The sequence below is a fragment of the Streptomyces gobiensis genome (assembly GCF_021216675.1).
Taxonomy (GTDB): Bacteria; Actinomycetota; Actinomycetes; order Streptomycetales; family Streptomycetaceae; genus Streptomyces; species Streptomyces gobiensis.
Map to the genome: position 1 here is coordinate 1,659,623 of NZ_CP086120.1, position 113,459 is coordinate 1,773,081.

General features: G+C 68.0%; 108 protein-coding genes, 1 tRNA gene and 1 riboswitch (2 of these 110 running past the window's edge). Of the genes, 38 read left to right on the top strand and 71 right to left on the bottom strand.

The window, feature by feature from the left end:
* Window positions 1-232 carry the 3' end of a transglycosylase domain-containing protein gene (locus test1122_RS07670; protein ID WP_232268411.1) on the top strand. The gene continues 2,147 nt to the left of window position 1, outside the view, so 232 of the gene's 2,379 nt are visible here — the last part of the coding sequence; its start codon lies beyond the left edge, outside the window; the stop codon is at window positions 230-232.
* A gap of 19 nt (window positions 233-251) precedes the next feature.
* Here the strand turns inward: test1122_RS07670 and test1122_RS07675 are convergent, their stop codons facing one another.
* From test1122_RS07675 to test1122_RS07685, 3 genes are all read right to left on the bottom strand, one after another.
* On the bottom strand, window positions 252-572 hold the full coding sequence (locus test1122_RS07675) for a DMT family transporter (protein WP_232268412.1): 321 nt from the start codon (window positions 570-572) through the stop codon (window positions 252-254).
* Between the two features lie 30 nt (window positions 573-602).
* Window positions 603-664: riboswitch (guanidine-III (ykkC-III) riboswitch) on the bottom strand.
* Window positions 665-714: 50 nt separating this feature from the next.
* Window positions 715-1,017, bottom strand: coding sequence for a GroES family chaperonin (locus test1122_RS07680; RefSeq protein ID WP_232271809.1), 303 nt, complete (start codon window positions 1,015-1,017; stop codon window positions 715-717).
* A gap of 61 nt (window positions 1,018-1,078) precedes the next feature.
* Window positions 1,079-1,399: a DUF3618 domain-containing protein gene (locus test1122_RS07685; RefSeq protein ID WP_232268413.1), complete on the bottom strand. Its 321-nt coding sequence runs from the start codon at window positions 1,397-1,399 to the stop codon at window positions 1,079-1,081.
* 96 nt (window positions 1,400-1,495) lie between these two features.
* Here test1122_RS07685 and bcp point away from each other — a divergent pair, with 96 nt between their 5' ends.
* Together bcp and test1122_RS07695 are read left to right on the top strand one after the other, a co-directional pair.
* On the top strand, window positions 1,496-1,972 hold the full coding sequence (bcp, locus tag test1122_RS07690) for a thioredoxin-dependent thiol peroxidase (protein WP_232268414.1): 477 nt from the start codon (window positions 1,496-1,498) through the stop codon (window positions 1,970-1,972).
* Window positions 1,973-2,019: 47 nt separating this feature from the next.
* A tRNA-Leu gene (locus test1122_RS07695) sits at window positions 2,020-2,101 on the top strand.
* Window positions 2,102-2,300: 199 nt separating this feature from the next.
* On the opposite strand, the gene test1122_RS07700 is transcribed toward test1122_RS07695, so the two are convergent.
* The 4 genes from test1122_RS07700 to test1122_RS07715 all read right to left on the bottom strand — a co-directional run bounded on the left by test1122_RS07700 (window position 2,301) and on the right by test1122_RS07715 (window position 6,024).
* Complete coding sequence (locus test1122_RS07700) at window positions 2,301-2,990, bottom strand: phosphate ABC transporter ATP-binding protein (RefSeq protein WP_232268415.1); 690 nt, start codon at window positions 2,988-2,990, stop codon at window positions 2,301-2,303.
* The gene (gene pstC, locus test1122_RS07705; RefSeq protein WP_232268416.1) at window positions 2,978-4,789 is read right to left on the bottom strand and encodes a phosphate ABC transporter permease subunit PstC; all 1,812 of its coding nucleotides are present in this window, start codon (window positions 4,787-4,789) and stop codon (window positions 2,978-2,980) included. Before pstC ends, test1122_RS07700 begins: the two co-directional genes overlap by 13 nt.
* A gap of 3 nt (window positions 4,790-4,792) precedes the next feature.
* Entirely contained in the window at window positions 4,793-5,620 is an 828-nt protein-coding gene (locus test1122_RS07710; RefSeq protein WP_232268417.1) for a phosphate ABC transporter substrate-binding protein, read from the bottom strand.
* 230 nt (window positions 5,621-5,850) lie between these two features.
* The gene (locus test1122_RS07715) at window positions 5,851-6,024 is read right to left on the bottom strand and encodes a hypothetical protein (RefSeq protein WP_232268418.1); all 174 of its coding nucleotides are present in this window, start codon (window positions 6,022-6,024) and stop codon (window positions 5,851-5,853) included.
* A 278-nt stretch (window positions 6,025-6,302) separates the two neighbouring features.
* Here test1122_RS07715 and test1122_RS07720 point away from each other — a divergent pair, with 278 nt between their 5' ends.
* Window positions 6,303-7,538 (top strand): MFS transporter, encoded by a 1,236-nt coding sequence (locus tag test1122_RS07720; RefSeq protein ID WP_232268419.1) that lies wholly within the window; start codon window positions 6,303-6,305, stop codon window positions 7,536-7,538.
* A gap of 31 nt (window positions 7,539-7,569) precedes the next feature.
* On the opposite strand, the gene test1122_RS07725 is transcribed toward test1122_RS07720, so the two are convergent.
* The 14 genes from test1122_RS07725 to test1122_RS07790 form a co-directional block, all read right to left on the bottom strand.
* On the bottom strand, window positions 7,570-7,929 hold the full coding sequence (locus tag test1122_RS07725; RefSeq protein ID WP_232268420.1) for an ArsR/SmtB family transcription factor: 360 nt from the start codon (window positions 7,927-7,929) through the stop codon (window positions 7,570-7,572).
* A 163-nt stretch (window positions 7,930-8,092) separates the two neighbouring features.
* A complete protein-coding gene (gene phnE / locus test1122_RS07730) occupies window positions 8,093-9,838 on the bottom strand; it encodes a phosphonate ABC transporter, permease protein PhnE (RefSeq protein WP_232268421.1) in 1,746 nt (581 codons plus the stop codon).
* Complete coding sequence (gene phnC / locus test1122_RS07735; RefSeq protein ID WP_232268422.1) at window positions 9,835-10,641, bottom strand: phosphonate ABC transporter ATP-binding protein; 807 nt, start codon at window positions 10,639-10,641, stop codon at window positions 9,835-9,837. The genes phnE and phnC overlap by 4 nt, the downstream gene beginning before the upstream one ends.
* Window positions 10,638-11,582 (bottom strand): phosphate/phosphite/phosphonate ABC transporter substrate-binding protein, encoded by a 945-nt coding sequence (locus tag test1122_RS07740; protein WP_277879803.1) that lies wholly within the window; start codon window positions 11,580-11,582, stop codon window positions 10,638-10,640. The genes phnC and test1122_RS07740 overlap by 4 nt, the downstream gene beginning before the upstream one ends.
* A gap of 103 nt (window positions 11,583-11,685) precedes the next feature.
* On the bottom strand, window positions 11,686-12,804 hold the full coding sequence (gene aepY / locus test1122_RS07745; RefSeq protein WP_232268424.1) for a phosphonopyruvate decarboxylase: 1,119 nt from the start codon (window positions 12,802-12,804) through the stop codon (window positions 11,686-11,688).
* On the bottom strand, window positions 12,801-13,952 hold the full coding sequence (locus test1122_RS07750) for a ketoacyl-ACP synthase III family protein (protein ID WP_232268425.1): 1,152 nt from the start codon (window positions 13,950-13,952) through the stop codon (window positions 12,801-12,803). The genes aepY and test1122_RS07750 overlap by 4 nt, the downstream gene beginning before the upstream one ends.
* A 28-nt stretch (window positions 13,953-13,980) precedes the next feature.
* A complete protein-coding gene (locus test1122_RS07755) occupies window positions 13,981-20,820 on the bottom strand; it encodes a type I polyketide synthase (protein WP_277879804.1) in 6,840 nt (2,279 codons plus the stop codon).
* A 3-nt stretch (window positions 20,821-20,823) separates the two neighbouring features.
* The gene (gpmI, locus tag test1122_RS07760) at window positions 20,824-22,371 is read right to left on the bottom strand and encodes a 2,3-bisphosphoglycerate-independent phosphoglycerate mutase (protein ID WP_232268427.1); all 1,548 of its coding nucleotides are present in this window, start codon (window positions 22,369-22,371) and stop codon (window positions 20,824-20,826) included.
* Window positions 22,368-23,687, bottom strand: a complete 1,320-nt coding sequence (aroA, locus tag test1122_RS07765; protein WP_232268428.1) for a 3-phosphoshikimate 1-carboxyvinyltransferase — start codon at window positions 23,685-23,687, stop codon at window positions 22,368-22,370. Before aroA ends, gpmI begins: the two co-directional genes overlap by 4 nt.
* A 57-nt stretch (window positions 23,688-23,744) precedes the next feature.
* Window positions 23,745-24,518 carry an SDR family oxidoreductase gene (locus tag test1122_RS07770; protein WP_232268429.1) on the bottom strand — a complete coding sequence of 258 codons (774 nt, stop codon included), beginning with the start codon at window positions 24,516-24,518 and terminating at the stop codon, window positions 23,745-23,747.
* Window positions 24,515-25,660, bottom strand: coding sequence for a glutamine amidotransferase-related protein (locus tag test1122_RS07775; RefSeq protein WP_232268430.1), 1,146 nt, complete (start codon window positions 25,658-25,660; stop codon window positions 24,515-24,517). Before test1122_RS07775 ends, test1122_RS07770 begins: the two co-directional genes overlap by 4 nt.
* Window positions 25,661-26,196: 536 nt before the next feature.
* The gene (locus test1122_RS07780; RefSeq protein ID WP_422396942.1) at window positions 26,197-28,689 is read right to left on the bottom strand and encodes a molybdopterin-containing oxidoreductase family protein; all 2,493 of its coding nucleotides are present in this window, start codon (window positions 28,687-28,689) and stop codon (window positions 26,197-26,199) included.
* 123 nt (window positions 28,690-28,812) lie between these two features.
* The gene (locus test1122_RS07785) at window positions 28,813-30,288 is read right to left on the bottom strand and encodes an MFS transporter (protein WP_232268431.1); all 1,476 of its coding nucleotides are present in this window, start codon (window positions 30,286-30,288) and stop codon (window positions 28,813-28,815) included.
* 41 nt (window positions 30,289-30,329) lie between these two features.
* The gene (locus tag test1122_RS07790) at window positions 30,330-31,796 is read right to left on the bottom strand and encodes an FAD-dependent oxidoreductase (RefSeq protein ID WP_232268432.1); all 1,467 of its coding nucleotides are present in this window, start codon (window positions 31,794-31,796) and stop codon (window positions 30,330-30,332) included.
* A 116-nt stretch (window positions 31,797-31,912) separates the two neighbouring features.
* Between test1122_RS07790 and test1122_RS07795 the strand changes: the two genes are divergently transcribed.
* From test1122_RS07795 to test1122_RS07825, 7 genes are all read left to right on the top strand, one after another.
* Complete coding sequence (locus test1122_RS07795; RefSeq protein WP_232268433.1) at window positions 31,913-32,314, top strand: ArsR/SmtB family transcription factor; 402 nt, start codon at window positions 31,913-31,915, stop codon at window positions 32,312-32,314.
* Window positions 32,315-32,381: 67 nt separating this feature from the next.
* Complete coding sequence (locus test1122_RS07800) at window positions 32,382-33,506, top strand: serine hydrolase domain-containing protein (protein WP_232268434.1); 1,125 nt, start codon at window positions 32,382-32,384, stop codon at window positions 33,504-33,506.
* 71 nt (window positions 33,507-33,577) lie between these two features.
* Window positions 33,578-34,006, top strand: a complete 429-nt coding sequence (locus tag test1122_RS07805) for a hypothetical protein (RefSeq protein ID WP_232268435.1) — start codon at window positions 33,578-33,580, stop codon at window positions 34,004-34,006.
* 2 nt (window positions 34,007-34,008) lie between these two features.
* Window positions 34,009-34,665 (top strand): cutinase family protein, encoded by a 657-nt coding sequence (locus test1122_RS07810; protein WP_232268436.1) that lies wholly within the window; start codon window positions 34,009-34,011, stop codon window positions 34,663-34,665.
* Window positions 34,662-35,474 carry a maleylpyruvate isomerase family mycothiol-dependent enzyme gene (locus test1122_RS07815; protein ID WP_232268437.1) on the top strand — a complete coding sequence of 271 codons (813 nt, stop codon included), beginning with the start codon at window positions 34,662-34,664 and terminating at the stop codon, window positions 35,472-35,474. The genes test1122_RS07810 and test1122_RS07815 overlap by 4 nt, the downstream gene beginning before the upstream one ends.
* Window positions 35,475-35,493: 19 nt before the next feature.
* The gene (locus test1122_RS07820; protein WP_232268438.1) at window positions 35,494-36,657 is read left to right on the top strand and encodes an acyl-CoA dehydrogenase family protein; all 1,164 of its coding nucleotides are present in this window, start codon (window positions 35,494-35,496) and stop codon (window positions 36,655-36,657) included.
* A 95-nt stretch (window positions 36,658-36,752) separates the two neighbouring features.
* Window positions 36,753-37,136 (top strand): ArsR/SmtB family transcription factor, encoded by a 384-nt coding sequence (locus tag test1122_RS07825; RefSeq protein ID WP_232268439.1) that lies wholly within the window; start codon window positions 36,753-36,755, stop codon window positions 37,134-37,136.
* 58 nt (window positions 37,137-37,194) lie between these two features.
* Here the strand turns inward: test1122_RS07825 and rdgB are convergent, their stop codons facing one another.
* Both rdgB and test1122_RS07835 read right to left on the bottom strand, forming a co-directional pair.
* On the bottom strand, window positions 37,195-37,803 hold the full coding sequence (gene rdgB, locus test1122_RS07830; RefSeq protein WP_232268440.1) for an RdgB/HAM1 family non-canonical purine NTP pyrophosphatase: 609 nt from the start codon (window positions 37,801-37,803) through the stop codon (window positions 37,195-37,197).
* An 18-nt stretch (window positions 37,804-37,821) separates the two neighbouring features.
* A complete protein-coding gene (locus tag test1122_RS07835; RefSeq protein WP_232268441.1) occupies window positions 37,822-39,129 on the bottom strand; it encodes an SGNH/GDSL hydrolase family protein in 1,308 nt (435 codons plus the stop codon).
* A gap of 136 nt (window positions 39,130-39,265) precedes the next feature.
* Here test1122_RS07835 and test1122_RS07840 point away from each other — a divergent pair, with 136 nt between their 5' ends.
* Both test1122_RS07840 and test1122_RS07845 read left to right on the top strand, forming a co-directional pair.
* The gene (locus test1122_RS07840; protein WP_422396943.1) at window positions 39,266-40,627 is read left to right on the top strand and encodes a DUF445 domain-containing protein; all 1,362 of its coding nucleotides are present in this window, start codon (window positions 39,266-39,268) and stop codon (window positions 40,625-40,627) included.
* 132 nt (window positions 40,628-40,759) lie between these two features.
* Window positions 40,760-41,617: a fumarylacetoacetate hydrolase family protein gene (locus tag test1122_RS07845; protein ID WP_232271811.1), complete on the top strand. Its 858-nt coding sequence runs from the start codon at window positions 40,760-40,762 to the stop codon at window positions 41,615-41,617.
* A 315-nt stretch (window positions 41,618-41,932) separates the two neighbouring features.
* On the opposite strand, the gene test1122_RS07850 is transcribed toward test1122_RS07845, so the two are convergent.
* Complete coding sequence (locus test1122_RS07850) at window positions 41,933-42,508, bottom strand: hypothetical protein (protein WP_232268443.1); 576 nt, start codon at window positions 42,506-42,508, stop codon at window positions 41,933-41,935.
* Window positions 42,505-42,900, bottom strand: coding sequence for a hypothetical protein (locus test1122_RS07855; RefSeq protein WP_232268444.1), 396 nt, complete (start codon window positions 42,898-42,900; stop codon window positions 42,505-42,507). The genes test1122_RS07850 and test1122_RS07855 overlap by 4 nt, the downstream gene beginning before the upstream one ends.
* A gap of 198 nt (window positions 42,901-43,098) precedes the next feature.
* On the opposite strand from test1122_RS07855, the gene test1122_RS07860 reads away from it, so the two are divergent.
* Window positions 43,099-43,368 carry a winged helix-turn-helix domain-containing protein gene (locus test1122_RS07860; protein WP_232268445.1) on the top strand — a complete coding sequence of 90 codons (270 nt, stop codon included), beginning with the start codon at window positions 43,099-43,101 and terminating at the stop codon, window positions 43,366-43,368.
* Window positions 43,369-43,552: 184 nt separating this feature from the next.
* Here test1122_RS07860 and test1122_RS07865 read toward each other — a convergent pair whose 3' ends face one another.
* A complete protein-coding gene (locus test1122_RS07865) occupies window positions 43,553-44,308 on the bottom strand; it encodes an MBL fold metallo-hydrolase (RefSeq protein ID WP_232268446.1) in 756 nt (251 codons plus the stop codon).
* A gap of 148 nt (window positions 44,309-44,456) precedes the next feature.
* Here test1122_RS07865 and test1122_RS07870 point away from each other — a divergent pair, with 148 nt between their 5' ends.
* On the top strand, window positions 44,457-44,921 hold the full coding sequence (locus tag test1122_RS07870; RefSeq protein ID WP_232268447.1) for a type II toxin-antitoxin system PemK/MazF family toxin: 465 nt from the start codon (window positions 44,457-44,459) through the stop codon (window positions 44,919-44,921).
* Between the two features lie 34 nt (window positions 44,922-44,955).
* On the opposite strand, the gene test1122_RS07875 is transcribed toward test1122_RS07870, so the two are convergent.
* The 7 genes from test1122_RS07875 to clpS all read right to left on the bottom strand — a co-directional run bounded on the left by test1122_RS07875 (window position 44,956) and on the right by clpS (window position 49,857).
* The gene (locus test1122_RS07875) at window positions 44,956-45,906 is read right to left on the bottom strand and encodes a PLP-dependent cysteine synthase family protein (RefSeq protein WP_232268448.1); all 951 of its coding nucleotides are present in this window, start codon (window positions 45,904-45,906) and stop codon (window positions 44,956-44,958) included.
* Window positions 45,906-46,184, bottom strand: a complete 279-nt coding sequence (locus test1122_RS07880) for a MoaD/ThiS family protein (RefSeq protein ID WP_232268449.1) — start codon at window positions 46,182-46,184, stop codon at window positions 45,906-45,908. Before test1122_RS07880 ends, test1122_RS07875 begins: the two co-directional genes overlap by 1 nt.
* Window positions 46,185-46,273: 89 nt before the next feature.
* The gene (locus test1122_RS26680) at window positions 46,274-46,369 is read right to left on the bottom strand and encodes a putative leader peptide (RefSeq protein WP_338423520.1); all 96 of its coding nucleotides are present in this window, start codon (window positions 46,367-46,369) and stop codon (window positions 46,274-46,276) included.
* A 66-nt stretch (window positions 46,370-46,435) separates the two neighbouring features.
* Entirely contained in the window at window positions 46,436-46,867 is a 432-nt protein-coding gene (locus test1122_RS07885) for a M67 family metallopeptidase (RefSeq protein ID WP_232268450.1), read from the bottom strand.
* A gap of 132 nt (window positions 46,868-46,999) precedes the next feature.
* Window positions 47,000-48,595: an alanine/glycine:cation symporter family protein gene (locus test1122_RS07890; RefSeq protein WP_232268451.1), complete on the bottom strand. Its 1,596-nt coding sequence runs from the start codon at window positions 48,593-48,595 to the stop codon at window positions 47,000-47,002.
* A 357-nt stretch (window positions 48,596-48,952) separates the two neighbouring features.
* Window positions 48,953-49,549: a DUF2017 domain-containing protein gene (locus test1122_RS07895; protein WP_232268452.1), complete on the bottom strand. Its 597-nt coding sequence runs from the start codon at window positions 49,547-49,549 to the stop codon at window positions 48,953-48,955.
* On the bottom strand, window positions 49,549-49,857 hold the full coding sequence (clpS, locus tag test1122_RS07900) for an ATP-dependent Clp protease adapter ClpS (RefSeq protein WP_232268453.1): 309 nt from the start codon (window positions 49,855-49,857) through the stop codon (window positions 49,549-49,551). Before clpS ends, test1122_RS07895 begins: the two co-directional genes overlap by 1 nt.
* 128 nt (window positions 49,858-49,985) lie before the next feature.
* Here clpS and test1122_RS07905 point away from each other — a divergent pair, with 128 nt between their 5' ends.
* Window positions 49,986-51,317 (top strand): nicotinate phosphoribosyltransferase, encoded by a 1,332-nt coding sequence (locus test1122_RS07905; protein WP_232268454.1) that lies wholly within the window; start codon window positions 49,986-49,988, stop codon window positions 51,315-51,317.
* A 150-nt stretch (window positions 51,318-51,467) separates the two neighbouring features.
* The gene (locus tag test1122_RS07910; protein WP_232268455.1) at window positions 51,468-52,052 is read left to right on the top strand and encodes an isochorismatase family protein; all 585 of its coding nucleotides are present in this window, start codon (window positions 51,468-51,470) and stop codon (window positions 52,050-52,052) included.
* Between the two features lie 547 nt (window positions 52,053-52,599).
* On the opposite strand, the gene test1122_RS07915 is transcribed toward test1122_RS07910, so the two are convergent.
* Both test1122_RS07915 and test1122_RS07920 read right to left on the bottom strand, forming a co-directional pair.
* Window positions 52,600-52,962 carry a hypothetical protein gene (locus tag test1122_RS07915; RefSeq protein WP_232268456.1) on the bottom strand — a complete coding sequence of 121 codons (363 nt, stop codon included), beginning with the start codon at window positions 52,960-52,962 and terminating at the stop codon, window positions 52,600-52,602.
* Between the two features lie 120 nt (window positions 52,963-53,082).
* Entirely contained in the window at window positions 53,083-55,461 is a 2,379-nt protein-coding gene (locus test1122_RS07920; protein WP_422396944.1) for an immune inhibitor A domain-containing protein, read from the bottom strand.
* A 292-nt stretch (window positions 55,462-55,753) separates the two neighbouring features.
* On the opposite strand from test1122_RS07920, the gene test1122_RS07925 reads away from it, so the two are divergent.
* Window positions 55,754-56,029 carry a hypothetical protein gene (locus tag test1122_RS07925; protein ID WP_232268458.1) on the top strand — a complete coding sequence of 92 codons (276 nt, stop codon included), beginning with the start codon at window positions 55,754-55,756 and terminating at the stop codon, window positions 56,027-56,029.
* A gap of 20 nt (window positions 56,030-56,049) precedes the next feature.
* Here test1122_RS07925 and test1122_RS07930 read toward each other — a convergent pair whose 3' ends face one another.
* Window positions 56,050-56,715: an RDD family protein gene (locus test1122_RS07930; RefSeq protein WP_232268459.1), complete on the bottom strand. Its 666-nt coding sequence runs from the start codon at window positions 56,713-56,715 to the stop codon at window positions 56,050-56,052.
* A gap of 127 nt (window positions 56,716-56,842) precedes the next feature.
* The gene (locus test1122_RS07935; protein ID WP_232268460.1) at window positions 56,843-58,288 is read right to left on the bottom strand and encodes an RDD family protein; all 1,446 of its coding nucleotides are present in this window, start codon (window positions 58,286-58,288) and stop codon (window positions 56,843-56,845) included.
* A 229-nt stretch (window positions 58,289-58,517) separates the two neighbouring features.
* On the opposite strand from test1122_RS07935, the gene test1122_RS07940 reads away from it, so the two are divergent.
* Window positions 58,518-58,961: an SsgA family sporulation/cell division regulator gene (locus test1122_RS07940; RefSeq protein WP_232268461.1), complete on the top strand. Its 444-nt coding sequence runs from the start codon at window positions 58,518-58,520 to the stop codon at window positions 58,959-58,961.
* Between the two features lie 20 nt (window positions 58,962-58,981).
* Here test1122_RS07940 and test1122_RS07945 read toward each other — a convergent pair whose 3' ends face one another.
* Window positions 58,982-60,349, bottom strand: a complete 1,368-nt coding sequence (locus test1122_RS07945) for an FAD-binding oxidoreductase (protein ID WP_232268462.1) — start codon at window positions 60,347-60,349, stop codon at window positions 58,982-58,984.
* Between the two features lie 101 nt (window positions 60,350-60,450).
* Here test1122_RS07945 and surE point away from each other — a divergent pair, with 101 nt between their 5' ends.
* Window positions 60,451-61,491: a 5'/3'-nucleotidase SurE gene (surE, locus tag test1122_RS07950; RefSeq protein WP_232268463.1), complete on the top strand. Its 1,041-nt coding sequence runs from the start codon at window positions 60,451-60,453 to the stop codon at window positions 61,489-61,491.
* Between the two features lie 112 nt (window positions 61,492-61,603).
* On the opposite strand, the gene hppD is transcribed toward surE, so the two are convergent.
* Window positions 61,604-62,746: a 4-hydroxyphenylpyruvate dioxygenase gene (gene hppD, locus test1122_RS07955; protein ID WP_232268464.1), complete on the bottom strand. Its 1,143-nt coding sequence runs from the start codon at window positions 62,744-62,746 to the stop codon at window positions 61,604-61,606.
* 122 nt (window positions 62,747-62,868) lie between these two features.
* Between hppD and test1122_RS07960 the strand changes: the two genes are divergently transcribed.
* Window positions 62,869-63,345 (top strand): Lrp/AsnC family transcriptional regulator, encoded by a 477-nt coding sequence (locus test1122_RS07960; RefSeq protein ID WP_232271812.1) that lies wholly within the window; start codon window positions 62,869-62,871, stop codon window positions 63,343-63,345.
* A 250-nt stretch (window positions 63,346-63,595) separates the two neighbouring features.
* On the opposite strand, the gene test1122_RS07965 is transcribed toward test1122_RS07960, so the two are convergent.
* The 9 genes from test1122_RS07965 to test1122_RS08005 all read right to left on the bottom strand — a co-directional run bounded on the left by test1122_RS07965 (window position 63,596) and on the right by test1122_RS08005 (window position 71,969).
* Window positions 63,596-64,396, bottom strand: coding sequence for a S16 family serine protease (locus test1122_RS07965; RefSeq protein ID WP_232268465.1), 801 nt, complete (start codon window positions 64,394-64,396; stop codon window positions 63,596-63,598).
* A 22-nt stretch (window positions 64,397-64,418) separates the two neighbouring features.
* Window positions 64,419-65,063 (bottom strand): IclR family transcriptional regulator, encoded by a 645-nt coding sequence (locus test1122_RS07970; RefSeq protein WP_232268466.1) that lies wholly within the window; start codon window positions 65,061-65,063, stop codon window positions 64,419-64,421.
* 358 nt (window positions 65,064-65,421) lie between these two features.
* A complete protein-coding gene (locus tag test1122_RS07975) occupies window positions 65,422-67,212 on the bottom strand; it encodes a DEAD/DEAH box helicase (RefSeq protein WP_232268467.1) in 1,791 nt (596 codons plus the stop codon).
* 106 nt (window positions 67,213-67,318) lie between these two features.
* On the bottom strand, window positions 67,319-67,471 hold the full coding sequence (locus tag test1122_RS07980; protein WP_232268468.1) for a hypothetical protein: 153 nt from the start codon (window positions 67,469-67,471) through the stop codon (window positions 67,319-67,321).
* Between the two features lie 141 nt (window positions 67,472-67,612).
* Entirely contained in the window at window positions 67,613-67,804 is a 192-nt protein-coding gene (locus test1122_RS07985) for an Arc family DNA-binding protein (RefSeq protein WP_232268469.1), read from the bottom strand.
* An 18-nt stretch (window positions 67,805-67,822) separates the two neighbouring features.
* Window positions 67,823-69,274, bottom strand: coding sequence for an MFS transporter (locus test1122_RS07990; RefSeq protein WP_232268470.1), 1,452 nt, complete (start codon window positions 69,272-69,274; stop codon window positions 67,823-67,825).
* A 71-nt stretch (window positions 69,275-69,345) separates the two neighbouring features.
* Entirely contained in the window at window positions 69,346-70,383 is a 1,038-nt protein-coding gene (locus test1122_RS07995; protein WP_232271813.1) for a YeiH family protein, read from the bottom strand.
* The gene (locus test1122_RS08000; RefSeq protein ID WP_232268471.1) at window positions 70,383-70,973 is read right to left on the bottom strand and encodes a cysteine dioxygenase family protein; all 591 of its coding nucleotides are present in this window, start codon (window positions 70,971-70,973) and stop codon (window positions 70,383-70,385) included. Before test1122_RS08000 ends, test1122_RS07995 begins: the two co-directional genes overlap by 1 nt.
* A gap of 90 nt (window positions 70,974-71,063) precedes the next feature.
* Complete coding sequence (locus test1122_RS08005; protein ID WP_232268472.1) at window positions 71,064-71,969, bottom strand: LysR family transcriptional regulator; 906 nt, start codon at window positions 71,967-71,969, stop codon at window positions 71,064-71,066.
* A gap of 174 nt (window positions 71,970-72,143) precedes the next feature.
* On the opposite strand from test1122_RS08005, the gene test1122_RS08010 reads away from it, so the two are divergent.
* Window positions 72,144-72,677, top strand: a complete 534-nt coding sequence (locus tag test1122_RS08010; protein ID WP_232268473.1) for a COG4315 family predicted lipoprotein — start codon at window positions 72,144-72,146, stop codon at window positions 72,675-72,677.
* 294 nt (window positions 72,678-72,971) lie between these two features.
* Here test1122_RS08010 and test1122_RS08015 read toward each other — a convergent pair whose 3' ends face one another.
* From test1122_RS08015 to test1122_RS08050, 8 genes are all read right to left on the bottom strand, one after another.
* Window positions 72,972-73,475, bottom strand: coding sequence for a hypothetical protein (locus test1122_RS08015; protein WP_232271814.1), 504 nt, complete (start codon window positions 73,473-73,475; stop codon window positions 72,972-72,974).
* Between the two features lie 173 nt (window positions 73,476-73,648).
* Window positions 73,649-74,398, bottom strand: coding sequence for a hypothetical protein (locus test1122_RS08020; RefSeq protein WP_232268474.1), 750 nt, complete (start codon window positions 74,396-74,398; stop codon window positions 73,649-73,651).
* Window positions 74,398-74,868 (bottom strand): hypothetical protein, encoded by a 471-nt coding sequence (locus test1122_RS08025; protein WP_232268475.1) that lies wholly within the window; start codon window positions 74,866-74,868, stop codon window positions 74,398-74,400. Before test1122_RS08025 ends, test1122_RS08020 begins: the two co-directional genes overlap by 1 nt.
* Before the next feature lie 12 nt (window positions 74,869-74,880).
* Window positions 74,881-77,205, bottom strand: a complete 2,325-nt coding sequence (locus tag test1122_RS08030; RefSeq protein ID WP_232268476.1) for a glycoside hydrolase domain-containing protein — start codon at window positions 77,203-77,205, stop codon at window positions 74,881-74,883.
* 20 nt (window positions 77,206-77,225) lie between these two features.
* A complete protein-coding gene (locus tag test1122_RS08035; protein ID WP_232268477.1) occupies window positions 77,226-77,492 on the bottom strand; it encodes a hypothetical protein in 267 nt (88 codons plus the stop codon).
* Between the two features lie 278 nt (window positions 77,493-77,770).
* Entirely contained in the window at window positions 77,771-78,292 is a 522-nt protein-coding gene (locus tag test1122_RS08040) for a hypothetical protein (RefSeq protein ID WP_232268478.1), read from the bottom strand.
* A gap of 544 nt (window positions 78,293-78,836) precedes the next feature.
* A complete protein-coding gene (locus test1122_RS08045) occupies window positions 78,837-78,992 on the bottom strand; it encodes a hypothetical protein (protein ID WP_232268479.1) in 156 nt (51 codons plus the stop codon).
* A 189-nt stretch (window positions 78,993-79,181) separates the two neighbouring features.
* Window positions 79,182-79,529: a hypothetical protein gene (locus test1122_RS08050; protein WP_232268480.1), complete on the bottom strand. Its 348-nt coding sequence runs from the start codon at window positions 79,527-79,529 to the stop codon at window positions 79,182-79,184.
* Window positions 79,530-79,540: 11 nt separating this feature from the next.
* On the opposite strand from test1122_RS08050, the gene test1122_RS08055 reads away from it, so the two are divergent.
* Together test1122_RS08055 and test1122_RS08060 are read left to right on the top strand one after the other, a co-directional pair.
* Window positions 79,541-79,837, top strand: a complete 297-nt coding sequence (locus tag test1122_RS08055; RefSeq protein WP_277879805.1) for a Scr1 family TA system antitoxin-like transcriptional regulator — start codon at window positions 79,541-79,543, stop codon at window positions 79,835-79,837.
* Window positions 79,834-80,049, top strand: a complete 216-nt coding sequence (locus test1122_RS08060; RefSeq protein ID WP_232268482.1) for a DUF397 domain-containing protein — start codon at window positions 79,834-79,836, stop codon at window positions 80,047-80,049. Before test1122_RS08055 ends, test1122_RS08060 begins: the two co-directional genes overlap by 4 nt.
* A gap of 77 nt (window positions 80,050-80,126) precedes the next feature.
* On the opposite strand, the gene test1122_RS08065 is transcribed toward test1122_RS08060, so the two are convergent.
* The 7 genes from test1122_RS08065 to test1122_RS08095 all read right to left on the bottom strand — a co-directional run bounded on the left by test1122_RS08065 (window position 80,127) and on the right by test1122_RS08095 (window position 89,114).
* Window positions 80,127-82,442 carry a xanthine dehydrogenase family protein molybdopterin-binding subunit gene (locus test1122_RS08065; protein WP_422396945.1) on the bottom strand — a complete coding sequence of 772 codons (2,316 nt, stop codon included), beginning with the start codon at window positions 82,440-82,442 and terminating at the stop codon, window positions 80,127-80,129.
* Window positions 82,439-83,719, bottom strand: coding sequence for a (2Fe-2S)-binding protein (locus test1122_RS08070; RefSeq protein ID WP_232268483.1), 1,281 nt, complete (start codon window positions 83,717-83,719; stop codon window positions 82,439-82,441). The genes test1122_RS08065 and test1122_RS08070 overlap by 4 nt, the downstream gene beginning before the upstream one ends.
* Window positions 83,716-84,645, bottom strand: coding sequence for an FAD binding domain-containing protein (locus test1122_RS08075; RefSeq protein WP_232268484.1), 930 nt, complete (start codon window positions 84,643-84,645; stop codon window positions 83,716-83,718). Before test1122_RS08075 ends, test1122_RS08070 begins: the two co-directional genes overlap by 4 nt.
* Window positions 84,646-85,146: 501 nt before the next feature.
* Window positions 85,147-86,784, bottom strand: coding sequence for a beta-N-acetylhexosaminidase (locus test1122_RS08080; RefSeq protein WP_232268485.1), 1,638 nt, complete (start codon window positions 86,782-86,784; stop codon window positions 85,147-85,149).
* A 76-nt stretch (window positions 86,785-86,860) separates the two neighbouring features.
* Window positions 86,861-88,042 (bottom strand): tetratricopeptide repeat protein, encoded by a 1,182-nt coding sequence (locus test1122_RS08085; RefSeq protein ID WP_232268486.1) that lies wholly within the window; start codon window positions 88,040-88,042, stop codon window positions 86,861-86,863.
* Between the two features lie 142 nt (window positions 88,043-88,184).
* Entirely contained in the window at window positions 88,185-88,481 is a 297-nt protein-coding gene (locus test1122_RS08090; protein WP_232268487.1) for a DUF3039 domain-containing protein, read from the bottom strand.
* Window positions 88,482-88,553: 72 nt separating this feature from the next.
* Window positions 88,554-89,114, bottom strand: coding sequence for a YqgE/AlgH family protein (locus tag test1122_RS08095; protein ID WP_232268488.1), 561 nt, complete (start codon window positions 89,112-89,114; stop codon window positions 88,554-88,556).
* 179 nt (window positions 89,115-89,293) lie between these two features.
* On the opposite strand from test1122_RS08095, the gene murA reads away from it, so the two are divergent.
* On the top strand, window positions 89,294-90,619 hold the full coding sequence (murA, locus tag test1122_RS08100; RefSeq protein ID WP_232268489.1) for a UDP-N-acetylglucosamine 1-carboxyvinyltransferase: 1,326 nt from the start codon (window positions 89,294-89,296) through the stop codon (window positions 90,617-90,619).
* 86 nt (window positions 90,620-90,705) lie between these two features.
* On the opposite strand, the gene test1122_RS08105 is transcribed toward murA, so the two are convergent.
* Genes test1122_RS08105 through test1122_RS08120 form a run of 4 tightly spaced genes read right to left on the bottom strand, consistent with a single transcriptional unit; the run spans window position 90,706 to window position 94,632 of the window.
* On the bottom strand, window positions 90,706-91,791 hold the full coding sequence (locus tag test1122_RS08105; protein ID WP_232268490.1) for an ABC transporter ATP-binding protein: 1,086 nt from the start codon (window positions 91,789-91,791) through the stop codon (window positions 90,706-90,708).
* The gene (locus test1122_RS08110; RefSeq protein WP_232268491.1) at window positions 91,788-92,669 is read right to left on the bottom strand and encodes an ABC transporter permease; all 882 of its coding nucleotides are present in this window, start codon (window positions 92,667-92,669) and stop codon (window positions 91,788-91,790) included. The genes test1122_RS08105 and test1122_RS08110 overlap by 4 nt, the downstream gene beginning before the upstream one ends.
* On the bottom strand, window positions 92,657-93,541 hold the full coding sequence (locus test1122_RS08115) for an ABC transporter permease (RefSeq protein WP_232268492.1): 885 nt from the start codon (window positions 93,539-93,541) through the stop codon (window positions 92,657-92,659). The genes test1122_RS08110 and test1122_RS08115 overlap by 13 nt, the downstream gene beginning before the upstream one ends.
* Window positions 93,541-94,632, bottom strand: a complete 1,092-nt coding sequence (locus test1122_RS08120; protein ID WP_232271816.1) for an ABC transporter substrate-binding protein — start codon at window positions 94,630-94,632, stop codon at window positions 93,541-93,543. Before test1122_RS08120 ends, test1122_RS08115 begins: the two co-directional genes overlap by 1 nt.
* A 269-nt stretch (window positions 94,633-94,901) precedes the next feature.
* Between test1122_RS08120 and test1122_RS08125 the strand changes: the two genes are divergently transcribed.
* Complete coding sequence (locus test1122_RS08125; protein ID WP_232268493.1) at window positions 94,902-95,639, top strand: GntR family transcriptional regulator; 738 nt, start codon at window positions 94,902-94,904, stop codon at window positions 95,637-95,639.
* Window positions 95,640-95,650: 11 nt separating this feature from the next.
* Window positions 95,651-96,313 (top strand): HAD family hydrolase, encoded by a 663-nt coding sequence (locus test1122_RS08130; RefSeq protein WP_277879806.1) that lies wholly within the window; start codon window positions 95,651-95,653, stop codon window positions 96,311-96,313.
* A 472-nt stretch (window positions 96,314-96,785) separates the two neighbouring features.
* Here the strand turns inward: test1122_RS08130 and test1122_RS08135 are convergent, their stop codons facing one another.
* Complete coding sequence (locus test1122_RS08135) at window positions 96,786-97,067, bottom strand: HU family DNA-binding protein (protein WP_006605312.1); 282 nt, start codon at window positions 97,065-97,067, stop codon at window positions 96,786-96,788.
* Window positions 97,068-97,348: 281 nt separating this feature from the next.
* Window positions 97,349-98,806: an NAD-dependent malic enzyme gene (locus tag test1122_RS08140; RefSeq protein ID WP_232268494.1), complete on the bottom strand. Its 1,458-nt coding sequence runs from the start codon at window positions 98,804-98,806 to the stop codon at window positions 97,349-97,351.
* Window positions 98,807-99,061: 255 nt separating this feature from the next.
* Here test1122_RS08140 and test1122_RS08145 point away from each other — a divergent pair, with 255 nt between their 5' ends.
* Window positions 99,062-99,268 (top strand): cold-shock protein, encoded by a 207-nt coding sequence (locus tag test1122_RS08145; protein WP_232268495.1) that lies wholly within the window; start codon window positions 99,062-99,064, stop codon window positions 99,266-99,268.
* A gap of 191 nt (window positions 99,269-99,459) precedes the next feature.
* Here the strand turns inward: test1122_RS08145 and test1122_RS08150 are convergent, their stop codons facing one another.
* Both test1122_RS08150 and test1122_RS08155 read right to left on the bottom strand, forming a co-directional pair.
* Window positions 99,460-101,760, bottom strand: a complete 2,301-nt coding sequence (locus test1122_RS08150) for a HelD family protein (RefSeq protein WP_232268496.1) — start codon at window positions 101,758-101,760, stop codon at window positions 99,460-99,462.
* 371 nt (window positions 101,761-102,131) lie between these two features.
* Window positions 102,132-103,058, bottom strand: coding sequence for a helix-turn-helix transcriptional regulator (locus test1122_RS08155; RefSeq protein ID WP_232271818.1), 927 nt, complete (start codon window positions 103,056-103,058; stop codon window positions 102,132-102,134).
* A 421-nt stretch (window positions 103,059-103,479) separates the two neighbouring features.
* On the opposite strand from test1122_RS08155, the gene test1122_RS08160 reads away from it, so the two are divergent.
* From test1122_RS08160 to test1122_RS08205, 10 genes are all read left to right on the top strand, one after another.
* Window positions 103,480-104,685 (top strand): ATP-grasp domain-containing protein, encoded by a 1,206-nt coding sequence (locus test1122_RS08160; RefSeq protein ID WP_232268497.1) that lies wholly within the window; start codon window positions 103,480-103,482, stop codon window positions 104,683-104,685.
* An 86-nt stretch (window positions 104,686-104,771) separates the two neighbouring features.
* Window positions 104,772-105,587 carry an ATP-grasp domain-containing protein gene (locus test1122_RS08165; RefSeq protein ID WP_232268498.1) on the top strand — a complete coding sequence of 272 codons (816 nt, stop codon included), beginning with the start codon at window positions 104,772-104,774 and terminating at the stop codon, window positions 105,585-105,587.
* 98 nt (window positions 105,588-105,685) lie between these two features.
* Complete coding sequence (locus test1122_RS08170) at window positions 105,686-107,074, top strand: nitrate/nitrite transporter (RefSeq protein ID WP_232268499.1); 1,389 nt, start codon at window positions 105,686-105,688, stop codon at window positions 107,072-107,074.
* Window positions 107,075-107,194: 120 nt separating this feature from the next.
* On the top strand, window positions 107,195-108,325 hold the full coding sequence (locus test1122_RS08175) for a uroporphyrinogen-III synthase (protein WP_232268500.1): 1,131 nt from the start codon (window positions 107,195-107,197) through the stop codon (window positions 108,323-108,325).
* Between the two features lie 114 nt (window positions 108,326-108,439).
* Entirely contained in the window at window positions 108,440-108,979 is a 540-nt protein-coding gene (locus tag test1122_RS08180) for a sigma-70 family RNA polymerase sigma factor (RefSeq protein ID WP_422396946.1), read from the top strand.
* Window positions 108,976-109,683, top strand: coding sequence for an anti-sigma factor family protein (locus tag test1122_RS08185; protein WP_232268501.1), 708 nt, complete (start codon window positions 108,976-108,978; stop codon window positions 109,681-109,683). Before test1122_RS08180 ends, test1122_RS08185 begins: the two co-directional genes overlap by 4 nt.
* Before the next feature lie 39 nt (window positions 109,684-109,722).
* On the top strand, window positions 109,723-110,211 hold the full coding sequence (locus test1122_RS08190; protein ID WP_232268502.1) for an NUDIX domain-containing protein: 489 nt from the start codon (window positions 109,723-109,725) through the stop codon (window positions 110,209-110,211).
* 622 nt (window positions 110,212-110,833) lie between these two features.
* The gene (locus tag test1122_RS08195) at window positions 110,834-111,607 is read left to right on the top strand and encodes a GntR family transcriptional regulator (RefSeq protein WP_232268503.1); all 774 of its coding nucleotides are present in this window, start codon (window positions 110,834-110,836) and stop codon (window positions 111,605-111,607) included.
* A 540-nt stretch (window positions 111,608-112,147) separates the two neighbouring features.
* Complete coding sequence (locus tag test1122_RS08200; RefSeq protein WP_232268504.1) at window positions 112,148-112,369, top strand: hypothetical protein; 222 nt, start codon at window positions 112,148-112,150, stop codon at window positions 112,367-112,369.
* 380 nt (window positions 112,370-112,749) lie between these two features.
* A protein-coding gene (locus test1122_RS08205; RefSeq protein ID WP_232268505.1) for a methyltransferase domain-containing protein crosses the window boundary here: on the top strand, window positions 112,750-113,459 show its 5' portion. 475 nt of this gene lie beyond the right edge of the window; only the first 710 of its 1,185 coding nucleotides appear in the window; the start codon lies at window positions 112,750-112,752; its stop codon lies beyond the right edge, outside the window.

Genomic DNA, 113,459 nt, shown 5'->3' on the forward strand with positions numbered 1-113,459 from the left:
CGGTGGCACGGACCACGGCGGTACCGATACGGGCGGTACGGAGACCGGGGGCACCACCGGCGGCGACAACGGCGGCACCGGCGACAGCGACAGCGGCGGCACCGACACCAGCGGCGGGATCACCGAGGGCGGCGATACGGCCGGGCCGGAGGGCGGCACGGGCACCCCCAGCGATGACAGCACCGGGGAGACGAGCGGTCAGCCGCCCTGGGAGGGCAGTAGCCGGTGGTGAGTGGCTGGCGGCCGGTCGCTCAGTGGCCGGAGGTCGCCTTCAGGCCGACCACCGCCACCAGCAGCAGGCAGATGAAGAAGATCCGGGCCGCCGTGGCGGGCTCACCGAGCACGGCCATACCGAGAACCGCGGCGCCGGCCGCGCCGATGCCGACCCAGACGCCATAGGCGGTACCGATGGGCAGGCTCTTCGCGGCCTGTGCCAGCAGCATCATGCTGGCGGCGATCCCCAGGACCGTAAAGACGCTCGGCCACAGCCGGGTGAAGCCCTCGGTGTACTTCATCCCGATCGACCAGCCGACCTCCAGCAGACCGGCGACAGCGAGCAGAACCCAGGCCATGACGGCACCTCCGTGAAAGTTCACTTACGGGGTGCGTCGTCTTTGCCTTGCCCCGGTACGGCGCGTCTCGTCGGGTCCTGTATTCAGTCCTGTATCCAGAAATGTCCTCTATCCATACATACAGGATCTACCGGTACAGGATCTACAGGTACAGACCAGTGGGCTCCTCGGTGCCGGCCAGCCGCTCCGCGGCCACCGCGTGCAGATCCCGCTCGCGCATCAGCACATAGGCGACCCCGCGGACCTCGACCTCCGCCCGGTCCTCCGGGTCGTACAGCACCCGGTCACCCGGCTCGACCGTGCGTACGTTCTGCCCGACCGCCACCACCTCGGCCCAGTCCAGCCGTCGTCCGACCGCGGCGGTGGCCGGGATGACGATGCCGCCGGACGAGCGGCGCTCGCCCTCGGGAATATCGGTACGGACCAGCACACGGTCGTGCAGCATCCGGATGGGCAGTTTGTCGTGGGTGGTATGCGAGCTCACGACACGACCGTATCTCAGGCTGTCAGGAGCGTCGGCGGCGAGCCGAGGTCGCGAGCAGTCCGACCACGGCGATGGTCACCAGCGCCACCGGTACGATCCGCTCCAGCCGTGGCGATCCGTCGGCCGAGACGAACTGCGCCCGTACATCCGTGACCGCGCGGTTGACGGCGACATACGTACGGCCCGCCGTACGGTCCACGGCGGCCGCGGCCCGGGCCTTCGCGTCACCCACGATGGTCTTCGGATGTACCCGCACGGCGATCTCGTCCAGCGTCGCGGCGAGCTCCTGCCGCCTGCGGGTGATCTCCGCCTCGATCTGCGCAGGGGTCCTGGCTTCCGGCACCGCACTGCCTCCGTAGTCTCGTAGTGGCTAGGAATAGTCTGTCAGCTCACCGACCCACTTGCCCCATCACACCCCCGATCGCCCCGAGGAGCACCCATGAGCGAGCGACTGCAGCCCGGCGACACCGCCCCGGCCTTCACCCTTCCCAACGCCGACGGCAAGCAGATCTCCCTCGCCGACTACGCCGGACGCAAGGTCATCGTCTACTTCTACCCGGCCGCCCTCACCCCCGGCTGCACCAAGCAGGCCTGCGACTTCACCGACAATCTGGCGCTGCTCGCCGACGCCGGGTACGAGGTCATCGGCGTCTCGCCGGACAAGCCGGAGAAGCTGGCCACGTTCCGCGAGAAGGAGGACCTGAAGGTCACGCTCGTCGGTGACCCGGAGAAGAAGGTTCTGGAGGCCTATGGCGCCTTCGGGGAGAAGAAGCTGTACGGCAAGATCGTGAACGGCGTCATCCGCTCCACCGTCATCGTCGATGAGAACGGCAAGGTAGAGCGCGCGCTCTACAACGTCAAGGCGACCGGCCATGTGGCCAAGCTCATCAAGGACCTGGAGCTGGACGGCCGGTAGATCCCCGCTGCCATGGCCGCCGCCCAGGCCAGTAGGATTGCGAGGGCGCGCGAGTGCCGGAATTGGTAGACGGGACGGCTTTAGGTGCCGGTGTCTTCGGACGTGGGGGTTCGAGTCCCCCCTCGCGCACAGAGAGGTACCCACGAAACGGGCCTCTCCCAGTGACGGAAGTCACGAGGGAAGGGGTCCGTTTCGCTGCGTATGGGCAGGTTGATCGAGAGACCACGCAGTGAGTCAGCCTTGACACGCCGTCAGAGCGCCACGGTTCACCCGTCGCCGACACCGCCGGGAGAGCATGTGCGCTCGACTTGACGGGCAACGCAGCCGGTCAGGAGAACGGGACGGCCGTGGCCGGAGACAGAGGCTGCTCGAGGTGCACGGTGGTGTCGCAGAGCCGGTCGACCTGTGCCGCATCGTGAGAGACGAGCAGGACGGTTCGTCGTCCCCTCAGGGCTGCCACGGATTCTTCAACCGTGTCGCGACTACGTTCGTCCAGGGCGCTGGTGGGTTCGTCGAGGAGGAGGGCGACTGGTTCGAGCGCCAGAGCTCGGGCGAGACACAGCCGTTGCCGCTGTCCTGCGGACAGGTTGCCTGCAGGGGACTCGAGCCTGTCACGCACCTCCTGCCAGAGTCCGGCTTCGCGCAGGGCGAGCTCGGCCCGGTCTCGCATCACCCCTCGCGGCATCTTGGCTACGTGCCGGATACCGAAGAGGGCGTTGTCGAGGATGCTGCCACCGAACACGACGGGGGTCTGGGGCACGAGGACGACCTTGGACCTGAGGTCAGCGTCCCCCTTGCCGTGTCGGATCGGGCGGCCGAGCACGTGCAACTCCCCTCTCCGGGTGAGGCCGGCCGGGAGGAGGTCGACGAGTGCTCGGAGGACGGTGGATTTCCCGGCTCCGGAAGGCCCGCAGAGCCCGGTCGTCGAGCCGTGTGTCAGCTCGAAGGACACAGGACCCACGAGTGTCTTGTCACCGCTCTGCACCCGGAGGCCCCGCGCGGCTATCACGTTGTCCATCGCTCTCCTTCCAAACGGTTGCGCAGCCACACCGCCGCGCTGAGGAGTACTGCTGTGATCAGCACCAAGACCAGGGCGCTGGACCATGCCTGCGCGACCGCATGGGGGTCTCCGGAATCCTGCGACAGGGTGAAGATATGAGTCGGCAGCGCCTGGACCGGGGAGTCCACGATTCCCCCCGGCAGGGGATCGGCGCCGAAGAAGACGGTGGCGGTGAACAGGAGCGGAGCCGTCTCTCCGGCGGCCCGCGCGAGGCCCAACAGCAGACCGGTGACCGTGGCGGGCCAGGTATAGGGAACGACGACGGACCGGATGTACTGGGGCCGGGAGAGCCCCAGTGCCATTGCGCTCTCGGTCAGTTCGGCTGGCATGCCCTTGACGCGGGCGGAAGTCGCCAACGCCACGACGGGAACAACGACGGGCACCAGCACCACGACACCGGCAAGCCAGGACTTACCCCACCCCATGGCGCTCGACAGGATGACGAACCCGGCGAGACCGAGAAGGATGGTCGGTGCTCCGCCCACGACCACGGTCAGCGTCTGCAGCAGGCGGGCGGCACGCGCGGAGGCGTAGACACCGATCAGAATCCCCGCGCCGAAGCCCAGTGGGAGGGAGACGGCCCCTGTCGTGACCACGAACAGCACAGTCCCGAGAATCTGATCGCGTACACCACCTCCTGCCGTACCCGACTGGGGAGTGGTCCAGAATGACGGGTCGAAGGCTGTGCTTCCGCGGCCCACGAGGAGGGCGAGTATCCCTACGAGCAAGGCGCTGGGTAGCAGGAGGGCCGCCAGGCGCAGCACGGCGGTGAGGCGGTCACACTGAATGCGGAACGTCGAAGGGGGCCGGGGCCGCCGGAGCCGCCCGCTGACGGCGGGCTGTGCACTCGCCCGGGTGCCCCACACCGTGGCAGCGGCCACGAGGGCGAGGATGACGATTCCCAAGCCGCACAGGGCTGCGAAGTGTGGCCCTGACGTGCCTGCGAGAACGGGCTCCGGCCCCGCGAGCTTCGTCGTCAACGTCTGACCGGGGTGCACCAGTGAGTCCAGGAATTCCCCGGGCGTTGTCGGGAGGCGGCCGTCAGCCCTGCCCACGACCAGGTAGACCGCGATCGCTTCTCCGAGCGCTCGGGCCAGGCCGAGGAGTACGCCGGCCCGCATTCCGGGCCGGGCAAGGGGTAGAACGGCGGACCGGATGACCTCGCGACGCGTCAGCCCCAGGGAGTAGGCGGACTCGCGGAAGCGATTCGGCACCGCGGCGAGCGCGTCCACACTTACGGCGACGACGGTAGGAATGATCATGACCGCGAGCACGATCCCGGCGGCCAGCAGACTGTCACCACCCGGCACGTCGGCCATCCCGGCGATGAAAGGCCGTATGGCCAGGATTCCAACCAGGCCGTAGACGATGGATGGAATCGCGGCGAGCAGTTCCACGCCTGTGCGCAGCCAGCGTGCCAGGCGTGGTGGCAGGTACTCCGTGAGAGCGACGGCTGCGGCCCAGCTGACGGGGACGGCGAGGGCGAGGGAGATCGCGCAGACGACCGCGGAGCCGTAGATCATGGCCAATCCGCCGTAGGCGGAATGCGTGGGGCTCCACACCGAGGAGGTCAGCAACTGGATCCAGTCGACCTCGCCCCGGCTGATCCCTGTGAACAGGTACCCCGCCAGGATGAGGAGCACCGTGGCCACGAAGATGGCGCCGGTGAACGACCAGGCCCAAACCCACCGTGATGGCCGCGGGCGCGACGCCGTGTCCGGTGCGACCAGCGGTCGCACCGGAGTTTCGGTTGCCACCGGCTATTCCCCGAGCTGCTTGGCGGTGAGGTACCCGTGCTTGGGGAGTAGCGCCTGCCCTTCATCGGACAGGACGTAGTCGACGAACTTCTTGGTCCTCCCCCGTGGCTCTCCGTCAGTGATGAGGAAGAGCTGCCGGGCCATGGGATACTCGCCGGACGCGATCTTCTCGGCGCTCGGAGCAACCCCGTCCAGCGTCACGGCGACCAGGTCGTCGTGTCCCTCGATGAATCCGGTGGACAGCGGAGCGACGCTTCCGGGGGTCGACTTCAGCTTGCTTCGAGTCTCCAGGTTGCCGCCCACGATGGCGAAGCTGTCCGACTGCGGTGGAGGCGGGGGCTTCTCGTCTCCGTAGAGGTACTTGTCCAGCACCTCACGTGTCCCTCGTCCCGGCTCCTTGTCGTAGACGAAGACCTCCAGGTCCGGGCCGCCCACCTCGGACCAGTTCGTGATCTGTCCTTCGAAGAGGCCGCGAACCTGCTCCTTGGTCAGGTCGCCGACACCCGCGTCGGCGACCTTCTTGGTCACGATTACTCCGACCGCGTCTGCGCCGATCTGTGTCGGGTGGAAGTCCGTGTCGGGGTAAGCGGCCCGGTCCTCGTCAGAGAGGGGCTTCGAGCTCATGCCGATGTCGATCTGTCTGGAGCCGAGCTGGGATATGCCGCCGGCCGAACCGCCTTGCGTAGCAACCGTGACGTCGAGTCCCTGACGACGGAGTACCTCGGCTGCGTCCGCAGCGACCGGTGCCACAGTCGTCGACCCGCTGACCCGCATGGCGCCGGTCCGGGCCTCGCTGTCCGCGCAGGCGGACATGGAGGACGTCAGCAACACCGCGGCAGCGGCTAAAAGCCCTCGCCGCCGAAGTGTCGGAGTCCTCGTTCCGGAGGACTCGCCGCAAGACTCCCCCTGTTCGCTCGCCCTAGGTGAGTCCGTCACCAGGGGCGGCATCTTGCGGGTCATTCAAGGTCCTCCTCGGAGCGCGCCATTGATTTCATGGGAGTCTAAACAGAGAGCCACGCTCAGGGGAACACTTCGTGAACAACCTTCCATTGTAAGGGAATTCACATCTGCCGCCCTCCGTGAGCACCGCCGTCGACGGCCCGGCCTCGAGCACCCGCGTGAGCGTTCTCGATGAGCCCGTTGCGCCACACCAGCTGGGCGATGCCGACGGCGGCCGCGTTGACCAGTGTGCCGCCCTCCGCGGTGATGGCGAGCGCGCGCAACTGGTCGCGCACGACGGTATGGCGATGTCGTAGTCGATGCCCATGCTTCCCCTCCCGGCCTTCTGCAGCCGAGACCCTGCTGAGGCCACGGACCACGACAGCACGGTCGACTCGTCCCTCATTTTGGGCATCCCCGATGTCACTCACCGCAACTTCGCCGGCTCCCCTTCTGAATTGACAAACATCGAACCAAGCTCCACGATGGCATAGGCGCTGAATCGATATAGGGGCGGGTAGTCGCGGGAGGCGTTACATGTCTGAGTCAGGCCGATGAAGCCTCCGCGCCAGCCGTGACGATCCGCGATGCGTCTGCAGGTATCTGCGCGCCATCCCGCCCGAGGCGTCGTGCCGCCCTGCCGGCGCTGTGCACGACAGAGATCACCAGTTGGGGAGTTCTCTACTACGCCTTCCCGGTCCTGGCACCTCGGATCAGCCGGGACACTGGTTGGTCCGCCCCCTCGGTGGCGGCAGCCTTTTCCGCGGCACTTGTCGTCTCGGCCCTCATAGGTGTGCCTCTGGGGCGCTACCTCGACCGGAGGGGCCCGCGTGTGGTCATGACCGCGGGTTCGCTCATCGCCGTGCCCGCGATCCTGGGGGTTGCCGCCGCCCCGAGCCTCCTTTGGTTCGCAGCGGCTTGGCTCGTCGTGGGCGTATCGATGTCCGCTCTGCTGTACCCACCTGCGTTCGCAGCCGTCACCGGATGGTTCGACGGCGCGGAGCGAACCCGGGCTCTGACAACGGTGACGCTCGTGGGCGGTCTGGCCAGCACGGTTTTCGCTCCCCTGACCGCTGCCCTCGCCGAGCACTTCTCGTGGCGGACGACGTATGTGCTGCTCGCCGTTGTCCTGGCGGTGGTCACTCTCCCACTGCACACCCTGTGTCTGCGCAGCCCCTGGCCGTCGAGGAGCTCCCGGACGAGCCGCCACGTGCGACGGCCGGAACGTTCAGTGGTTCTCTCCCAGCCGTTCCTCGTGCTTGCCGCAGCCATGACTCTCGCGTCTTTCGCGTTCGCAGCTGGAGTGATCAACCTCGTGCCCCTGATGACGCACAGAGGCGCCAGTCCCAGCGCAGCGGCATGGGCACTGGGTATTGGCGGGGTCGGCCAAGTTCTCGGTCGGCTCGGCTACGCAGCGCTCATTCGCCGCACGTCAGTGCATTCCCGGACCGTCCTCGCGTTCCTCGCCGGTGCTGTGACGACTCTGGCTCTCGGTGTCCTTCCAGGCCCCGTTCTCCTGCTCATTGTGTGCAGCCTGGTCGCCGGCATGGTCCGGGGTATCGCCACCCTGCTGCAGGCCACGGCCATCACCGACCGCTGGGGCGTCGCCTCATACGCCACCCTGAGCGGTATTCTCGCCGCGCCCGTCCTGGCCGCTACTGCGCTTGCCCCGTGGGCAGGAGCGGGGATCGCCGCCGCCTTGGGCGGCTACCCCGCCCTGTTCGTGGCGCTTGCCGCGGTCTCTGCTGCAGCGGGGCTCCTGGTGGGGGTCGGGGGGCAGGGCCCGAAGAACCGGGGCGCCGGCTTGTGAGCCGCTCCCGTGGCGTCATCCCCGCACGGCACTAGGCATCAACAGCGTCAGCGAACATTCGCCCCATTGCCACCATGACATCGGGCGGAACACGGTAGAACACCCATGTCGCCCGCCGCTCCGACGTCAGCAATCCGGCCTCGCGCAACTTCTTCAGGTGATGGGAGACGGTCGGAGCCGAGACACCCACGTCTGCTATCTCGCACACGCACACTTCGTCGCCCATACGCGAGGCCACCCGGGAGAACAGCCTCAACCGGACGGGGTCGCCCAGAGCCTTGAACATGGCCGCCATCTTCTCGGCGTCAGCTTCTGAGAGATCTTTGGAAGTCAGCGGCGGGCAGCAGGCGACTGCACCCTTACCAGCCGACGCTGTCGTCGCACTTGTCATTCACTTATGTTCACACCTGTCGAAACAGTCCGGCAACACTCATGACACGCACTCCGTCGCGTCTGGCAACTCGCCCAGGAGGCCGTACTTGGGCGGTCGAGCGGCGTCCCGGCCGAAGTTGCGTGCTGCGGCCCCGGACCGGCAGGTGAGTCCCCGCCCAGTGTCAACTGACGACGCGACGGAGCCAGAGAGCGACGAGCTCGATAAGCATCACCGTTGCGAAGACGAGCCCCACGATGGTGGTGACGACACCGAACTCGAGCACGCGAGAGGCATTGAGCAACTGGAAGCCGATGCCGCCGGCTCCGACGATGCCCAGCAGCGTCGCGGCGCGGATGTTCACATCCAGCTGGTACAGCACGTGCCCGACGAAGGCGGGCGCCGCCTGTGGCAAGGTCGCGGAACAGAAGACCTGCCCGCCCGATGCTCCTGTGGCACGGAGCGCTTGTTCCACGCCGTGATCCACTTCCTCCAAGGAGTCTGCGACGAGTTTGCCCAGGAGCCCGATGGCACCGACACCCAAGGCCAAGGCGCCGGCGACCGGGCCCAGGCCGGTGATGATCACGAACACGATGGCCAGCACCAGTTCGGGAAGCCCGCGGATCAGAACGATCACCATTCGGAAGGTCCGAGCCACAGCAGGCGACGGAGCCACGTTTCGAGCCGCCATCGCGCCGATCGGCAGGGCCAGCACCGCTCCGATCAGAGTGGCGGCCAGAGCGATCTTCACCGTGACCCAGAGGTCGGCGAGCAGGGTGGGCAGGATGCCGCCGGTGTCAGGAGGCCAGAAGAGCCCGACGGTTTCGGGGATGTTGCCCAGACCGCCGAAAAACTGGCCCGCTGACAGCCCCGCGCCCCACAGGGAGGCAAGCACCACCGCAGTGGTGACGGCCGCGTACAGGCTGCGGCGCCAACGCCGTGCATCCCACGGCGGGGAGATGCGCTTCGCTGAGCTCGGCATGGAGTCGGTCGTATCGGGCCGCGTCGGCATGGGGGTGCTCACCCAGGTGCGTTTGGCAGCGACGGTGGCCCGGCGGCGTGGCTGGGCCCCCCGAGCGGCTCGGTCGGCATGTGGCAGTAGTGCCCTGCGGATCGCTCCAGAGATCAGTTCCGCCACGACGCACAGCACCAGAACGACCAGCGCCAAGGCCATCGCACGCGGGTAGTCCAGCTTCCGGAAGGCGGCCGCGATGGCATAGCCCAAACCGTCGACACCGACGAAGCCCAGCACCACCGAGATGCGCAGGTTGATGTCGAAGCGGTGCAGCGCGTTGGCGATGAAGGAGGGCATGACCTGAGGAAGCACGCCCGATACGAGCTCTTGCAGCCGACCTGCGCCGCTTGCCCGTACAGCGGTACGGGGCCCTTCATCGATCTGCTCGATCGCGTCGGCGTACATCTTGCCGACCATCCCGACCGAGTGCAGACCCATGGCCAGGACACCGGCGAGGCCTCCGAGGCCGAATACCCTGAAGAACATGATCGCGAGCACGACGTCCGGCACGGCACGGGCCACGACGATCAATGCCCGGGCTCCCAAGCGTGCGCTCCGGTGCGGCGTCGTGTTCCGGGCAGCCAGTACGGCGATCGGGATGCTCACGAGCACGGAGAGCAGAGTCGAACAAATGACGATGGCCAGGGTCTGCCGACACAGAACCATGAGCTCGCCCGGTTCAGGGAAGTCCAGCGGCAGTGTGCGGGAGAGGAAGTCCGCCGCGTTCGCGGCGCTGTCTGCCAGGGTCGCCACATTGATCCGAAGGTCCACGAACGCCCATACGGCTGCGAAGAGAAGTGCGGCAGCTGCCGCGGCGGCCGCGGCCCCGCCTGGCCTGGGCCGGGACAACGTCTTTGGCGGCGGCACCCGCACCGGAGGTGTGACCTCCGGTGCGGGATGTGTCGTCTGCGTCATCCCGCTCCTGCCAGGATCGCGCCGGCGTCCGCGCCGACCCGCGAGTAGACGGTCATGACCTCGTCACGCTCAAGGGTCTTCACCGGCATGTCCAGCACCACGCCGCCGGCACGCAGCCCCACCACGCGATCGCCCCAGGACAGGGCAAGATCCACCTGGTGGAGGCTGCACACCACCGTGAGCTGCCGTTCTTCACTGATGTCCCTGATGAGCTGCATCACCTGTGCGGCGGATTCCGGGTCGAGTGAGGCGACAGGCTCGTCTGCCAGCAGGATCTCGGGGCGCTGCATCAGCGCTCGGGCGACCGCCGCCCGTTGCTGCTGCCCGCCAGAGAGTGTGTCGGCGCGCTGAAGCGCCTGCGCGCCCAGCCCCACGCGGTCCAGATGCTCCAATGCCTCACGGCGCACCTTTTTTGGATACGACAGCAGACCCAGCCGGGGCCCACGTAGCCGGCCCAGGGCACCGGTGCACACGTTCTCGAGCACCGTCAGGCTGCCCACGAGGTGGAACTGCTGGAAGACGAAGCCGATGCGCCGACGCAGGCGACGCAGCTCGCCGCCTCCCGCCTGGCCGACATGTGTGCCGAGCACGCGCACTGTTCCGGAGCTCGCCTGATGCAGACCATCGATGTGGCGCAGCAGGGTCGATTTGCCGGAACCCGAGAGACCGAGGAGCACCACAACTTCGCCAGGGGCCACGTCAAGGGACACCTCGTCCAGTGCGAGCGTCTCGACCCCGAAGCGCTTCGTCACATCCTCGAGACGCACGATGCCTCCCGACGTTTCCTGGACGTCTGCGGTCACCCCGAGCACTGCTTGTCCTTGGTGGTGGCGCAGACCTTGCGTACCCCGTCGAACAGCGCGTCGTCGACCTTGACGAAGCCCCAGTTGCCCTGGTCCCCGACGGAGCAGTTGCCGTCACAGAACCCCTGGGACTTCAGATAGTCGACGTTCGCCTTTTCCTGCAGCGCCTTGACGATCTTGTTCTTCAGAACGGTCTCGAGGTCGCTGCTGACCGCTGCGGGTGAGCCGGGGATGACCTCGGACTTCCAGATTGTGGTGACGTCGCCCTTCTCGATCTCGCCCCTGTCGATGAGCTGCTGCTCGACCATGGCTTCGTAGGCGAAGCCCAGCTCACACTGTCCATTGGCAACGGCGAGCACAGAGGCGTCGTGGCCACCGGCCATGACCGGCTCAATGTCCTGCTTGGGTTTCAGACCGGCTTCGATGAACCCGGCGGACGGATAGAGGTAGCCGGAAGTGGAGTTGGGCTCGACGAAGCAGACCTTCTCGCCCTCGGCGTCAGCCAGGCCCTTGATGTCCGAGCCGGACTTCACGATCCCGTACGAGCGGTAGCCGGGCTTTGATCCTTTCGTCTGCACCAGCGCCGCCGCCGGCTTGATCTCCAGGCCGGAGTTCCGCGCCAGGACATAGCTGAACGGCCCGTACACAGCGATGTCGATCTTCTTGGCACGCTGGCCCTCGATGATCGCCGCATAGCTCGTCGCCTGCTGGAAGGTGACTTGCTTGCCGGTCTCCTCCTCCAGCATGGCGATGACCCCTTGGAAGCTCTGCTTCAAGGTGGTCGAGTCCTCAGTCGGGATGGCGGAGAGCACCAGCTTGTCGGGGTTACGTCCGCCACCGGCCGTGTCACCAGAGCTGTCGGCGCTGGCGCCACAAGCGGAGAGGGAAATCATCGATAGGACGGCGCACGCGCTCAGTATTCGCCGGGAACGACTGGACACAGTGAGGTCTCCTCCCGTATCGGGCGGCAGGAAGCCACGGCCCCGCGTGGTCGTGGCTTCGCTGCCAGCCGATGCGTTGAGTAGTGAATGCGACGGGTGTGAGTCAGGCGGAACCGGAGGATGCGACCAGGGCGGCGGAGAACCGGTCGCGCATCGCCTCCGGCGAGTGCGTTGCTGTTGCGCGGGGCGGCATGGGTCCGCTGCGGGCACGTGTGGGGATCAGACGCAGGTGCGGCCCGGGCGACTGCCGCGCGGCTGTGAACTGCTCGCGGACCTCGTCCAGCGTCTGGCACCGCACAGCGCTGCGGTAACCGGCCGCGGCCGCCACTTCCTCCAACCGCGTTCGTCCTGAGGTGGTTGACTGTCCGCCGGTCGACTCATGGATGCCGTTGTCCAGCACCACGTGGACGAGGTTCGCGGGAGCCTGGTCCGCGATGACCGACAGCGTGCCCATGTGCATCAAGGCGGCGCCGTCGCCGTCCAGGATCACGACGGTGCGGTCAGGGTCCGCGAGTGCGACGCCCAGGGCGATGGACGAGGCATGACCCATCGACCCCTGCATGTAGAAATTCGCCGGTCGGTCGGAGACGCCGAACAGTTCACGCCCGGTGTAGCCCGTGGTGGCCACGATGGGCGCCTCGTCAGCGAGTTCGGTGAGGAGCTGAACGACTTCGTGGCTGTCGAGCCGGTCGTCCCGTTCCTCAGCCGTGGCAGGACACTTGCCCACCGCGCCCTTCTCCACCAGAACGAAGGGGGCCTCTCCCGCGGCCACGGCCTCCTCCGCAGCTGTGAGGATTTCCGCGAAGTGCTTTGCGTCGCTGTCGGCCCGCAGCAGCCAGTGCGGCAGCCCGAACATCTCCAGGAGGGGGATGGTCTTCGTCCCCATGACCTCGTGCTGCGGTTCGTCCTGCGCCGGGTCAGGCCATCCCCGCAGGCTCACGAACGTGAGCACCGGGATCCGGTACGTCATCACCAGGGACGTCAATGGATTGACCAGATTGCCCAGGCCGGAGTTCTGCAGCATCACATACGACCGCCGCCCGGCCAGAGCCGCACCAGCGGCGGTGGCAAGGGCACCGCCTTCGTTGGCGGCGGGGACGTAGCGTCCGGGTGTGCGGCTCAGATGTGCGATCGGGCCACCGAAGAAGGAGCATGGCACACCGCTTGCGAAGTGGAAGCCGCGGCCTTCGAGCTCTGAACAGAAGTCTTCGGCTGCAATCATCGTGCACCGTCCTTCTCGTTCCGAGTGGACTGAAGTCGAACGGTCCGCACGCCGCTCACTGCTGCGCTTACCGCTGCGGGGGCCGGGACGTCGGAGGAATCCGAAGCAGGGTTCTGGGCCCAGTCGGGACACTCGTCGATGCGTACGACCGCGCAGGTGATCGACGTTCCTCCGCCGTGAGCGACGACCAAGACGTGGTCGCCTGGGCCTACTGCTCCGGTCTCCACGAGGTGGTGGAGACCGATGATCTGGTCATTGACGGTGAGGTGTCCGAACTGGCGCCCGTACTCCAGGAGGCCCTTGTCCGCGCTGACCCCCATCGGGTCGAGAATGGTCTTCAGGTAGCTCTCCAGTCCCGTGAAGACGTGCGCCACGCGGGTCACGTCGTCGGGCCCGATTCCCGCCTCCGCCATCGAGCGAAGGGCGAGTTCGGCGCGGAGCTCTCCCTGGCGACTGACGACCTGGGCCACGGTGTCGTCCAGGTCGTCCTCGAAGGCCCCCAGTCGCTCCCGGAAGTCGACTCGCTGGCCGCCGGCATTCGTTGGCGAGTAGATCGGCTCGTTACCCCGGTACAGCTGTTCCAGTTCGGCAGTGGAGCCGGAGTTGATGGACATCAGCCGCGCAAACCCGCCGCGCTTGGAGAGGACCACCGCCGAGGCACCGTCGCCGATCACCCCGTTCTGCAGACCGAACTCCCAACGGTTGAAGTCCGGTCGGCCGGAGTTGTCCCCGCCAGTGAGCAATGCTCCCGAGCGTTCCGGGCTGGCCAACAGGTAGGACGCCGCCAGTTCGACTCCTCCCACCAGCCCGCTGCAGGCCTGCCAGATGAGGAACGACGGAACGTCGCGGTTGGTGGCGTGCTTCAGCACATACGCATGCGGCGACCACCCCAAGGGCCCCTGCGGCCAGCTGTGCGCGTGGACGTGCAGGTCGATGTCGTCCGGGCGGTCGGAGCGCCGAATGGCTTCACGTGCCGCGTGCACCGCCATGTCCGGGGCCGAGATGTCACCGGCGACAGCGGCCCCGGTCCAGCCGAACCACTCATAGTCGTCCTGAGAGTAGAGACCGCGGTCGACCGCTTCCTCCGCGCTCATGATCTCCGGCAGATACACCCCGAGACCGTCGATGTGTATTCCAGGTGTCTTCACAGCTCAGTTCCTTTTCGGGGGTCTCCAGTCAGGCCTGGGTGCGTATGTGTTCGGCGACCTTGGTGATGGTGCCGCCGCGCAGGAGCTTGGCGAGGGGGACGTTGACCTTGTACTCGCGGTCGATGCGGGTGCGCAGTTCGACGGCCATGAGGGAGTCCATGCCCATGCGCTTGAGAGGCTGGGCGGTGTTGATGCGGTCCGTCGGGGTGCTGAGGATCGATGCCACCATCCCCACCAAGCTCTGCTCCAGGTCGTCCGGAGCCGCATGCAAAGCCGTTGCAACCGCCGGTTCCGGTTCTCGTACCGACGGGGCGGCCGGTTCCGGTGCGGGCTTCGGCCGCTGCTTGGGAACAGCGGGAGTTGTCGGCGCCCCCGCTGTGGGCGTGGTCATCGGTGTGGGCAGGTGACCTGGGGCCTGGGTGCGTATGTGTTCGGCGACCTTGGTGATGGTGCCGCCGCGCAGGAGCTTGGCGAGGGGGACGTTGACCTTGTACTCGCGGTCGATGCGGGTGCGGAGCTCAACGGCCATGAGGGAGTCCATGCCCATGCGCTTGAGAGGCTGGGCGGTGTTGATGCGGTCCGTCGGGGTGCTGAGGATCGATGCCACCATCCCCACCAAGCTCTGCTCCAGGTCGTCCGGATCCGCATGCGCCTTCGGCGGCTGTGGTGGTGCTTCTGCCGCTTCGTCTGCCGGCATGGACCAGGTCTTCAGTGCGGGTGTAAGTCGCACAGACTTCGGCCGGGGCACGTCAGCGGGCTCTGGGGCAGCTCGAACAGGAGAAGACGATCCCAGGGACAGCGACTCCTGCTGCACAAGGTCACGCAGTTGTGGTGTGGCGGCCAGAGTGGGGTAGGCCTGCGCCCAAGTGCGCCAATCCACCCGAAGCACCGCAGCCTGTGTACTGCCGCTTTCGATGAGCTGCCCCATCACTCGCAGTCCCTCAGATGGGCTGAAGTGGTCCATCCCCCGGGGCACGACGTCCTGGCCGTCCTCTTGGGCCTTACGCGCCATCATGCCGACGCTCTCCCAGAACCCCCAGTTGACGACCGTGGCCGTCTGTCCCCTCTGGACTCGGTGCTGCGCGAGCGCGTCGAGGAACGCGTTCCCCGCGGCGTAGCCGCCGAGCAGCGGTGATCCGAGCAGTGCGGATCCTGACGAGAAGAGGACGAAGAAGTCCACCGTCTCGCGTTCCAAGAGCCGGTGCAGTGCCCAGGCGCCGGAAACCTTCGCGTGAAGTGCTCGTTGGACCTGTTCGGGTTCCAGCTCTCGGATGGGCGCGTACTCGATGGTCCCGGCCGCGTGGACGACACCCCGCAGTCGAGGGAGCCCCGCGTCCGCGCGCTCCCCGAGCACAGTCCTCATCGCGTCGAGGTCGGCGGTGTCGACCGCCGCGTACTCGACTTCCGCACCACGGTCGGTCAGCTGCCGAAGCAGAGTCGTCTGGGCCCTCCGAGGGTCTGCCGAGTCCAGCGACTCCCATGTCTCGACCGGAGGGAGTGAGCTGCGTCCGGTCAGGAGCAGGTGCCGCGCCCCCTGGTCCACGAGCCACTCAGCGAGCTGCCCCCCGATGCCGCCGATTCCACCGGTGACCAGGTACGTGGCGTCGGCACGGATATCAAGCTGCGACGGTGCGATCTCGCCATGCGACTCGCTGAAGGCGTGTTGCGGCAGGGTGACTACGACCTTCCGCCCGCTGGGAGTATCGCCCGCTTGGGCCAGCGGCAGCTCCGTGTACGGGAGGGGCCGCAGCACTCGCTGGTCGGTCAGTTCGCAGACCCTGCGCAGGGCATCCCCTGCGTGTCCAGGCGCGAACTCCACCAGATCTGGTACGTCGATCGCGTGGAAGGACCGGTTGGCGCGGAACGCGTCCGGCTCGATGGAAGCGGGTTCCGCCCCGTAGGCGGGTCCGGCGTCGAGGTAGCGCCCTCCCGGCGCCAGGACGGAGTTCTGCGACGGCGCGTTTCGGCGGCCACGAGTGGTGAGGACGACGTCGTAGGCGGGGGTGCCTCGGTTTTCGCTCAGTTCGACGTTCGCCGTGACATCGCACACCCCGGCGGAGAGCCACCGGGAGACCTGCTCTGCCGCGGACGCCAGCTCGCCGGTCGCGTCGTCGATCAGCACCTGCTCCCCCGCACTCACACGACCGGATTCGTGCAGTGCCCGGTACGCGGTGACGAAGGCGTAAGGCATCGTGGCAGCCTCAGCCGGACTGAGCTGCTCCGGCCTGCGGGCTACGAGGTCAGCGGACACGGTGACCGTCTCCGAGACACGACCGCGAGCCAAGGCGACGACCGGGTCCCCCACAGCGAGGCCGCGGACACCTGCACCGGTCGCCTGGACGGTGCCGACGCAGTCGAAGCTGACGGGGCGGCCTGAGACGGCGGCCCGCGTTTCGTGGGAGGCCAGGCCGGCGTGGGTTACCCGGATGGTCACTTCGCCGGAGTCGGGCTTCCTCTCCGCAGGGGCTGCGGGGATTCCCTGGGCGGAACGCAGATCCTTACGGGACATGCGCGCAACGAGGCGTCGACCGTGCCGCAGGGCCACCTGGCTTTCCTCGTCCGACCGCAGCAAGTGGCTGATCAGAGCATCCGTACTGGTCTGCTGGTCGTCGAGGTCGACGAGGCCGGTTCGCCAGTCCGGGTGTTCGATGGCCAGAGTGCGTCCCAGGCCCCACAGCGGCGCTTGGAAGGGGGAGTCGAGGGTGTCGCCTGGTGCGGCCCACTGCGCGGAGCGGCTGACCAGCCACAGCCGTGGTGTCGCGGCCAGGCCGACCTCGTCCATGGCCTGGGCGAGGTGAACGACACTTCCACACGTCAGGTCCTCGGCCCGCCGGATCTCGGTGGGCAGTGCGTCCTGGGAACAGGTCGCGTCGAGGCTCCACATGTGGACGATCCCGCGGACGGGAGTGCGCTGCTCGGTTTCGAGCAGGACCTTCGCCAGGTCGGTACGGGATGTCGGGTCGATGCGATAGCGGTCGCCGCCCATCGTGGAGTAGCCGCGCGCCGCTGTGACGACCACGACGCGGCTGCCGGCATCCCGCAGGCCCTTGACGACCTGTCGGCCTGTGGGCCCAGAGTCTGTCAGGACGACCCAGGCGTCGTCCCTGTCGCTGCCGGACACGGGGGCAGGTATGTCGCGCTGGATCCACTGGAGTTCGTACAGCCAGTCGTCGTACTCGGTCTGCGCCGGCCCGAGCGGGCCGGATGCCGAGGGTTCGGCGAGCTGCTTGGGCGCCTTCCCGAGGAGGTACTGAAGCCGCAGGTGCTTCAGCTCGGCGACAAGGCGTCCGGCGTCGTCGAGGATTCTCACGTGGCCGCTGAAGGAGTCGGCCCGCTCCTCGTCGAGGAGCCGGACATGACTCCACATCCGGGTGGTCGGGGGCGCGTACAACGCCACCTCGGAGATACCTCCGAGGACGAAGGCGCCATCTTCGCCAGGCTCGATGTCAGGCCGTGCCGCAACCAGCGCATGAGCGGCGGCGTCCAGGACAGCGGGGTGGAAGCGATGCTCGTCCCAGCCGTGCCGAAGCTGTTCCGGGCACTCCAGGGCGGCGAGTGCCTCGCCGTCGGTGCGCCATACCGAATCAATCGCCTGGAAGGCGCCGTTCCACTGGTTGCCGCGTTCGGCGTGACGGCCGTAGAACTCGGCGCGCGACTGATGTTCGGGGCATCGCTCGCGGATGGCTTCCACAGACTCGGTGCCGCGGCCCGGCCCCGACGTGACGGGTGCTACGTGTGCCTCTGCGTGCAGGGTCCAGGTTTCGTCTGCGGTGGTGCGGCTGTGCAGGCGGAAGGCGTGCCTGTCCGCGCTGGGCTTCAGGGTGACGCGGATGGTGGTCGAGGCGTCGGCGTCAAGGAAGATGGCCTCGTGGTACTGCACCTTGCTGACGGATACGGGCTCCGCACCGTGAATCTGCTGCGCGGCCGCTGCGGCCAGTTCGATGTAGGCGGTGCCGGGAAGAATGACGGTGCCCTGGACCTGGTGGTCCTCGAGGTAGGTGTTGCGGGCGAGGTCGACGGTGCCTTCCCACATCCGGCTTCCCGCCAAGGCCGGGACTTCGCGGCCCAGCAGTGGATGGGTGTGGGCTTCTGGTGTGGTCGGCTCGGGGTCCTGTGCGCCAGGTGGTGGAGCCGAAGTCCTTGGCGGCGAGGTGAGGGCCTCTTCCTCGAGCCAGTGCTCGACCCGCTGCCATGGGTAGCGCGGCAGCGGTGTGAAGACTCCGCCGGTGGTCACAGCCTTCCAGTCGAAGGAGACGCCGGCGGTGTACAGCTTGGCGAGCGAGGTGAGAAGAGCACCGCGCTCGTTCTCCTCGCGTCGCAGGGAACCGACGGCGAGTGAGGGTTGTCCGTGGTCGGCGGCTGTCGCGTCGATCGCTCCGGCGAGGACCGCGTGCGGGCTGATCTCGACGAACACGGTCTCGCCCGCGTCCAGTTCTCCCCGTACCGCTCCGACGAAGTCGACCGGCTCGCGAATGTTGCGTGCCCAGTAGGACGCGTCGAGTTCGGAACCGTCAACGGTTTCGTTGAGCAGGGTGGAGTGCAGGGGTATGGCTCCCGCAGTCGGGGCAAGGTCGGCGAGCTCGCTGAGGAGGTCCTCGCGGATGGCGTCCATCTGGGGCCCGTGGGAGGCGTAGTCGACGTTGATCCAGCGGTTGAAGACGTCCTTCTCCTCGAGCCGGTCGAGGATCTCGGCGAGTGCGTCGCGGTCGCCGGAGAGGAGGGTCGAGGTCGGGCTGTTGGCAGCGGCGAGCGCGACCTTGTCCTCGTAACCTGCTATGGCGTCCGTGGCTTCGTCGGCCGACAGCTCGACCCATGCCATCGTTCCGTGTCCGCTGAGGCGGCGGGCCATCCGGCTGCGGCGGCAGATGACCGCACCCGCGTCTTCCAGACTGAGGGCGCCGGCGACGTAGGCGGCGGCGGCTTCGCCCATGGAGTGCCCGATGACCACGTCGGGTTCAACACCCCAGGAGCGCCACACCGCGGCCAGGGCGATCTCCATGGCCCACAGCGTGGGCTGGATGACATCGACTCTGGCGAACCTGTCAGCGTCGTCGCCACGGAGCAGGTCGATTACGGACCAGCCGTTCTCGGCGGCGATCACCTCATCGCACTTGCGCATGGCGTCGAGGAAGACCGGGTCCGTGTCGAGGAGTTCCCGGCCCATGCCGATCCACTGAGACCCCTGGCCAGGGAAGACGAAGGCGACGCGGGGTTGCTCTTCCTCGACGTAGTCGACGGCAGACAGGCCGGGCGCTTCGCCGTGCTCGGCGAACGCCCGCAGTGTTGCGGCGGCGTCAGCCCGGGAGGAGACGGGGAGGGCGAGTCGGCTGTCGAAGTGGCTGCGACGCGTTCCTGCACTGTGGCAGAGGTCGCGGAGGGCGGGGGTCTTCCCGGCTTCGAGTAGCTCGGCGTAGGAGGTGGCGAGCTCGGAGAGGGCTTCGGGGCTCATCGCAGACAGGGCAAGCAGCTCGGTGCGGGCGTCGTCGCGCTCACTCCTCCCGCGTGCTGGGCCGGTCACGTCGGCAGTGGGCGCCGAGAGCACGACATGGGCGTTGGCGCCTGTCAGTCCGAAGCTGCTGACGCCCGCAAGCGTGGGCTTGTCCCGTTCAGGCAGCGGGGTGAGTTCCCTCGGCAGGCGCACCGGCAGATCGGCCCACGGAATGGCAGGGTTCGGTGTGTGCTGGTGCAGGTTCGGGGGGACCTGACCGTGTTCGAGGCACAGGATGGTCTTGATAAGGCCGGCCATGCCCGCGGCGGCCTCGGCGTGGCCGATGTTCGTCTTCGAAGAACCGACCAGGCAGGGCCGGTCGGCTGGGCGGCCGGGCCCCAGAACCTTGCCGAACACCTCGAGCTCCACCTTGTCGCCGACGCTCGTGCCGGTGCCGTGGGCCTCAAGGTAGTCAATTTCGGCGGGGCTGACACCCGCCTGTTCGTACGCCCGCAGTAGAACGTCTCGCTGGCCGTCGACGCCGGGAGTGACGAGGTAACCGCTGCTCTGTCCATCGTTGCCTATCGCGCTGCCCAGGATGACGGCGCGGACACGGTCACCGTCGGCACGTGCCTGGGCGAGCGACTTGAGTACCACGACTCCGACACCGTCGCTGCGCACGAAACCGTCGGCTGACGCGTCACCGAACTTGCAACGGCCGTCGTCGGCCAGCATGCGTGCACCGGAGTAGACGGTGCCCTCCTCCGGCAGCAGCACCACGTTGGCCGCGCCTGCGACGGCCATGGTGGTCTCACCGGAGCGAATGGACTGGGCCGCCATGTGCACTGCCGTCAGCGACGACGAGCAGGCGGTGTCGATGGTGACGCTGGGGCCGCGGAAATCGAAGGTGTACGCCAGTCGGCCGGACGTCATGGCGCGGGCGGCCGCACCGATCAGGCCGTAGAACTCCAGTTCGTCAGGCCTTTGGTATTGCAGGTGCCAGTAGTCGCCCCCGAGCTGTCCCACGTAGACGCCAGTGTTCGAGCCGGCCACCTTGTCCGTCGCCTGACCGGCGTCCTCCAGAGCCTCGTAGGTGGTCTCCATCAGAAGGCGCTGCTGAGGGTCCATCCTGGCGGCCTCGCGCGGCGAGATCCCGAAGAACTGGGCATCGAACTCCCGGATCCGGTCGAGAAACCCACCCCACTTACTGCTGGTCCGGCCGGGCGAGGACGGCGCCGGCTCGAAGATGGCATCGATGTCGTAGCGGTCGGGCGGGATTTCACTGATCGCGTCGACACCGGCGCAAAGCTGCTCCCAGAACGTGTCGATGTCCGGCGAACCGGGGAAGCGGCCGGCCATCCCGACGATCGCGATTGGTTCGGCTTGCTGAGTGGTCGTGTCTGCGCCACTCGCAGTGGCGCGCCCTGGGGTGGTGTGCATCGGTCAGTCCTTGGTCTCTGATCGGCCAGAAGTGCTGAGGAGCGACGGCGCGGAGATGGTCTCGGGAATGGGGACCCCGAGAAGGGCGAGTACGGTCGGAGCCACCGACGGCAGCGCCGGTGGGCCGTCTGAAAGGCGTGTCACCAGGCGTTGACCGGCGGAGGGCACGAGCACGCTGGGGACCGGATTGTGCGTATGGCCCCCGTAGGGACGGCGAGTACCGTCGGCCGCCGTCTTGAACATCTGCTCGGCGTTGCCGTGGTCTCCAACGAGGAGCACCCAGCGTCCTGTGGCCTCCGCGGTGGCACAGATATGTGCCACCGCGCCGTCCACCGCCTCGGTCGCCTTCACCGTGGCTGCGTAGTCACCGGTGTGGCCGACCACGTCGATGTTCGCCAGATTGGCGATCACCAGCGGGACATCGCTGCGGTGTGCAGCTTCGATGACACTGTCCGCAACCTCGGCAACGTTCATCTCCGGCTGCCCGGTGTAGTCGGCGCCGACAGTGGTGGGCACCCGGATGTGCTCCTCGCAGGGACGTTGACGCGCGTCACGTCCGTTGACGAAGAACGTGACGTGCTCGAACTTCTCCTGCTCTGCGATTCGCACCGAGTGCACCCTTGATGCTTCCAGCGTGTCGGCAAGGCCGCCGGACGCGTCGGCGCGGTGCACCAGGGCGGTCACATCCGCCTTCGTGTCGTATTCGGCGAGGCTCAGCAACGCCACGTCCCCACGACCGCTCTCTGCCAGCCGGTCGTAGATCATGTCGACCAGGGGGGAGGTGCGGTCGCTGCGGAAGTTCGCGAAGAGGATCGCGTCCCCAGCTCGGACACCGGGGTAATCACCGATGAGGGTGGGTGGGATGTCTCCGTCGCCGGCGCCTCCGGCCGCCGCCGAGGTTGCGTCCGTGTCCGTCCGCTCTTCTTCGGCGTCGACAAGTAGTCGGCAGGCACGGGCTGTCAGTTCCTTCTTCCCACTCTTGTCCATCGCGAAGTTACGACCGACTACGGTGGCGTACGCTCCGGCTCCCGCCGTGTCCGCCATCTTCTGCAGCCGCGCGATGTAGTCGACGGCGGTGCCGTCGGCCACGTCCCGGCCGTCGGTGATCGCGTGGAGCCACACCATGGGGGCGCCGGACGCTGCCGCCCCATGAAGGATTTCGCTGAAGTGGGCGAGGTCGGAGTGAATACGGCCGTCGGAGCAGAGGCCCACCAGGTGCAGGGCACGGTCGCGTGCGGCAAGGCTGCGGCAGACACGCGCGAGGTCCGGGTGAGTACGCAGCTCGCCGGAGTCCGCTTGGCGTTGCACGAGCAGGCTGTCGTACTCCAGGGGCCGCCCTGCGCCCATCACCAGGTGGCCGATCTCGGAGTTTCCCACCACGCCGTCGGGTAGCCCCACCGCCCCACCGGATGCTTCGAGTAGCGGCCCCGGATACTCGGACTTGAGGCGGTCGAGGGCAGGAGTGTTCGCCGCAGTGATGGCGTTGCCTTCGCCTGCGGGTGCCTCTCCCCAGCCGTCAAGGATCAGCAGGATCCCGTTGCGGTGGCTCATGCGGTGGCCTCACCGAGTTCCGCAAGGCGCTCCCAGAAGGTGGGGAACGACTTGGTGACGCAGCCGGGGTCACGGATGACTACGCCCGGCGTGCGCAGGCCACCGATGGCGAACGCCATGGCGATGCGGTGGTCGTCGTAGGTGTCGATGACCGCGCCGTGGGGCGTGCCGCCTTCAATGGTCATGGTGTCGGCCGTGGTGCTGACCATGACACCCATCTTGGTGAGCTCCGTACTCACCGCGTCGATTCGATCGCACTCCTTGAAGCGGAGGTTTCCGATACCGGTGATGTGCGTGGTGCCCTGCGCATAGGCGGCGACTACGGCCAGGGTGGGAACCACGTCAGGCATGTTGGACATGTCGATCTCGATGCCCTTGATGCTTTCGCCGCCCTCGAGCGTGATGGCGTCGGCCGCGGTGTCGGCTTGGCAGCCCATCTGCACCAGAGCATCGACCAGGCCCACGTCGCCCTGGACGGAGGTCCCGTCGATGCCGGGGATGTTCACGCGGCCGCCGAGTATCGCGGCGGCGGCGAGGAAGTAGGACATGCCCGAGGCGTCAGGCTCGACGGTGATTTCACCGCCCTGGTAGCGCTGACCGGCGGCCACCTTGAACCAGTCGTAGCCGCGGCGTTCGACGGTGACGCCCGCCCGCTTGAGCGCGGCGACGGTCATGTCGACGTACGGCTTGGACAGGAGCTCGCTCTGCAGGTGCACCTCGACGTCTTCGCGGGCGTAGGGGGCGCTGAGCAGGAGGCTGGTGGTGAACTGGCTGCTTACGGTGCCGTGGATGTCCGTGCGCCCGCCGGCCAGGCTGGGACCCTCGATTTCGATCGGCGGGGAACCATTGCCCTTGACGGAGACGGCCGTGACACCCAGGGGTGCGAGGGCCTCGAGCAGGTGGCCCATCGGGCGCTCCTGCATGCGGTCTGAGCCGGTGAGTACGGTCTTACCTTCGGCGAGGCCCGCCATGGTGATCAGCAGGCGGATGGGGGTGCCTGCGTTCCCCATGTGTATCTGGTGGTCGGGTGCGACCATCTTGTTGCCGTTCGGCGTCACGGTCACGGTGTTGGTCGATTCGTCGATCGCGATGTCGACATGGCCGAATGTGCGCAGCGCGTCGGCGAGGAGCAGCGTGTCCTGGGAGAGCAAGGCGTTGTGGAGAGTGGTGGGGTCGTCGCTCAGCCCCGCCATGGCCAGGTGCCGGTTGGTGTAGCTCTTCGATCCGAGGACCTTCACCGTGGCGTCGACGTTCTTGACGGGGGTGACTTCGTACTCGGGCAGGTCGAGAACCGGGTTCTTCGGCTGTGACGTCATGTACCTGTGTCTTTCCATGAGGTGTGGGCTGGCAGGGCAGCGCTGGGGTGGGTGTGTTCAGCGAGGCTGTTCGAGGCGGTGCACCTTGTGCTGGGCCGCTTGGGCACGGGGCCGGACCACGAGGAAGTCGACGTTCACGTGAGACGGGCGGGTGACCGCCCAGGAGACGACGTCGGCGATGTCCTCGGCCAGAAGCGGCTGGTCAACTCCGGCGTACACGGCCGCGGACTTCTTTTCGTCGCCGCGGTAGCGATTGAGGGAGAACTCCTCGGTGTGCACCATCCCCGGAGCCACCTCCACGACCCGTACGGGACGCCCGCAGAGTTCCATCCGCAACGTGCCGGCCAGAGCGTGCTGGCCGTGCTTCGCGGCGCTGTAACCGCCGCCTCCTTCGTAGACCGTGAATCCCGCGGTCGAGGAGATGACCACGATGGTTCCGTCACCGCTGTCGATCAGCTTGGGCAGCAGGGCCTGCGAGACGTGCAACGAGCCGAGGACGTTCGTCTCGTACATGGTCCGCCAGTCGGCGGAGTCGGCGTCTTCGACCTGCTCCGTGCCGATGGCGCCACCCGCGTTGTTGATGAGGACGTCACAACGTTCGACCGACGCCGCTAACGCTGTGACTGCGTCGCGGTCGGTGACGTCCAGCGGGTGGGGCTCCGCGCTGCCGCCCTGCGCCCGGATCTCTTTGGCCACTGCCTCGATCCGGTCGGTTCGACGGGCCGCGAGTACGACGTGATATCCCTCGGTGGCCAGCCTGTGGGAGGTTGCCGCGCCGATTCCGCTGCCCGCTCCGGTGACGACCGCCACGGGAGTGTGTTCCCCGCTCATGCAGTGCCCTGCCCGGTGAGCGCGGTGAAGCCGGGGGGCACCGTGCCGCTGTCCGCGGGGAAGACACCGAGCCAGGCGACGGCGCCCGGCTCGAGGGTGCACGCCAGCGCATCGGCTTCGGTGGTCCCGCTTTCCATCGCCCCGCTGAGGAACATGATCGGAGTGCCCCACTGCTGAGCTTGCGGCAGGCACGCGTCCGGGGTGAAGGTGCGTGGCTGTGCCGAGACGTTCTGCACAGCCAGCAAGCGAATGTCACCGTCGCTGCTCGCCCGGGTAACCGCACGCAGGCCCGCATCGATGTCTATCTGGGAGAACGTCGACCCATTGGCGAACGCGGCACGAGTGCGCGGATCATTGCGCACGCTGTTGAGGATGCGCTCGTACCCTTCCAGGTCGACGGAAGGGGCGCCTGCCACCGGCTTCGTGAAGTCGGGGGCGGCCAGATCCGCTGCCGTGTAGATCGCGGTGAGGAAGCCCGCCACGATCGGATGCACCGCTCCTGGAGTGCTGGAGAGCTCGGGCTGGAACAGACATGCCATGAAGAACGGGTGGTCGGTGATCTCCAGGGCCCGGGGCGCGTCGCCCTTGTCCCAACCGCTGAACCTGACGTCTCCCTGGGTTGCAGCGTCGAGGAACTCCTGGACCATGCCGTAGTCGCACTGGAGGATCTCTTCGATCTCGGTGCGTCCCCCGTACAGCTCGGACAGCCGGGACCCCTCACGGAGGAAGAGCGAGACTCGGTTGGTGTTGTCGGCGGTGCACGTGGGAGGAATGATCAGCTTCTCGATCGGGCCGAGATCGTTCCCCAGCTCGGCCGTCTCCGCCAGGTGCAGGACGTTCTGGGCGTACTCAAGAACGGCGCTGTAGAAGCCCCCGCATGTACCGAGGAGCGGCGTCTTGGCCTCCCGTGCGAAGCGAATGGCGCGATGCACTCCCTGAAGGGCGTGGTACGGGGCGCCAGGGACGACCCAGATGCCGTCGAACCGGGTGAAGTCGGTGCTGTCATCGATCTCGGATGTCGGTATCCACTGGGTGTCGACGCCCAGTGCGGGCATGAGCGGCTCGATGCGTGGGTGAGCCGGCTCCTCGTGGTTGTACTGATCTCCGACCAGAGCCAGGAGAGGCCTGCGCGCAGTGGACACGAGTACTCCAATGCAGGTGGTTGCGAACGCATGACGATGCGACCGCTGAGAGCGGTGGCTGTAAGAAGTGACGTGCTACGGGGAGAAGGCGAGCGTTGACCGCCGGGCAGGCGCGAGGCGTCCTTGTAGCCGACCGCATGCTCTATCTATCCCCCGTGTGGTCGTGAAGTCAGTGCCGTCCTCGCAGGCGCGAAGTCGGCAAGGCCTGAACCCGGTTTGGGTTCAAGGCCGTCCGATAGACGACTGGTTGACCGCAAATAGGTTGCGCCTCTGCTTCGACACGTGTCAAGTTAGATTCATGTCGAATTGAACCGAGGCCGACCGGACTTCGACGCCGACGGCCAACGGCTCCGGTCGTTACGGGAAGCCCGCAGGTGGGCGACGGAAGACTCAGGAGCCCCAGAAGGCCGGCGTTCCGGCTTTGGGCCGGGTGGCGAGAAGTCGGAAGCGACGCCCGTGCAAGAGGCACTCTAGCTGCGGCTCTTCTGCTGAGGCCGTCCACAGCGGACGGGTTCCGTGGCAGTGCGGTCGCTTGGTTAGGCCTTCGCCACGCGGCAGGCGAAGCACTTGTAGGCCTGCTGCCCGGATAGGTTGTCGTAGTAGCTGTCACCCGGGAGCGTGTTGGCCGGTTCGTACCGGGGCGCTTCGAAAAAGTCCCCGACTTGCTGCGCCGGGCCGTAGCCGTTGGGGACGAACACCGTGTCCTGACGGATCCCCTCCCAGAGCAGGGCCGTGCCGCGCACCGAGCCCCGGGGACTCTCCACGGTGACTTCGTCCCCGTCCTTGATGCCGTTCAGGCGGGCGGTCCGCGGGTGGATCTGAATCAGTCGGACTCCGTTGAGCTGCTTGCCGGTTCGTGTCCAGTGAGTGACTTCGGCGAAGTGCACCACACTGGGCCGACCGGTCATGCCCATCAGCGGGTAGCGGCGGTGGACTTCGTCGCTGCCGCTCACGCCCAGGTCCACGGGGTGCGTGACGGCCTGTGGGTTCACGGGGTTGGTCACGAACGACTTTCGGTAGCGGAGCGTGGGGTGCGCGCCGGTGACCTCGGGGTGTGTGTAGAAGACGGGCAGCGCGCCGTGGCCGGACTGCTTCAGCCGGTGTTCCAGCTCACGTGTGGTGATTTCGACCTTGCCGCTGGGTGTCAGGAACCGCTTTCCCCTGTACGCGGGATCCAGGGATTCGGCGGCCTCGTACCAGCTCGGGTGGTCGGCGAAGAGCGTGCTCACTCCTGGGTGCTGCGGTGTGGGGCAGGGCCAGCGCAGGGGTTCGGCGCGCTTGCGCATGCGGTCGCGTGCCATGCCACCCATACCTGGGGTGTGCTCGACAAACTGCTGCCAGAGTTCCGTGTAGTCGGTCCAGGCCTTCGGGAAGGCTTCGGTCCAGTCCTCGGCCGGACGCTGCTTGTCCAGCCGCCCCAAGGCCTGAGCGAGCTCGACCCAGATCTCCCAGTCCGGCTTTGACTCGCCGACGCGGGGGACGACCTGGTCCTGCCAGCGGACCGCGCGGTCGTCGCGGCGCATGTAAACGCCTTCCATCTCCAGCCCGCTGCAGACGGGCAGGACGATGTCCGCGTACTTCGCCGGCTCCTCCATGAACAGACCGGTGTACACGTAGAAGTCGAGCTTCTTGAACGCTTCCCGCACTCTGGTGGAGTTGGCAGAGGCGACCAGTGGATTGCCCTGTGTGATCACGGCCTTGAGCCGGTACGGGCGGCCGGTGAGGATGGATTCGGTGAAGTAATCAGGTCCGACCGGCAGCGCTTCGCGTCGCTCGGGGGTCTCGGCCGTGAGTTCAGGCAGTGACAGGGCGCCTGGCCAGGTGTTGTGCATGAAGTTGCAGCCACTGCCCGGGATGCCGATGTTGCCGGTGACCGCCGCAAGGAAGGCCAGTACGCGGTAGGTGTCGAAGGCGCCCAGCTGGTGGGAGATGCCTGCGTTGCAGAAGATGGCTGCAGGCTTGGCTGCCACGTATTCTTCGGCCATCTGAGTAATCGTTACTTCGGGGACTCCGGTAACGTCGGCGGCCCATTTCGGCGTGTACTGGTGCTTCGCCAGGTGCTTGCGCAGCTCTTCGAAGCCGACGACCCAGCGGTCGACGAAGTCGTGGTCATACAGCTCAGCGTCGACGATGTGCTGGAGCATGGCCAGCACCAGCGCGTAATCCGTGTGGGGCTTGGGGGACACCCAGCGGTCCGCCTCTTTACCCGTGGGAGTCAGCCGAGGGTCGACGACGGTGAGGGTCGCACCGGTTTTCTGGCGTTCCCGGAGCAGGTACTCGAAGGTGACGGGGTGAGTCTCGGCCTGGTTGGTTCCCAGGAAGAGGAAGTGCCGGGCCGCTCCGAGGTCCTGCTCCCCGGTCGCGGCGTCGACGCCGTAGCCATTGGTGAAGTTGCCGAGACCGAAGGTTGCGGCGAGGGCGTCCCCTCCGGCGTCGTTGCAGACCGGGCCGACATCGCTGTTGTTGGGGCTGCCCAGCATCGCGAACATGCGGCCCACCAGTGCGCCTGTGCCCTGGGGCATGCGGCCCGTGGTGCGGTTGGCGATGGCGTACGCCTCCCCGCGGTCGCGGAGATCGAGCATCTTCCGGGCGATCGTCTCCAGGGCTTCGTCCCAGCTGATCTCCTCGAAGCGGGAGTCGGCCGAGCCCTTCTCACCCGCCACCCGGCGCAGGGGCGCTGTCAGCCGGGTCTCGTTGTAGACAAGCTCGGGCATCAGATCGGCCTTGAGGCACACCTTGCCGTTCTGGACCGGGTCGTCCTTCTCGCCCCGTACCCCGATGATCCGATCCGCCTTGAGACCCACGTGCAGGCGGCAGTTGGCGTTGCAGAACTGGCAGGCCGTGGCCACGGTCCGGTCCGGAGTGAGAGCCGCGGAGCCGTCGGTGAAGTCGAAGTCGCCCGTCGTTGCCGTGCTCGACGTGGCCTCGCTCGCGCTTTGACGTATGCTGCGCGCCGGACCGGGTGCATGCTCCCGGGCGGCTGCGGGGCCGGCGGCGAAGGCACCAAGCGCTGCTCCGCCTGCAGTCACGACCCCCCGGCGTGAGGGCTTGGACAGTGGTATATCCCTCAACACGTACGTTCCTTCCCCCGTCGGTGATGGTGTGGATCTGACACCTTGGGGTACGGCAGCCGTACCCCAAGGTGTCAGCGATCAGTTGGCGCCGGACTTGGTTACGGTCGGCTCGGTCGCCGGAGTAGCGGCGTCTGCCGCGGTGGTCTCCGTCTTCGGTTTCCGGCGCTTCACCTGCACCAGTACCATTCCCGCCAGCGCTACCGCGGCGCCGAAGATCAGCCCGGGCTGGAACTGCTCGAGTACCTGGTCGGGCGTGGGCGCGGTGCCTGCGGCCTGGTCGGTGGCGATGATGGCTGTGGTCACAGCCAGTACGACGGCGGCGCCGACCTGGCCTGAGGCCTGGATCATGCCGGCGGCCAGACCCTGCTCGTGAGGCTCCACCCCGGCCACGGCCTGCACATTGGCGCACGGGAAGACGAACGCGAAGCCGATACCGACCAGGACGACCGTGGGCAGAATCGTCGTGACGTACGAGGGGTCGGTGTCCAGGCGCAGCAGCAGGAGGAAGCCGGCCGCTTCAGATGCCAAACCGAAGACGATCAAGGTTGCCGTACTGAAACGGCCGATGAGCTTGCCCGCCATCGGTGCACCGAACGCCACGATCAGTCCGATGGGCAGCAGCGCCAACGCCAGTTCCAGAGGTGTCCAGCCCAGTGCCTCCTGAAGGTACAGCGTGATCAGGAACTGGAAGCTGAAGTAGGAACCGAGAAGGGCGATGAAGGAAAGGTTCGCGCGCATGAGGGCGCCCCGGCGGAACACGGCCAGAGGCACCAGCGGACTGGTCACCTTGCGTTCCACCAGCACGAAGGCGGCGAGCAGCAGGACGACGCCGGCGAACGAGAGGATGGTCTGCGGCTCGGTCCAGCCGGCGGTGGGGGCGTTGACCACGGCGTAGACCAGCAGCAGCATGCCGCCCGTCAGCGTGAGGGCACCGGGGATGTCGTAGCGGCCGGTCGCGTTGGGCCTGTCCTTGGGGATCAGGAAGAAACCGGCGATCAGTGCGCCCGCGGCCACGGGAACCGAGAACAGGAAGGTCCAACGCCAGTGCAGCTCGGTCATCAGGCCGCCGATGATCAGGCCGGAGGAGAAGCCGGCCGCACCGAAGGCTGTGTAGAGCGCGACCGCCTTGTTGCGTTGCGGGCCCTCCGGGAACGTGGTGGTGATGATGGACAGGCCGGTGGGCACGGTGAACGCGGCGGCGACGCCCTTGATGAAGCGACTGATGATGACAAGCGTTCCGTCATCGACCACGCCGCCCATCAACGAGGCGAGGGCGAAGACCGTCAGGGAAATGAGAAAGACCTTGCGGCGACCGACGAGGTCGGCCGTGCGGCCGCCCAGCAGCAGGAGTGCGCCGTAGCCGAGCAGGTATCCGTTGACGACCCACTGCAGTTCGGCGGTCGACATACCGAGGTCTGAGCCTATGGAGGGCAGCGCGACGCCGACCAGGGTGACGTCGAGGCCGTCGAGGAGGAGGGCGAAGCACAGGACTGCGAGCAGGCCCCACGTCTTGGGGGACCAGCGCACATCCGGCGCGGAATCGGTTGCAGACATGACGGGAAGTGATGCTCTCTCTGTGAGACGTGGAGGGACGGCTACTTCGCCGTCTCCGCGGAAGAGGCGGGAGCGCAGCACGGGGTCTGAGGCGGGGAGTCGTTCCGAGCAGCCTCGCCCGCGTATCCGTGCTCGAACCCGGTTGCGAAGCCCTGTTGTGCCGGTGCAGGAGCGGGAGCACAGCAGCCGGAAGCTTCTGACTCCGAGTCCTCGGCCAGGGGCAGGTCGGTGGAGCAGACCCCGGTCTCGGGCAGCTCCAGTTCCACGGCGTCGGCGGCCGCACGGTCGCCTGCCAGAGCGGCTGCGATGGAGCGCACCTGTTCGTAGCCGGTGGCGAGGAGGAAGGTCGGCGCTCGTCCGTAGCTCTTGATTCCGGCGATGTAGAAGCCGGTCTCGGGGTGGGCGAGTTCGCGTTCACCGTGCGGTGGCACAGTGCCGCAGCTGTGGGCGTTGGGGTCGATCATCGGACCGAGAGCGACGGGGGCCTCGACCCCGGGGTCCAGGCCAAGCCGGATCTCTCGCAGCATGTCCAGGTCCGGCCGGAAGCCCGTGGCGGCTACGACGTTGTCGGCGTCGATCTTCTGAGCGCCCTGAGGGGTCTGGCCGTGCACGCTCAGCGGACCCGACTGGGAGCCGCAGCACACGGCCGGCACTTCGAACCCGGTGATGGTGAACTCGCGGACAAGGGCGATGTCACCGCGCTCGACCAGGTCCTTCAGCCTGCTGCCGAGTGCGCCGCGCGCCGGCAGGCCGTCGGCGTCACCGCCGCCGTACAACCGGGCCGCGGACGCGCTGCGGATCACCCAGGTGATGCGGGTCCCTCGCTCGGCACTGGCCAGCTCGGCGAGGTCCAGCAGAGAGTTCGCCGCCGAGTGGCCCATGCCGACCACCAGCGTGTGCCGGCCGGCGAAGCGGTCACGCTCCCGTCCCAGCACGTCGGGGAGCGGACCAGTCAGGAACGACGCGGCGGCCTCTTCGCCGGGAGCCGCCATTCCTGCGGCACCGAGCGGGTTGGTCCGCCCCCACACCCCGGAGGCGTCGATCACAGCGTCCGCTGTGAAGTCATGGATCTCGCCCGCCGCCGTGGCAGCACGTACCAGGAACCGGCGTTCGGCCCTGCCCAGGCTGCGCACCTTGTCCATCCCGACCCGGGTCACACCGAGCACTCGACGGTCCGTCTGAACACGGTGCGTCAGCTGCTGCGTGTCGGCTAGCGGGCGCAGGTATTTCTCCACGAGCTCCCGGCCCGTGGGCAGGGCATCCGGGTCGGGCTCCTGCCAGTCGGTGGCCTCCAGCAGCCGTCGGGCGGCGGGGTCGATGTTGTACCGCCAGGGCGAGAAGAGGCGGACATGCCCCCAGTCGGACACGGCGTCCGCAGCTCGGTCACCGGCCTCGAGAACCACCGGTTCCAGCCCGCGCTCCAGCAGGTGTGCCGCTGCGGCAAGGCCGACCGGGCCGGCCCCGATGACCACGACGGTCTTTTTCGAACTCTGATCGCTGTCCGACATGCGCCTCTCCAGTTCTGGCGCCGAGCCGCTGCTGCGGCCACCGCACCAACCATCAACCACACCGAGTAATACCAGTAAGTATTGGTGATGGCAATGAGCTGTGGTTCAATGAGGGCATGGGACGTGAACTGGACATCGAGCTCTGGGACGTGTCTGCGCTGCCCTCAGCCGGAGAGCGGGCTCGGCGCTTGGCGCCTCTGCTGAAGGCCCTGGCCGATGAGACCCGGCTGACGCTCATGCTGCTACTGGCCGAGCACCCGCGTTCGGTCCGGGAGCTGACGGAGGCCACCGGTATGGCGCAGACGCTGGTCAGCCACCACCTGACTCCTTTGCGTGAACAGGGCTTGATCGTGGCGACGCCCAAGGGCCGCAGCAACATCTATTCGCTGTGCTGCGACGCCCTGCTTCAGCCGGTCCAGCTGCTGGCCACGCTGGCCACGCTCCCGGACAGCGGACAGGAGTGCTCCGATGCGCCGGGTGAGGAGAACGAGTCCACGCCCCAGGAAGCCACCCCCTAGCCCAGCCGGCACCCCAGGACTAGCAACGTCGTGCGCAAAGCGCCCGGCGACGGGAGAAGTTTGCCTGATGAGGACCGATACCAGTGATGTGCAGCAGCGTGTCCAGCGAGCGTTGGACAAGCTCGTGGAGTCCGGCCAGGAGACGGGCCTGCAGGCGGCTGCCTACTTCCGGGGCGAGCTCGTCGCGGACGCGGCGGCCGGATTAGCCGACCCGGTGGGCGGAGCGCCCGCGGGGCGGGACACGCTCTTTCACAGCTTCTCCACCGCGAAAGGCGTGACGGCCACGGTCGCGCACGTGCTTGCCGCCCGAGGAGTGCTCGACTACGACAGTCCGGTGGCCGAGTACTGGCCGGAGTTCGCGGCCCACGGCAAGCAGGACATCACCCTGCACCAAGTGCTGACGCACACTGCGGGCGTGCCCCACCTTCCTTCGGACACGATGCCCTCCCACATGTCCGACTGGGGAGAGATGTGCACGCGTATCGCCGGCCTCTCGCCGCTGTGGGACCCCGGAACGGATATGGGCTACCACGGCTGGACCTTCGGTTGGATCATTGGTGAAGTCATCCGCCGAGCAACCGGCAACCCGGTTTCCGCGGCCCTCCGCGATCACGTTGCGAGCCCTCTCGGTGTCGCGGACTCGCTGTTCTTCGGAGTCCCCGGCAGCGAAGCGACCCGCTTGGCGGTGCTCGTGGAGGGCAACTGGGACGCGGCCATCGCCGCCATGCCCGACTCAGCTCCGATCTTTCTCGCCTCACCACGTCCGATCGCGGCCGGAGCCGGGCTCGGTAACGGGGAGGCGTATCTACGGGCCGACATCCCGTCGGCGGGCACCATGACCGCCGCAGCGGTCGCACGCATGTACGCGGCCCTGCTGGGTGAGGTCGGCGGGGTGCGGCTGCTTTCCGCCGAACACCTCGCTCGGGTCTCCGCCCCAGCCGCCTCAGGCACCGACCGGATGCTCGGTCACCACAGCCCGAAGGCACTCGGCTACTTCCTCGGCCTCAGCTGGGCCGGAGGATCCCCGCAGTCATTCGGGACCACGGGCAGTGGCGGGAGCGCCGCCTTCGCAGACCCCGCACACGGCATCAGCTTCGCACTGACGAAGAACCGGCTGACCGTGGGCCCAGCCGACCAGGCAGCCCGGTCGGTCGCCCACGAGGTCTATGCCGCGCTCGGCCGCACAGCCTGACCCAACGCCTTCACGACCCACGCTCACCTGACACACGTCGCGTCACCGCATATTCGAACGGAGAGAACACCATGACCTCGAACGGCGCCCCACTCGTCCCCGAGAACGGCACTCCCGAGAACGTCAGCTGTTGTGGGCCGACAGCGACACCCAGCGAAGGTGGCGCATCAGCCGCGGTCGCTGAGCCCGCCGAGGTGCTCGTCATCAGCGACAGCTGCTGCAACCCGTCTGCCGCCTCGGCCGAAGAAGAGGCGGTGCGCACGGTCGACGCGGCCATTGCGGCCGTCGGCTCTTCTGCCCGGTCTCGCCTGGTCTCCGCAACCGATGCGCTCGCCGGCGCGCTCCCCCAGGAAATCCTCACCGAGATCCAGAGCCAACTCGCCCGGGGCAGTGCACGGCCGCCCATGGTGATGATCGACGGCCAGATCGTGGCCAGCGGAACCTTCACGCGTCAGGAAGTGGAGACGGCTCTGACCGGCGCGAACCCGACTGGCGCATGAGCATGGCACAGCGAGAGGCAGACGTCCCGGACGTCGCCCTGATCGCCGCACGCGGTACGACCGAGCCGCAGGAAGGCAGCAGGCTGCTCATGCCTGTGGGCGACCTGATCAGCGCGGAGTTCCCGGGGCGCACTACGTACACCGAGCTCGAGTACCCGGCGGACCAGCACTTCGCCGACAGCGTGGCCCGCGGTGTGGACGCGCTGGTGCAGCTTCTCAACACAGCAGCGCTCGAAGACCCCGAACGCCGTCACGTCCTGATGGGGTACTCGCAGGGCGCGTGGGTAATCGGCGAGGCACTCGTTCCGCCCGCCGAGCGCAACCTCGGGCAGGCCGCCCCGGAGCTCTCGACAGACGCCTCCGCTCGCATCTCCGCTGTCCTCTTCTACGGCGACCCACGCTTCACCGCCGGCGAACCCTTCAATACCGGGACCTTCGAAGATGGCAAGCAGAGCGAGATGCCGCGCCCGCCCGGCCACCTCGCCGACTACGCGGACCGTATCCAGAACTACTGCGCCGCAGGGGACATCGCCTGTCAGGGCAGCGGCGGGACTTACGTCGCTCACCTGGCCTATCTGACCAATTCCATGCGGGACGAAGGCGCCCGGTTCGCACTCCAGCGGCTTGCCGCCGACCAACTATCAGGAGAACGCATATGAGCTGGAACTTCATGGAGCCCGCGGGCCGCAAGAACCTGGACGAGATCTGGCGCCGCGAAGCGGAGGCGATGTTCGGACTTGTGTCGGACCCCGCGGTGTGGGAAGCACCGACCGCCGCCGGGCACTGGCAGGTCCGCGATGTCGTCGCGCATATGGTCGACACGACAGAGGTCTACCTTCACTCCTTCGCGGCGGCCCGTGGAGAAGCGGAGGCCAAGGAGCCGCTGGGCGTGAGGAACATGTCCACTCTTATGGACAAGGACGCGCTGGCCATGAGAGACGTGGCGCAGGCGGACCTGCTGGCCCGCCTGCGTCAGGTCCTGGACGGCATCCTCGACGTCGTCAACGGGTTGACCGACGAGGAGTGGACCCAGCTGCTGGTGCCCCACAAGTACATGGGGCCGGTGCCGGCCTGTTTCCTCCCCGTGTGCCAGATGCTCGACTACATCGTGCATACCTGGGACATACGCGAGGGACTCGGCCGCAGCCACGCGCTCCAGGCCGACGCCGCGGACATGCTGGTCCCCGTGTGCTTCCTGATGTGGCAGAACACCAACGAGACGAAGGGCGTGGAGCCGTTCAGTATCGGCCTGCGCGTCACCACAGGACCCAACGCCGGCGATACCCGCGCGACCGTCACCGAGGCAGGAGTCGAGTTCGCGCCCGGCAGCGTCGACGAGCTCCCCGCCGTCCTGGAGTTCGACCCCGCCAGTCTCGTTCTGGCTGCCTTCGGTCGGGCCAACACCGGGACCTGCCGTGGCGACCGGCAACTCGCCGACCGCTACCTGAACCTCTTCTATCGGATCTGAGCGGGGCGAGGTCTTTCACGTGTACACCTCACACGACGTGTTGGACGGGGCGCGTACCTTCGCGCAGCAGGAGCTGACCGGGCAGCAGCGGTACCTCGACTCCTTCGAGGAGGCCCCACTGCCGCTCTACAAGAGGTTCCACGACCAAGGGCTGTCCAACTGGTGGCTCCCGGAAGAGTACGGCGGCCACAACATCGGTCTCGAAGACAGCGTGGACATCGTCTCTGAGCTCGCCTACGGCGACGCCGGTGCGGCGTTCACGCTGTTCATCTCCATCCTCGGCACCACCATGGTCCAGCTGTACGGCAGCGAGGAACTGCGGGAACGCCACCTGACGGCACTGACCGAGAACGGCGGTTTCTGCGCCACGCTGGGCAGTGAGCAAGCGGCCGGCAGCGAACTGGCGAAGATCACCACCACCATCGCACGCGATGGCGGCGACCTGGTCATCAGCGGAGACAAGTACTTCTCCACCAACACCGGTTTCGCGGACTTCCTGATTGTTGTCGGGAGGTCCGCCGAGAACCCCGGTGAGTTCCTCGCCGTGCTCGTCCCGCGGCACACACCTGGCCTGCGGGTGGTCAGGCGCTGGGAGATGATCGGTCTCCGCTCTTCGGCGACGTACGAGGTGGCCTTCGACGGCTGCCGGGTGCCGGCGGCGAATGCTCTGCAAGGTCCAGGCCTCCGCCTCCTGGAGGTCGCCCTCAACGCGAGCCGGATCCTCATCGCCACCACAGCCCTCGGTATCTCCCGCCGTGTCCGTGACCTCTGCATGGAGTACGCGGAGAACAAGCCACTGCAGGATGGCTACCTGGTCGACAACCCTGTCTTCATGAGCAAGCTCGGAGGCATGGAGACCCAGATCGAGGTGATGAGGAGTCAGTGCAGGGCGGCGGCCAGGGAATTCGACTCCATCATGGCGGGCCCCGATGCTGCCTCCGCCTTCGTCCGGCACGGCACGCTCAGGTCGGCTCTCGCGGCCAAGATGTTCTGTGGGCAGGCGGGATGGCAGGTGGCCGGCTCAGGTTCGGAGATGTTCGGTGGGCTCGGCTTCACCAACGAGCACGTCATCGGAAAACTGCTGCGCGATGTCCGGTACGTCTCCATCGTCGAGGGCGGTGACGCCGTCCTCGAGGAACTGATGTTCAACCGTTACGTGCTACCCGAGCCTCGGCGCGGCTGAAGTTTCCAGCACGATACCCCTTGCCCGCCAGCCATTCCGTGGCTGACGGGCAAGGGGCTGTTGTTGCTGTTCCCGCCGGGTGCCAATATAGACGTATGTCAAAACAGAAGGCCCCCGGCGAGCCCGAGACCCAGAAGGCTGACGAAGACCTGTGCATTCCGTCGGTCGTCCCCGAGTCGCTGTCAGCGGCCGAGGCCGTGCGCATCGCAGCCGTGTTCAAGGCACTGGCTGATCCGGTACGTCTTCGTATCTTCTCCAACATCGCCTCCCACGAGAGAGGCGAAGCGTGCGTCTGTGAGATCGCCGATGTAGGCGTATCCCAACCCACGGTCAGCCACCATCTGAAGAAGCTGCGCGAGGCCGGCCTGCTGACATCGGAACGACGCCGCACCTGGGTGTACTACAAGGTGGTCCCCGAGACGCTGGGACCGCTCGCCGAAATCCTCCCCTCTCACCGAACGGGGTCCCTCTGCGCCTGACGCGGCGCCGAGTGAGTCCGATGTTTGTGCTGGCCGCGTCCATGGCGAAGGGGCCGGCTCAGCCCAGCAGCTCGCGCACCACCGGCGCGAGGGCGCGGAAGGCCTGGCCCCGGTGGCTGATGGCGTTCTTCTCGGCCGGAGTCAGCTCCGCGCAGGTGCGTGTCTCTCCCGCCGGCTGAAGGATCGGGTCGTACCCGAAGCCGCCGGTGCCGGAGGGGACGTGGCGGAGGGTGCCATGGAGGTGGCCTTCCACCACCCGCTCGGTGCCGTCCGGCAGGGCCAGCGCCGCCGCGCAGGTGAAGTGGGCACCGCGGTGCGCGTCGTCGATGTCGGCGAGCTGGGCCAGGAGCAGTTCGAGGTTGGCCCGGTCCTTGCCGGCACCGTGCTGGCCCGCCCAGCGGGCGGAGAAGATGCCGGGGGCGCCGCCCAGGACGTCGACACAGAGACCGGAGTCATCGGCGACCGCCGGGAGGCCGGTGGCCTGCGCGAGGGTGCGGGCCTTCAGCAGGGCGTTCTCGGCGAAGGTCACCCCGGTTTCCTTCACATCCGGGACATCGGGGTAGGCATCGGCGCCCACCAGGTCGAGGGTCAGACCCGCGTCGGCGAGAATGGCGCGGAGTTCGGTGACCTTGTTGGCATTGCGGGTGGCGAGTACGAGGCGCTGCATGCCTCAATTATGGTTCCGTCAGAGCTGGGTGGATGTGCTTGCCTTGAGCTGGCGGAGGTCCACGGCCTGGGCCATCGCCCGGTAGCCGTTGTCGCTGGGGTGCAGATGGTCGCCCGAGTCGTACGGGGCACGCATCCGTACCGGATTCGCCGGGTCCCGCAGCGCCGCGTCGAAGTCGACCACCGCGTCAAAGGCCTCGCTGCTCCGGATCCGCTCGTTGACCTGCTGGCGCACGGCCTCCAACCGCGCCGAATGCGCCCGGTGTCCACCGAACGGCGTCAGCGTCGAGCCGATAACCCGCAGCCCGCGGTGGTGCGCCTGCTGCGCCAGCTGCTCAAGCCCGGCCACGATCAGATCCGGGTCGGTCTGCCGTGGCCGCTTGATGATGTCGTTGATGCCGAGCTGGATGACGACCGTCTTCACCGCGGTGCGGGACAGCACATCCCGGTCCAGCCGGGAGAGGCCGCTGGGCCCGTTGTTGGGCGAGTAGCGGCTGCCGTCGGTGAGGATGCGATTGCCGCTGATGCCCTGGTTGAGCACGCTGTAGCGCGGCGCGTCCCGTTCGGTGCGCAGCCGCTGGGCGAGGAAGTCGGTCCAGCGCCGGTTGGCGCCGGGGCTGGAGGTGATCCCATCGGTGATGGAGTCACCGAGGACGACGACCGCGCCATCGCTCTCATGGGTCCAGACATCGACCCCGGTCAGATAGCGCCAGTACGGGCTCCGCTCGGTGAACGAGGCGCCATCGATCTCGGCGGCCTTGTCGCCCTCGGCCAGATAGCTGGTCTGCCGGGCGAACGGATGGTAGGTGACCGGCCCGGAGGCGGTCGGGGAGTAGGTGGTGACCAGCAGGTCCGTGGCGTGCGGCACATTGAGCCGCACCGCGTCGCTGGTCACCATCCCGCCCGGCGGGATGGTGACGGAGTTCTGGGTGCCGAAGGTCAGCCGCCGCATGGTGCCGGAGGCGGCGGTCGGTGCGCTGGGCGCGGCGGCGAGCGCCAGAGTGGCGTGCGAAACGGTCAGCGGCCGGGTGCCGAAAAGGTTGGACAGCTGTATACGGGCGGCGGTGCCGCCTGCCGAGGTGTGCACCACATTCCGTATGGACCGGTCCGGGTAGCCGTACCGGGTGTTCGGCTCGGCGGCGGCCGCCGAGGTGGCCCAGCTGCCGACCCAGTTCCCGGAGGAGGCGGGCGCGGCGGGGCTGGGACGCTTCGGCAACGCGGTGCTGGCCGCATCCTCGCCGCCGAATCCGATGAATATCGCGCCTGATACGAGGACCACTACCGCCGCAAGCCCGGCCAGCAGGGCGTACCCCATGTTCCTGGTCATGGGCGGCTGCCAGTCGTCATGCTCGGATGTCCCCCCTCGGGCTAACTTTCAGCGGTGCCATGATCCCACGTACGGCCTATCGCTCCGGGAGGGGGCCTGGCATCGGCCGCAGCCCCTGGCAGAGGCTTGCTGGACAATGCTCGGGGGACCGCGAGAACGGGTGGAGCCGATGGAACGGACAGCAGCGCACAAGGGTCCGGCCGGGGAAGCCCCGGTGCCAGGACTCACACGCCGACTGGGCACCTTCACTGCGGCGGATGAGGAGAAACAGCGCGGGGTGCGCCGCATGAAGGCCATCGCGACGGGTGCGCTGGTACTGGCCGCGCTGGTCTACGCGTTGGCGAAGTGGGCGCAGAGCGCCGGAGCGGGCGGCTGGACCGGCTATGTCGCGGCCGCCGCCGAGGCGGGGATGGTGGGCGCGCTGGCCGACTGGTTCGCCGTCACAGCCCTCTTCAAACGGCCGATGGGGCTGCCCATCCCGCACACCGCGATCATCCGGACGAAGAAAGACCAACTGGGGATGAATCTCGGTGAGTTCGTCGGCGAGAACTTTCTCTCGGAGGATGTGGTCAGGCAGCGGCTGCGGGCGGTGGGCATCGGCAGCCGCCTCGGCGTCTGGCTGGCCGAGCCCCAGCACACGGACCGGGTGACGGCCGAGCTGGCCACGGCCGTACGCGGTGCGCTCACCGTCCTGCGTGACTCCGACGTCCAGGCCGTGGTCGGCGAGGCCATCACCCGACGGGCCGACGCACAGGAGGTCGCCCCGGGAATCGGCGCGATGCTTGACAAGATCGTCGCGGGCGGTGGTCACCGGCGGGGGGTGGACCTGGTCTGCGTCAAGGCCCACGACTGGCTGGTCCTCCACCGCGAGAACGTGATGGAGGCGGTGGCGGGCGGCGCCCCGGGCTGGACTCCGCGCTTTGTCGACCAGAAGGTCGGAAACCGGGTCTACAAGGAGCTGCTGCGCTTCGTCACGGAGATGCGGGATATGCCGGAGCATCCGGCACGCGGCGCCATCGACCGCTTTCTGACGGACTTCGCCCGGGATCTGCGCACCGACCCCGAGACCCGGGCCCGGGTGGAGCGGCTGAAGTCCGAGATGCTGGCGCGTGAGGAGGTCCAGGACCTGATCGCGTCCACGTGGTCCTCGGTCCGCGCGATGATCGTCGCGGCCGCCGAGGACGAACAGAGCGAGCTGCGGCTGCGTGTGCGCGCGTCGATTCTCTCGCTGGGCAGCCGACTGGCGGCGGACGGCCGGCTGCAGCACAAGGTGGACGACTGGATCGAGGGCGCGGCGACCCATGTGGTGACGACATACCGCACCGAGATCACCTCCCTGATCACCGAGACGGTGGCGAGCTGGGACGCGGACCAGACCTCAAAGAAGATCGAGGCCAACATCGGCCGGGATCTCCAGTTCATCCGCATCAACGGCACGGTCGTCGGCTCGCTCGCAGGTCTGACGATCTACACGCTCACCCATGCGGTGGGCGGCTGAGCGGGGCGCCGCACCTCTGGTTACGGTCCAGTACGTGAACACGGGGTTGCACTTCTGAACGGCATCTTGGAGGATCACCCAATTCCTCTGATGGCCGTCCCCATCGCGAACCTCGACCACGGGAGTGTGACCGTGAAGCTGCTGCGTGTCGGACCAGCGGGGGCGGAACGTCCGGCGGCCCTGGACCCGGACGGGATCCTGCGGGATCTGTCCGGGCTGGTACCGGACATCGATGGAACGCTGCTCGCCGATGACTCCGCGCTCTCCCGGATCCGGTCCGCGCTGGCCGGGGACCAGCTGCCCGTACTCGACGCCGCCGGGCTGCGGACGGGTCCGCCGGTGGGGCGTATCGGCAAGGTCGTGTGCATCGGCCTCAACTACCGCGACCACGCTCAGGAGGCCGGTGCCGCCATTCCGGAGGAGCCGCTGGTCTTTATGAAGGCGCCCGACACGGTCGTCGGGCCCCAGGACACCGTGCTGGTGCCACGTGGCAGCGTCAAGATGGACTGGGAGGTGGAGCTGGCCATCGTCATCGGCCAGACCGCCCGCTATCTGGAGAGCCACGAGCAGGCGCGTGCCGCCATCGCCGGGTACACCATCACCCATGATGTCTCCGAGCGGGAGTTCATGCTGGAACGCGGCGGCCAGTGGGACAAGGGCAAGAACTGCGAGACGTTCAATCCGCTGGGCCCCTGGCTGGTGACCGCCGATGAGATCCCCGATCCGCAGGCGCTCGGGCTGCGGCTGTGGGTCAACGGTGAGCTGAAGCAGGACGGCTCGACGGCTGAGCAGATCTTCCCGGTCGTTGAGGTGGTCCGCTATCTGAGCCAGTTCATGGTGCTGCGGCCCGGGGACATCATCAACACGGGCACCCCGGCCGGTGTTGCCAACGGGCAGCCCTATCCCAAGCCGTTTCTGCGGGCGGGCGATGTCGTCGACCTGGAGATCGACGGCCTGGGCCGCCAACGCCAACAACTAAAACCCGCCTAGCGCGCGCCCCCTGCGGGGCGAGCCGGAGGTATTCCCCTAGCCCACCCCTTCCCGAAACTGGGGGCTCCACCCCCAGACCCCCACCCGGTTGTGGGCACTCGCAGCCCCGCGAGGGGCTGTGGGTGGGCACAACACCCGGCCACCGGCCCGCACCGGCCACCCCCGGGGCCCCGGGGCGAAGCCCCGGTTTCCGGGAAGGGGCGGGAATTGGGGAACCCACCCACGGCACCCCCGCAACGGGGCGGAGCCCCGCCGCGCGGTGGAGCCGCATGGCGGTACAGCCGGGAAGGGGGCGGGGCCCGCCCCCGGGCCCTGTCAGCCGGTCCCTTCCTCACTGCGGGACACGTCGTGCGCGGCGACCCCGTGGCATGGGCAGCGACACGGCTCATAGCACACACCCTCAACGGCGCTTGTACGTTCTTCCGCTTCCTCGCACTGCCGGTGGGTCCCGATCCGGCACTCATAGGAGCGGTAGACGTCCCGGGGCATGGGTGCGGCAGCGGCCAGCGCCTCCGCGTTCCGCGCGTCCCGGTCGACCCACCAGAGCCCGTACACGTCCCGGTGCAGCCCGTGATGACCGCGACCCAGGACGCACGGAACGCCGCGCCTACCGGCCGACGTTGGCGCGGAGTCAGCTGTCTTTCCGTGCTCGGCTTCCGCCGCGTCCGGGGTGCTGAAGAGTTCCCGTAGAGCATCTGCGGCAAGGTCTACGGCAAGCGCTTCGGCCAGTTCCTCAGTGCCGAACCACGATCGTCCAGCCGCATCCTGGTGATGCCAGCCATCGTGGCCGACAGGGAGCACGCACGGCAGCCGATGGCCACCGATCGCCGGGCCGTGCTCCCGCGCCGGACGCCGGGCTCCGCAGTAGGACGTCCGGCCCGTGGCGGTCATCGCGCACCGCCCATCGCGTGGATGTCGCGGCGGTCGAGATCGATGCCCCAGTAGTAGGCGGCTACCAGGGCGGAGCGGCGTGCACGCTGGATGGCTCCTTCTGAGACGGGTACACCGTGCCAGTACGACGCCGGGCAGTAGGGGCGTACGGGGCTGGGCGCGGGCAGCGGCGCCATCCCGGCAGCGTCAGCCGCCGCGTCAGCCGCGTACGGGCTCTTGTGACGCGGCAGAGGCAACACGCTCTGCCGGTGGGGAGTGACTACAGGAGGGTGGGTGACCGGCGTCGGGGGTGTACAGCGCCGCTTCCCCCTTGCCGGAAGCACCACCGCCAGGATGGCGAGCAGTACGGGCCTCAGTGCCCGGTTCACCGCATGCAGGATACGGTTGGTCATGTCAGCAACTCCTAGACAGTTGTTGGCCACGGCCCCGGGGCAGTTCGTACCTGCCGCCGGGGTTTTTCTGTGGCCTGTTTGTTTGGTTGGAAGTCCTGACGCTAGCGACTTGTCTAGTGCTTGTCCACCCATGCATAACCGCTGTCCCTGTATGTAGCTGGACAGGCGAGTTTGTGCAGTCTTGACTAGCGTCAAGATATGGAGATCGACTACGGCTCGTACCTTCCGCCGTACCGGCAGATTGCGGCAGAGCTCATTGCCGACATCGAGCGCGGCACGCTGCGGCCCGGTCGGGCGATCCCGTCGGAGCCGCAGCTTGTGCAGCGGTACGGCGTAGCGCGTGCCACGGTCCGCCGCGCGGTCGCCTATCTCCGTGACCAGGGGTACGTGTTCACCATCCCGCACCGTGGTACGTACGTCGCCCTTGAACCACCCGCCACTGACCAGGACAACACCCCGGACGATTAAGGCTGCTGCGGTGTAGCTGGACGACTTCGTCGCCTGCTTCTAACCCTCAGACCGACAGGCGCAGGTACAGGGGAAGGGCTGACTCAGGCCCGAGGCGCGGTCGGGCTTCTGCCACCACAGCGGATGGTCCGCGCACGTCTCCACCGTCCGGGGCGGGGGCCTGTCGCGCCCCGGGGAGCCGGGCTCAGAGCTCGTAGACCGCGCCCGCCCGAGCCAGCTCCACCGGCCCGTCGTAGACGGACTTCGCGTCGCGCAGATTGATCTGCGCATCCGTCCACGGCGGAATATGCGTCAGCACGAGTCGCCCCGCCCCCGCATCGCGGGCGCACATCCCCGCCTGCATCCCATTCAGATGCAGCCCGGGAATGTCCTCCTTGCCATTGGTGAAGGACGCCTCGCAGAGGAAGAGGTCCGCACCCATGGCCAGGCTCTCCAGGGCGTCGCACGGCCCGGTGTCACCTGAGTAGGTGAGCACCGCACCCCCCTGCTCGATACGGAAGCCGTACGCCTCCACCGGGTGCGCCACCAGCTCCGTACGGATACGGAAGGGCCCCGCTTCGAAGCTCCCGCCGGGTGTCAGGGTGCGGAAGTCGAAGACCTCGCTCATCGACTTCTCCGAGGGCGTGTCGGCGTAGGCCGTGGTCAGCCGCTGCTCGGTCCCCATAGGCCCGTACACCGGGATGGGTGCGCAGCGGCCGCCCTCATGACGGTAGTACCGAGCCACGAAATAGCCGCACATATCGATGCAGTGGTCCGCGTGCAGATGGCTGAGGACAATCGCGTCGAGGTCATACAGACCGCAGTGGCGCTGCAGCTCACCCAAGGAGCCATTGCCCATATCGAACAGCAGCCGGTAGCCGTCGCCTTCCACGAGGTAACTCGAACAGGCCGATTCCGCGGACGGGAACGATCCCGAGCAGCCGACGACGGTGAGCTTCATAGGGGCGGGAACCTCCGTGCAGCCCGACGAGAGGGGGTTTCCCGAGCGTAAGGCGCGGGAGGGCGGGTGGCTCCTCCGGAACGCACTGGTGTGGGCGGAATCACCAGGGCGGGGTACGGTCGAAATTGCGGGATCTTGGAGGTGCGGCGTGGATACGTCCTGGTGGCTGGCGCTGGGCGCGGTCGTAGCGCTGGCACTGGTCGCTGCGCTGGTCGACGGCCGTATGCGGCTGGCGAAGCCGCGACAGCCCGTGCCGCCCAGACGGCAGGGCCCCCGGCCGCCCGGGCCGATGCCGGATCCGGAGCCGGGTGAGATCTGGTGGGGGTGGGTGCCGTATGACGACGGGGCGAGACCGAAGGACCGGCCCTATCTCGTCCTTTCGGTGGACGATGACAGTGACGGTGCCCGGGTTATGAGGATCATCAGCAAGTGGCCGGGGCCGGACCGGCCCCAGGGGATCGCGCTGCCGCCGGGGACGGTGGATGATCCGCATGGGCGGCCGAGCTTTTTGGTCACCGACGAGCTGCGGGATGTGCCGCTCTGGGATCTGCGGCGGCGTGCGGGAGCTGTGGACTCCGCGCTGTGGAAGCGGGTCCGCCACGTGGTGCACTAGCGCCGGGGGTGGGTTTCCCCGTATCCCGCCCCTCTCAGGCCCAGAGTTGGCCCTGGAGGGCGGTTACGGCCGCTTCCGTGGAGGGTGCGGTGTAGATGCCGGTCGACATGTACTTCCAGCCGCCGTCCGCGACCACGAACGCGATATCGGCGGACTCCCCGGCGCGGAGCGCCTTGCGGCCGACGCCGATCGCCGCGTGCAGCACGGCTCCGCTGGAGACGCCCGCGAAGATTCCCTCTTCGGCGAGGAGCTCCCGGGTGCGGGACACCGCGTCCTCGGAGCCGACCGAGTAGCGGGTGGTGAGCACCGACGCGTCATAGAGCTCCGGGACGAAGCCCTCGTCGAGGTTGCGCAGGCCGTAGACCAGATCGTCATAGCGCGGCTCGGCGGCGACGATCTGGATATCGGGGCGGTTCTCCCGTAGATAGCGCCCAGCGCCCATCAGCGTGCCGGTGGTGCCCAAACCCGCGACAAAGTGGGTGATGGTGGGCAGATCCGCCAGGATCTCCGGGCCGGTGGTGGCGTAGTGGGCGCCCGCGTTGTCGGGGTTGCCGTACTGGTAGAGCATCACCCAGTCCGGATGCTCCGCAGCCAGCTCCTTGGCGACCCGGACGGCCGTGTTGGAGCCCCCGGCGGCCGGGGAGGAGATGATCTCGGCGCCCCACATCGCCAGCAGCTGGCGCCGCTCCTCGCTCGTGTTCTCCGGCATCACACAGACGATGCGGTAGCCCTTGAGCTTGGCCGCCATCGCCAGCGAGATGCCGGTGTTGCCGGAGGTCGGTTCCAGAATGGTGCAGCCCGGTGACAGCCGCCCGGCCTTCTCGGCCTGCTCGATCATATGGAGCGCGGGGCGGTCCTTGATCGAGCCGGTGGGGTTGCGGTCTTCGAGCTTCGCCCAGATACGGACGTTCTCGGCGGGCGACAGCCGCGGCAGCCGTACCAGCGGGGTGTTGCCGACGGCTGCGAGCGGGGAGTCGTAGCGCATCAGCGCATGCCCCCGGCGACGGCCGGAAGGATGGTGATGCTGTCGCCGTCGTTGAGCTTGGTGGAGATGCCGTCCAGGAAGCGGACATCCTCGTCATTGAGGTAGACGTTCACAAAGCGGCGCAGCTCACCGCCGTCGACAAGGCGCTCATGGATTCCGGCGTGCCGTGACTCCAGGTCTGTGAAGAGCTCGGCGAGGGTGGCACCGCTGCCCTCGACGGCCTTCTGGCCATCGGTGTAGGTGCGAAGGATGGTCGGAATGCGGACCTCAATGGCCATGGGTGGGTGCTCCTGGAGAGTCTGGGCGGGCGTGCGCGATGGCGTCAGGGCGTGCGGAGTTACCGCGTCGATCAGGATGGACCGACGGCTCAACACATGGCGCTGGAGAGGCGGCACAGATCGACGTGCAGGCGCGCGACGAGCAGGCTGCCCGGGGCCTTGGAGTTCACGTCGTGGATAACCATGGACTCATCGTAACGATTCCCGGGAACGGAATCGGTCAAGTGTTTCACCATGCGGACGCAGGCGTCTCAGAACGCGTACGACTCTACGATCTTGACCTCTTCCTCGGTGACCTCCCCCGCCACGATGCGGAAGGAACGGAAGGAGAAGGGGCCTTCCTCGTTGCCGCACTCGGCGGTTGAGACGAGGACGTAGTGAGCGCCGGGCTCATTGGCGTAGGAGATATCCGTACGGGACGGGTAGGCCTCGGTCGCGGTGTGCGAGTGGTAGATGACGACCGGCTCCTCATCCCGGTCGTCCATCTCGCGGTAGAGCTTCAGCAGGTCGGTGGAGTCGAACTCGTAGAACGTCGGCGAGCGAGCCGCGTTGAGCATCGGGATGAAGCGCTCAGGACGCCCCTCCCCCACCGTTCCCGCGATGACCCCGCACGCCTCGTCAGGGTGATCCTGTCGGGCGTGCGCGACGATCCGGTCGTGAAGCTCTCGCGTGATAGTCAGCATGCCGCAACCATAATTTGCCGCACCCCCACCCCCAGCAACCAGGTCCGCGAAAGCAAGCGCCGGTTCAGGCGCAAAGACTGTGCCCTGTCCGCACCGTGAGGGCGGTGCGGACAGGGCTTCTCCAGACCGTGGTTACTTGGCAGCGACCGCGGTGGCCTCGGCCGCCTCGGCAGCGGCCTCGCTGGCCTCGATCTCCTCCTCGGTCTCACCCGCGTCGCGGCGACGGGTGTAGTCGAGGACCTTCTTGAGCTCCTTCTTGACGACTGGCGCCAGGAGGTAGAGACCGAAGATGTTGAACAGCGCCGCCATGAAGAGCGTCGCGTCCGACAGGTCCACCAGGACGCCCAGGGAGAGCAGCGCGCCGGTGACGACCATGGTGCAGAAGATGACCTTGTAGGTCAGCTCAGAGGTCTTGCTGTGACCGAACAGGTGGCCCCAGCTCTTCAGACCGTAGTAGCTCCAGGTGATGATCGTCGAGAAGGCGAACAGCACCACGGCGACGGTCAGCACGACCGGGAACCAGGGCAGTGCGGTGTGGAAGGCGTCCGAGGTGATGGAGATACCGACGTTGGCGGCTCCCCGGTCCACATCGGCGACGTCGCCACCGGTGGCCACGGCCTCCCGCGCCGCGAGGTACTTAGGACCGCCCGCGATGATGATGGTCAGCGCGGTCATGGTGCAGATGACGACGGTGTCGATGAACGGCTCGACCATCGCGACCAGACCCTCGGTGGCGGGGCGCTTGGTCTTCACCGCGGAGTGGGCGATCGGCGCGGAGCCAATGCCTGCCTCGTTGGAGAAGGCGGCCCGCTGGAAGCCGACGATCAGGGCACCGATCACACCACCGGCGACACCCTTCGGGCTGAAGGCCTCGGAGAAGATCGTGCCGATGGCGCTGGGCACCTCGGTGACGTTGAAGAGGATGACCAGCAGACAGGCGGCGATGTAGAGGATCGCCATGGAGGGCACCAGACGGCTGGTGACCTTGCCGATGGAGCGCATACCGCCGATGAGCACCAGCGCGACGACCGCGGCGATGAGCAGGCCGTAGAAGATCGCGCCACCGTTGGTGCTGAAGATGCTGCCTTCGTCACCGGTGACGGAGACGACCTGCTCCAGGGACTGGTTGACCTGGAAGAGGTTGCCGCCGAAGAAGGTGAAGAACAGGATCATGACGGCGGAGAGGGCCGCGAGGACCTTGCCCAGCCCCGGAAGCCCGCGCTCAGCGAGACCCTTGCGGAGGTAGAGCATCGGGCCACCGTTGACGGTGCCGTCGGCGTTGATCTCCCGGTACTTCACACCGAGGGTGCACTCCACGAACTTCGTGGCCATACCGAGGAGTCCACAGAGGATCATCCAGAAAGTGGCCCCGGGGCCGCCGATGGAGATCGCGATCGCGACACCGGCGATGTTGCCGAGGCCGACGGTGCCGGACACCGCCGAGGTCAGCGCCTGGAAGTGGGTGATCTCGCCAGGTGCGTCCTTCTGCTCGTACTTGCCGCGGACCAGCTTGATGGCGGTCTTGAAGTGCCTGACCTGGGCGAACCCAAAGTAGATGGAGAAGACGGCACCGGCTACGACCAGCCAGCCGACGATGAGCGGGAAGTCGGTTCCGAAGACGTTGACTTTGTAGAAGACAACCTCGTTCAGGAACTTGGAGACCGGTTCAAAGACGCTGTTTACAGCGTCATTGACCGAGTCAGTCCAAGAGGTTTCGCTGTTTGCCATGGATTACCTCTGGCTGATGCGACTGCGGGGACGGGGTGAGGCGCTTTGCCTGTTTTTATGCGTGCGGACAGACGAACTACGTTGTCCAAATGCCGAGCGCAGACATACCTCCGACGTTCGCCGGGGCGTCACTTCCCCGTAAAACTCGGATTGGGAGTTCCTACCACGGAGAGCGACCACGACTGTGTGATCTACGCCACTCGTCCGCATTACGGTCAAGTCACAGGGGAATGTTTCACCGCAAAACGGTCACTTGGTGCGCTGAGATTTGCGAGCTGCCCGATTATCGATCAAATGCCATGACAATACGTGACCGTAATAAGCCTTAGCGCTTCAGGGCTCCAGGGGAGCAGGGCTTCAAGGAAGCAGGGTCTCGACCAGCGACTCCTGCAGCCCGCCGAGCCAGAGGTAGGCCATCACCATCGGCTTGCGCGGGTCCGAGTCCGGCAGGGCGTAGAGACCGTTGCCGTCCTCCTCGTCGGTGATCTCCAGCCGGGCTCCAATGGCCAGCCGTAGATCGTTGAGCGCGCCAAGCCACTGGCGGGACTCATCCGGGGTGAGCGTGAGCACCGCACCCTGATCACCGGCGGGAGTCAGCGCGTCCAGGGCCTTTACCACCGCGAGGCCGTCTTCGCGCTTACGGGCCCGCAGATCGTTCTCCGTAAAGCGCCGGAACTCCGCCGAGGCCGCCCGGGCGTCATCGTCCTGCTTCTGGTCGGGGCCGCTGTAGGCGTCCGGGAAGAACCGGGCCAGCGCCGGGTCGGACGGCGGCTCGCTGGGCCCCTCGGCGAAGAGCTCGTCCAGCGGGTCTCCGCCGTTCGCGGGTTCCTCGCCCGGTCCGATCAGCTCCAGGAGCTGTATGGCGAGACTGCGGAGGATGGAGATCTCGACCTCGTCCAGGGCGATCGCGGCACCGCCGGGCACACTGGTGGCCGGTTCGAAGTAACCCGCCATCAACGGTCCTGCTGAAGGGTCGCCCACAGGCCGTAGCCATGCATCGCCTGCACGTCTCGCTCCATTTCCTCGCGGCTGCCGCTGGAAACGATCGCGCGGCCCTTGTGGTGGACGTCCATCATGAGCCTCCTGGCCTTGTCCTTCGGATAGCCGAAGTAGCTCTGGAAGACGTACGTCACATAGCTCATGAGGTTAACGGGATCGTTGTGAACGACCGTGACCCAGGGGACATCGGGCTCAGGCACCGCCTGGGCCGCCTCGCTCGACTCAGTACGTTCGATCTCTACGGGTACGGTCACAAGTTCCATGCTGCCACCGGTCAGGGGGCCGTGCGCAAACGCCTCGGCCCAACCCGACACAAACGGCCGATCCCGTCACCCCGTCACCCCCGTTCAAATATCGTCACGCTGACGAGATGCGGAGTAGCATCGCACGTATGAACGCTGCTGAGGACCTAGGACTGCCGGTCGCTGTGCCGTCAACGGCGCTCTTCACGGACCACTACGAACTCACCATGGTGCAGGCCGCGCTGCGCGCCGGGACCGCACACCGGCGCTCGGTCTTCGAGGTCTTCACCCGGCGACTCCCCGACGGCCGCCGCTATGGCGTCGTGGCGGGCACCGGGCGCGTCCTGGACGCGGTGGCGAACTTCCGCTTTGAGCCCGGTGTGCTGGACTTTCTGCGCGAGCGGCGGATCGTGGACGAGCCGACCCTGGAGTGGCTCGCGCACTACCGCTTCCGCGGCGACATCTACGGCTACCCGGAGGGCGAGGTCTACTTCCCCGGCTCGCCGATCATGCGGGTCGAGGGCACGTTCGCGGAGGCTGTGCTGCTGGAGACGGTGGTCCTGTCCATCCTCAACCACGACTCGGCCGTCGCGGCCGCCGCGTCCCGGATGGCGGTGGCCGCGGGCGACCGGCCGCTGGTCGAGATGGGCGCCCGGCGCACCCATGAGCTGTCGGCGGTGGCGGCGGCGCGGGCGGCCTATATCGGCGGCTTCGCCTCCACCTCCGACCTGGCCGCGGGCTTCCGCTACGGCATCCCCACCATCGGGACGAGCGCCCACGCCTTCACCCTGCTGCACGACAGCGAACGGGACGCCTTCACCGCCCAGGTCGATTCGCTGGGCCGGGGCACCACGCTGCTGGTCGACACCTACGACGTCACCGAGGCGGTACGTACGGCCGTGGAGGTGGCCGGTCCCGGACTGGGCGCCGTACGGATCGACTCCGGCGATCTGCTGCTGCTGGCCCACCGGGTACGGCAGCAGCTGGACGACCTGGGTGCCGGGGACACCCGGATCGTCGTCACCAGCGATCTTGACGAGTACGCCATCGCCTCGCTCGCCGCGGCACCGGTAAACGCGTATGGCGTGGGTACTCAGTTGGTGACCGGGAGCGGGCACCCGACCTGCTCGATGGTGTACAAGATGGTCGCCCGCACGGATACGGATGACCCGAGGGCCCCGCTGCGGCCGGTCGCGAAGAAGGCGCTGGGCGGCAAGCTGTCGGTCGGCGGCGCCAAGTGGGCGGCGCGGCGCCGGGACGCCGATGGGGTCGCGGAGGCGGAGGTGGTCGGTACTGGCGAGATTCCGGCCGAGCTGGCCGGGCAGGAGCTCCTCGTGGAGCTGGTGCGGGACGGGGAGATCGTCACGCGTGAGCCGCTGAAGGCCCACCGTGACCGGCATAAACGGGCCCGCGACGGGCTGCCGATGTCAGCCACCCAGCTCTCCCGCGGTGAGCCGGCTCTGCCGACGGTATACGTGTAGTTCCAGCGGCTTTCCAGCCGCGTTCCAGCGGCGGAGTAGCCAATGAGGCGCGCACTCCCGGAATGAGCTCCGAGTGTCTAGTCTCAGACACATTGGCCGACCGTCCCACACCCCCCATCAACCAGCTTTCACAGCCGAAGGGTGTGCACCATGCACCGGGCACTGATTGTCGTAGATGTGCAGAATGACTTCTGCGAGGGCGGCAGCCTCGCGGTCGCCGGAGGCGCCGATGTGGCCGCCGCCATCACCGACCTCGTCGGCAACGCGACCGCGGGTTACCGCCATGTGGTCGCTACCCGCGACCACCACATCGCTCCCGGAGACCACTTCTCCGACCAGCCCGACTTCGTACACTCCTGGCCGCCCCACTGCGTCGCGGGCACGGAGGGTGTGGGCTTCCACCCGAACTTCGCACCGGTGGTCGCCTCCGGCTCCACCGACGCGGTCTTCGACAAGGGCGCCTATGAGGCGGCGTACAGCGGCTTCGAGGGGACCGATGAGAACGGGACCCCGCTGGCCGACTGGCTGCGCGCTCACGACGTCACTGAGGTCGACATCGTGGGCATCGCCACGGACCACTGTGTCCGGGCCACGGCACTGGACGCGGCGCGCGAGGGATTTACGACGCATGTCCTCCTCGGCCTGACCGCGGGTGTCGCGGAGGAGAGCACCAACCGCGCCCTCGACGAGCTACGCGAAGCGGGCATCAAACTAACCGGCGCCCCTGTGGTCTGACCGGGGGACCTTTCCCCAACCCCACCCCTTCCCGAAACTGTGGGCTGCCGCCCCCAGACCCCCGAGGTGTTGTGGGCACTCGGGCCGCCCGAGGGGCGATGGGGGTCCCCCCATGCCCTTAAGGCTATGGGGGAGGGTGGGCACAACCCGGCCACCGACCCGCACCAGCAAACCCCGGGGCCCGGGGCAAAGCCCCGGTTTCCGGGAAGGGGCGGGATACGGGGACACCCACCCACGGCACCCCCGCAGCCGGGCGAAGCCCCGCCACGCGGCGGAGCCGCATACCGGCACAGCCGGGAAGGGGCGAGACACAGGGAACCCACCCACGCCACCCCCGCGCCGGGGCGAAGCCCCGCCACGCGGCGGAGCCGCACACCGGCACAACCGGGAAGGGGCCGGAACACGGGGGCACCCACCCACAGCACCCCCGCCCCCGGGCGGAGCTCCGCCGCGCGGCGGAGCCGGGCATCGGCGCAGCCGGGAAGGGGTGCCCGCGGGCGGAGGCCGCTGGAGGCTCAGCGGGGAAGCCCGCACGCCGCCGGCGGGGCTAGCCGGGGAGTACGGGGGCCACCTCCGGGAGGCTGGGCGCGCAGCGCTGACGCGGCGTACAAGGCCGCAGCAGAGCAGCTATCGGATGCCAGGACTCCGTGTCGTCGTCCGGCGCCGCCCGCCAGACCAGCCCCTCGGGATGGTGAAGCACCGCCGTCACCTCATCAGGCGTGGGCGGCTGCCCATTGCCCCGGAGATAAACGGCGCGCATGCCGAGATTGCGGAGCCTGGTCAGGGCCCGCGGCCGGTTCGCGGCGTGGACGAGAACCCGTACGCGGGTCCCCTCGCTGCACGGTCTCGGTAGTGAGAGCGCGACGACCACGCTGCCGTCGGGCTGCCGTGCGTATCCGCCTTCTGCCATGTTCCTTTCCCCCGTTCGTGACGTTTCCTGCAAGACGCATCTAAACGTGATCGGCCGCTGCCCGCCAGGGGGCAACGGCCGATCATGCTTTGAGCAGGAGTGATAACGCAGAGATACGGTCTATCTCTTCGAGGGCGCCACCTGCACGGTGATCGTCTTACCGCTGAGCGGCTGCTTGACGATCGTGATCCGGGTGTTGGTGTTGGGCACCTTCACACCGGCGGTCGGGTTGGATTCGTACCAGTACGTACCCTTGCGATCGTCGAAGACCGGTTTGCCCGGCTTCAGCTTGACCCACTGAGCCACGCCATCGTTGTGCAGCTTCATGCCACCCGACGGGTACCAGCTGAACGGCGCGTCATAGGACTGGATGCGGTTGCGCATCAGCTCGCCGTCCTTCCACCGCTCCGGCTTGGCATGGGCGTCGATCGGCAGGACAAGGCCCTCGCCCGGGTGGACGCCGACGTTGTTGTCGGACTGCGAGGTGTCCCACAGCCAGATCAGCAGGCCGGTCTGGTTCCGGTAGTGCTCCACCCAGTTCGGCCGGGTGGAGACGAAGCCGAAGTTGTACGGCCCGGTCTTCAGGGTCTTGTCATAGCCGGCGTACTGCCGGTTCTCGGCGATGTAGTACTGCGGGTAGGCCTTGGTGAAGGACTCACCGATGCGCTCGAAGCCGCTGGCCTTCCAGCCCGCGCCCTCGCTCTCCGCGCCGTCTTCCAGGATCGTCTCGCCATCGGCGGTGATGACGATCTCGTCGGCCGTGAAGCCCTTCTCGGCGACAGCGCCATCCGTCCGGTAGTGGAAGCGGAGCTGGATGTGCTGGCCCGCGTACTCGCTCAGCGAGTAGGACAGCTCCACATGGCCGCCGGACTCACCGTGCAGCGCCGGGGTGTCGCTGCCGTCGCGCGGGATCGGCTTGCCGTCGGCGGTGCCGTCGAGCGCGGTCCAGGTCGCCCCGTCGTCGGTGGACACCTGGGTGTAGAGGAAGTCGTAGTCCTCCTCGATCTCCCACCAGCCCTTGAGGTCGAGGGAGGCCCCGGACGTGCCGGTCAGATCGACCGTACGGGTCAGCGAGTTGCGCAGATCGTCACCGCTGCCGCTCCACCACTGCTTCTCACCCGCGGCGGGCCGCACAATCGTGGTGGTGACCTCCTTCGCCGGGAGTTCAACGATCAGCGCCTGCGGGTTCTTCCGCTTCTTCCCGTCCTTCAGCTGGGCCGCGGCGGCGCCGATGGTGTGTCTGGACTTGGCCGCGGCCTTCGCCGTGTCGTAGTCCAGCCAGCCCAGCATCAGCTTGTCCCAGGCGGTCATCTCGCCCGCCGAGTCGCCGATGGCGTCCTTGCCCTTGCCGAGCCAGGAACCCGAGGACATCAACGACCAGTATCCGGTGGAGTTCTCACCGGTGCCGGTGGTGTCGTAGAGGTCCGGCAGTCCGAGGTCGTGGGCGTACTCATGGGCGAAGACACCCAGTCCGCCGTTCTCCGGCTGGATGGTGTAGTCGCCGACCCAGATGCCGGTGTCGCCGATCTGGGCGCCGCCCGCCTTGTTGAAGTCCGGGCCGGTCTTGCCGAAGTCCGTGCCGTAGGCGTACCAACGGTGTGCCCAGATCGCGTCGTCGCCCTGGGCGCCGCCGCCCGCGGACGCGTCTTCGCCCGCGTGCACGATCTGGAAGTGGTCGATGTAGCCGTCGGGCTCATTGAAGTCGCCGTCACCGTCGTGGTCGTAACGGTCCCACTGGTCGTACTGGGCCAGCGCCTCGCGGATCTCCTCGGTGGACTTGCCCGCCGCCTTCTGGTCCTCGGTCCAGCGGTTGACCCCGTCACGGACGACGTCCCAGACGGACTGGCAGACATTCGAACCACAGGCGGTGTTGCCGTAACGCGCCTCGTTGTAGTCGACCTTGACCCAGTCGGAGACCGTGCCGTCGACGGTGTACTTCCCCGAGGACTGAGTCTCGTAGTAGGTCTTCAAGGAGTCTTCGCCGTCGCCGAAGTAGACATCCATGAAGTGGTCGCGGTTGAAGTCCTTCTTCCACAGCGTGGTGTTGTTGTCGCTGCGGTCCGGCTCCGCGATCTCGTTGTGCAGCGGCCCGGGGTCACCGCCGAAGCGGTCATCGATCTTCTCGCCGAACTCCGCCAGGATGGTGAAGATCTTGTCGGTCTTCGCCTGCTCCATCTCGACGTACTTGTCCTTGCCGAGCTTCATGACCTTGGAGCCGTTCCTGGTCTGCGGCTTCTTGCCGGAGGCCAGTTTCTGCATCGCTGCCTGACGCTGAGCGTTCTGCTGCTGGGTCAGCGGACCTTCGAGGTTGTGCTCCGCGTGCTCCGGGTGATCCGGGTGCTCAGCCGCCGCTGCCTTTGAGTGCGGATGCGGCTGGTGGTCCTCATGCTCCTGCGCCTGCGCCGCGGTGGCGGGCAACAGCGCGGTCGCGCCCATAGCGGCGATGGCGGTGGCCAGGGCCGCTGTTCTGGATCTTATGGATCTCCGTGGTCTACTCACGGGTGCGATGTCCTCCCCTGCAAGTTCGATGACTTGTCCGGAGGAATTCGACCTGAGTATCAGAGGAAAAGACAGTCCTTGTTTTGGCCACGACAATCAAGTAGGTTGCGTCGCTTGGCCGTTGGCGGGCGCGTGAGGTGACTCCGTGCGCCCCCCATGCAACGACGCCGTGGGTAAGGTCACGCTTACCACGCACGGCTGGCGGGCAGTTCGAGTCGTAGAGTCGTTCGATGGCGCGCGACTTGACCGACCGACTCAGATAGCTGCCCCTCCCCCGAGGACGGATTCCGCCATGCCGCGTCCGAATCTCGCCCAGATCACCTACGGCTCAGCGACCATCACACTTACCGCCTTTGTACTACTGCTCCTCACTCAGACTCAGTCCGGCACCGGGGTTGTCCTCATCGCGAGCGCGGCGCTCGTGCTCGGGCTGCTCGTAGCGCTCACCGCCCCCGCCGGGCGCCGGGCAGCGGCACGAACGCCGGAACATGAGAGGGCTGGGGCACCCGTGCGGCGCGGCACCTCGAATGCCGAGCCACGGGTACCCCAGCCCTCTCTCCGGCAGTAAAGCCCCCGGCAGTTGTCGCGTCAGGCGGCGACGACCACCGTCTTCGCCGCCTTGTCGTGAACGCACTGGCGATATGGCTTGTCCCAGACGCAGAACAACACGTTCACCAGCCAGAAGAGCGTACCCAGGCAGGGCACGATCGGGGGCAGCGTGTAGACACCCGCGCGGTACCAGCCGGGGTTGCCCGCCGGGATGGAGCCGTTCTCCAGCATGCCCACCCGGATCCTCAGCAGCATCTTGCCGAGGGTCTGGCCTCTGGCGGTCAGCATGAGCCCCTCGTAGACGAAGTAGACGAGGGAATACACGAGCCCGCGCGCGAACCCGCCGCCGAAGTTGCCCCCTGCGCCGCCGTCCGCCGCGAAGTCCTCGGGGCCCAGCAGGAGCGCCAAGACCAGGGACACCGGGATACCGATGATGAGGGCGTCCACAATCCGGGCGAGCAGCCGTCTGCCCCGGGAGGCCAGCGGCGGCATTCCGGCCAGCGGGTCAGGGGCGCCGTAGCCACCGCCGTAGGGGCTCTCGCCATACGGGCCGCCACCGCCCGGCGGTGGGGGCGGTGGCGGGGGTGCGGCGTCATGCGGCGGGCCACCGCCCCCGCCGGGCGGCGGCTCTTCTGGCGACTTCCGGAAGGGGTCCTGCTCCGGCGGCTCGTCGCCGGAGCCGGGCTGCGGCTGATCAGTGCTCATGGCCCGAGTGGAACGCGCGCCCGGGCATCCCGCATCCGGCAAGCGCCGTTCGGGCGATCCGGGTGACCCGTATGCCGGGGCGTGTTACGGGGCGCCCTGTTACGGGATGCCCCTCCCCGTAACCGTCCTACTGCCCGGCTACGAAGGTGCGGGCTGCCTTGTCGTGCCAGCACTGGCGCCACGGCTTGTCAAACAGACACCAGGCCACATTCAGCACGCCGAGCACCGCAACCGCCAGTACCCCGTAGAGGAGCCAGCGCAGCAGCGCGGAGCCAAAGCCCGGCGGGGTCTGCTGCTCCATGTCCAGCACCCGCACACCGCACAGCTTCTTGCCGAGCGTACGTCCCCAACGGGCGGTCGGCAGCGCCTCATAGAGGACACCGAAGAAGAGAATCGCGCCGAGCACCATGGCGAGGTAGGCGCCCGTGGTGGAGTCGATCAGCCAGATCTCCCGGGTCACCCCGGCCTGCTCAGCCGCCGCCACCTTGGCCTGAATGTGGTCGGTGGCCTTGGGCAGCAGCGGCAGCGCGGCCGCCGCGCCCACGGCGGACACCACGATGCCGTCGATCAGCCGGGCGACCAGCCGGCGACCGAGCCCGGCGGGCCGGGCCTGGGCCTGAGCGGCCTGCAGGAAGGGGTCGTTGACCGGCGGCTTCCAGGGAGCCACCGGAGCGGGACCGGGGGCCTGTGGCTGTGCCGGGATGGCCGGCTGGGCGGGCGGGGCTGGCTGAGCTGCTGGCGGGGTAGGGGACTGCGCGGGGGCTGGAGCCGGGTTCTGGGCGGGGGCCTGTGCGGGGTGGGCCAGGTCATGCACCTGCTGTGCCCAGCTCGGCGAGGCGGCCGGGGTGGCTCTCTGTTGCGCGGCGCGGGCGGCGCGGACTTCGGCGATGTCGGCACGGCGCAGCCGGGCGGTGTCCTCAGCACGCCGCTCCGGCTCCTCGGGCTTGACGGCGCGGAAGGTGAAGGTGCCGTCAGCAGCGGGCTGCCGCTCCCCGCCTCCGGTACTGTCCCCGCCGGCCGCGCTGGCCGCGCTGGCCGAACTGTCCCCGCTGGCCGGGCTGTCCGCGCTCGCCGCCGTCTCGGAGTCGGCCGTACGCTGCCAACCGCCGCGCGGATCACCGTCGTTGTGCCCCTCCTCCGCTCCCCAGGACACCCGGCGGTCCTGCTGGCCGCCGAATCCGCCCTGCCGGGAGGCGTCGGCATGCCAGGCGGAGGCCGGCTCCGGCCGGTTGCCGTGCGGCCGTGGAGCGGGCAGCGCGACGCCGCTGGAGGGCGCGGATCCGGCAGACGCCGCAGCGGCCGCGGACGCCGCCGAGGCATCCTCGTCCGCCGGCTCCTCGTCGGCCGGCTCCTCGTCCAGGAAGACCGGCCCGGTCTCCTCCCGGGCCGGTGGTGGCTTCGGCACCCCCGGCGGCGGCTCCGGCATGGGCTCGCCCTCCCGGGGCTCGGGGCGGCTGGTGCCCGGCACCCATGCCGCACCATCCCAGTAGCGCATATATCCGGGAATGGACGGATCCGGGTAATACCCCGCGGGGGTGCTGCCGTTGGCGGATCCTGAGGGAGGCGCGCTCATCTGTCCGGTCCCGTATCTGCTTAGCCGTGGTGGTGTGTTCTTCGCTCCCCAGCATGCTGACGCACCCGGGATGCTGGGTCCACATCTACCAGAGTCGGGTGACCGGCCGCCCCACCCCTGAGGGACCCCATACCTTCTGGCGAAAGAATCTCGCGAAGTCGCGTAATGATGTGCGATCCGCGTGCTCTCTCCGGTGCAGGACACACGTACCCACGAGAGGGGCAATCGCATGCATACCGTCGTCGAACGAGAGCTGGAGCTGCGGCTGGTGGTTCCGCCGGATCACAGCATCCCCGTCCCGGCCCGCCTCACCTACCGTACGGAGGACCCGTACGCCGTCCATGCCGCCTTCCATATCGACTCGGCCGAGCCGGTGCGCTGGGCATTCGCCCGTGAACTGCTGATCGAGGGCGTCTTCCGGCCCTGCGGGCACGGCGATGTCCGGATCTGGCCGACCAGGGTGGACGGTCACACCGCGCTCCGCATAGCGCTCAGTTCGCCCCATGGCGAGGCCTTGCTGGAAGCCCCGGCGGCACCGGTGTCGGCCTGGTTGCAGCGCACACTGCGGGTGGTGGCGCCGGGCAGTGAGCGTACGCGGCTCGGGATCGATGAGGCGTTGAGCGCACTGCTCGCCACGGCCCCGAGCGACGACTCCGGGGAGCCGGGGATCTGAGTGGTGACCCAGCACGGGGTTCAAAACAGCTTGCCCGGGTTGAGCAGGCCGAGGGGGTCAAAGACCCGCTTGATGCCCTGCTGCATCTCGAGGCCGACAGGACCGAGCTCCCGGGCCAGCCACTCCTTCTTCAGCACGCCAACGCCGTGTTCGCCGGTGATGGTGCCGCCCAGCTCCAGGCCGAGCCGCATAATCTCGTCGAAGGAGGTACGGGCGCGGGCCGCCTCTTCCGGGTCGGTCGCGTCGAAGCAGACGGTCGGGTGGGTGTTGCCATCTCCCGCGTGGGCGCAGACCCCGATGGTGAGGCCGTGTTTCTCCCCGATGGCGGCGACGCCCTCCAGCATGGCGGCAAGCCGGGAGCGCGGCACACAGACGTCATCGATCATGGTGGTGCCCTTCACCGCCTCAAGGGCGACCAGGGCGGAGCGCCGCGCCTTCAGCAGCAGCTCGGACTCGGCGGTGTCCTCGGCCGGGACGATCTGGGTCGCCCCGGCGGCCTCGCAGAGCTCGCCGACGGCGGCCAGGTCAGCGGCCGGGTCGGGGACGTCGAAGGCGGCGAGCAGCAGAGCTTCGGTGGTCTCGGGCAGCTCCATATGGGTGAGGTCATTGACCGCTCGCAGGGTCGTACGGTCCATGAGCTCCAGCAGCGAGGGGGTGTGCCCGCGCTCCATGATCCGGCAGACCGCGGCGCAGGCGGCATCGGCGGAGGGGAACTCGGCGGCCAGGGCGAGCTGGCGGGGCGGTTCGGGCTTGAGGGCGAGGATGGCGCGGACGACGATGCCGAGGCTGCCCTCGGAGCCGACGAAGAGCCGGGTCAGGTCGTACCCCGCGACGCCCTTGGCGGTGCGGCGGCCGGTGGACATCAGCCGCCCATCGGCGAGGACGACATCGAGGCCGAGGACGTACTCGGCGGTGACCCCGTACTTCACGCAGCACAGCCCGCCGGAGGCCGTGCCGATATTGCCGCCGATGGTGCACTCCTCCCAGCTGGAGGGGTCCGGCGGATAGTAGAGACCGTACTCACCGACCGCCCGGGACAACGCGGCGTTGACAACTCCCGGCTCCACCACGGCGGTCCGGTCGACCGGGCTGATCTCCAGGATCCGGTCCATCTTGAGCAGGGACAGGACGATGCAGCCGTCGGAGGCGTTGGCGCCCCCGGACAGGCCCGTACGGGCGCCCTGCGGGACGACCGGCGTACGGGTGGCGGTGGCGGTGCGCATGATGTGCTGCACCTGCTGGACGGTGCGCGGCAGCACCACGACGGCGGGCGGCCCGGCCTCGCAGAAGCTGGCCATGTCATGCGCGTAGGCACCCATGATGTCGGGGTCGGTGAGGATCGCCTCCGCCGGCAGTCCCGTACGCAGCTGTTCGATCAGTCCGGCCATGATGCCACCCTTGCATCCACCCATACCGGATACAACATAACGCTGAGCAAACGCCGAACGCGCCTTGTGATGACGGTCCGTCAGTTCTACGGTCCAGCGCCATGCGCGGAATCGATGGAAGCAATGGAAGCAAAGGCCTCAATGGCGTCAACGGCATCAACGGAGTCCTACGCAAGGCAATAGCTCTGGTCGCGGCGGCCGCGGCAGGCTCGGTCCTGGTGACCGGATCAAGCGCGGCGTCGGAGCCCACGCAGTCCACGAAGCCCACGAACCCGACGAAGCCCACGGCGGCGGAACCTTCAGCAGCGGGGACGCTGCGGGTGCTGCTGAGCAATGATGACGGGTTTGAGCATCCGTATCTACGGGTGCTGCGGGGTGCCTTGGAGAAGGCCGGGCACGAGGTGGTGATCGTCGCCCCGGCCGGGGACCGGTCGGGCAGCGGCACCGGGATGAACTTCACCATGGGCGCCACGGTGCGGGCCACCGAGGCCGAGCCGGGTATCTGGTCGGTGGAGGGCTCGCCGGGGGACGCGGTCGCCTTCGGCGTGCAGAACGTGTTCGCGGAGGCTGAGCCGGATGTGGTGGTCTCCGGTGTGAACCCCGGGCCCAATGCCGGCCCGACCGCCAACCACTCCGGGACGGTCGGCGCCACGGTCGCCGCGCTGGAAGCGGGCGTGCCGTCGGTGGCGGTGAGCGCCGGGTTCGATCTGACCAACCCGGACGATCTCTTCCCGTCGGTGCCGCAGGCCGCGGACTTCACGGTACGGACGGTGGAACGGCTGGCAGCCACATCGGACGGCGGCCCGCTGTTGCCGCCGTACACCTCGCTGAACATCAACTACCCGGCGAAGCCAGCGGGCAAGGTCGCCTTTACGAAGGTGGGGCGCGCCCAGAGCATCACCCGGCGGTTTGTGCCGGACCCGGGGAGCTGCGCCACCTGCTACAAGATCCGGTTGGGGTTCAACCCCGACGCGCCTGAGCCGGTCGGCAGCGCGGATACGCGTGCGCTGGCGGCGAACGATGTCTCGGTGACCCTGCTGACCGCCGACTGGACGGCCTCCTACTGGGCCCGCGGGGCCCAGCCGCCGTCCCAGCGGGACGTACTGCGGACGCGGTACCGGCTTTCCGGGCTGCGGCCATAGCCGCCCGGCTCGCCCGCCCGCCCGGCGGCACCGGGAATCGGGGGGCGGCCCCCGTGGACGGGTCCCCGGGGGCCGCGTGGGGGGTGGCGCTGGGGAAGATGCGCCAGAGATCTCAGAGGTTGCCCCGCCTCTCCTGCTCCCGCTCGATCGCCTCGAACAGCGCCTTGAAGTTGCCCTTGCCGAAGCCCATCGAGCCATGCCGCTCGATCATCTCGAAGAAGACGGTCGGCCGGTCCTGCACCGGCTTGGTGAAGATCTGCAGCAGATAGCCGTCCTCGTCCCGGTCGGCCAGGATCTTCAGCTCACGCAGTTCGTCAACCGGCACCCGGGTGTCGCCGACCCACTCGCCGAGTGTGTCGTAGTACGAGTCGGGAACGTCGAGGAACTGGACGCCCGCCGCCCGCATCGTCCGCACCGTGGCCACGATGTCGTTCGTGGCCAGCGCGATGTGCTGGACTCCCGGGCCGCCGTAGAACTCCAGATACTCGTCGATCTGGGACTTCTTCTTCCCGATCGCGGGCTCGTTGATGGGGAACTTCACCTTCTTCGTGCCGTCCGCGACGACCTTCGACATCAGCGCGGAGTACTCCGTGGCGATGTCGTCACCCACGAACTCCTTCATGTTCGTGAAGCCCATGACCTTGTTGTAGAAGGCGACCCACTCGTTCATCCTGCCGAGCTCGACATTGCCGACGCAGTGGTCGATCGCCTGGAAGGTGCGCTTCCCGGGCCCGGCGACGAGCGGCTTGGCGGATACGAAGCCGGGCAGATACGGCCCGTCATAGCCGGAACGGTCCACCAGCGTATGCCGGGTCTGGCCGTAGGTGGCGATCGCGGCGAGCACCACCGTGCCGTGCTCGTCCTTGAGCTCGTACGGCTCCGCCACGCCGGTGGCGCCATGCCCGACCGCGTAGGCGTAGGCGGCGTGCGCGTCCGGCACCTCGATGGCGAGGTCGATGACGCCGTCGCCGTGCTCGGCCACATGCTGGGCCAGGAACCGGCCATGCTCGGTCATCGGCTTGATGACCGAGGTCATGACGAACCGGGCGGCGCCCGACTCCAGGACATAGCTGGCGATCTCCCGGCTGCCGGTCTCCGGTCCGGAGTAGGCGACCAGCTTCATACCGAAGGCGGTGGAGTAGAAGTGCGCGGCCTGCTTGGCGTTGCCCACGGCGAAGACGACCGCATCCATCCCCTTCACCGGGAAGGGGTCGGCCTGCCGCGGGGAGTGGGGGGTCTCAATGGTCTCAGTCATGGCCGCAGGTTCCTCCCGATCCACAGGATGCGCAATAGTTGGCGTATTCATTGGGCATTCTGCATAGTCAGAGCGCGATATCGCCGGACGATCTGTACAGGATGACTACCGAGAGGAAGCCCATGGGCATCGATGAGCTGGACGGCCGACTGCTGGAGCTGCTGGCCCAGGACCCCCGCATCGGCGTACTGGAGGCCTCCCGCCGTCTCGGTGTCGCGCGCGGCACCGTCCAGGCGCGACTGGACCGGCTTCAGACCACCGGCGTCATCCGCGGCTTCGGCCCCGATGTCGACCCGGCCGCACTCGGTTACCCGGTGACGGCCTTTGCCACGCTGGAGATCAAACAGGGGCAGGGGGCGGATGTCCGGGCACATCTGGCGACCGTCCCGGAGGTGCTGGAACTGCACACCACCACGGGCCATGGCGACATGCTGTGCCGCCTGGTCGCCCGCTCGAACGCCGATCTCCAGCGGGTGATCGACCATGTTGTGGGCTTCGACGGCATTGTGCGGGCCTCCACCGCGATCGTCATGGAGAACCCGGTGCCGCTACGGATCGTCCCGCTGGTCCGCCAGGCCTCCGGCACGGCCACGGCATAGTTCCCCCCAGCCCCGCCCCTTCCCGGCTGTGCCGATGTGCGGCTCCGCCGCGCGGCGGGGCTTGCGCCCGGTGGCGGGGGTGCCGTGGGTGGGTGTCCCCGTATCCCGCCCCTTCCCGGAAACCGGGGCTCCGCCCCGGGCCCCGGGGTAGGCCTGGTGCGGGACGGTGGCCGGTGTTGTGCCCACCCACAGCCCCTCGCGGGGCTGCGAGTGCCCACAACACGGGGTGGGGTCTGGGGTCGGAAGCCCGTCAGCAGGTGGGTACTCTGCCGCCGTTCTGTAGCGACTTCAGCGCCTCCACCGCGCCGGACAACGTACTCACCGGAACCAACCGCAACCCCTCCGGCAGCTCCGCCCGCGCCGCCGCGCACTCCGCCCTCGGCACCAGGAAAACCGTCGCCCCGTCCCGCTTGGCCGCCTGCGTCTTCAGCGGCACACCCCCCACCGCACCGACCTCACCGTCGGCGTTGATCGTGCCCGTACCCGCGATGGTGCGGCCACCGGTGAGCCCGCCGCCCGGCCCGTCCCCGGCGACCTTGTCGACAATGCCGAGAGCGAACAGCAGCCCGGCGCTCGGCCCGCCCACATCCGCGAGCCGCAGCCTGACATCAACGTCGTCCGGTGTCAGCCGCAGCTGCTTCAACGCCGCCCGCACCGCCGCGTTCTGGGACTTCCTCATCTGCGCGGCATTGTGCTCACGGATCTCCTCGACATCACCGCCGACCGGATACACCGCGTCCCGCGGCATCACCGCACGGTCGGTCTCGAACCACCCGTCGACCACATCGGCCACCCGCACCGTCGCGTCCGGCGAGGTCGCCGCGATGGTGGTCATCAGCAGCCGCCCCTCGCTCTCCCGGCCGTCACCGTCCGCCTCCGTAACCGTGATCACCGGCTCGCCATCGCTGGCGCCCAGCACATCGACGGTGATCCCGGGCTGGGCGACCGAGTACGGCAGCGGAGCGAGGACGGTGGTCGCGAGCAGCGCGACCACGGGTGCGGCGCAGACCGCGAGAATCCGGCCACGGCGGGAGGAGAGACGTGAGATCACCCCTGCAATCTAGAACACCCGCTCACCGCAGCGCGTCGGCGACCTCCTGAGCCGCGTTGACCACCCGGGAGCCGACCTGGTCCGGCACCGAGTCGGCCAGCATGACGACACCGACGCTGCCCTCGATGCCGCCCACCCCGAGCAGTGGCGCGGCCGCGCCGCTGGCGCCCGCCTCCAGCTCGCCATGGGTCAGCACATAGCCGGTCTCCAGCTCATCGTCGGGGCGGCGCCCGGCAAGGATCGCCCGGCCTGCGGCACCCCGGTCCAGCGGATGGCGGAAACCGGTGCGGTAGGCCACGTGGTAGTCGGTCCAGCTGGGCTCCACCACGGCGACGGCGAGCGCCTCGCCACCGTCGGCCAGGGTGAGGTGCGCCGTAGCTCCAACGTCCTCGGCGAGCGAGCGCAACGCGGGCAGCGCGGCTTCCCGGACGAGCGGATGCACCTGCCGTCCCAGCCGCAGCACCCCGAGGCCGACCCTGGCCCGGCCGCCCAGGTCCCGGCGGACCAGGGCATGCTGCTCCAGCGTGGCGAGCAATCGGTAGATGACGGTCCGGTTGACCCCGAGCTTGTTGGACAGCTCGGTGACGGTCAGTCCGTGGTCCGTATCGGCAAGCAGTTTGAGGACACGTAGTCCCCGGTCGAGCGTCTGAGAAGTCTCCGCGGTCACGACGCCCCTCCTCTGGTGAGTGGCGGAAGCCTCCGGAAACACTGTCCCTAACTCGCTACCGGTCCCGTGGGCAGCATGCTTGGAGGCCACCGGTCGCTGGCAGGCCGCACCGGCTGCGCTCCGAGGCGACGCTGCCACGGGGCGTGTGCGTGTCCGGAAACCTAGCGACCGATACCGCTCTCCGGAAGACTCCGTCCAGAATCCGGGCAGCATCCAGCCGAAGCCGACCCGCTTTATCCAGGTTTATCCCGTAGCCCGGCTACGGGGTGGGCGAAGTCGTCGTGGCTTATGCAGGACGCGCGTTGCCCAGCGGGCTTGACCCCGTAGCCCGGCTGCGCACAGCCGCACAGCGCGAGCGTCACCGCATGCGAGTCGCCCACTCCTGTACCTTCGCGATGCGCTGCTTCAGCTGCCCCGCCGTCGCCTCCGCACTGGGCGGACCGCCACATGCCCGGCGCAGCTCGGTGTGGATGACGCCATGCGGTTTGCCGCTCTGGTGGACATACGCACCCACCAGTGAGTTGAGCTGCTTGCGCAGCTCCAGCAGCTCCTTATGGGTAACCACCGGGCGCCGGTCGGCTGGGATCTCCGGCAGATCGGCCTCCGCGTCGGGCCGCTTACGGCTGTGCGCGATCTGTTTCGCCTGCCGCTTCTGAAGCAGCAGCTGCACCTGGTCCGGCTCCAGCAGCCCGGGGATGCCCAGGTAGTCCTGCTCTTCCTCGCTGCCCGGGTGCGCCTGCATCCCGAATTCGGCGCCGTCGTACATCACCCGGTCGAAGACGGCGTCCGACTCCAGTGCCTCAAAGGGGAGTTGGTCCTGCTCCCCGGTGTCGGTGTCTTCGTCCCGCTCCCGCTCTGCCTCCTTGAGCAGATCCGCCTCTTCGGCGTACGGATCCTCTTCGCCGTTCTTCTTCGGCTTGTCCAGGACGTGGTCGCGCTCGACCTCCATCTCATGGGCGAAGCCGAGCAGCATCGGGATGGTCGGCAGAAACACCGACGCGGTCTCGCCCCGCCGCCGGGACCGTACAAAACGCCCCACGGCCTGCGCGAAGAACAGCGGGGTCGAGATCGTGGTCGCGTACACCCCGACCGCGAGGCGCGGCACGTCCACACCTTCCGACACCATCCGGACCGCGACCATCCACCGGTCCTCGGACTGGCTGAAGTCCTCGATCCGCTGCGAGGCCCCGCCGTCATCGGACAGCACGACCGTAGCGGCCCGCCCGGTGATCGCCCGGAGCAGCTTGGCGTAGGACCGTGCCGAGTCCTGATCACTGGCGATCACCAGCCCGCCCGCGTCGGGAATCGCCTTACGCACCTCGGTCAGCCGCTGATCGGCCGCCCGCAGCACGCTCGGCATCCAGTCGCCCTTGGGATCGAGCGCCGTACGCCAGGCCTGCGATACGGCGTCCTTGGTCATCGGCTCACCGAGCCGGGCGGCGATCTCATCACCGGCCTTGGTGCGCCAGCGCATGCTGCCGCTGTAGGAGAGGAAGATGACCGGCCGCACGACGCCGTCGGCCAGCGCGTTGCCATAGCCATACGTGTAGTCCGCGACGGACCGCCGGATCCCGTCATTGCCCTCCGCATACGTCACAAAGGGGATCGGGTTCGTATCGGACCTGAAGGGCGTGCCGGTGAGAGCCAGGCGGCGGGTCGCCGGGTCGAAGGCCTCAAAGCAGGCCTCACCCCATGACTTGCTGTCCCCGGCATGGTGGATCTCGTCGAGAATCACGAGCGTCTTGCGCTGCTCACAGCGGTTGCGGTGCAGCATGGGCCGCACGCCCACACCCGCGTAGGTCACAGCGACCCCGTGGTACTCCCTGCCGACCGGACCCGCGCTGTACTCCGGGTCCAGCTTGATACCCACCCGCGCGGCGGCCTCCGCCCACTGCTTCTTCAGATGCTCGGTCGGCGCGACAACGGTCACCTGCTGCACGACATGGTGGTGCAGCAGCCAGGACGCGAGGGTGAGCGCGAAGGTGGTCTTACCCGCGCCGGGCGTGGCCACGGCCAGGAAGTCGCGGGGCTGCTCCTGGACATAGCGGTCCAGCGCGCCCTGCTGCCACGCACGCAGCTTACTGGCCGTGCCCCAGGGGGCACGGCCGGGAAAGGCCGGGGAGAGATGGTGAGAAGTGGTGGTAGTCACGGTCTCCGTCGAGCAGGGTCGGCGATCGGCAACCGCGTCAGCCTACCGGCACCCCGGGTCGAACATCCGGGCGACGTCGCCAGACCACCCGGAAGTGCGGCGCGGGTCACAGACGGGCGTGCAGTGCCCGCAGCACATCGGCGATCACGGGGACCTCTTCGACTTTGCTGGACGCGATATCGATGACCAGGCCGTACGCCTGATCCTGGTCGATGTCCGCCATGTCCACCCCGTTGACATCGAGGAAGGGACGAGTCACCGTCAGCGACTGCGGCAGAGCGGACGACGCAGAGCCGCGCCGAGCAGGTCGAGGTCACGCACCGCGGCCTCCTGCCCACCGCAGCAAAGTGGTAAGGCGGCAAGGTCCAGGGTTTCCTGGACGGTCAAGTACTCCACCCCGCTACTCCCCCAGCCTCCGCAACAAATCCGTATGCGTCGCCGCGTACTTCGCGCCCAGCCTGCGTACGGCCTCCCGGTCCGCTTCCACTGCCAGACCACGCTCTACCGCCCCGAGGGCCGCAGTGTGCATGCTCCGGTCCTCGACCTCAGCACGCCGCTTGAGGGCGGCCTGCATCTCCTCAGGCAGTCTCATGTTCATGTCCCTACCCAATCAGTACCGCTGCGCAGGCCGCAGCCTTCCCGCCACCGCCACGCCCGCCAGGGCGACGGCTGCGGCGGGGAGGAACACCGCCAGGAACGCGGCCGGGTGGGAGGTGGTGGCGGTCGTGGCTGCCGCATGGGTGCTCACCGTGCCGCCGGCCAGGGTGGCGAACGCCGCGCCCGTGGCGGCGAGGACGACGATGCTGGACAGGCCGTCGGACATCTGCGGGGCGGCGGAGTTGGTGCCTGCCTCCTCGGGGCGGGAGAGCTTCAGCAGGAGCACGCTGGTGGAGGAGATGGTCAGCCCCATGCCGTAGCAGGCGGTGGCCTGCGACGCGGTCACCAGCCAGACCGGGACGGCGTGGAGCAGGACAAGCGGAGTGGTGGCGATACCGAGGGTCACCAGGGTCATGCCCAGCCGGACCAGGCGTTCGCGGTGTGGTTCCAGGCGGGGGCGGGACTGGGTGAAGGAGCCCGCCGCCCAGGTGGCGCCGCCCGCGGCGAGGGAGAGTCCGGCGAGGGTCACCGACAGCCCGCGCTGGGTGACCAGCATCAGGGGGACAAAGCTCTCGGCGTAGATGAAGGAACCGGCGGCGATACCCCGCAGCAGCACCACGGCGGGCAGGCCGCGCGCCGCGCGGAAGGTGCCGCGGGGCAGCAGGCCGAGGGCGGCCGGTACCAGCAGGGCAGCCCCGAGTGCCGCCGTGGCGAGGGAGAGCCAGCGCAGGTGCTGGCCCGCGTACTGGAGCAGCCCGGCGCCCGACGCCAGCGCGAGAGCGAGCCGTATCCGGTGCCGGTCGAAGGGGCGCGGGCCCTCCCCCGCCGGGCCGGAGGCGGCGCGGCGGACCGCCGGGAGCATCACCGCGAGCGGTACCACGACCAGGGCGGGGATGCCCAGGAAGACCCAGCGCCAGCCGAGGTGTTCGGTGACGGTGCCGGAGATCAGCGGGCCGACGATGGAGGGGACGACCCACGCGGCGGCGAAGGCGGCCATCACCGGGGGCCGCAGCCGCTCGGGGTAGGCGCGGCTGACGACGACGTAGAGGGCGACGATGACCAGGCCGCCGCCGACGCCCTGGACAGCCCGGCCAAGGATGAAGACCCACATCGCGGTTGCCGTGCCGGAGAGCAGCAGGCCGGTGGCGAAGGATCCGATGCCGGTGGCGAGCGGGGCGAGGGGGCCGCCGCGGTCGCTCCACTGACCGGAGACGACCATGCCGAGCAGGCTGGTGGTGAAGTACGCGGAGAAGGCGTAGGCGTACAGGGACACCCCGTCGAGCCGGTCCGCGGCCACGGGCATGGCGGTGCCGACAGCGGTCGCCTCGAAGGCGATCAGCATAACGACGGTGACGATGCCGAGGGTGAGTGGCCGGTAGGGACGGCTGAGAACACCCTCACCCGGCCGCGCTGGCACGGGCGTTGGGGGCGGGTCGGTTTCCGTGGCGGGGCCGGCTGTGGTCATGCGCGTCAGCGTAAGAGGCGCAGCACGCTTTGGCTCCTGTCGGAGGTCGGAGGTCCGCTCCATCCTCCGTCCTAGGTCAGCAGCACTCCCGCATAGCTGGCCCCGGCCACCACCAGCCACGCGCACAGGCCCAGAACGGCCACGCGGGGGCCCGTACGGATCAGGGAGGGGAGGTGTACCGCGCTGCCGAGAGCGAAGAGGGCGGCGGCCAGCAGCAGTTCCTGGCCGATTCCGGCGATGGCGAGCACCGGGTCCGGGAGCCAGCCCGTGGTCCGCAGTGCAACCGTGGCCAGGAAGCCCAGTACGAACAGCGGTACCAGGGGTGGCCGCCGGGTAACAGCGGCGCTGGGGCCCCTGCGGTTACGTACGCTGATGACCACCGCCGCCACCAGCGGGGCGAGCAGCGCCACCCGCATCAGCTTGACGAGCACCGCCTCGCCCAGCGCCACCGGACCGGCCGTCTGCGCGGTCGCCACGACCTGGCCCACATCGTGCACGCTCGCGCCGGCCCAGCGTCCGAACGCCCCATCCGTCAGGCCCAGCGGCTGTTGCAGCAGCGGCAGTACGGCGATGGCGAGGGTGCCGCACAGCGTCACCACCGCCACGGAGGCGGCCACATCCCGTTCATCGCTGTCCCGGACCTCGCTGACCGCACCGATCGCGGAGGCGCCGCAGATGGCGTAGCCGGTGGCGATCAGCAGTGGCTGGTCGCCGCGCAGCCCCATCCGGCGGCCGAGCCACCAGGTGCCCAGAAGGGTGGCCATCACCACGGCGAGGACCATCGCGACCGTCGCCCAGCCGAGCCCCCGCACATCGTCCAGGCTGAGCTTCAGCCCGAGCAGCACAATGCCCAGGCGCATCAGCCGCTTCGCGGCCAGGGAGAGACCGGGCCGGGCGACGCCCCGGATGAGTTGGCGGGTTCCGGGCAGCTGGCCCGCCACGATGCCCAGCACCACGGCCGCGGTGAGCATCGGTACGAAGGGCAGCAGCAGATGCAGGCCCAGGGCGACGGCCACCCCGCAGAAGGCGAGCAGCAGTCCCGGGACCCTGCCGGGTGTCCCGGCCTTCGCCGTACGAGGCGCCCGGGGGCGTTCCTTCAGCAGCGCCATCACGCGGCGGCGGCAGCGTCGGTCGCGAGTGCGTACACCCGCCGGACACTGGTACCCAGCCGGGCTATGTCGGCACCGTAGATATGGATGGATATCGCCGTGCCGGTACAGGCGTTGCGCACCCGGTGGATATCCCCCGGTGGTGCGAAGCCGCAGACCGACCCCGCCGGGTTGACCACATCCCCGGTGGCCACCAGCCGCGCGGTGCCGCCGGGTTCAGCGGCCGGGACGAGGCGGTAGCGGCGCTCGCTCTCCTCGCCCTCGTAGACGCCGGTGACGCACCAGGAGACATGGTCATGGATGGCGGTGTACTGACCGGGCAGCCAGACGAGGGCCACGATGGAGAAGCTGCCGTCCGCCTCGGCGTGCAGCAGATGCTGGCGGTAGCGCTCGGGATCACCCTCGCGCTGGGCATCGGTGAGCAGATCATCGGCGGCGAGATACGGCGCCAGCCGCTCGCCGGTCAGAAAGGCGGTGAGCTCGGGGGGCAGGCCCTGGCTGACGGTCTCCCGGACCTCGTCAACCAGCGCGCCCAGAAGCGGTGTCGTACTGGGAGTTGTCGTACTCGGAGCGGACGTTGTGGGGGTCATGACGGCAGCGTCCTGCCGATCATCCATCACGTCCAACGAGAGTTTGTTGGCCGCTTCCCAAGCTCCCCTTATGGGTTGGGGCGCGACGGCTCAGCAGCCGACGCGTGCCGCGGCCACGGTCCTGAGCTCATCGAGGACAAGAGCGGTGGCGGGGATCCGTAGATGCTCACGCAGCACGTACGCCGATATCTGCCGCCGGGAGGCGGGCTCCAGCACCCGGCCGGTGACCCGCTGATGACAGAGGAAGGACAGCACGAGCGCGGGCATGATCCCAACGCCCACCCCGGCGGCGACCAGGCTCTGCACGACCAGGTTGTCGTCCGTCGTAAAGGCGATGTCCGGCGCGAAGCCGAGTTCCGCGCACTCATGCAGAAAGTTGGCGCGGCAGCGCAAACACCCGGCGATCCAGCGCTCGTCCGCCAGATCCAGCAGTTTGACCGCCCGCCGCCGGGCCAGCGGATGCCCGGTGGGCAGCAGCACCGTCAGCTGGTCCGCCAGGAGCGGGATCTCCACCAGCTCATCGGGGACCTCGTCGCGCAGGCCGGGATAGGTGAAGGCGAGCGTGATATCGCACTCCCCGCCCACCAGCCGGTGCAGCGACTCCGGCGGCTCGTCCTCCAGCAGATCCACCCGCACTCCGGGATGGCCGTCACGCAGCCGGGCCATGGCTTCGGGTATGAGGGTGGCGTTGGCACTCGGAAACGCGCACACCCGCACCCGTCCGGAACGCAACCGGGTGAGGGCGGTCATCTGCTGCCGCGCGGCGGCGACCGTCTCCAGGATGGTCTCCGCATGCCGCGCGAACGCCTCCCCCGCCTCGGTCAGCCGCATCCGGCGCCCGGTCCGGATGAACAGCGGGGTGCCGACTTCCCGTTCGAGGGCCTTCATCTGCTGGGTGATCGCCGGTTGTGTATAGCCGAGCGAGCGGGCGGCCGCCGAGTACGAACCGGCTCGGACCACCTCATGGAACGTCTTGATGTGCCGGGTATCGAACACAGCTGAATGATAAGCGGTTTTTGGGGCCCTGCCAGAGGCCCCCAGAAGCTCTGCCCATAACCGTGCCCCTACCCCGAACAGGTCACCGGACTTGCCGCGCCCCCCGGGCTGCCCCCTAGTGAAGGAAGGCGCGCCCTGCCCGGCCGGGGCGGTCTCATACGGAGGAGTCCTGCCATGCTTCGCACCACCAGGGTGGCCACCGCGGCGGTCACCGCCTCACTGATCACCGCCGTCTTCACCGGATGCGGGGACGACGGAGCGGACATCCCGCCAACCCCGGGTACGCCCTCCCCCACAGCCGAGGCCACCGTGACGGTGCGCTCCAGCGACCTCGGTGAAATCCTCGTCGACGGGGAGGGGCGCACGCTATACCTCTTCGAAGCCGACGAACGGGGGGTGTCGAGCTGCTACAACGCCTGCGCCAGGGCGTGGCCCCCGTTGCTCACGGCCGATGAGCCCGAGGCCGGCAGGGGCGTCGACGAAGATCTGCTCGGCACCACCACACGGGAAGACGGCACCATCGGAGTCACCTACAACGACCACCCGCTGTACCGCTACCAGGGAGATGAGGAACCCGGTGACACCAAGGGGCAAGGGCTCGGCGGGTTCGGCGCCGAGTGGTACGTACTGAACCCCGAAGGCGACCGAGTCAAAGGCCGGACTCAGCGCGAGACCCCACGCGAGACCGACAGCCCCGGCCCCTACTGAGGAGAGCTCCTGACTTCCCTACGGACCAGCGACGGCTGCCTGGGGGCGGATGGGGAGCCGGTTCACCGGGCGCCCCGTGGCCGCGCGGACCGCCCGGCCGCCTCCAGCCGCAGCCGCATCCGCTCCAGCTTCTTCACAAACTCACCAGGCCGCGGACACCGCGAGTTCAGCCTGAGTGGAACGGCGGGAAGCCATGCGGAAGCAGCCGCTTCCATCTCCCAGCCGTTCGGGCTTGGCTTGCCCGTCAGCACACGCTTCTGGCGCTCCCGTGCACGGCGTGCGGCTTTCTTCACATCAACAGCTTCCTGTCTCTTTCTTGAATTTTTTTGTGAGCCGACGTTCTGATTCAAAAAACGAGAAGGCACCTAGCGCGACGGCCGTGAGACCGAACACAGCAGTAGCTGGGTTGACATAGTCGGGTACGCCGACGATATATGTATCACCATTTTTAACGTGACAGCCCAGACCCAACGGAATATAGGAAGACTCATAGCGGTCGATGTGCGCCGCGTACTCCATTCCAATAGCCTCCCCAACAGCTTCCTGGCATGCCTCCCTCACCATCGTTTCGTCCATCACGAGGTGAAAAGCTCCCCACACATACATGGCAACTGCGGCAGAGGCGACAAGTGCGGCAAGGCTTCTGGCAGTGAACACTATGCCCTCACGCCTGGCGCCGTGCTGGGCCAGAGTGACGAAGCCGTAGACGGCAAAGCTCGCTGCGATGATCAGCCCGACCGGGATGACCAGCAGAAGTTCGAGAGCGCTATAGCCCTGAGATGAAGATGACGCGATCATTCCACTCACGAGTCCCGGAAAATGCATTGTACTTTTCGAAAACCTGGTAGATCGGCATGCGTTTCATTGGGCTAAGGAGCCCGCCTCGGAGTCGTCGCTCTGCCCGTTACTGCAGGTCGACGGCCCCGCCTCCCCCGGGACGAGGAAAACGGGCCGCCATGGGGCTCACATAATTACGCCGCCTGCTGGAGTCGCTCCATGCGCTTGGCCGCATCCCTGCGCTGAGGAGCGAGCACATCCACTGGGACACCAGCCCCGCTCCCTGCATCCGCGCCCCATCCCCGGATCTTGTCCGCCAACCGCGTCAGCCGGTCATCATCCGGGGGCACATCGATGAAGAACAACGCCTCATTCGGCGCCCTCTTGTCATCCCCGCCCCATCTCACGACACCGTCGCACTCGGCGAGGATGTCACGGATCACGACGAGTTCGAGGGGGAAAAACCCACCGCTCGTGCCGGGCGGATACGATCCGGGCCGGATCGCGACCGCCGTCCCGGATGCCTGGTTGCTCTCCGCCAACTTGACGTTCACCTGCGACGGTTTGCGCCAGCCGACTACATCTCCCGCCTCCAGCCCGTCGACCTCGTAGTGGAACCGGCTGATGACGTGGATCAGGATCGCGGCGGGATCTCCGAACTGGAGGGCTGCCTCAAGGCCCGTTCCGGGGACGGCGCGAGTGCGAACGGCGCCGCCGTCGTCGGCAGCATCTTCTATCGCCCACCCGTTCCCGCTCTTCTTCCTTTCCTCTATGTACTCTTGGGCCTTTCGCAGCCTGTCCGGGTCCGGCTTGAGATCCTTCCCGTCTGCCGCTGCGGCAGACGGCGAAAACACAGTTCCGACTCCAACACCTGCCAGTGCCCCGGCACCAGCCACACCGATGGCTTGCGCCAGGACTCTACGGCGAGAAACGGAGATCGCCACTATCTTCCTTTCCCTCGGATAGTTCTTATGGCAGATATAGATCCCGTCACCAGCGCTCCTGCCAGAAGGGACAGTATGAGCGCGTACAGTCCGGACGGAATCAGGTTTACGCTGTAATTTTCGTAATGGCATACAGCCTGTGGAGGCATATAGCCTTGGGTGTAATCCCTGAATTTTCCAGCACCTTCTGGCGTCACGTTCCCGGGCGTATCTGATGTTGACTCGAAGCAGGCGAGTTCGACGTGATAGATCCACTCCCTGTCGCCCCTTGGCGGGTTACTAAAGCTGAGAAAAAGCAAGCTGTACGCATAGAGAGCCACCGAGAACGAAAGAAAGAGTACGGCGAGATCCTTCATCGTGAGTTTGACGATTCCGTGATCGTAACGCCTGTTATTGAAGACGATGATCACATGCGTGACAAGTCCGATCGCTGTAATCGCCAGGCATATCACAACAAGAAGGAGCCACATTACATCCCTTCCTTAGCCGTTTCGCATCGGAGCATAGTATTTCTCGAAGATCCGGTACAGCCCCATCCTTCCCTTCGCGCCCCATTCCGCTACTTCCCCTGCCCCCTGGTACCTGCGCAGGATGATGTAGCTGTACTGGTCGGGATAGTCGAGGGACGGGCGCGGAATCTGACCGTCCTGGTCCAGTTTCCTCCCGGCGCCATTGGTAATTTTCGGGTGGTCATTAACTGAGCTATGTATGTGGACCAGCGGAACTTGACTCATGTTATATCTGTGATCTTTCCCGCCTCCGTTCAATTTTTCCCAGATCCGCCAGATGTGGTCCTTATTTTTGGGGTCGAGCACGCTACCGTTGATGATGTCGTGAAGTATGCAATGGTTCCTCGCTTTTATTGCCGTCTCCGCGTACATCTTGCTAACGCCCGTGCTGCTGTCATAAAGTTTCTTTATTCTGTCCGGCGTGGCGCCGTCCGGAAGAAGGTCGAGTATGTTTTTAGGGATGTCCCCAAAAGTTGTGCCGTGATACAGGTAGACGCCCACATCATTGAGGGTGTCCGTGACATTGATGTGCATCATCTCCCACAAGATAGATGTCTGTATCAGGGCTTTCCGCATCCTGTACGTCTTAGCCAACTCCGTGAACAGGATGTCGTTATACATGATGTGCTCAAGGCACTCGCTGGGCGAGAAGTACCTGCTGCCCGGATTGGTCGGCGCGCCATAGTCGTTGAGATGCGCGATGATGTCAGAGCGTAACTGCGGTAGATAGTCGAGGTCGAAGGCAACGTCGAATTTGTCGTTCTTGGAGGGCGGATCGAACGAATTCTGGCCGATGTCGCGACCGGAAGTAATGTTGTTGTCGATCTCGATGCGTCCCGCTCCGGAGCCAACGGTGATGGTGGCAATCTGGTCATAGGCCCAGTCATCCGGCATGGGGTAGCCGAGGTTCCCGGAGAACCCGGAGGACATGTCGGAGACGAAGCTCGCGGTGGTCAAACCCTCCTTCGCCACACGAGAGCATACGTTGCGCGGGCCATAGATACCGATCTGGTAGCGGTTGCCGAAATATTCCATGTTCCGCTTGATGGCCCGGAAGTGGGGGATGATGTTGCTGGTTACCTCGTGGTCGAGTGCATCGAAGTCGACGGCGAAGAAGATTCGGGTTCCCCGTTTGAAACCGTAGCTGTTGGCTGCGTCAACCGCCGCGATCGCGTCGAACGTGCCCTTAGTGTCGCTGAAGTCATCAGCGCCTCTTCCGAAGGTCTGGTAGATCGGAAAGACCCTGAGCCCCTTGGACTTGATGACCTCCAGCTCGCCGGGCTGGATCGCCTTCTCTGGCAGCGATGTAGTGCTGGGGTTGGTGAGGTAGCGGCCCACATACTTGTATCCAGCGGCCTTCAGTGCGTCGGCGCGTGCCGGGGTGATCTTCGTGACACAGTCGCACGCCTCGCCCTTGCGGGTCTGGTCGCCGTGGGAGATCAGCAGGGATGCCCAAGTCTGGTAGTCGCCATTTCCGTTCACAGACAGCTTGACGAAGCGCTGGAAGTTCTTCACAGCGTCGACCAGGACGGGGGTGTATACGCCGCTGAACTCGACGTTTGACCGCTTGTTGAGAAGCAGAGCTGCGGTGAACAGCAGGACCCAAGTGCCGTGTGACTGCGGATAGACGGGATGGTTCTTCAACCCTGCTTGCGTGCCGGGCCCGAACACGCCGTTAGCGACACCATCGGCCATTCCCAGCTCGTACTGGATGGCCAGGAGCATGGATTTGGCGACATCGCGGGAGTGGTGTCCGTCGCAGGGGATGATGAAGAAGTCGCGCCGGTCGACGTATTTCCCGTTCAGCCACTGCTGGACCTCCCGTATCCTCCCGTCACCAGTAGCGGTTCCGTAGTGGACGAGAACATAGGGGTCCATGTTCAACAGGGCCTTGAACACTTTGGGCGTGAGATCATCTCCCTGGTAGACATGATCGACCCCCATGTCGTTCTTTAACTTGCTTATGGCTTCGGCAACTCGGTCGTTATAGATGCCGTCGATCTCACCGCCGTCATAGCCTTTGCAGTACAGAGCGGACTGGATGATGCGGCAGAAATTCGCCGAGGGCATGGTGGAGCGGTTGAGCTTAGGGTATTTGTCTTGGAGCCTGCCCAGGGTGCCAGGGCCGAAATTGTTGGAGAGCGCGGTAATGCCCAGCTCGTACTGGAGGCACCGGGTAAGGGCAAACATCGTGGTCCACCCGGTTCGTCCATCCTCTTTCACCTTCGGTATGCCGGATACATGTCCGTATACGGTGTTGATGAAGCGCTGGGCTTGGCGGACCTTCTCATCAGCCATGATCGATGCGTTTCCTTTTGTCAGGATGGTTTGCGGTCTACGCGCTGGATCTCGACCTTCGGTTCCTTGGGGTAGTGGAAGCCGGAAGAGTCGGTAGCGGTCAGGGCCTGGTTGTTCTGCGCTCCGGGCTCAAGCGTTCCACTTTTGACGCGGAGCATGGACTGAAACCCGTTTTCGCCGGAGATGTAGATCTCGGTTTCATAGTTGGCGGTGTCGCTTCCGTTGTTGGTGAACCACACCGACACCCATAGCCCGTCTGCTGCCGTGTTCGGTCTGGGTTCAAGCACGGTGACGTCACCCCGGCAGGCGATGGGCTTCGATATCTCGGGGTCGGAGGTATTCCGCAGACCGTCCGGAGCCGTACACGTAGGCGTAGGTGATGGATTAGGCTCTTCTGCCGGAGCGATTGTGGCAGCAGGCGGACTTGAGCTGTCTTGCCGTGCATCGTCGCCCTGCTCGGAGCTAGTGCAGGAGACCGTGAGGAGTACGCAGAGCAAAAGAGTGGCGCCCCACGCTGTCTTCGTACGTGGGGCGCTGGCGGATATGACCATCACAAGGGGACCTTCTACCGGTTGCAGGTGTAGGCGCCGGTCACTCGGTCAATGAGCGCAGCGCTGGAGGACTTGGAGTTCTTCATGATTGCGGTCACAGTGGAGCAGCCGACGTATCTGTAGTCTCCGGAGATCCGCACGGGTCCGGCGTACCGGCTGAAGTTTCCCTCATCGGTCGGGCACGTCGCGCCTGCCCGGTTCGGGCACAGCTTGAGTTTCATGTACTTGCTTGAGCCAGTGTTGTTGTCGAAAAGCGCGCAGACGTAGATCGTGCTAGCGGTGCTTTTGCTGTAAAGAAACAGTGTGCCCAGACGGCGGTTTGGCTCGGGAAGACGGTCAGCGGTGCTGAGCTGGTAACCGGACCCGCACAGGTTCGCGGTCGCCCGCAGCGCTTCCGGCTCGGCTGCGGCAATGGCACGAGTCTTCGCGTCGGCCTGGCTGAAGATAAGGGCGTCAGGGACCGATGGCGTGGGTGCCGCCGCCTGGGCTGGTGTCATCGCCAGGATCATCAAGATGGCGGCGGCTGTCGTGCTCAAAGTGGTGCGAATCGCGTATCTGTGGGCACGCAAAAGAGATCCCCCTCTTTGGACGTTCGTGTCGGTGCTTGGGCCAGTACACCCGGGAGGGAACATTTGCACGATGCAGGTTCTTGGGGGAACCGATCTTGACTGGTCTGTCCTAAAGACGATGGGTGGAGGGGAGTGAACCAATCCCACCGTTTGTATAGTTATGGACGTAACGAACGTGGGGTAGAACCGTTCCTTACGAGCTAGACGCAGTCCCGCACAACATCCGGGACCGGTAGACCACTGCGCTTCGGCCATCACGCGGATGACTGAAATCTTCCCCCGGTTACCTGTGTCCCAGGCAACAAACCGGCCCCTTCCGGCGCCGGTTCGCGCAACACGGAACGGCCGTTGTCCGCACCTGGCGGAAGTTAGAGTTGCCGGGTCGACTGTGCGACTGCCGAGCGATTACCGGCCGGACAGGAAAACCAGAGGTGCTGTTCTTCCGCTGTAGATGACCTTTCGGCAGGCCTTGCAGATCTTTGTGTTTCCGCGCTTCTCAAGGTCGCGGTGTTCACACGGCATGGGAGGACATGGGCACGTCGCTGAACTGGGTGAGAGCGGCGAGCAGTTCTCGGTCCTGGCGCTGTTGCTCGCGTTCGTGCGCGAGGATGTACGGGCGGATCATCGCGGACGCGTCGCCGTCCAGCGGCATGCTGTGCTTGGGCACGCGCGGTGGGTACGGCGGAGGTGGCGGTACTGCTGGCGCGGGCATGGCCGCGCAGACCGCGTGGGGGGCGTGAGAACGCCGTCGGGGGAATACCCGTTTCACGAACTGGGCGATACGGTAACGCATGGTTGGCCTCACTTCCTTTTGGTTGACCCGGCCCCGGGGGTGTTGCAGCACCCGCCGGGGCGCCTACTGCGTAACGCTGGACTTCGGGCGTGCCGTCAGGGCCGCGTGCACTTCCTGGACCTGCGCGATCCGGAGGTCACCCGGGCTGCCGCGCCACTCTCGGCCGTCGGCCAGGGACCGCAGCCGTACGCTGTGTCCGCTGCGGCCCATGACCTCACCGACGCACCGCATTCCGTCGCTCCACATGGCAACGCCGAGTTGGGGAGCGCCGTTCATGCACCCCTGGGTGAGGGTGCTGGCGATCACGCGGACCGCCGCTCGGTCCAGGGGCTGGAAGACGACGACCGGAGTCCCCTCTTCCGTCTCCTGAAGCTGTGCGATGTGCCGGGAGACGCCGATGAGTTCGAGCACATCCCCCAGGTATGTGCACGCAGCTTCATGAGGTGCTGGAGACGGTCAAACACCCGCGCGTTACGGTGCAAGTACTGCCATTCGGACAGGGGCCACACCCCATTCTGGGAGGGGGGCTGACCCTGATGACCCTGAAGGATGGCGGGACGATTGCCCTCATCGAGAGCTTCGCGACCGGTGAGCCAGTAGAGTCGCCGGGGCGGATCCTCGGGCTGACGCAACTCTTTGATATCGCCCGGTCCATGGCCCTGCCAGAGGACAAGTCTCTCGATCTGATCCGACGCTACCTGAGAGAATATGAGACATGAACGCGATTCCTGACGCTTCAATACTCACCGCTTGGCGCAAGTCGAGTTACAGCGATAACGGGCAGAACGGATGTGTCGAGGTCGTTGACGATGTCCCCGGTGCTGTCCCTGTCCGGGACAGCAAGCGGCCTCACGGACCGGCGCTCGTCTTCCCGCCGTCGGCCTGGTCCTCGTTCGTGGGCGGCGTCAAGGGCGGAGAGCTCTCCGCCTGAGTTCATCCACCACCCAGTCGCAATTCGGCACAGTGGGAGGGGAGGGATGATCGGGGAACCCCATCACGGGCACCCCGCTACGGCGTGGTCACCGCCGCCTGGGGGCGGATCGGGAGCCGGTTCACCGGGCGGCCCGTGGCCGCGCGGACCGCGGAGGCGATCGCTGCCGGGGAAACCACTACCGGAACCGCGCTGACCGACTTGGCGCCGAACGGGGCCACCACATCCCGTTCCTCGATGAGCTTGACGATCCGGATGGCGGGAGCGTCCAGCGCCGTCGGCAAGGCGTAGGCGGTGAAGTCGGGATGCCGGACCACCCCCCGGGCCACCCGGAGATGCTCGGTGAGGGCCGCGCCCAGGCCCTGGGTGAGGCCCGCCTCGATACGGCCCCGGACCTGCTCGGGGTTGAGCACCCGGCCCACGTCCTGGGCGATGGCCAGCTCAACGACGCGGATCGAGCCCAGCTCGATGTCTACGTCCACCACGGCCCGTACGGCCGCGAAGGCCAGGCTGACGAAAGCGTCGCCCTGGCCGGTGTCGTCCAGCGGCTCGGTGGGATGCGGACGGCACTGCGCGGTAGCCCACAGCTCCTTGCCCTCCAGCGCCTCGACGACGGTCGTCGACAGCACCCCGTCATAGGAGGTGATCTTGCCGTCGGCGATGGACAGCAGCTCGGTGGACATCCCGAACTTCGCCGCCAGCGGCTGAAGCAGCTGGGTGCGGACCATTTTCGCGGCCCGCTCGACCGCTCCGCCCGAGACCCAGGTGTGACGGCCGCGGGCGCCGGGACCGGCCGGGGGCTGGTCGGTGTCGACGGAGGCGACATACACCTCGTCGACGCCGAGGACCTCCTGGACGATCTGCCGGGCGAGCGTGGCGAAGCCCTGGCCCGTCTCCACGGCGGCGCACATCACCGTCGCCACCGGGCCGTTGACCTTGACCGTGGCCGTGGACACCTCGTCGGTGCCCTCCGCACCCAGCATGTGCACCATGCCCAGCGCGTGGCCCACGCCGCGCCGTACGGCACTCGGCTCGCCCGCGCCCTCGGGGCCACCGGGCAGCAGCCAGTCCGCAGCGGGGCTGTCCTTGGGGAGCGCGGGCAGCGGCGCCTCCCGTACGGCCCGCAGCAGCTCACCGACCGGGGCCGGGCAGGTGACGGTCTGGCCGGTGGGCAGCAGATCGCCGGTGGCCATGACATTGCGGGCACGCAACTCGGCCGGGTCAAGCCCCAGCTGGGCGGCGAGCTTGTCCATCTGGCCCTCGTACGCGGCGCAGACCTGCATCGCGCCCTCGCCCCGGACATGTCCGGAGGGCGGATTGTTCGTACGGACCGCCCAGCCGTCGATCACCGCGTGCGGCACCACATACGGGCCCGCGGCGAAGGAGACCGCGGCGGCCAGCACCTCGGCGGAGGTGTCGGCGTAGGCGCCCGCGTCCAGCAGGATCTGCGCCTCGACCTTGAGCAGCTTGCCTCCGCTGTCGGCATGGTGGCGGTAGCGCAGCAGGGTGGGGTGGCGGTGGGCGTGGCCGAGGAAGGACTCCTCACGGCTGACGGCGAGCTTGACCGGGCAGCCGGTCTTCATCGCGAGCAGCCCGAGCGGGAGCTGGATGCTGAGATCCTCGCGGTCGCCCATGGCGCCGGGGACTCCGGTGACCACGACCTTGACCTGTTCGGGGCGCAGTCCGAAGCAGGCGGCGGCCAGATCGCGGTCGGTATGCGGGTCGGTGGAGGCGGTGTAGATCTCCACCCCGCCGTCCGGCCGGGGCACGGCCAGCCCGGCCTCGGCACCGATGGGCGCGGGGTCCTGGCGGCCGATGCGGTAGAGCCCTTCGACGACGACCTCGCCGGTGACCTCCGGGTCGCCGTAGCGGAGCGGGATATGGCGGACCAGATTGCCGTCGGGGTGGATCGGGTCCGCCTCGAAGGCCTTCTCCGGGTCGGTGACCGGCTCCAGCACCTCGTACTCGACGGCGATCGCGGCGACCGCCAGCCGGGCGGTGTCAGGGTGGTCAGCGGCGACGGCGGCGATGGGCTCGCCATAGTGGCGTACGACGTCGCGGGCGAAGGCGGGCCGGTCGGCGACGGTACGGCCGTGGGTGGCGTCGCCGGGAACGTCCTCATGGGTGACCACGGACCGTACGCCGGGCATCGCGGCGGCCTGCTCCGTGTCGATGGCGGTGATCCGGGCGTGGGGGTGCGGGGCCCGTAGCACGGCGGCCCACAGCAGGCCCTCGGCCCAGAGGTCGGCGGCGTAGGGAAAGGTCCCCTGCGACTTGGCGAGCGCGTCGGCGGGCCGCAGCGAGGTGCCCAGCCCATGCGGCTCCGCGCTCACGGCAGGCGGCAGCGGGGTGCCACCTGCGGGGGTCGCTGTCACAGCGTCGCCAGACGTCACTGCGCGCCTCCCTCATCGCTGGGCCCGGCCTGATGCGGAATCCGGGCTTCGCCGGGCTGACTCCCGGTCGCTGCGTTTCCGGCCGGCTCGGCTGCCCTGGCCGTCTCCGCGGCCGCGCGCTCGGCCTGGGCGGCACGCCCGGCGACGACCTCGCGGACCGCTTCGAGCACGCCACGGTAGCCGGAGCAGCGGCAGAGGTTGCCGCTGAGTGCCTGGCGGGCTTCCAGCTCGGTCGGAGCGTGGTTGCCCGCCAGCAGGTCGTGCACGGTCATCGCCATGCCGGGCACACAGAAGCCGCACTGCACCCCGGCCCGTTCGGCGAGCGCCCGCTGGACATCGGAGGGCGCGCCGTTCTCGGCCAGCCCTTCGACGGTACGGATCTCGGAACCGGCGGTGGTCGCGGCGGGCACCAGGCAGGAGGCGACGAGTCTGCCGTCCACCTGCACCGAGCAGGCGCCGCACTCGCCCTGGGAGCAGCCGTCCTTGGCTCCGGCGAGGCCAAGCCGCTCGCGCAGCACGTAGAGCAGCGATTCACCGATCCAGGCCTCGGTGACGGGCCGGTCGGCGCCGTTGACGCGCAGCACGTAGGAGGTGTGCGGGTGCTCGCTGTCCGGGGCGAGGGCGTCGGGAGCGGCTTCCGCCTCGGGCTCTGTCTCCGGCTCCGGCTCCGGGCCAAGCCCGGGTTCGGGCTCGGGTTCGGGCTCGGGTGCGGGTTCGGGCTCCGGCTCGGATGCTACGGGCTCGGGTGCGGCAGGCTCCTGCTGCGCCCACGGCGTCGGGGCCGGGCCGGAAACCGGGGTCGCCTGGAGCCGGTACTCACCGGAGTCGTCCGGGGCGCCCGCTTCGGCGGCCGGAATGGTCCACTGGCCGGTCTGCGCCGGGCTCTCCCAGCGGGCACCCGCCGTCGGCTGCGTACGGGCCTCCTGCGAGCCCGCCAGCGCGGCGGCCGCACCCTGGCCCATGGCGGCCGCCGACGGCGTCGCGCCGGGGTCAGGGGCCGGGACCGCGGATGGCTGCTCCGGCTCGGCGGCGGCCGCTGCCTCCGGCCCGGTGAAGGGCAGCGTCCAGTGTCCGGTGGCCGCCGGGTCCGTGCTGGCGGCCGGGGTCATCGGGGGGACGACCGGCGGGGTCCAGCCCTGCCCGGTGCCGGGCGCGGCGAGGGGGTCGGGCTGCGGGTCGGTGCTGGGGAGTTGTATGAACGCGGTGGCCTCCGCGTCGTATTCACCGCCCCAGCCGCCCTGGGGTACCGGCGTCGTCGGCTGCTGGTCATTGCTCATGCGAGCGCCCTCCCGAGTCCGCGGCGGGCCAGTGCCGCCACAGTACGCCGCAACTGCAGCGCGGCGGGCGGCAGAACGGGGGCCTCGCCCCCGTCCTCCGGGGGCGGAGCGTCGGGGATACAGGCCATCGCGACATACTCCCCAAAAGCGGTCAGCGCCTCCGGGGCGAGCGCGCTGGCGCCTTTCTCCATGACGACCGACCAGTCGATCAGGGAAGCCACCCAGCACTCGGCCTCCAGTGGCCGCAGCGGCATGGGGGCGACAGCGCCGATCGCGCAGCGCACACCGCGCCGCGCCGGATCGAGGACGACAGCGGCCGAGGCCAGGGCACGGCCCGGGCCGGTACGCCCGGTGGCCTTGAGGAAGGTCTGCGGGGCGTGCAGCAGCGGCACGCGGATGCGGCCGACGAGCTCACCGGGCTGGAGCATCTCCATCCCGGTGAGGAGGTGGCTGACCGCGATCTCCCGCTGGGCGCCCGCCGGTCCGGCGATCAGCAGGGTCGCTTCCAGCGCGGCCAGCACGGGCAGCGTGTCACCGGTGGGTGCGGCGCTGACGATATTGCCGCCGAGTGTCCCGGCGTTACGGATCTGCGGCGGGCCCGCGGACCGGGCAGCGGCGGCCAGGGCCGGGAAGAGGGCGGCGAAGTCGGGGCGGCCCATCCGGGCGTGGGTCAGACCGGCGCCGAGCACTCCGTGCCCGTCCTGGTACTCCCAGCCGCGGATATCGCCGATGCGGCCCAGACCAACCAGCGCGGCGGGGCGCAACTGCCCGGAGTTCACGGCGGCCATCAGATCGGTGCCGCCCGCGACCGGCACGGCGGTGGGCATGGCGGTGAGCGCCGCCACCGCTTCCTCAAGCGTGGTCGGCAGGGTGACGGACCGCGCCACCCCTGGGCCATGCGGCGCATGCGGTGCGTGCGTGCTCAATCCTGCTGCCCCTTCCCCGGTTGTCCCGGCTGCCCAGGCGTACGGTACGCGCTCAGAGCCCGGACGTGTGGCCTCACCCCGCAAGGCAACCCACCACCCGCATCGACCACGGCGAACGTGTCCGCCCCGAAGCGGGTCCTGCGGGTCCCTGGACCCACCCCGCAAGGCAACCCACCGCCCACGACAACCACGACGAATGCGTCCGCCCCAAAGCGGGTCCCTGGTCCCACCCCGCAAGGCAACACACCGCCCACAACAACCACGACGAATGCGTCCGCCCCGAAGCGGGTCCCTGGTAACTCTGGCACATCTCCTCGCGCGGCCGATGCGAGGGTCCGCGAAGGGTGGTTACCTCCCTGGCCTGGCCGGTAATCCACTTTCGCGCCAAGTCCGCGGAATACACCGATTGCCGCTCCCGGGGGGACTTGGGCGGCTTTGAGCACGAGGCCATGCCTCACGGTCTCAGGGTCGGCGGGCGCGGACGCCGACCTTGGGAACGTCTCACACGATCGGGGGCGACCCGTCGATCGGGCGTCCGAGCACCCCAGGGCGACGCTGCCAGGGGTACGGTCCGGACGGCGGCCGGTACGCCACACCGAGCGCGTCGAGGCGGGCGTAGTGCGCTCGTTCCATCCGCCGCTCGAAGTCCGGCCAGTCCCGGCGGTCCGCCGCGCTCCAGGCCACCTCGGCGAAGGCGGACAGCCTGGGGAACGTCTGGTAGTCCACCCGCTGCTGAGTCTCCGTGACCTCGGTCCAGATATTGGCCTGCGCGCCGATCACATGCTTCGCCCGCTCGGTCCCCGCGAGTTGCGGTGGCACCGGCTCGAAGTGGTAGACGTCGCGCAGGGTCCGTACGTAGCCGATCGGCACCGGCTCCTCCGTGCCGTCCGCCTGCCGGTGGTCGAGGTAGACCTGCTGCTCGGGGCAGACCACGACATCATGTCCCGCCTCGGCGGCCGCGATCCCACCCGCGTACCCCCGCCACGAGGACACGGCGGCGCCCGGCGCCAGGCCGCCCTCCAGGATCTCGTCCCAGCCGATGAGCCGCCGTCCGCGCTGGGCGAGCCAGGTGTCGAAGTGCCGGATGAACCAGGACTGGAGCTCGTCCTCGCCCCTGAGCCCCTGCTCCTTGATCCGCGCCTGCGCGGCGGGCGACCGCCGCCACTGCTCCTTGGGGCACTCATCGCCGCCGATATGCACGAACTGACCGGGGAAGAGCTCCAGCACCTCCTGCAACACCCCTTCATAGAACCGCAGCGTGCCGTCCGTGGGCGCCAGCACATTGGGGTTGATCCCCCAGTCCGTCCACACGCCGAGCGCCGCCGTATCGACCGCATCGGCGTTACCCAGCTCCGGATAGGCCGCGATGGCGGCCTGGGAGTGCCCTGGGACATCGATCTCCGGGACAACGGTGATGTGCCGCTCGGCGGCATAGGCGACGATCTCCCGGATGTCGTCCTGGGTGTAGTAGCCACCGTGCGGCCGCTCGTCCCAGATCTGAGACTTCCCGTGTCCCACCCGGGTCCGGTCCCGCCAGGCACCAACCTCTGTCAGCTTCGGATACCGCTTGATCTCAATACGCCATCCCTGATCGTCGGTCAGATGAAGATGCAGCACATTGAGCTTGTGCGCGGCGAGCAGGTCGATGTAGCGCAGGACCCCGTCCTTGGGCATGAAGTGCCGCGCGACATCCAGCATGAACCCGCGCCAGGTGAACCGCGGGCTGTCCTCGACGGTGACGCACGGCACCGCCCACTCCGCCTGGTTCCTGCTCAGCGGCGCCCGTCGGTACGCGTCCGGGCCGAGCAGCTGCCGGAACGTCTGCGCGCCCCAGAAGACCCCCGCAGCGCTGCCCCCGTCGATGACGGTCTGGTAGCCGTCGACAACGAGCCGATATCCCTCCGGTCCCCATCTCTCCGCGATCTCGGGACTGATCCGCAGCCAGATGCCGCTGCCACTGCGGCCTGCCGGGAACGGGAGTCCGGTGGCGGCGCCAACGGTGGCCCGCAGCCAGCGTGCGACGCCCTCCGTCGCTGGCTCCGCCGCCAGCATCGTTCTCTGGTCGAGTACGTACCGCCCGTCCCGGGGCGGCACCTCCCGCAGCTGCCGGGGGGCGGGTACCAGATCCGTATCGGCCATCACAGCTCCTGTTCGCTACGGGTGCGCTACCGCGCGGGGCACGGGCCATGGGCACCCCAGGGCGCGGGCCCCGGGGTTACTCCCCGGCTCGGCGGCGTTGTTCGCGACCGTAGAGCCGGACGTTGATCAGCAGGCCTCCGATGAACCAGCCCAGATGCGCCAGGAACAGCGCGTCCCACCACAGCCCCCTGGGGACCCCCGCCAGCGACAGCCCGACCGCGCCACCGGACAGCAGCAGGATCGCGATCAGGTGCCCCTCGGTCAGCGGGCTGCGCAGCGCCACATGGCGCAGAAAGACCTCCCCGTACCACCAGCGCACCAGCGCGGCCAGCCCGCACAACGCCGCCGCCGCGCCCACCGCGGCCAGGACGGCCGCGCCCAGCGGCCAGGGCTCGCCGTCCGCGGCGGCCGCGGTGAGGAAGCCGGTGGCGGCGAACGGCACCGTGGGCAGCAGGGCGACCGCGGCCAGCAGCGCGTGCCGCTCCCGCCCCGGATCGGTGACCAGCTCCGCCCGGGAGGCGGCGCGGGCGGCCTGGACGCGGTTGCCGGGCCCCGCCCCCGTACGCCGGGCCGCGAGCACCCACAGGCCGCCGAGAGCCAGCACCAGGGCACCGAGCAGCCCGGCCGCCAGCCGCCAGTCGATGGCGAGCAGCGTCTGGAGGACCGCGAAGGTCACCAGCCCGGGCAGCCAGCGCAGCCGCCGCCACCAGGGCAGCCGGGCACCGGCGGTATCGGTGATGTCCGCGCCGAGCTCCTTGGCGTTGGCCAGCGCCTGATCCCGCTCCTCGGTGCGGCCCCTGGGCCGCAGCGTCAGCGACCGGGCCAGCGCCAGATGTGTATCCGCCTCATGCGGTGCGAGGGCCACCGCACGGCGGGCCGCTGTGACGCTCTCGGCGATCCGGTCCAGCTCCCGGTAGGCGTCCGCGAGCAGCACCCGGGGCCGCCAGTCGTCCGGGGCGACGGCCGTGGCCTGCTGGGCGATGGACACGGCGCGGTGCTCATCCCCCAGCGCCAGCAGCACCTGCCCGGCCAGGCAGAGCACATCCACCGGCTCGCCCTCCCGCCGCAGCAGCGCCCAGTCCACCGCCTCCCGGCTCTGCGCCGACTTTCCCTGCAACGCGAAGACATAGGCCCGCAGCAGATAGCCGAGGCTTCCGGCGTCCATCACCCATGCGTCATCGAGCAGCGCGTGCGCCTCGGCGAACCGTCCCGTCTCACAGAGCTCCTGCGTTCTGCGGATCCGGTCCTCGTCGTACATCGCACCCCCTGTAGCCCCAGCGGCCCCTTGTAGCCCCAGCAGCCCGTCCCGGCAAGCGAACGACCCCCGGAGGGCGCGGTGAGCGCACCTCGGGGGCCGTCGAAAGCCCTGCGGGACAGCGTATCGGCGGCCGTCGCGGAGGCTACTTCTTGCCGCCGTCCTTGCCGTCCTTACCGCCCTTGTCCCCGCCGGAACCCATGGACTCGTAAATCTCCTTGCACATGGGGCAGACCGGATACTTCTTGGGGTCGCGCCCCGGGACCCAGACCTTGCCGCAGAGTGCGACGACGGGGGTGCCGTCCATCGCGCTCGCCATGATCTTGTCCTTCTGGACATAGTGGGCGTAGCGCTCATGGTCGCCATCGCCGTGTGACACCTGCGGGGTCGGCTCGACCAGGGTGCCGGTACCCGCCCCGCGCTCGGGCTCAAGAGTGCTCATACGACCCAAGGGTACCCATGCCCGTTCGTGATGTCCGAGACCGCGCTGGGCTCAGTCTGCCCGGAGTTTTGGTCAGTTGAGCGAGGGGTCGTCCGGATATGTCGCCACCATGGCCAGCTCACTGCGCTGACGGCGCAGTACGGACCGCCACAGCCGCTCAGGGTCCGGTGAGGAAACATCGCCGGGCTCCGATTCCACGACATACCAGGCACCCTCCGACAACTCGTCCTCCAGCTGTCCCGGACCCCAGCCCGCGTAGCCCGCGAAGATCCGCAGGGAGCCCAGCTCGGCGGCGAGCACTTCGGGCGGCGCCTCCAGATCCACCAGGCCGATCGCGCCGTGGACCCGGCGCCAGCCGAGTGGGCCCTCGGAGCCGGGGATGACCGCGACACCGAGCGCCGCGTCCAGGGAGACCGGCCCGCCCTGGAAGATCACGCCCGGGTCCCCGGCCAGCTCGGCCCAGGGCTCCAGGATGTCGCCGACGTCGACCGGCGTCGGCCGGTTGAGGACCACGCCGAGCGAGCCCTCCTCGTCATGGTCGAGGAGCAGCACCACCGCGCGGTCGAAGTTCGGATCCGCCAGCGCCGGAGTCGCGACGAGCAGCCGTCCGGCGAGCGAGGACACCTCGGTCATGCCCCAATGATCCCGCACCTTTCGTGCTCGCGGGGAGTCAATCCGCATACCCGTTTCGTCACATCCCGCCGTCGTGGATACGCGGAGAGTGCTGCTACTGACGCGGGCCTACGGAACCACCACGCGCGGCCATTACCATTCCATTTGTTCCCTGGCCGTATGTAGAGATCGCGAGTTCCATGACCGGCACCGAAGATGTACTGCTCGTCCACGGCGGCACCCCGCTCGAGGGCGAGATCCGGGTCCGCGGCGCGAAGAACCTCGTGCCCAAGGCCATGGTCGCGGCGCTGCTCGGCAGCGAACCCAGCCGACTGCGCAACGTTCCCGACATCCGGGATGTGCGGGTGGTCCGCGGTCTGCTGCAACTGCACGGCGTCACCGTGCGGGGCGGTGAGGAGCCCGCTGAGCTGGTGCTCGACCCGTCGCATGTGGAGAGCGCGAATGTCGCGGACATTGACGCGCACGCGGGCTCGTCCCGGATTCCGATTCTCTTCTGCGGCCCGCTGCTGCACCGTCTCGGGCACGCCTTTATCCCGGGTCTGGGCGGCTGTGACATCGGCGGCCGTCCGGTCGATTTCCACTTCGATGTGCTGCGGAAATTCGGCGCGACGATCGAGAAGCGGGCGGACGGTCAGTATCTGGAGGCTCCGCAGCGGCTGCGCGGCTGCAAGATCCGGCTGCCGTATCCCTCGGTTGGATCAACCGAGCAGGTGCTGTTGACCGCTGTTCTGGCGGAAGGTGTGACGGAGCTCTCCAACGCGGCCGTGGAGCCGGAGATCGAGGACCTCATCTGCGTACTGCAGAAGATGGGCGCGATCATCTCCATGGACACCGACCGGACCATCCGGGTCACGGGTGTTGACAAGCTCGGCGGCTACAACCACCGTGCGCTGCCGGACCGGCTGGAGGCGGCCTCCTGGGCGAGCGCCGCGCTGGCGACCGGCGGCAGCGTCTATGTACGCGGCGCCAGCCAGCGGGAGATGATGACCTTCCTCAACACGTACCGGAAGGTCGGCGGTTCCTTCGAGGTCGACGACCACGGCATCCGCTTCTGGCATCCGGGCGGGCCACTCAAGGCGATCGCGCTGGAGACCGATGTCCACCCCGGCTTCCAGACCGACTGGCAGCAGCCGCTGGTGGTCGCCCTCACCCAGGCCTCAGGCCTGTCCATCGTCCATGAGACGGTCTACGAGTCCCGGCTCGGCTTCACCGAGGCACTGAACCAGATGGGCGCCCACATACAGGTCTACCGCGAGTGCCTGGGCGGCACGCCCTGCCGCTTTGGCCAGCGCAACTTCCTGCACTCCGCGGTGGTTTCCGGACCGACCAAGCTACAGGGCTCCGATCTGGTCATCCCGGACCTCCGGGGCGGATTCTCGTATCTGATCGCCGCGTTGGCGGCCCAGGGTACGTCCCGGGTGCACGGCATCGACCTCATCAACCGGGGCTACGAGAACTTCATGAAAAAGCTCCCCGCCCTGGGCGCCAAGGTCGAGCTTCCCTGAAACAACCGGGGGCCCTGCCTGGGCCCCCGGTTGTCCCGGCTCCGGCTCGGGCCACTCCTCAAGGCTCGGTACTCAGGGCTCGGTGCTCAGGGCTCGGTACGGTCGGCGACCAGCACGGGGTTGTCATGCGGGGTGATCGTGCAGCGTGCTCCCGGGACCAGTCCGGTCGCCTCCCAGCTGGGCAGATCGGCCTTGAAACGGGTGCCGGCGTCGGTGGTGAGATGCAACCGGGTCACGGGGCCGAGGAAGGTCGCCACCCGGACCGTCACGGGTGTGCTGTCGGTCGTACGGTCCGTCGTCGTCTCGCCCTGGTGGACCGCGAGGCCCTCCGGGCGCACCAGCACATCGACCTCGGTGCCCTCGGCCGGCACCACGCCCTCGGTCTCCGTGTGCACCGGCAACCGCCGGCCCAGCACCTCGACGGTGCCGCCGTCCCGTACGGTCCCCGGCAGCCGGTTCATCGTGCCGACGAACTCGGCGACAAAGGGCGTAGCCGGGCGCTCGTACAGCTCGGCGGGCGCGGCGCACTGTTCGAGGCGGCCGTCCTTCATCACCGCGACGCGGTCGGCCATGGACAGCGCCTCCTCCTGGTCATGGGTGACAAAGACGGTGGTGATGCCCAGCTCCAGCTGGAGACGGCGGATCTCCTCGCGCAGCGTCAGCCGTACCTTGGCGTCCAGCGCGGACAGCGGCTCATCGAGCAGCAGCACCTTGGGCTGGGTGGCGAGCGCGCGGGCGAGCGCCACCCGCTGCTGCTGACCGCCGGAGAGCTGGTGCGGATAGCCGCCCTCGCGCCCGGGCAGCCCGACCAGCTCCAGCAGCTCAGCCGCGCGCCTGGCCCGCTCCGCACCGCCCACCCCGCGCACCCGCAGCCCGTAGGCGACATTCTCGGCGGCCGTCATATTGGGAAAGAGGCTGTAGGACTGGAAGACCATGCCGATGTCCCGTCGGCTGGCGGGGACACCGGTGACATCCCGGCCGTCCATCAGCAGCTCACCGGAGTCGGCGGTCTCAAAGCCCGCGATGATGCGCAGGGCGGTGGTCTTGCCGCAGCCGGAGGGGCCGAGCAGGGCGACCAGCTCACCGGGGGCGATCTCCAGATCCAGGCCGTCCAGTGCGGTGGTGGAGCCGAACTCCCGGCGCAGGCGCTTAAGTTGTACGGGGACGCTCATGACGTGGAGTTCCTCTGGTTCTTACCGCTCTGGTTATTACGGCTCTGGTTCTTCTGGCTCTGGTTCTTCTGACTCTCGTAACGAGGGCTGGTCCGGCCACCCGCCAGGGTGGTGAGCACCAGCAGCAGGGCCCAGCTGATCAGCAGGCTCAGCATCGCTGCGGCCACCGACAGCTGGGGCTGGCTGTCCTGGACTTCGACCATCCAGACGGCGAACGGCCGGAAGCTGAGCACGGAGGCGACGGTGAACTCGCCGAGCACCATGGCCAGGCTGAGCACCGCGCCGCCCACCACCGCGGGGCGCAGATTGGGCACGACGACCTGCCGCAGTGTCTGCGTCCGGGAAGCGCCGAGGCTGCGGGACGCCTCGACCAGGGTGCGCAGATCGATGGCGCGCAGTCCGGCGTCCAGCGAGCGGTAGAGGAACGGCAGCGACATCACCGTATAGACCAGCACCAGGATCAGCGGGAAGTCGCGGTTCTGCAGCACCTGGAAGGTCTGGTAGAAGGGCGTGTCCGCCAGGTCCTGATCCCAGCTGAGCACCGTGCTCACCCCCGCGACCAGCGCGATCGGCGGGACCACCAGCGGCATCATGGACAGCAGCTCTACGGTCCGGCGCAGCCGTGGCAGATGGAGCGCGACGGCGACCATGGTCGGCACCATCAGCAGCAGTCCCAGCGCGACGGTGGCCAGGCCGAGCCCGATGGAGAGCGTCAGGCTCGTGGTGAGCCCTTCGGAGGCCATGCCCTCGGTGTACGCGTCAAAGACGACCCCCTCGACGGGGTCGTCGACGGTGAACCAGAAGGAGGCGCCGATGGGGACGAGAAAGTAGAGCGCGGCGAGTCCCTGCACCGCGTGGCGTGAGTTCAGCCGAGCCATCGGGCACTCCGTCGCTGGAGGGGAATCTGAACGGACATCACCAGCAGTGCGATCACCACCATATTGAGGCTCATGGCGAGCGCCAGATTCTCCTGGCCGACCAGGACATTGCCGTTCAGCGCATTGGATATCTGAATGGTGATCAGCGGCACCGAACTGCCGGTCATCACGGCGGCGGTGGCATGCGAGGCAAAGGAGGTGCCGAACATCAGCACCGCGCCGCCGAGCAGCGACGGCATCAGCACCGGGATGCCGATATGCCGCCAGAACTGGCCGCGGGTGGCGCCACAGGATGCGGCGGCCTCCTGCCACTGGGTGCGCACACCGTCCAGCGCGGGCAGCACGGCCACCACCATGAGCGGAATCATGAAGTAGAGGTAGGCCAGCACCAGTCCGGTGAAGGAGTAGAGGCTGAAGCCGGTGCGCTGGAGGTCGAACATCCGGGTGACCACACCGGTGGTGCCCAGCGTCGCGATAAAGGCGAAGGCGAGCGGCGCACCGCTGAAGTTGGCGAGCACTCCACAGGCGGCGACCACGGCCTTACGCAGCGCCGGGCGCCGGGAGGCGACCACGGCCTGCCCGGTGAGGGTGCCCAGCACGGTCGCCAGCAGGGCGCTGAACAGCGAGAGCCGGACGCTTCCGGTCAGTCCGGTGGCGTAGGCGCCGGAGAGGGAGTCGGTGACGTTGTCCAGTCCGTAGCGGCTGGCGCCGGTGGCCGGATCGGTCACCGTGAAGGCGCCCATGGCCATGGTCCCGGCGGGGATGCCGAAGCAGACGGCCAGGAAGAGGAAGAAGGGCAGGACGGCGGGCCAGCGGGGCCGCCGCCGGTTACGGCGGGGCGTCCGCTGGCCGCTGGTACGGGTGGTGCTCATCAGCTGACGGCCTTGCCCCAGCCCTTGCCGATGACCTCCTTGGCGGCCGCCTCCTGCTCCTGGGTGGGGAACGTGGGCTCGCCCTCGACCTCGGGGATCTTCGCGGCGGCCGCCTTGTCGGCCGTACCGTCCTGGACCATGTCGTCGAGCAGGGCGGGACGGGAGTAGCCCTTCAGCCAGATGTTCTGGCCTTCGGTGCTGTAGATGAACTCCAGCCAGAGCCGGGCGGCGGCCGGGTGCGGCGCGTACTTGTTGACGCCCTGGTTGTAGTACTGCGCGTAGACGCCGTCGGACGGCACGGTGACCTGCCAGTCGACGCCCTTCAGCTGCTCGCTGTAGCCGAGGTTGAGATAGTCCCAGTCGATGGAGATCGGGGTCTCGCCCTTCTGGATGGTCGCCTTGGAGGACTCGACGGGCAGGTAGTTGCCCCTCTGCTTGAGCTCCTTGAAGAAGTCCAGACCGGGCTGGACATCGTCGAAGGAACCACCGTTCGCGAGCGCGGTGGCGAAGACCGTGGAGAAGGCGGAGCCGGACTCCGTCGGATTGCCGTTGAGCGCGACCTTGTTCCTGTACTCGGGCTTCAGAAGATCCTTGAAGGTCTCCGGGCACTTCTTGATGACCTTGGCATCACACCCGATGGAGATATAGCCGCCGTAGTTGTTCATATAGGAACCGTCGGGCTGCTTCTGCGAGTCGGGGATGCTTTCCCACTCGGCGACCTTGTACGGGGCGAGCAGGCCCTTCTTCTTGGCTTCCTGCATATAAGCGGTGCCGAGGTCGAGGGCGTCAACGGCACGGTCCTGGCCCTTGCGCTTGGCGGCGGCGTTCAGAGCACCCTGGCTGCTGCCGCTGGGGTCCTCGTTGTTGACCTTGATGCCGTACTTCTTCTCGAAGGCCTCGATCATCTCGCCGTAGTTCGCCCAGTCCGGGGCGAGGGCGTAGACATTGAGCTGCCCCTCCTTCTTGGCCGCCGCGATGAGCTTGTCCATGCCGCCGAAGTCCTTCGCGGAGGCCGCCTTGGCCGCTTCGCTGTCGGTGGCCGACGCGGGGGCCGAGCCACAGCCGGTGGCGGCGCCCGATACGGCCGCCATGATGAGTGCGGTGGCCGCTGCTGTGCGCAGACGGCCCGCGCGGGATACCTTCACGTTCCACTCCTACCTGTATGGACAAGCTGCCAGTCAGTAAGCCAGGGCAAGTTAACAGGCAGATGACCGGCAGGCAAAGCTTTGCTGCCAGCAAATGCCCTGCTCAGAAGCGTTATACAAAGACAGGTTTAGCCTCCTGGAGAGCGGTTAGACGTAACGTCCTCTACCCTGGCGCTTGCGCTAAACTGCGCACAGATGACATCCCGAGGAGCCCTGTGACCCGACGGCATGAGCAGATCGCCGACACCCTCCGTCGCGCCATCGCCGACGGCGCGTATCCGGTGGGCGGCGCGCTGCCCTCGGAGGCCGAACTGGCCGCCGCGCACGCGGTGTCGCGCGGTACGGTCCGGCAGGCCGTCAGCGCCCTGCAGGCCGAAGGGCTGATCGGCTCCCGGCAGGGCGCCCGCCGGGTCGTGCTGTCCACCGCGCCCAGCCAGTCCTTCGCCGAGCTGCGCAGCTTCGCCCAGTGGGCGCGGGCGGGCGGGCACCTTCCCGGCGGTCTGGTGCTGGACTCCGCCCGTGGCACGGCGAGCGGTGAGGAAGCGGCGCTGCTGCAACTGCCGCTGGACGCCCCGGTCCTGCGGGTGCTGCGGATCCGTACGCTGGACGGTGATCCGGTGCTGCTGGAGCGTACGGTCTACGCGGACTGGATCGCCGGAGCCGTTGAACGGCTGCCGGTGGACTGCGAGTCGGTCACCCAGCGGCTGTACGAGGACACCGGGCTGGTCTTCGCCCACGGTGAGCATCACATCGACGCGGTCGCCGCGGGCACGGTGGACGCCCGCCAGCTGACGGTACGGCGCGGCAGCCCGCTGCTGCGGGTGCGGCGCACCACGACGACCGCGGAGGGCCGTCCGGTGGAGACCTCGGACGACCGCTACCGGCCCGGCTCGGTGGTCTTCACCGTACGGAACTCCACGCAGGCCAATCCGCTGACCCGCACCACTCGATAAGCGAGCCCGATTTGCGTACCCGCACCCCCGGCACCCGTACCCTGCCCGCGGCACTGCTCTGCGATATGGACGGCACCCTCGTCGATACCGAGCGTGAGTGGCTGTCCGCCGTCGCCGGACTGCTACGGGCCCATGGCGCCGCCGCCGATGAGCCAGCCGTCACCCCCTTCGCCGGGCTCCCGGTGGGACCGGCCGCCGCCCTGCTGGCGGACCGTATCCCGCTGACCGCCACCGAGGCGGCGTCCCGGCTCGACCGGGAGTTCACCGCCCGGGTCGCCGCCGGGGTCACCGTTCAGCCGGGCGCCCTGCGGCTGCTGGACCAGGCGCGGGCGCTCGGGGTACCGGTCGCCCTGGTCACCGCCTCGGAGCGGGCGGTGGCCGAGCTGGTGCTGCGGGTGCTGGGCCCGCACCGGTTCGCCGTCTCGGTGACGCAGGGCGAGACCCCACGCGGCAAGCCGCACCCCGATCCGTACCTGAGCGCCTGTGCGAGGCTCGCGGTGGACCCCGGGGCCTGTCTGGCCGTGGAGGACACCCCCACCGGCACCACCGCCGCCCTGGCCGCCGGCTGCCACGTCCTGGCCGTCCCCACCGTCCCCGGCATCCCCCCAGGCCCCCGCACCACCCTGGCCCCCTCCCTGAACGGGGTAGACCTGACGACCTACCCCTTCTCGTAAGGGTTGTGGGCACTCTCCCCCAGACTTCGTCTGGGAGGTGCCCCCAGCCCCGCGAGGGGCGTAGGTCCACCCTGCTACGCAACCACCCACCCACACCAGCCACGACGCTCCGGCCCACCCCGGGGCGGAGCTCGCGACGCTTGGTGGGCACAACACCGGCCCACGCAGCCGCACCGGCCCCCGGGCCCCGGGGCGAAGCCCCGGTTTCCGGGAAGGGGCGGGATACGGGGAACCCCACCCACGGCACCCGCAGCCGGGGCAAAGCCCCGCCACGCGGCGGAGCCGCATATCGACCCAGCCGGGAAGGGGCGGTAATTGGGGCAACCCAATTCGTCACCATCCCAGCCACGAATTGAGTAACCCCAACGGCGAGCAACCACCTCCGCGAGAGCGGCGGCGGTTCAGCCGCAAAAAAGAGGGCGGCCACCCTGGCAAAAGGGTGGCCGCCCCCCTTTGGGGTGCGCTGAGGGGCTTACTTGCCCTTCGCGGCTTCCTTGAGCTTCGAGCCCGCCGAAACCTTGACGCTGTACCCGGCCGGGATCTGGATCGGGTCACCGGTCTGCGGGTTACGCGCGGTGCGAGCAGCCCGATGGGTGCGCTCAAAAGTCAGGAAACCGGGGATGGTGACCTTCTCGTCGCCCTTCGCGACGACCTCGCCAGTCACCTCGGCGAGGGCGGCCAGAACGGCGTCGGCGTCCTTGCGCGTCACCTCGGCGCGGTCGGCCAGAGCGGCCACCAGCTCACTGCGGTTCATAGTCTGTTACTCCCGTGTTCTTCTTGCCGATGAGGCGTGAGATCGAAGCCGATGCTGCCAGGGCCCTCGGACAGTCCCCGGACCCGGGTCTGGTCTCAGACCCTCGCGCCCGGAACGCATCCTGCCTCCACCAGTGGCGGGAAAGCCAATCCGGCGCCCTGCAGAGTCACACGAAAAGCGCCAGCGTCTCGCCAAGGTGACGTTCCGTAGGCTCTGCCCGATACGTCTCACGCCACCCTAAGGGCGCAATCCGGGCGCCGCACACCGCGACGCGCCGGTCATCACGCAGTCGTGGCGGTACTCACACTGTCGACCGCCCCGACGCCCGCCCCGGAGGAAGCGGACTGTGCCGCGTCGCGCACGGCGTCGGCGACCGCTCCCGAGACTCTTTCGTTGAAAACGCTCGGGACGATGTAGTTCGCGTTCAGCTCGTCCTCGTGTACGACATCCGCCAGCGCGCGGGCGGCGGCCAGCATCATCTCGTCATTGACCGTACGCGACTGAGCGTCCAGCAGACCACGGAACACCCCCGGGAAGACCAGCACATTATTGATCTGGTTCGGGAAGTCCGAACGGCCGGTGGCCACCACCGCCGCGGTCTGCCGGGCCACCGCCGGGTCGACCTCCGGGTCCGGATTAGCAAGCGCGAACACAATGGCACCCTGTGCCATCGCCGCGACATCCTCGGCCCTGAGCACATTCGGGGCCGAGACGCCGATGAAGACATCCGCACCGGCAACGGCCTCCCTGAGGGTGCCGGTGACGCCTTCGGGGTTGGTGTTGTCGGCGATCCAGTGCAGCGCCGAGCCGCCGTCCGCGCCCTTGAGGTCCGCACGGTCCGCGTGCACGACACCGTGGATGTCGGCGACGACAGCGTGCTTGACACCGGCGGCCATCAGCAGCTTGAGAATGGCGGTACCGGCTGCGCCCGCGCCGGACATCACGACCCGTACACCGCCGATGTCCTTGCCGACGACCCGCAGCGCGTTGTACAGCGCCGCGAGCACCACGATCGCGGTGCCGTGCTGGTCATCGTGGAAGACCGGGATATCCAGGGCCTCCCGCAGCCGCGCTTCGATCTCGAAGCAGCGGGGCGCGGAGATGTCCTCCAGGTTGATGCCCGCGAAGCCCGGGGCGATCGCCTTGACGACCTCCACAATGGCGTCCGAGTCCTGCGTGTCCAGACAGATCGGCCAGGCGTCGATCCCGGCGAAGCGCTTGAAGAGGGCCGCCTTGCCCTCCATCACGGGCAGTGCGGCCTGCGGGCCGATGTTGCCCAGGCCCAGCACGGCCGAGCCGTCCGTGACGACCGCCACGCTGTTGCGCTTGATGGTCAGCCGCCGGGCGTCCTCGGGGTTCTCCGCGATCTGGGTGCAGACCCGGGCGACACCGGGCGTGTAGACCATGGAGAGATCATCACGGTTGCGAATGGGGTGCTTGGATGCCATCTCGATCTTGCCGCCGAGGTGCATCAGGAACGTACGGTCGGAGACCTTGCCCAGCGCGACACCCTCGATGCCGCCGAGTTTCCGCACGATTTCGTCGGCATGGTCGGTGGAGGTCGCCGCGATGGTGACGTCGATGCGAAGCCGCTCATGGCCGGAGGCGGTGACATCGAGGCCGGTGACATGGCCTCCGGAGGACTCCACGACCTGGGTGATCTGGCTGACCGAGCTTCCTCCGGCTGGGACCTCCAGCCGGACGGTCATCGAGTACGAGACGCTGGGCGCCATTGCCATGGCCGACTTCCTCTGCTTTCCCTGGATCGCATGTTCGCGTTGTGCTTCCGAATAGTCCCACCTACCGGCGAGTACGGGGTAACCACCCCAGGGTTTTGGAAATAAAGTTTCCACGATGCGATAGCACGTCAGCCTGGCGGCCTCATCCACCCCTTAGCGGGAAAACCGCCACCAACCAGCTGAATCCTCACTGAATCCGGCAAGGCCCGCCTTAGGCTCTGGCGCGCACAGCCTCAGTACTCAGGGAGCAGCAGCATGGCTCATGGCACGGTCAAGTGGTTCAACGCCGAGAAGGGCTATGGCTTCATCGCCCAGGAGGGCGGCGGGCCGGATGTTTTCGTCCACTACAGCTCGATCACCGGTGACGGATATCGCAGCCTGCAGGACGCCCAGCGAGTGGAATTCGAGATCGCAACGGGCCGTAAAGGGCCCCAGGCGGAGCAGGTCCGCGTCGTCGGCTGACACGGCGTCGGCACAACGGTCGACACGACGGCTGAGACGGCTACGGAAAGGAAGGGCGGCACCGACCCGCCAGCTCGCCTCGCGGCAAGTGGTCGCTCGTAGCGACAATGGTTGGGCCCGGGGGCATGGATCGGGCCGGTGCCACACACAGGCTAACAAACCAGCACCACACGTGATTCCTGCTGCGGAAGTTACTCCCTGAGCAGATCAGGCACTCCCTCCTGGTCGGGCAGATCCCGCTCCCCGGCCAGGATCGTCAGCTGCTGGGTGGCCCGGGTCAGCGCCACGTAGAGCACCCGCAGCCCCGCCGGAGACTCATCCGCGATCTCCGCCGGGGACAGCACGATGGTCGCGTCATACTCCAGGCCCTTCGCCTCCAGACTGCCCAGCGGCACCACGCGCTCTCCCAGCCCCGCGAGCCACCGTGCGGCCTGCTGGCGCCGCCCCATCGCGACAACCACGCCGACCGTGCCCTCCACCTCATCGAGCAGCCGCACCGCCTCCTCCCGTACGGAGGAGCCCAGGTCTTCCCCGGCCACCGCGAACCGTGGCACCAGACCCGTGGACCGCACCGCCCTGGGCGGCTCGGATCCGGGCATGGCCAGTGCCAGTACCCGGCTCGCCAGCTCGGCGACCTCCGCCGGATTCCGGTAGTTCACGGTCAGCTCGAAGCGCCGCCGCGGCCGGGTACCCAGCGCCTCATCCCGCGCCCCGGCGGCCTCCTCCGGATCGGACCAGGAGCTCTGCGCCGGATCGCCGACCACCGTCCAGGTCGCCTGCCGCCCCCGTCGGCCGACCATCCGCCACTGCATGGGGGTCAGATCCTGCGCCTCGTCCACGATGATGTGCGCGTAGTCCTTACGCTCCTGCTCCAGCCGCTCGCCCCGCTCCCGGCGGTGCGGGTTCCGGTCGGCGAAGGTCGTCAGCTCCTCCAGCCCGGTGAACTGGTCCAGCGGGTCCACATCACGCTTCCTGGGCCGCGCGGGCGCCCCGAGCAGCACCGCCAGCTCATCGAGCAGCGCCACATCATGCACGGACAGCGGCCCGTGCCCCTCCGCGTCCAGCCGGGACAGCGACCGCGACAGCCGCCGCACCTCCCGGGGCTGCAGCACCCGCCGCGTCCAGCGCCCCAGCCGCTTCTCATCCGCCATCGCGGCCAGCACCCGGCGCGGCGTCAGCTCGGGCCACCAGGCGTCCAGAAACTCGATGAAGTCGTCCTCGGTGGAGATGTCCTCATCGAACCCCTCCCGCGCCTCCGCCGCCAGCTCCGGATCCGTATAGCGCTTCCCCGCCCCGGACTTCTCCCAGAGCGCGTCCAGCAGCAGCTTCCGCGCCCGCGGCTTCAGCAGATTCACCGGCGCGGTCCCGCCCAGCACATGCTGCCGGATCCGCGCGAGCTCACCCTCGTCCAGCTCGACCCGCGTACCGAACGCCACCACCCGCAGCCGCAGCGGCGTGGCGCGCTGCGCCACGGCCAGCTCCAGCGTGCCGCGGGCCGCCTTGCGCAGCACCTTGGCCATGCGGGCGGAGCCCTTGACACGGGCCACCGGCTGGGGGTCATACGTATCGGCCTCTGCCCCCTCCACCAGGGAACCCAGGGCGCGGATGGCGACCTGGCCCTCTTCGCCGAGGGAGGGCAGCACGCCCTCGGTGTAGGAGACCAGCAGCGGAGTGGGGCTGACGATCAGGATGCCGCCCGCGTAGCGGCGCCGGTCCTGGTAGAGGAGGTACGCGGCGCGGTGCAGAGCGACGGCTGTCTTGCCGGTTCCCGGGCCGCCCTCGACCTCGGTCACCGACGCGGCGGGGGCGCGGATCACCAGGTCCTGCTCGGCCTGGATGGAGGAGACGATGTCCCGCATCGTGTGGGAACGGGCCCGGCCCAGCGCGGCCATCAGCGCACCGTCGCCGACTACCGGCAGCTCCGCGCCGTCCAGGGTCGCCGTCAGCTCCGGGCGCAGCAGATCGTCCTCGACACCCAGCACCTTGCGGCCCCTGGAGCGGATCACCCGGCGCCGGACCACCCGGCCGGGGGCCACCGGGGTGGCCCGGTAGAAGGGCGCGGCCGCGGGGGCTCGCCAGTCGATGACCAACGGCGTGTACTCCGCGTCCAGCACGCCCAGGCGCCCGATGTGCAGGGTCTCGGCGATCTCGGCGGTGTTGTCCGCCGCCACCGCGTCATCGGCGGGCTCCACCGACGTATACGCGCCGTCCGGGCCGCGCTTTCCGTCCTTGCCGGGCAGCAGATCGACCCGGCCGAACAGGAAGTCCTCGAACTCATTGTTGAGCCGCTGCAGATGCATCCCGGCCTGGAAAACCTGCGCGTCCCGCTCGGCGAGCGCGCCCGGCGTGCCCACCTGGGCACGCTTGGCGGCGTCGTCCATCAGGAACTCCGCCTCGTGGATCTTCTCCTCCAGACGGCGGTACACCGCGTCCAGATGCGTCTGCTCGCCGTGGATTTCCCGGTCCCGCACGCCTGTGTCCTGCGCCTTCAACGCCAGGGCCCCCTTCTGCTGTACTCAGGGCAGCCGTTAACCGTACGCGACGGGAGGCGGAAATGGCACGCACGAGGTACGATCTCCGCTGCGGGGCGGGTGGCGTTCCCCTAACCCGGCCCCTTCCCGAAACTGGGGGCTGTCGCCCCTCAGACCCCCACGGTGTTGTGTGCCCACAACGCTGCGCGAGGGGGTGGGTAGGGGTGGGTTGTTCCGGACGCTTGCCCGTGATTTGTGGTCCGACACTTACCTCACCGGCCAACTCAACGTAACGGCGCGTCGGGCCGTAAATCATGGGTCCGGAACGGCCCACCCCGGACCGCCCCCGACCCACCCACCGGCAGAGGGCGGGGTAAGGCAACGCACCCAAGCTAGGAGAGCCAGCCGTTCATCGCCGCGCGGACGCCCGCCTGGAAGCGGCTCGTGGCGCCCAGGCGGTCCATCAGCGTGGCGACGATCCGGCTGACGGAGCGCGGGGAGATGCAGAGGTGATGGGCGATCACCTCGTTTTTCTTTCCGGCGGCCAGCAGGAGCAGCACATCGCGTTCCAGCTGGGTGGGTTCCGGTCCGTTCGTCTGTTCCTCGGCGGTGAAGTCGAGGCCGCGCTCCCAGTGGTGGTCGAAGAGCCGTTGCAGAAAGCTCAGCACCGCCGGGTCACGGACGAGGACCACGCCGACGGCGGTGTCCGCGGGGTCGACCGGAAGTACGCCGCAGTCATTGTCGTAGATCAGCATCTGGGAGGGGATTACTCCCGTGCTCCGGACCTGTGCCCCGGCGGAGCTGATGGTCGCGGCGTACTGGGCGGTGGGCCGGTGCTTGCGTGCGCTGTGCTGGAGCAGCGTCCGTATGCGTACGCCGCGGGCCAGGGTTTCCAGGTCGAGCGGGATGGCGGCGCGGATGCCCTCCTCGCTCAGGCTGCTGCCGGGAATCAGGGCGTCCGCTGAGGAGGTGCAGTTGCGTGCCAGATCATCGATAACCGACCGGATGTTGTCGATGCCTTCGATGATCTCAATGCTGCCCTTGGCCGAGCGCATGCTCCTGGCTTCGAGGTACTCGCCGGTCAGCGCGTGCAGCCGCGCGCGGGTTGCCGCGATGGCCGACTGCCGTTCCAGGACGTCTTTCTGGGCGGCGGCAAGCAGCGTGTCGGCAGCGGTCTCCGGGCTGACCGCCGCCCAGCCGCCGCTGGGGCAGGGCTGCAGGAGGCCCAGTCCGGCGAGCCGGGACTCGGCGGCGGCGACTCCTTCGGGGGTGAGCCCCGCGCGGTTGGCGATCTGCTCCACCGATTCTGTGGTGTGCATCACGCGAAGGCGGTACACGCGCGCTGATACCGCATCTATTTCGCCAGATTCATGCACAGTCAACAACCTCGACGAGATCCCAACTCGGGTGGGCGACAATCTGCCAGGCGACATGCTGCCAGGGCAAACCTCTTGGCGAATCGAGCAAAAGTCGTGAACATCGATTCCGGATTGCAGACAGCACTCGATCTGTGACCAAGGAAGAAGAGGGAGGATTCTTGTGAAGAGGTTCACTCGTACTTTCGCCGCGTCTCTGATCCTTGCGCTGGCTCTCGGTGGTGCTCAGCTTAGTGCAGCTGGCGCCGCCGCCGCGTCGGAACCGAGTACGGGGTCCGAGGTGAGTTCCGAGGGAAATTACTGGGGCTGAAGTCTTTCCGACCGGGGGAGTGCTGAGTAATTCCCGAGAGGACCGGAGAGGCCTATGACCACGCTCGTAATCAACGGGGGATCGAGCAACGACTACGCGGATATGCTGCCGGAACTCGCCGCTGGCATGGTGGTGTTCACGCAGAATCCGCTTCCCGCCCCCGAGCGCTATGCGCACTACGAGCATGTGGCTGACTGTGAAAGCGCTCCCTATACGGAGCTGGCGGCCCTGCGGATGGCGTCGGACCCCACGAACCCGATCTCGTTCGAACACGTTCTGACGGACAACGAGTACGGCCTCGAACGGGCTGGACGTATCCGGGACCGGCTCGACATCCCGGGGCAGAGCGAGGCCAGCGCGCGGGTGTTCCGCGACAAGGCCCTGATGAAGGATGTCGCCGCGCACGGGGTGTCCGTCCCGGCGTTCGCGCGGCTGGATACGTTCCCGGATCTGCTGGAGTTCATCGCCGAGCGTGACTACCCCGTGGTGGTCAAGCCGGTCTGCCAGGGCGGCGCCCGGGATATCGCGGTGCTGCGCTGCGAGGAGGATCTCACCGAGTTCAGCACCTGCCGCTGGCGGGACGATCTGATGGTGGAGGAATTCGTCCCGGGGGAGGTCTACCACCTGGAAGCCGTCATCGCGCCGGACTTCCGGTTCATCGCCACCGGCCGCTACTACACCAGCTGTCTGGAGGTGTTCTCCGGCGCCAACAGCGGCTCGGTGCTGCTGCACCCCCGTGAACCGATGGCGGCGCGGCTCGCGGACTTCTTCGACACGCTGCTGAAGGTGCTTCCGGCGCCCGACGTCGGGGCGTATCACCTGGAGGTCTTCCACACCCTTGATGATCGCTTGCTGCTCTGCGAGGTCGCCTCGCGGGTCGGTGGAGCGCGGATTCCGCAGCTCATCCGGCACACCTATGGCATCGATCTGAAGGAGACCTGGTTCCGGCTGGCCACCGGGCTGCCGCTGCGTGCCGAACCGGTCGAGGCACCGGTGGTCGTGCATGGCGAGATCTCGATGACCCCGCGCGCCGGGCGGGTGGTCGCCGTACCCGGCCCGCCGCCCTTCGACTGGGTCGCCGAGCACGTACGCACGCTGACGCCGGGCGACCACAGCTCGGGTCCTGTGCACAGTGCCTCCAACGTCTGCTGGACCATTGTCTCCGGCACCGACTCCAGCCAGCTCATGGACCGGCTGCATGAGTGTGAAGGCTGGCTTGATGTGCACCTCGAACATGGTGCTCCGGAGCTGACCCCATGAAACCCTGCCTGTCGACGGCTGTACTGCTCAGCCCCCTCCCCCGGGCCGTCCGGGCAGCGCGCCAGGTCGGGGCCCACACTGTTGTGGTGGGTCCCGACCTGGCAGCGCGGGAGCTTCGGTCCGCCCTCGCGGAGGCGGACGAGGCGATCGAGGTGGACTGGCGCAGACGCAGCCAGCTGCTCACCGCCATGGGCCGCTTCGTGGGCGCCGCCCAGACCGCGGTCTTCGGCTTCGGGGAGGCCAGCGCCCTGGCCGCGTCCTGGGCCAACTGCGCGCTACGGCTGCCGGGCAACCCGCCCCCGGCCGTGGCGGCCCTCACCGATCCGGTGACCCTGCGCGGCCGGGTCAACCATCTCACCGAGGCGCCGGTGCGGTTTGAGCTCTGTGACCGGGCCGCCCTCGCCAAGGCGGCCTGCCAGGTCGGTTTCCCCTGTGTGGTGAAGCCGCGCGCGGGTGGCTGCCGCCGCAGGGACCGGATCGCGGTGGGCGGTGTGCATACCCTGCACAGCGCCCTGGACGCCGAGGCGCTGGCCGAGCGGCTGCCGCCGCAGGCCGAGCTGCTGGTGGAGGAGTACCTTTCCGGACCCCGGTACAGCGTCGAGGCGCACTCCTACTTCGGCGCCCACACCATCATGGGCGTCACCCCCAGGGACCCGGATGGGCACGGCGGCCTGGATGAGCACACCGCGCCCCAGGTCCACCGGCTCGTCACCGACACCCTGGACGCCGCCGACTACTGGACCGGCCCCTCCCAGACCACGGTGATCGTCACCGCCCGGGGCCCGCGCCTGGTCTCCTCCCGGCCCTGCCCCGGCCGGGACAGCGGCAGCGGCCTGTACGAGCTCACCATCGCCGCCGTACTTGACCTTCCGCAGCCGGCTCACCACGCCAGAGCGGGCTAGGTGAGAGCAAGGTTTCTTACGCGTCACCTGCCGCCACAGTGCGGAAACGCGCCATACCTACCTTCGGGTACTGACACCGACAGGCCAGGGAGGCGCAAATGACAGCCCCAACGAGTACGCGTAAAGGGGGCCGCTGGATCGAGCGGTGGGACCCGGAGGATGAAGCCTTCTGGGAGCGCGAAGGCAAGCAGGTCGCCAAGCGCAATCTGATCTTCTCGATCATCTCTGAGCACGTCGGATTCTCGGTCTGGAGCATGTTCTCGGTGCTGGCGCTCTTTATGGGCCCGGAGTACGGAGTGGATCCGGCCGGAAAGTTCTTCCTGGTGGCCGTGGCTTCCGCCGTCGGTGCCAGCCTCCGTATCCCCTACGGATTCGCGGTGGCCCGGTTCGGCGGGCGGAACTGGACGATCATCAGCGCCACCCTGCTGCTCATACCCACCACCGCCCTGATGTTCGTGATGCAGCCCGGTACGTCGTACACGACGTTCATGGTCGTGGCGGCGCTCACCGGCTTTGGCGGCGGCAACTTCGCCTCCTCGATGAACAACATCAACAGCTTCTTCCCACAGCGTCTGAAGGGCTGGGCGCTGGGCCTGAACGCGGGCGGCGGCAACATCGGCGTGCCCGTGGTGCAGTGGGTCGCCCTGCTGGTCATCTTCCTGATCGGCGCCCAGTATCCCCGGGTGGTCGTGGGCATCTACATCCCGCTGATCGTCGTCGCCGTGCTCTTCAGCGCGAAGTACATGAACAACCTGGGCCCGGTGCGCAATGACGCCGGGGCCGCCCGGGAGGCCGCGAAGGACGGCCACACCTGGATCATGTCCTTCCTCTACATCGGTACCTTCGGCTCCTTCATCGGCTACAGCTTCGCCTTCGGCCTGGTGCTGTCCATCCAGTTCGGCCGCACTCCCCTGGAAGCCGCCTCAATCACGTTCATCGGCCCGCTGCTCGGCTCGCTGATCCGGCCGGTCGGGGGCAGGCTGGCCGACCGCTACGGCGGCGGCCGGATCACCCTGTGGAACTTCCTGCTGATGACCGTCGCGTCCGGCATGGTGGTCGTGGCCTCGGTGCAGGAGTCCCTGCCCCTGTTCATCGCCAGCTTTATCCCGCTGTTCGTGCTGACCGGTCTCGGGAACGGCTCCACCTACAAGATGGTCCCGGGCATCTACACGGCCAAGGCTCAGGCGATGGGCCTGACAGGAGAGGAAGCCCAGACCTACGCACGGCGGCTGGGCGGCGCCACCATGGTCATCATCGGCTCGGTGGGTGCCTTCGGCGGCCTCGCCATCAACCTCGCCCTGCGCCAGTCCTTCCTGACCTCGGGCAATGGAACGGCCGCCTTTATCGCCTTCTGCGCCTTCTACGTCGCCTGCTTCGTGGTCACCTGGGCCGTATACCTGCGGCGCTCGGCCACCCCCACGCCGGTGGCCGAGGGGAGCGACGCGGCGCCCGAGCAGCCACGGCAGCCAGCGTTTGCCCAGGTCTGAGTGGTGTAACGCAGACCACACCGCACGTAACACCGGGGAAATCCCGGCGAACCGAGCCTGTCACGCGCCCTTGACAGGCTCGGTTCACGGTATGGACTAACAGGACGAGGGCCCATCCCCATGCAAGAGCTCAAACCACTGAACGGCTTCACCATCGGCGTCACCGCCGCCCGGCGCGCTGAAGAGCTGGGGACACTGCTGCAGCGGCGTGGCGCGGCCGTACAGCACGCCCCCGCGCTGCGGATCGTGCCGCTCGCTGACGACAGCGAGCTGATGGATGTCACCAAGCAGCTGATCGATCACGCCCCGGATATCGTCGTGGCCACCACGGCCATCGGCTTCCGTGGCTGGGTGGAGGCCGCTGACGGCTGGGGGCTCGGCGAGGCGCTGCTGCAACGGCTCAGTGGGGTGGAGCTGCTGGCCCGTGGCCCGAAGGTGCGCGGGGCGATACGGGCCGCCGGGCTGACCGAGGAATGGTCCCCGGCTTCCGAGTCGATGGCCGAAGTTCTCGACCGGCTGCTTGACGAGGGGGTGGGCGGCCGCCGTATCGCCCTCCAGCTGCATGGTGAGCCGCTGCCCGGCTTCTGTGAGGCACTGCGCGCCGGGGGAGCCGAGGTCGTCACCGTCCCCGTGTACCGCTGGCTGCCGCCCGAGGACATCGGCCCCGTCGACCGGCTCATCGATCTCACCATCGCGCGCGGTCTGGACGCGGTGACCTTTACGAGCGCGCCCGCGGCGGCTTCCCTGCTGGAGCGGGCCGAGCAGCGCGGAGTGCGGGGGGAGCTCCTGGACGCGCTGCGGCACGATGTGTTGCCTGCCTGCGTGGGGCCGGTGACCGCGCTGCCGTTGGAAGCATGCGATGTGCCCACGTCGCAGCCTGAACGCTTCCGGCTCGGCCCGCTCGTCCAACTGCTCTGCCTGGAGCTGCCCAGCCGGATCCGCCCACTGCCGCTCGCCGGACGGCGGATTGAGATCCGGGGGCACGCGGTCGTGGTGGACGGCGAGCTGCGCGCCGTACCGCCCGCCGGAATGGCGCTGCTGCGCGCCCTGGCCCGGCGCCCGGGCTGGGTGGTGCCCCGTGCTGAGCTGCTGCGCGCCCTGCCCGGCGCGGGCCGTGATGAGCATGCCGTGGAGACCGCGATGGCCCGGCTGCGTACCGCCCTCGGGTCGCCCAAGCTGATCCAGACGGTCGTCAAGCGCGGTTACCGGCTAGCACTTGACCCCGCCGCCGATACGAAATACTCCAACTAACTCAAAGTTGCGCATGAACCGGGTGAACACCCGGTCTCCTAGGTGCGTATGAGAGGGCAGAAGAAGAGAGCAAGAGCGAGAGCGAGCCGCACAGTCTCGACCCGGGGGTCAAGCGTGAGCGAGGATGCCGTCGTGGCCGACAGAACGTCACAGGACGACAACCTCATGAGGGCCCTTTACGACGAACACGCCGGTCCGCTCCTTGCCTTCGTCCTCCGGTTGGTGGGCGGGGACCGGCATCGGGCGGAGGACGTTGTGCAGGAGACTCTGGTGCGCGCCTGGCGCAACGCGGAGCAGCTGGAGCGCGCCACCGGTTCCATACGTCCCTGGCTGGTGACCGTCGCCCGGCGCATCGTCATCGACGGGCACCGCAGCCGGAAGGCCCGGCCGCAGGAGGTCGATCCATCGCCGCTGGAGACCATTCCGGCCGCCGATGAGATCGACCGGGCGCTGCGGCTGATGACGATCAACGAGGCGCTGCGGGATCTGACCGATGCGCATCGTGAGGCGTTGATCGAGACATACTTCAAGGGACGGACGGTGAACGAAGCGGCGGAAGTGCTGCGCGTTCCGCCCGGGACCGTGCGCTCCCGGGTCTTCTACGCACTGCGCTCCATGAAGCTCTCGCTCGAGGAAAGAGGAGTCACGCCATGACGTCGCCGGTGCAGCACACCGACGTCGGCGCCTACGCGATCGGCGCGCTGGATGCCGCCGACGCTGCCCGCTTCGAGGAGCATCTCGCCTGGTGCGAGTGGTGCGCTGCCGAGCTGGAGGAGCTGATGGGGCTGGGGCCGCTGCTCTCCGAATACCGCGAATCCGCCCCGGATACGGCCTCGCTCACCGCCCGGCCGAGTCCCGAGCTGCTGAACGGGCTGCTGGCCGAGACGGCCGCGGCTCACCGTACGAGCCGCAGGCGACGGCTCTATCTGGTTGCCGCGGCCGCCGCCCTGATCATCACCGCACCGGTCGCCACGATGGCGCTGGTCTCCGACGACTCCCCGGCGAACCCGCCGAAACCGCCGGACATGGTGCAGGCCCTCTACGAGGACGGCGAGAAGGTCAGCGGCGCCGATCCGGTCACCGACGTCAACGCGACCGTCGCCATGCGGCCCAAGGGGTGGGGCACCGAGATCGCCGTCAAACTGGCCAATGTCTCGGGCCCACGGGAGTGCGGGCTGATCGCGATCGGCAAGGACGGCACGGAGCAGACCGTCACGACCTGGTCGGTCCCCGGCGGGGGATACGGCTGGAAGGATGCCCGATACTACGTCGGGGGCGCCGCGTTCGACCGCGACGAGATCGACCGCTTCGAGGTCCGCACGCTGGACGGCGACCACCTGGTAACCGTCAAGGCGTAGGGTTTCTGTCAGCACCTGCCACCTCGTTAGGGTGACTGGATGTCCGAGAGCGAAGACCGATTCATCGCGACCGTTGCCGCCCGTCGCATGGTGCGGACCAGTATCCGGTCGATCATCGTACGCGAAGACCAGGTGCTGCTCCAGCGCCCTTCGGACTCGGCCCCCGGCCATCACTACGCTTTCATCGGCGGTGAGTACGAGCTCGGAGACACCTTCGACTCCCGGCTGCGCAAGGAGATCGAGGAGGAGACCAACGCCCGCCTGGTCGACTGGCAGTATCTCTTCGTCGTCGAGAACCGCTTCATCCACGCCGGTCATCGAGTCCATGGCTTGGAGCATTACCTGTGGGCCACGATCGACCGCGCCGACGTCACCAGCCGAGAGGATCATCTCGTCCAGGAGTGGCTGCCTTGGTCGGATCTGGCGATCGCCGATGTACGCCCGCATGCCGTGCGCGATGTGCTGGCCGCAGGACGACATCACGAGGTCCGGCACCTTCTCGTGAACGGCTGGGGCGAACAAACCTGACGCCCTCGCCGCAGCGTTCATGGGACATCACCGCTCGCCGCAAGAAACGGCGTCGGGATCGTCGCCACGCTGATGGACCGCCTGGGCGCCACGAGCCGCTTTCAGGCGGGCGTCCGCGCGGCGACGAACGGCTGGCTCTCTTAGTCGGCATGCGTTGCCGCACCCGCCTTCCCGCCGGTGGGTGGGTCGGGGGCGGTCCGGGGTGGGCCGTTCCGGACCCATGATTTACGGCCCGACGGCCGGTTACGTCGCGTTGGCCGGTGAAGTCTGTGTCGGACCACAAATCACGGGCAAGCGTCCGGAACAACCCACCCCTACCCACCCCCTCACGCGGTCTCGCGACACGAGCGGGTCAACGAGTGGGCGAGAGAGAAACACCCCCCACGGGCGGCCCAATACGGCTCGCTCAGGCCGACGGCCGCCATGTCGCCCTGAGCACGGCCCCTGGCTTCGCCGACGAGATTCCATCAAGGAGTGAGAAACCGCTCCTCGGCTATGAAGCTGGCGATTCCCGCAGCGTCGTTGGAGGCAATCGCCGCCGGGGTCCGGTCAAAGCCTGATTCCGGGGAGGCGGAGCTTCGCTATACCCGGGCGCTTGACCTGCTGGCGCGTCACGGACAGCATGACTACTGGACCAGTCCACTACATAGGCAAGGGCATAGCGATGGCACTGCCGAAGTACGAACAGATTGCGGCTGACTTGCGCGGACGTGTCGTCCGTGGGGAGTTGCAGCCGGGCGATGCGATTCCTTCAGAGCGTGAGCTGACCGAACGTTGGTCAGTGTCCCGCGCCACCGTGGTCAAGGGTCTGGAGGTGTTGCGCCAGGAGGGGTTGATTGACACCCGGCAGGGAACGGGATCCAGGGTCCGTGAGCGGACGCCGCTGGCCCGTACTGCTGGTCAGCGGTATCGGACGGCCGTGGAGACCGGGACGATCTACACGGCGGGTGAGTACGCCGAGATTCTGTCTGCCGAGATGGTGCCTGCTCCGCAGGATGTGGCGACCGCGCTGGGCATTGAGCCGGGTGAGCAGGTGGCCCGCAGGCAGCGGGTGACGTTCGAGGGCGAGCAGCCGACCGCGACGTCTTGCTCATGGTTTACGACTGAGGTTGCCGGGGCTGCCCCGCGACTGCTTCAGCGGGAGCGGGTGCGTGAGGGGACGACGCGGTATGTCGAGATGCAGACCGGCCGCCGACCGCACACCGGACGTGACTGGTGGACGGCACGGCTTGCCACGGACGAGGAGCTGGAGTTGCTACGGCTCGTGGGCCCGAATGCGGTGGCCGAGTCCCGGCATGTGGCCTGGTGCAACGAGGGGCGCCCGTTGACGTATGAGGTAGGCGTTTCTCCGGGTGGGCGCTGGGCACGCACGGAAGAGTATTCGATGGTCGACTGATTTCCCGTCAACTTCCTTCGTAGCCCCCGCCATTGGCGGGGGTTTCTTCATGCCCACACCTTGACCTGACTAGTCCACCGGTGGACCATGCAAGTGGGCGCCAGTGCTCACTACGCACCGTACTGGACGTCCGTGGATAAGTGCTGCCGTCTGAACGCAAGGCCCCCGCGACCGCTCGCAGTGCGGCCCGGGGGTGTGGCCGATCGATAGGGAAACCGACATGGGCATTATCCATGCCTTGACTGCTTTGGCGAGAGCCGCGATCGCAGCCTTGTACGGGCTGGAGAGGTGGCGCCCGGCAGGCGACCAGAACATCCCTCAGCAGCCCGGGGCAGCGCCGTACCCAGAGCCCCGTTCCGCGGCGCTGCCCCGGCATCGCAGTCCGTACGGCCTTCCGGAAGGCCCCTGGTACGTGGATAGCGAGCCGCTTGTGAGGCCGTACTTGCTGGCGTATGAGCAGCAGGAGCGGCGCCGCGTGCTCTACACAGCCGTGTATCTCGGTCTCGACTTGGACGAGCGCGCCCTCCACGGGGGTGCCCGGTGAGCTGCCTGTGTGGCGCCCAACGCCCGGCCTGGCATGACATGCCGCCCCCGGCCGCCTCCCGGTTCTCCTGTGTCCGTCAGCCGGAGCACGATGGGCTGCACCGCGATTTCCTGGGTGAGAGCTGGATCGACCCGGACTCCGAGCTGGCCCAGGACCTGGCTCTGGTCATTGCCGCTGACCAGTTGCGGGCCCTGTGCGGATGGGGTGATGACCAGTGATGACGATCAGGGTGTACCGGGTACGTCCGGACGGGAAGCGCGTCACCATCAAAGAGAGCGAATCGACCAAGGGCAGCCCGCCGCCCATCAGTACCGCCTTCCCTCCATGCTCGTGCCCGAAATGCGGGAAGACCAGGAAGAACGAGTAGCCACCATGCCTGCCCAGACTGTGCCGTGCGATGCGAGCGGCGACGGACGCAGCTGCGTCTGCATGCAGGTATCCAAGTGAAGCCGACCACCAACCGAGCGAAGGAGAAGACGTGATCACTTTGGAGACCACTCCGGGCGAGCCGTGGCCGGTGCCGCCTGAGCCACCGTCCCCGGACGGGGGTCCGCGTACGGCCGGATCGGCCAAGGGAAAGCGGGTTAGCTGACCTGTGGTGACATCTGAGGGTAAGGGGGAGCGGTCCGGACTGGGCCGTTCTCTCCTCGGTTCGGGGTATCTGGCGCCCGAGTGGCTACCCGCGTTCTCAGCGGTGCCCCGCTCGGCGTTTCTCCCCGATGTGATGTGGCCGTTCGACATGGACACGGGCAAGAGCGTCTGTGTCAGCCGGGCCACCGATCCGGAGGCCTGGGCGGCATACGCTCATGCCAACATCCCTGTGGTGACGCAGTGGGATGACGGCGCTCACAGCGGGACAGCTCCCGGCGAGGCGGCGACGAGTTCGGCGAGCATGCCGAGCGTGGTCTTCTCCATGCTCCGGGATCTCGATGTCCATCCTGAGGACCGGGTGTTGGAGATTGGCACCGGCACCGGATGGAATGCCGGTCTCCTGGCGCACCGGGTGGGGGCGTCCAACGTGGTCACCATGGACGTGGACCAGGACGTATCGTCGCGTGCCCGCGCGGCGTTGGGCCGGTTCGGCATGCCGGTGGAAGTCGTCACCGGTGACGGCGCCCTCGGTCATCCGGAGGGCGCACCGTACAACCGCGTCATCGCTACCTGCGGGCTCCGGCGCGTCCCGTACGCATGGGTTGAACAGTCAAGCCCTGACGGCGTGATCGTCGTCCCCTGGGGGACGGACTACAGCAACCAGGACGCGGTAGCCCGGCTGACGGTACAGAGCGAGAACCAGCGTGCCGAGGGACA

Coding starts and splice junctions, on each gene's coding strand:
- test1122_RS07675 (WP_232268412.1), bottom strand. CDS start 572: ATGGCCTGGGTTCTGCTCGCTGTCGCCGGTCTGCTGGAGGTCGGCTGG.
- test1122_RS07680 (WP_232271809.1), bottom strand. CDS start 1,017: ATGCTGCACGACCGTGTGCTGGTCCGTACCGATATTCCCGAGGGCGAG.
- bcp (WP_232268414.1), top strand. CDS start 1,496: ATGAGCGAGCGACTGCAGCCCGGCGACACCGCCCCGGCCTTCACCCTT.
- test1122_RS07700 (WP_232268415.1), bottom strand. CDS start 2,990: ATGGACAACGTGATAGCCGCGCGGGGCCTCCGGGTGCAGAGCGGTGAC.
- test1122_RS07725 (WP_232268420.1), bottom strand. CDS start 7,929: ATGACAAGTGCGACGACAGCGTCGGCTGGTAAGGGTGCAGTCGCCTGC.
- phnE (WP_232268421.1), bottom strand. CDS start 9,838: ATGACGCAGACGACACATCCCGCACCGGAGGTCACACCTCCGGTGCGG.
- aepY (WP_232268424.1), bottom strand. CDS start 12,804: ATGATTGCAGCCGAAGACTTCTGTTCAGAGCTCGAAGGCCGCGGCTTC.
- test1122_RS07755 (WP_277879804.1), bottom strand. CDS start 20,820: ATGCACACCACCCCAGGGCGCGCCACTGCGAGTGGCGCAGACACGACC.
- gpmI (WP_232268427.1), bottom strand. CDS start 22,371: ATGAGCCACCGCAACGGGATCCTGCTGATCCTTGACGGCTGGGGAGAG.
- aroA (WP_232268428.1), bottom strand. CDS start 23,687: ATGACGTCACAGCCGAAGAACCCGGTTCTCGACCTGCCCGAGTACGAA.
- test1122_RS07770 (WP_232268429.1), bottom strand. CDS start 24,518: ATGAGCGGGGAACACACTCCCGTGGCGGTCGTCACCGGAGCGGGCAGC.
- test1122_RS07785 (WP_232268431.1), bottom strand. CDS start 30,288: ATGTCTGCAACCGATTCCGCGCCGGATGTGCGCTGGTCCCCCAAGACG.
- test1122_RS07790 (WP_232268432.1), bottom strand. CDS start 31,796: ATGTCGGACAGCGATCAGAGTTCGAAAAAGACCGTCGTGGTCATCGGG.
- test1122_RS07795 (WP_232268433.1), top strand. CDS start 31,913: ATGGGACGTGAACTGGACATCGAGCTCTGGGACGTGTCTGCGCTGCCC.
- test1122_RS07800 (WP_232268434.1), top strand. CDS start 32,382: ATGAGGACCGATACCAGTGATGTGCAGCAGCGTGTCCAGCGAGCGTTG.
- test1122_RS07805 (WP_232268435.1), top strand. CDS start 33,578: ATGACCTCGAACGGCGCCCCACTCGTCCCCGAGAACGGCACTCCCGAG.
- test1122_RS07810 (WP_232268436.1), top strand. CDS start 34,009: ATGGCACAGCGAGAGGCAGACGTCCCGGACGTCGCCCTGATCGCCGCA.
- test1122_RS07815 (WP_232268437.1), top strand. CDS start 34,662: ATGAGCTGGAACTTCATGGAGCCCGCGGGCCGCAAGAACCTGGACGAG.
- test1122_RS07825 (WP_232268439.1), top strand. CDS start 36,753: ATGTCAAAACAGAAGGCCCCCGGCGAGCCCGAGACCCAGAAGGCTGAC.
- rdgB (WP_232268440.1), bottom strand. CDS start 37,803: ATGCAGCGCCTCGTACTCGCCACCCGCAATGCCAACAAGGTCACCGAA.
- test1122_RS07835 (WP_232268441.1), bottom strand. CDS start 39,129: ATGACCAGGAACATGGGGTACGCCCTGCTGGCCGGGCTTGCGGCGGTA.
- test1122_RS07840 (WP_422396943.1), top strand. CDS start 39,266: ATGCTCGGGGGACCGCGAGAACGGGTGGAGCCGATGGAACGGACAGCA.
- test1122_RS07850 (WP_232268443.1), bottom strand. CDS start 42,508: ATGACCGCCACGGGCCGGACGTCCTACTGCGGAGCCCGGCGTCCGGCG.
- test1122_RS07855 (WP_232268444.1), bottom strand. CDS start 42,900: ATGACCAACCGTATCCTGCATGCGGTGAACCGGGCACTGAGGCCCGTA.
- test1122_RS07860 (WP_232268445.1), top strand. CDS start 43,099: ATGGAGATCGACTACGGCTCGTACCTTCCGCCGTACCGGCAGATTGCG.
- test1122_RS07865 (WP_232268446.1), bottom strand. CDS start 44,308: ATGAAGCTCACCGTCGTCGGCTGCTCGGGATCGTTCCCGTCCGCGGAA.
- test1122_RS07875 (WP_232268448.1), bottom strand. CDS start 45,906: ATGCGCTACGACTCCCCGCTCGCAGCCGTCGGCAACACCCCGCTGGTA.
- test1122_RS07880 (WP_232268449.1), bottom strand. CDS start 46,184: ATGGCCATTGAGGTCCGCATTCCGACCATCCTTCGCACCTACACCGAT.
- test1122_RS26680 (WP_338423520.1), bottom strand. CDS start 46,369: ATGGTTATCCACGACGTGAACTCCAAGGCCCCGGGCAGCCTGCTCGTC.
- test1122_RS07885 (WP_232268450.1), bottom strand. CDS start 46,867: ATGCTGACTATCACGCGAGAGCTTCACGACCGGATCGTCGCGCACGCC.
- test1122_RS07890 (WP_232268451.1), bottom strand. CDS start 48,595: ATGGCAAACAGCGAAACCTCTTGGACTGACTCGGTCAATGACGCTGTA.
- test1122_RS07895 (WP_232268452.1), bottom strand. CDS start 49,549: ATGGCGGGTTACTTCGAACCGGCCACCAGTGTGCCCGGCGGTGCCGCG.
- clpS (WP_232268453.1), bottom strand. CDS start 49,857: ATGGAACTTGTGACCGTACCCGTAGAGATCGAACGTACTGAGTCGAGC.
- test1122_RS07905 (WP_232268454.1), top strand. CDS start 49,986: ATGAACGCTGCTGAGGACCTAGGACTGCCGGTCGCTGTGCCGTCAACG.
- test1122_RS07910 (WP_232268455.1), top strand. CDS start 51,468: ATGCACCGGGCACTGATTGTCGTAGATGTGCAGAATGACTTCTGCGAG.
- test1122_RS07915 (WP_232268456.1), bottom strand. CDS start 52,962: ATGGCAGAAGGCGGATACGCACGGCAGCCCGACGGCAGCGTGGTCGTC.
- test1122_RS07925 (WP_232268458.1), top strand. CDS start 55,754: ATGCCGCGTCCGAATCTCGCCCAGATCACCTACGGCTCAGCGACCATC.
- test1122_RS07930 (WP_232268459.1), bottom strand. CDS start 56,715: ATGAGCACTGATCAGCCGCAGCCCGGCTCCGGCGACGAGCCGCCGGAG.
- test1122_RS07935 (WP_232268460.1), bottom strand. CDS start 58,288: ATGAGCGCGCCTCCCTCAGGATCCGCCAACGGCAGCACCCCCGCGGGG.
- test1122_RS07940 (WP_232268461.1), top strand. CDS start 58,518: ATGCATACCGTCGTCGAACGAGAGCTGGAGCTGCGGCTGGTGGTTCCG.
- test1122_RS07945 (WP_232268462.1), bottom strand. CDS start 60,349: ATGGCCGGACTGATCGAACAGCTGCGTACGGGACTGCCGGCGGAGGCG.
- surE (WP_232268463.1), top strand. CDS start 60,451: ATGCGCGGAATCGATGGAAGCAATGGAAGCAAAGGCCTCAATGGCGTC.
- hppD (WP_232268464.1), bottom strand. CDS start 62,746: ATGACTGAGACCATTGAGACCCCCCACTCCCCGCGGCAGGCCGACCCC.
- test1122_RS07960 (WP_232271812.1), top strand. CDS start 62,869: ATGGGCATCGATGAGCTGGACGGCCGACTGCTGGAGCTGCTGGCCCAG.
- test1122_RS07985 (WP_232268469.1), bottom strand. CDS start 67,804: ATGAGACTGCCTGAGGAGATGCAGGCCGCCCTCAAGCGGCGTGCTGAG.
- test1122_RS07990 (WP_232268470.1), bottom strand. CDS start 69,274: ATGACCACAGCCGGCCCCGCCACGGAAACCGACCCGCCCCCAACGCCC.
- test1122_RS07995 (WP_232271813.1), bottom strand. CDS start 70,383: ATGGCGCTGCTGAAGGAACGCCCCCGGGCGCCTCGTACGGCGAAGGCC.
- test1122_RS08000 (WP_232268471.1), bottom strand. CDS start 70,973: ATGACCCCCACAACGTCCGCTCCGAGTACGACAACTCCCAGTACGACA.
- test1122_RS08010 (WP_232268473.1), top strand. CDS start 72,144: ATGCTTCGCACCACCAGGGTGGCCACCGCGGCGGTCACCGCCTCACTG.
- test1122_RS08015 (WP_232271814.1), bottom strand. CDS start 73,475: ATGATCGCGTCATCTTCATCTCAGGGCTATAGCGCTCTCGAACTTCTG.
- test1122_RS08025 (WP_232268475.1), bottom strand. CDS start 74,868: ATGTGGCTCCTTCTTGTTGTGATATGCCTGGCGATTACAGCGATCGGA.
- test1122_RS08030 (WP_232268476.1), bottom strand. CDS start 77,205: ATGGCTGATGAGAAGGTCCGCCAAGCCCAGCGCTTCATCAACACCGTA.
- test1122_RS08055 (WP_277879805.1), top strand. CDS start 79,541: ATGTGCACGCAGCTTCATGAGGTGCTGGAGACGGTCAAACACCCGCGC.
- test1122_RS08060 (WP_232268482.1), top strand. CDS start 79,834: ATGAACGCGATTCCTGACGCTTCAATACTCACCGCTTGGCGCAAGTCG.
- test1122_RS08070 (WP_232268483.1), bottom strand. CDS start 83,719: ATGAGCAATGACCAGCAGCCGACGACGCCGGTACCCCAGGGCGGCTGG.
- test1122_RS08080 (WP_232268485.1), bottom strand. CDS start 86,784: ATGGCCGATACGGATCTGGTACCCGCCCCCCGGCAGCTGCGGGAGGTG.
- test1122_RS08085 (WP_232268486.1), bottom strand. CDS start 88,042: ATGTACGACGAGGACCGGATCCGCAGAACGCAGGAGCTCTGTGAGACG.
- test1122_RS08090 (WP_232268487.1), bottom strand. CDS start 88,481: ATGAGCACTCTTGAGCCCGAGCGCGGGGCGGGTACCGGCACCCTGGTC.
- test1122_RS08095 (WP_232268488.1), bottom strand. CDS start 89,114: ATGACCGAGGTGTCCTCGCTCGCCGGACGGCTGCTCGTCGCGACTCCG.
- murA (WP_232268489.1), top strand. CDS start 89,294: ATGACCGGCACCGAAGATGTACTGCTCGTCCACGGCGGCACCCCGCTC.
- test1122_RS08105 (WP_232268490.1), bottom strand. CDS start 91,791: ATGAGCGTCCCCGTACAACTTAAGCGCCTGCGCCGGGAGTTCGGCTCC.
- test1122_RS08110 (WP_232268491.1), bottom strand. CDS start 92,669: ATGGCTCGGCTGAACTCACGCCACGCGGTGCAGGGACTCGCCGCGCTC.
- test1122_RS08115 (WP_232268492.1), bottom strand. CDS start 93,541: ATGAGCACCACCCGTACCAGCGGCCAGCGGACGCCCCGCCGTAACCGG.
- test1122_RS08120 (WP_232271816.1), bottom strand. CDS start 94,632: ATGGCGGCCGTATCGGGCGCCGCCACCGGCTGTGGCTCGGCCCCCGCG.
- test1122_RS08135 (WP_006605312.1), bottom strand. CDS start 97,067: ATGAACCGCAGTGAGCTGGTGGCCGCTCTGGCCGACCGCGCCGAGGTG.
- test1122_RS08140 (WP_232268494.1), bottom strand. CDS start 98,806: ATGGCAATGGCGCCCAGCGTCTCGTACTCGATGACCGTCCGGCTGGAG.
- test1122_RS08145 (WP_232268495.1), top strand. CDS start 99,062: ATGGCTCATGGCACGGTCAAGTGGTTCAACGCCGAGAAGGGCTATGGC.
- test1122_RS08155 (WP_232271818.1), bottom strand. CDS start 103,058: ATGCACACCACAGAATCGGTGGAGCAGATCGCCAACCGCGCGGGGCTC.
- test1122_RS08160 (WP_232268497.1), top strand. CDS start 103,480: ATGACCACGCTCGTAATCAACGGGGGATCGAGCAACGACTACGCGGAT.
- test1122_RS08170 (WP_232268499.1), top strand. CDS start 105,686: ATGACAGCCCCAACGAGTACGCGTAAAGGGGGCCGCTGGATCGAGCGG.
- test1122_RS08175 (WP_232268500.1), top strand. CDS start 107,195: ATGCAAGAGCTCAAACCACTGAACGGCTTCACCATCGGCGTCACCGCC.
- test1122_RS08185 (WP_232268501.1), top strand. CDS start 108,976: ATGACGTCGCCGGTGCAGCACACCGACGTCGGCGCCTACGCGATCGGC.
- test1122_RS08190 (WP_232268502.1), top strand. CDS start 109,723: ATGTCCGAGAGCGAAGACCGATTCATCGCGACCGTTGCCGCCCGTCGC.
- test1122_RS08195 (WP_232268503.1), top strand. CDS start 110,834: ATGACTACTGGACCAGTCCACTACATAGGCAAGGGCATAGCGATGGCA.